Consider the following 107,439-nt stretch of genomic DNA (forward strand, 5'->3'; position numbering starts at 1 on the left):
AGAGCGTTTAATGCCGGTGGAGGTACTCTTGGCTCTAGTTCTATTCTTGTAAACACACGCCCAGGGCTAGTGGTAACTTTTCCTAGCAATAACCAAACTGGGTTACCACTTAGTTTTAACGTACTTGTAAATGCTTATGCAGGTGCAAGTTCAGCCTTAGTACAATGGCGGCCTGTAGGCGGTACCTATAATACCACCAACCAGTCTGTACAAGCAGGCGCAGGTCCCTATACTTTACCTGTCAGTGGATTAACTATTAATACTCAATATGATTTGCGGGTAAGAGCTTTAGATGTTAATGGTGTGCTGGCTGAAACTACCTTGCGCATTACCACTACTAGATCACCCCAGATTACTTCGCCTGCAAATGGAGCTACAGGCTTACCGTCCTCCTTTAACGTTTCCGTAGCAGCTTATCCTGGTGCGGCTTCTATGTGGCTGGAGTATAGAATAGCTAATTCAGGGAGCGTTTTTACTGTATTGCAGCAATCAGGTAGCGGTCCGTACACATTCACCCTTAGTGGTCTTTTGGGAGGTACCCAATATGAAATACAAGCCAGAGCGTTTAATGCCGGTGGAGGTACTCTTGGCTCTAGTTCTATTCTTGTAAACATTGCTGAAAATCCATTTGTAATAGCAATTAATGGGCAGAGTATAGATGAAAACTCCTTAATATATTTAAATCAATTTCAATATACATTAACTTCACAAACCATTGGAGGTACAGTCAATTATCGGTGGGAGTTTAGCAAAACCAACACATTTGATTCTTTCGTAACTTTTAATACAGGTAATAATACCGTGTTAACGTTACATGCCGGGCAGTTAGAGTCAGGTGAAAGATATTATGTAAGAATCGCTTCTGTTAAATCTAATGGAGCAGAGAATGTGATTAAACCAGTAAGAAGTTTTTATAATGCGCTCCATCCTACTGTTATGTATAGACCTGTAGGAGATATAACTACTACTTCCACTGGTCTTGTTTCCTTCCATGCACAGAATGCAACTGAGGCAATTTATCAGATAGCAACTGACCCTTCTTTTGATCCGGCTACCATTGTAAATATACCTGGCCCTGCACGTGAATCTGCCTTAGATCCTGCTAATCCAGTATCTGGACAGGTAGTGTATATTGGCAGACGCTGCCGGGTAGGGATTAATGGAAGATTTGTAGATATCACTGATCCCGATAATTATTTATCCTCAGGTCCACAGTGGATATATGATTATATCGCAGGTCTGATACCAGAACAGCAGTATTATATCCGGATGAAACTAGCTAGGCGTGATGCAAATGGGAATTATTTGCAAACAGGTTATTGGTATAATGTTCAAACCATTAGGGCAACTGGCATACCTCCACGAAGCAATGTAGTTACTTATATTCAGGGCGGGCCTACGAATGTGCCTATAACTAGTCCAGAGATATATGTAAAGGATGATCCAAATTATGTTGAAACGCGTTACCTTTTGCAGATAAGTGAAGATGCAGGATTTTCCACATTTGTTTATAACACCTTAGAGCAGACTCCTAAGCCATACTTAGTGAATATATTTAGGGATTTACCAACATTAAAATATAATACAGTTTATTATGTACGGTCTGGCGCATACACTATAAACGATCCTGCAGGTCCTAATGAGCCTAGATGGCAAAATACATTCTTTAAGACTGTAGCCGCACCTGCCAGAATTGCATTTGAAGATGAAGCTCAAGGGGCAGAAACACATAGCCGAATCACTGTCGCACCTAATCCTTTTAGTCAATCTACCAAACTTACTATTGCTCCGAACCACAATGAAGTTTTAGTGAGAATAACCGATATGATGGGTAGAACAGTAGAGGAGATCAATTCATCTGGTGGAAAGTCAATTATGCTTGGTAGCCAATGGAAGAGTGGGTTGTATGTAATTCAGGTTATCGATCCTGCAGGTGAACACGAAACCAAAACAGTTAAAGTGCTCAAACAATAAGGCGCTTTTAGATAAGTATAGAAAAGAGGGTGGAATATATTTCACCCTCTTTTTTGTTACGTTTTATACTAGAAGTGAAACAAACGGATTATCGAAGTCTTTTGCTATGCATTACTAAACTTGATTAAAAGTTTGTAATTTTATGGTTTATTGTAGAAATCCGCTCTCCCTATATCACCGCTAACCCCTTTTCATGAAAAATACCATTCCCCTTATTGCCTTTATTGCTTTCTCTATTGCTGCGGCTCTGACAGTAATCAGCTATTTAGATTTAATCAATGTTGATCCTGCTGTTCTGTTAGTTATCAGGTGGATAGCAGTGGTTACGTTACTTATGTTCGCTATTACTAAAAAGTCTCTGACAACATGGATTTTGGTGAGCATGGTAGTGGGAGCTGAAATCGGGAACGACTTTCCAGATATTGCCATAAACTTACGAGTGCTAAGTCAGATATTTCTCAAGCTGATAAAAACCATTATTGCCCCTTTATTATTTGGCACATTAGTAGTAGGGATTGCCGGCCACTCAGATCTTAAACAAGTAGGACGTATGGGCTGGAAATCGTTATTATACTTTGAAGTAGTAACGACTATAGCCCTGTTCGTAGGCTTAGCAGCCATTAACATAAGCAAGGCCGGCGTAGGTATTAATATGCCTGTATCAACTACAGAAGAACTACCACAGGTAGCTAAACAAAGCACTACGGACATCATACTGCATATATTTCCGGAAAATATAGCTAAATCAGTTGCCGATGGGGAAGTCTTACAAATAGTAGTATTTAGTGTGCTGTTTGGTGTAGCATTAGCCATGATCAGTGCAAAACACCGGGCGCCTGTTCTGCGTTTTGCTGAGGGCTTATCTGAGGTAATGTTTAAGTTTACTAACATCATTATGTATTTTGCTCCAGTAGGCGTAGGTGCAGCTATTGCTTATACAGTAGGGCATATGGGTTTAGGCATACTGGTGAATTTGTTTCACTTGCTAGCTACGTTATATGTAGCCTTACTATTCTTTCTTCTATGTGTGCTCCTGCCAATTGCATTGCTTATCAGGGTCCCTGTTAAACAATTTATCCAAGCTATAGCAGAGCCTGTGTCTATTGCATTTGCAACTACCAGTTCGGAAGCTGCTTTGCCACGTGCCATGGAAGCTATGGTGAGAATAGGGGTGCCACAGAAAATAGTAGCTTTTGTGATGCCCACCGGATATAGTTTCAATCTAGATGGCACAACACTCTATTTATCGTTAGCTTCCGTATTTGTAGCTCAGGCAGCCGGTATAGAATTAAGTTTTGGCCAGCAACTATTGATGGTATTCACATTAATGCTTACAAGTAAAGGAGTAGCCGGAGTACCACGTGCATCATTAGTAATACTTTTGGGTACCGCAGCTTCATTTGGTTTGCCAGTAGAACCTATCTTTATCATCCTTGGCATTGATGAATTGATGGATATGGCACGTACATCTGTGAATGTAATAGGAAACTGTTTAGCAACGGTTGTTGTAGCAAAATGGGAAGGAGAATTTGCCAAAGAACCTATTGAAAGTGAATCTATCCGGGAAGTAGAAGTATAGCACGGAATTCCTTCAATTTTAATTGGTAAGCACTTGTAAGTTAAATTTGACGTGAAAATATCATGGCCTATTTATTCAAGCAATGCCATAATATCATCTTTGGATAAAGCTTTTACAAAGCTTTCTTCCGTAGTAATTAATTCGTCTGCCAGCCGCTTTTTGTTTTTCTGCAAAGCCAGTATTTTCTCCTCTACCGTATTTTTGGTAATAAATTTATAAGTGAACACCGTTTGTTCCTGTCCAATCCTATGTGCCCGGTCTACGGCTTGTGCCTCTATGGCTGGGTTCCACCAGGGATCTAATATAAATACATAATCTGCAGCAGTAAGATTTAAACCAAGTCCACCGGCTTTCAGAGAGATAAGAAAGACCTGAATGTCTTTCGCCTGCTGAAACAGCTCTACCTGCGATTGGCGGTCTTTGGTACTGCCATCTAAATAGGTATAACTCAACCCTAGCTTTTGAATCTGTTCCTTCAGAATAGCTAAGTGTTTTACAAACTGACTAAAGACCAGTATTTTATGTTTTTCGCTTACAGCTGTTTCAAGTCTGTATAACACATCCTCCAATTTGCCGGAACTCCCCTTATAATCAGGTTGCACCATTCTCGGATGATTAGCTATCTGGCGTAGCTTAGTCAAGCCTTGTAATAAAATGAGTTGTGATTTTTGAATACCTTTATCCTCTATCTGTTCCAGAATCTTGTTCCTGAAATAAGATTTAGTTTCCTCATATAACTCCTCCTGACTGGCATGCATGGTGCAGTATTGAATATTTTCGATTTTCTCAGGCAATTCAGTAGCTACTTGCGATTTGTGTCTACGAAGAATAAAGGGCTTAATGATGGAATACAGGCGCTGCATTTTCTGTTCATCATTCTTTTTCTCAATAGGTAATAGAAATTCATTTCTAAAGAAACGCTCAGTACCCAGCAGTCCAGGATTAACAAAAGTCATCTGCGACCATAGATCGAGCGTGGTATTTTCCAGAGGTGTGCCAGTCAGGATAAGCCGGTGCCTGGAGTTTAGCTGATTTACTGCTTTTGCAACAATAGAAGAAGGATTTTTTATTGCCTGAGACTCATCAAGGATAATATAATTGAAGTAGTAACTTTTCAATAAGTCGGTATCTATCCGGATAATTCCGTAAGAGGTTAGTATTAAATCATATCCCTGAAACTGGTCAACATTTTTTTCTCGGTGAGTGCCCGTATAGACGAAAACCCGCAGGCCAGGCGTAAACTTCCGTGCTTCTACTTCCCAATTGTATACCAAAGATGTAGGCATCACCAGTAACGAGGCCTGGGTGATACCAGCTTCCTTTTGTGCTTGCAGCAAGGCCAGGGTTTGAACGGTTTTGCCCAAACCCATATCATCGGCTAGGCAACCACCAAACTTATATTTATTGAGGAAATTCATCCAGTTATAACCAGCCTTCTGGTATGGCCTGAGTTGTCCGGAGAAGCCATCTGGAATAGGGAAATCCTCTATTTTATCAAATTCTTTTAGTTTTTCCAGCTTGTTATGTATAGTAACCTGAGCCAGATTTCCTGTCTGCAGTTCTTGCACTAAGGAAATATGATATTTTTTTAAGGTTAATGTACTTTCCCCATCCGATGTATCTGCAAATGCAAATAATTCTGAGTATTGCCTGCGCCAAACCTCCGGTATAAATGCTATTTCTCCATTAGGCAATGTAAACTCATATTTATTGTGTAAAATCAGATTCCGAAGTTTAAGAAATGGTATTTCATACTCACCAAATTTAATTTTAGCAAAAATATCAAACCAGTCCCGGTTTTCGGTAATCACAACGGAAATGGATGATTCACCTAAAAAGTATTTTTTTTGATCTGACGAATTTTGTTTAAGTAAAAAACCCTCCTGCTTTAAGTAATCGCTGTGTTGATGCATCCATGAAAACGCTGCCTGCCTGTCCATGCTGATTCTGCCATTCTTAATATCTAAATCAACTTTTTGCAAGGCTTGGATTTTCCGCTTTTCCTGTTCCAGCATCCGCCGTATCTTATAGAATATATATGAATCATCGGTCTTCTCTACGCTAACGCTGGAAGAGGAGGCATACTCTGGCCGGAAAGAATATTTTCCATACTGAAAAGTAAGATCAAACATAATTTTGCCGTCTGGCTTTTCTTCATCAACGAGCACGCTAGTAGCAGAGGAGCCCACAGCAAATAAACTAAGAGAGGCTTGTGCAGGCTGTACGTCTGAAAATGTAAGAATAGGCTGTGGCTGATACGATTCTGAACGTATTTCAAAACCTTTGGCATACACATCAAAGGAAGCAACCAGCGGAGCTACAAACTTTTTGTAATAGGTATCTTCTATACTTCGGGGAACAACAATGAATTTTTTATTAAGAAATGGCTTTAATTTATTGCCATCTACATTTTTTTCGAAATTATACAACTTATTGTTTACTATCATCCAGGCCGGATCATTGCAGATAATAATAGCCCCTTTATTTTGAAACTCTAGTTTTTCGTGTCCACATTTAATGGTTGGAAAATAATGTGTGTTGTCTTCGTTACGGCGGAAATGGAATAATACATTGGCTTTCTCAGCAACCTTATATATTCTTTGCCATGCCGGATTGCCATCTGTACCCATAATAAAAACCATCTTATTGCCCAGGTTATTCAATATTTTGGCTTTTAAAGATTCAATATAGGTTTGAATGGTTTGTTGCAATAATTCATCGCCTTTTTTGGGATCGTATACTTTCAGAAAAAACTCTGCAATGCTTACTTTTTTATTATAAAATTTCTTTATTACTACCTCCTGTTGCATAGCATCTATCCATTTTACCAGGGCAAAATCGGTTTCATCCAGGCCGGAAGAAAATTCCTTGGCATTTTTGGAAGAGATATTCTGATGTTTAAGCGTAAGTTGTCCTTTGTAATCTAATTCGACTACAAAAGTTTCAAAGAGAAATCCCAGATATTCATGCTCAAAGAGAGAATAAATAATTTGAAAGGGTTCTGATGGGGATACGTTCATTTTTAGAAAAGGCCAATTACAAATAAAGTAATTTCCTTAAATTTTTGCTGCATCTTTGTTTTAAAAATTATCATTCAGTATTAATAAATTGTTTCTTTTTAGAGAAAATGTATAAAAGTCCTGTTTTTCTACAAAAGGGCCAGACGGTAGGTCTGATAGCTCCGGCAGGTAAAGTGCCCGTAAATGATATAGAGAAAGCGATTGCTGTTATAGAGTCGTGGGAAGTAAAAGTTAAAAAAGGTAAATATCTGTATGAGCAGAATTTTCAATTTGCAGGCACTGATGAGCAGCGGCTGGCAGACTTCCAGCAAATGTTGGATGATCCAGGGATTGCTGCTATTTTGTGTGCCCGTGGGGGATATGGGACTACGCGGATCATTGATAGAATAGATTTAACAAAGTATTTGCATGCGCCCAAATGGATAGCTGGCTACAGTGATATTACGGCTTTGCATTGTCATTTACATGCCAGAAACATACAAAGTATTCATGCAATTATGCCCTTAACTTTTGCCAAAGACGATACCGCTGAGTCGGTAGAAAGCTTGCGGAAGGTATTGTTTGGAGAATCAATTGTGTATGAGTCCGCTTCTCATGAGTTTAACAGACCTGGAAAAGCCACAGGTCCTATTGTTGGAGGTAATTTGGCCCTGCTGGCTTCTATTTGCGGTACAGCCTCCGATATAGATACAGCTGGTAAGATCTTATTTATTGAAGATATCAGTGAGTACTTTTATAATATAGACCGGATGATGATTCAACTGAAGCGAACAGGTAAATTAGATAAGCTTTCCGGACTTATTATTGGTCATTTTACTGATAGTAAAGACAACGAAACTCCCTTTGGCAAAAATGCTTATGAGATTGTGCTTGATGCTGTGAAAGAGTATTCTTATCCGCTTTGCTTTGGATTTCCCATAGGACACGAACCCAGAAATTTTGCAATTCCTTGTGGCCGGGTTGCCGTTCTTGAGGTTAATCAAAATAGGCCTTCCATGCTTTGTTTCGATGAAGGAGCAAAGCGGATTTAAAACGTTTAACTATAAAAAATAAAAGCCTTCGCTACGAGCGGAGGCCTTTATAAATATACACTTTTTGCATTATGTATCGCCTACATAATACTTAACTAATATACGATAATTTTGAGAAAAAGTTAAATTTTTCTGACATTTTTTTCAACAATAAAATTGTAAACAATAACAAGGTTAATTTTATAGTTGAAGCATTAATCGTATATGAGTAGCTGTATATTTATATATAATAGAGGTTTCTTGTATTTTATTTCGCAAAATGGTTTCAATATAAGTGAAACGTCCTGCTTTACTAATTTAGTATACCCTATATTAAAAAGTTATAAATACAGGTATTGATAATAGTGATAAAGCTAATATAAGAATACCATAAAATATGACAATAGCTCTGCGGCTATGATTTTCTTTCTTGCCAAAAACGGCGCACATAAAATTATTTAACATGTATGACATAACATTGGTTGTTTTGAAGTTGCAGACTCTAATTTCTGAAACTTGGTATTGCTGTACATTGTAATTCGGTTAAACATCTTACCTACAACATATTTATCCTGACTATTACTATCAATTGCAATATTCTGATAAATTAACCCCTAAATTTTCATGAATAAGAGTACAAATACTATTAAACTGAGATTTACAAGTTAATTTACGGGAGTTGTTTAAATTTTGTTTACAAAATATTTATTTAAAAGTCAAGTGTTTTTATCTAAAATGAGTAAATTATTGCATACAGCGCGTAAATATACCTTTTTACTTTAATTTCCCCAGGCTTTCAACTACTTGCCTAAAACAATCTGGATAAATAGCTTATCTATTCAGTAAGTAAAGATAGTTTACTAGATACAAGCTGTTTAAGGCAACTCCTGCACTTTATACGAGTTATAGTACATAAGTAAAACTATTTTACCATTCACCTATACAGGCTCTTTTCCAAACCGCTAATTCTATGAAATTTTTTGTGTATCTATCCCTCTTAGTATTTCTCCTTTGCTCTGGAAGTAATACAAAATCACCAAAAGTTACCTTGCAGGAAGCATTTCCAAAGCTAACCATTGAAATGCCGGTAGAATTTGTTAGTCCTAAAGATGGTACTAATCGTAATTTTGTGGTAGCACAGAAGGGAATAATTCATGTATTTCCTAATACAGCCGAAGTATCGCAAACAGAAGAATTTTTAAATATTACAGAAAAAGTTGTAAGTGGTGGCGAGCGTGGATTGCTTGGATTAGCTTTTCACCCGGATTTTAAGAATAATGGCTATTTTTATATTAATTATACCAGAGGCAACCCGCTTGAAACAGTTATTTCACGCTTTCAGGTAAGTAAAGCTAATCCAACTAAAGCAGATCCTTCTACAGAGTTAGTGCTTCTTACCTATCAGCAACCTTATAGCAATCATAATGGCGGCAAAATAGCTTTTGGTAAAGATGGCTACTTATATATATCTGCAGGAGATGGCGGAAGTGGCGGCGACCCTGAAAACCGGTCACAGAATCTGAAAGAGTTACTTGGTAAAATTATGCGGATTGATGTGAACCGGAAAACTGGCAATCGTAATTATGGTATTCCTGCAGATAATCCCTTTGCCGGTAATAAAGATGGATACCGCGAAGAAATATACGCGTATGGGTTGAGAAATGTATGGCGATTTAGTTTCGATGAACAAACAGGAAAATTATGGGCAGGCGATGTTGGACAGAATGCCCGGGAAGAGATCAATATTATTGAAAAAGGAGGAAACTATGGTTGGAAAGTAATGGAGGGCTCTGTGTGTTATAACGGCCGCAATAGCGGAAAAAACGATGATTGTGGCAAAAAGGGATTAATAGAACCTATCTATGAATATTTGCATTCGGCAGGTCTGGGGCAGTCTGTTACTGGCGGCTTTGTATACCGGGGTAAGCAAATGCCTCAGCTGGTTGGAAAGTATATCTATGGCGACTACCAAAGTGGCAAAATATGGGCAATTACACTGAGTGCTAATGGGAAAGCGGAGAATGAATTAATTGCTGATCTGGAGGGGTTGGTATCGGCTTTTGGTGAAGATAAAGACGGAGAAATATATGTTTGTTCGTATGGAGAAGGCAAAATCTTAAAGATGCAGGCAGGTATCTAAAAATGGCGAATACTCGCTAAACCAGTAACCTAGATTAGCAACTTATTATTTCCTACATACTTATGTTCTGACTAATTTAACAAGTCAGTTTGCCTGATTTCTATGGAGAAGGGGGAGGAGTATGCAAGTTCCTTAGGGAGAGGCCAGTTAATTTGCCCGGTAGTTGTAGTCGCTGGCATATTGAATTTTTAATCCCTGCTTGTTAATGTATTCTTTCAGTAATTCCTCGGCTTGCGCATGGTTAAATACAAAAAGCATTTCCCGGTAGCTTAATTCTCTCTTTACTGATTGGCTGAACTGACGGTCCATCTTGCGGCAGTACTGGTAAAGGGTTACGTTGGTTTTTATCAACTCTTTCTTTTCATTCTCCAGCGTTTCTACAGCTGCCCGGAGCATTTCTATTTCAGCTTCCATTTGTTCTTTAGTCATGTTCATAAAGAGTTGTAAGTAAAATATATGAGCAGATACGATTTTCGTGATAACAGATATTTATGTAAATGTATAAATTAAAGCACTACACACTACATTTTATGCCTGATTATTTCTGCAACAATCTAGTTACGCTCCATGCTGCCCTGCATACCTCCGCGTAATTTTATTACTTTTGTAGAGCAGTTGTATAGTAAATCCATAAGTACGGCTCTTTGGGTAGTTCATGCCTTTTGGGATATCAGCAAATTCGCCTCTTTCATGTCAGAAGAACAAATGTATAGAGTGGCACTCGGCTTAACTTCGGGTGTGGGAGACAAATTAACCAAAATATTAGTCAGCTATTGTGGGTCGGCAACGGAGGTGTTTAAAACAAAGAGAGGTAAACTACTGAAAATACCTGGTGTAGGTCCGAAAACCGCTGATGCCTTATTAAGCAAACAAACCTTACTGGAGGCGGAGGAAGAATGCACAAAAGCAGAAAAAGAAGGCGCACTCATGCTTTTTTTCACAGATACTGATTATCCCCAACGGCTAAAAACAATAGATGATGCGCCAACTTTACTTTATTTGAAAGGGAATGCAAATGTTAATGCCCAGAAAATAGTAGCCATTGTTGGTACCCGTAGTGCTACATCGTATGGTAAAAAAATAACCGAGGAGATTGTAGAAGGGCTTTCTCATTTTGATTCCATGCTTATTGTAAGTGGCCTGGCTTATGGTATAGATATAACTACACATAAGGCGGCACTAAAATATACCGTACCTACCTTAGGCGTAATGGCTGCCGGCGTAGATGTAGTATATCCGGCGGCGCATAAAGGTATAGCAGGGCAAATGCTGGCTGAGGGTGGTTTGCTTACTGAGTACCCAATGGGTACGAAACCTGAAGCGCCTTATTTTCCTGCCCGTAACCGTATCATTGCCGGCTTGGCAGATGCCTTAATTGTGGTGGAAGCAGCCATTAAAGGAGGCGCCTTGATTACCGCAGATATTGCCAATAGTTACAACAAAGATATATTTGCCGTTCCTGGTAATGTGGGCTCTACGTATTCGGAAGGGTGCAACCGACTTATTCAGACACATAAGGCAGGTATATTTACCAGTGTGCAAGATATGGTTTTTATGATGAACTGGGAAAAGAAAGGCTTGCCAAAAGCTCCACCTCTTTTAGATTTATCCGCTCTGTCGGAGGAAGAAAAACTGGTAGTATCCTTATTGCAGCAAAATAAAGAAATGCTGATAGATGAACTTAGCTGGAAATCTCAGGTTCCAGTAAGTTTACTGGCTTCGTTATTACTTGGTCTAGAACTACAGGGAATGATAAAGTCTATGCCTGGTAAAAAATACACATTAGCACAAAACAGGTAGATCCCTGTAGGTAACTCTGGCACTTATTCGGTAGAAAATTCTATGGCAGATTATTATGAGATATTAGGTGTGAGCAGGCAGGCTTCTAGTCAGGAAATAAAATCATCTTTTAAAAAATTAGCTTTGTTGTACCACCCCGACCGTAATCCGGGTAATCCCTCGGCGGAGGATAAATTTAAACAAATAAATGAGGCCTATCAGGTATTATCAGATACCAATAATAAATTAATCTATGATCTAAAACTAAACGGGCAATATATACCCCAAGCACCTGTTTATCCGGAATACGAACCCCGGGAACGCCGCAGATATAGATATCAGCAAACGCCTCCTGAAGCGTATCAACCTCGGTTCACTAAAGAGCAAATTCGCAAAGTATATATAGTCGGCGTGCTTTTTTTTGTAGGTATGTTCATATTTAGCTTTTTCTTATACACCTATATGAATAAAAAAACGGCTGTTATGCATTATGAACAAGCTTTAATCTATGCAGCAGATAACAGATTGTATCAAGCTATGTCTGAAGTAAACAAAGCCATTTATTTCAATGATGAATATGCAGAGGCGTATCAGAAAAGGGGAGAATTACAGCTGGTAGCAGGCCCCAACTATGAGCTTGCCTATGCGGATTTCAACGATGCCATAAACTATTCGGAAACTCCCACAGCCGAAATGTATTTTTACAGAGCTCTATGTCTATATAAGACCGGCAAGTATACGCAGGCTATAGAAGATAGTCAGGTAGCCTATAAAGATGCAGAACTAAAAGGCTCGGCTTTATATCTGAGAGGAGCTGCCCGCAAAGCTTTACACGATTACACCGGTGCCTGCAAAGACTGGCAAGAGGCTTATGCGGCCGGAATAAGCGCCGTGAAAGATTCCATTCAGGCTAATTGCGGAAACTTTTAAGGTGTTTTCCAACAAATGAATGCGTATTTTTGCCTTATGCTTGAGTTAAACTTGCCTGCATTCGATTATAAACTAAAAAAGAAAGACGATAAACTGTACATTTTTGATGTGCTCAGGAAAAAATACGTCTTTCTAACCCCGGAGGAATGGGTACGGCAGCATTTTATTCATTTTCTTATCAACAAATACCGTTATCCCAAAGCCTTGATGAAAGCCGAAGGAGGCCTGAAATATAACAACCTGCCCAAACGGACAGATCTAGTAGTATACGACAGGCAAGGCAAACCTTTTATAGTAATCGAGTGCAAAGATACCTTTGTGCAACTTACGCAGGCTACCTTTGAGCAAGCCGCCAGATATAATTATGTTTTGAAAGCACCTTACCTGATTGTCGTAAACGGACTAACGTATCATTGTTGTTACATCGACCATGTCAACCAAAGCTTTCAATTTCTGGAAGATATCCCGTATTTTGCACCTACTGATTTTTCTTCTGATAATTAATTATGATTTATATTGAAAACAATCGCCGCTAGCCAGTCGCCTCTTTCTATTACTTCTCTAACTGAACAAAGCATGCTTTGGAAGGTCCTACCATTTGTGGGTATATACCTCGTATATGGAATAGGGCTATTTATAGATGTAATGGATGTGGACGCCTCCCAGTATGCTTCGATGGCTAGGGAAATGCTTGAAACTGGTAACTATCTACAGTTGTATAACCGCTACCAGGATTATCTGGATAAGCCACCGTTACTATTCTGGCTTTCAGCGTTATCTTTTAAATTATTCGGTATATCTAATTTTGCTTATAAACTGCCGGCATTCCTGTTTTCCCTCATAGGCACATATGCTACCTACCGGTTGGCAAAGTTATTTTATGGCAAGGAAACAGGCTATATAGCTGCATTACTTTTGGCTTCCTGCCAGGCATTTTTCCTTTTCAACCACGATGTACGCACCGATACCAACTTAACAGGAGCCGTAATTTTGGCAATCTGGCAACTAGCGGAGTTTAACAGAAGTGGTAAAATAGGTAATCTGATCCTGGGTTTTACTGGAGTTGCTTTAGCTATGCTGGCTAAAGGACCTATTGGGCTGATGGTGCCGGTACTAGCTTTTGCAACAGACTTTATAATAAAGCGGCAATGGTCGTCTTTTTTTAAATGGCAGTGGCTGCTTGGAATCGTTTGGGTAGGATTATTACTGCTACCCATGTGCATTGGCCTATATCAGCAGTTTGATTTGCACCCGGAAAAAGTGATGTATGGCCAAACTGGTACATCAGGTTTAAAATTCTTTTTCTGGACTCAAAGCTTCGGGCGGCTTACCGGGGAAAATGTATGGAAAAACAATGCCGACATTTTCTTTTTTATGCACACGTTTCTGTGGAGTTTTCTGCCATGGAGCCTATTGTTTATTGCCGGATTATTTAAAGATACCAAAGAGCTGTTTAAGAAAAAATTCAGGCTAACCAGTAATGAAGAAGCTATCACCTGGGGTGGATTTATATTTCCATACATAGCTCTGTCTACTTCCAAATACCAGTTGCCGCATTACATTTTTGTGCTTTATCCGCTGGCAGCTATTATTGCTGCGAAGTATGTGTACAGGTTACTCGCACAAAAAGAATCTGTAAAAGCGTTTGTAGTCTGGAAAAACATACAACTATTTGCTATACTAGTCATCTGGACGGCCATCGCTTTGCTGATTCTGATATCCTTTCCTCTGACTAACATTTTTCTCTGGATACTTCTATTAGTGTTTTTTGCCGGAAGTTTGTATATGTATTTCAAAGGAAGTAACTGGTACAAACAGTTAATTATTCCGTCGGTAATAGCTATCACTGGAGCTAATCTGGCATTGAATGCACACGTATATCCGCAATTGTTTACCTACCAGTCGCCAGGTGCTGTAGCCAGGTATGTACAGGCGAAAGGGATAGATCTGGATAATTTTTATTTCTATAAAACCCATATGCATTCCCTGGATTTTTATGCCCAGCGTATTGTGCCTTCTTTGGAAGAAACAAATGCAATGGCTACGTTCTCTCCGGAAACTCCTTATTGGATTTATACAAATGCCGATGGATTAAGTATTCTGCAAGCTTTGCAGGTAAACCCACAGATTGTAGAAACATTTGATCATTTTCATATTTCTACGCTTACCTTACCCTTTTTGAATCCTAACACAAGGGAAAAAGCCATAGAGAAGCGGTTTTTATTGAAAGTAGGGAAGTGAAAACTAACTGTTAAATCCATATCCATTTAGAATAAACTAAAAAGGCCGGTTTTATGCCGACCTTTTTAGTTTATGGAATAGTATATAATTAGCCTAACTTTTCAAATATCCGTTTCAAAGAAACTTCATTTTCTATTTTGCTGCGTAAATCTGCTATTTTAACTCTTTCCTGAGTCATTGTGTCTCTGTAGCGGATAGTTACCGTATCATTCTCCAGGCTTTCATAATCTACTGCAATACAGAAAGGGGTACCAATTAAATCTTGCCTTGTATACCGCTTACCAATTGCATCCCTTTCTTCATAAATTATATTAAAATCATACTTCAGAGAATTGAAAATGGCTTGTGCTTTTTCTGGTAAACCGTCTTTTCTTACCAATGGGAAAATGGCAGCTTTTACGGGGGCTAAAGCCGGATGAAGTTTCAGGTAGATACGTTCTTTCTGGTTTTCTCCTTCTCCTACGGTTTCCTCAGTATAAGCATGGCAAAGAACAGCCAGGAACAGGCGGTCGGCGCCTACGGAGGTTTCTACTACATAGGGAACATAATTGCCATACGGTTTGCCATTTTCATTCAGCTCATTATCAAAGTATTGCATCTTTTTCTTCGACAGTTCCTGGTGATTGGAAAGATCAAAATCAGTGCGGGAGTGAATACCTTCTATCTCTTTAAAACCAAAAGGGAAAGCAAACTCAATATCTACAGCTGCATTGGCATAATGAGCCAGTTTTTCATGCTTATGAAACTGTAACTTCTCTGCAGGCAAGCCAATGGACTGATGCCATTTTAGCCTGGTTTCTTTCCATTGTTCATACCACTTCATCTCCTCACCGGGGCGTACAAAAAATTGCATCTCCATTTGTTCAAATTCCCGCATCCGGAAAATAAACTGCTTGGCTACAATTTCATTCCGGAAGGCTTTCCCAATCTGGGCTATACCAAAAGGAATTTTCATGCGGCCGGTTTTCTGCACATTCAGAAAGTTTACAAATATACCTTGAGCTGTTTCCGGGCGTAAATAAATCGTATTAGAGTCTTCGGCTACCGAACCCACCTGGGTAGAAAACATCAGGTTAAACTGGCGTACATCTGTCCAGTTGGACGTTCCGGATAGCGGGCATTTTATTTTTTCTTCAACAATTAAATTGTATACGCCTTTCAGATCATTGGCCTCCAAAAGCTGATTCATCTTTTTTACTATGGCCGCTGCTTTTTCCGAATCACCCTTTTCTGCCAGTTGTGCTGCATAGTCTTCTATCAGCGTGTCGGCCCGGTAGCGTTTTTTGGAGTCTTTGTTATCAATCATGGGGTCGTTGAATCCATCTACGTGGCCGGATGCCTTCCAGGTAAGCGGATTCATAAAAATTGCTGCATCTACGCCTACTACATTATCGTTGAGTTGCGTCATGCTTTTCCACCACAAGTTTTTAAGGTTATTTTTCAATTCTACGCCGTACTGCCCGTAATCATACACTGCTTGCAAGCCATCATAAATTTCACTGGAAGGAAATACAAAACCGTATTCTTTGGCATGAGAAATAATTTTCTTAAAGGTGTTCTCGCTGTTGTTCGCCTCTTTTGGCTTCTGTGAGTTCTCTTGTGTAGTCATGCCGCAAAGATATAGAATTTGCTTGTTTGATGATGCTTCTTGCTAAATATTTGAGAAGGACTAACAGAGCAATACTGGCCATATACAGAGCGTGGAGTAAAGGAATGAGAGGTAAGTTAAATGCCTATAGGTGTGAAACTTAAACTTCAACCGGCATTTGGCAGCCATTCACTTTTAGCTTCTAAAAAAAACAAGCTTCTAATTTTCAATTTGTAAAACTATTCCTATATTTGCACTCCTTTTACAATTCCAGAGATTTATCCAGGCATTGACTTTATACTACAATCATGAGCGAAATAATTAAAATGGTAGAGGCTGAATATTCAGAGAAAAGAGCCGGCATACCAGCTTTCAAATCGGGCGACACGATAAATGTACACGTGAAGATCCGTGAAGGTAACAAAGAGCGTATTCAGCAGTTTCAAGGCACAGTTATTCAGCGTAAAAACCCGAATACCAATGGCGAAACCTTTACTGTACGCAAAGTTTCTAACAGCGTAGGTGTGGAAAGAATTTTCCCACTGCTTTCTCCGAACATTGAAAAAATTGAAGTGATACGCAGAGGTGTGGTAAGAAGAGCCAGACTATATTACCTGAAAGGAAAATCTGGGAAAGCTGCCCGTATCAAAGAAGATAAAAGATAATTGCCTGTATACATGCAGTAAAAAAGCCATCTTCCGATGGCTTTTTTATTTTACACAAAGTTGAGAATTAATTGCTAGCGAGAGGGTTACTTGCTGAGGCGGGAATCATAAAGGTGTAAAAATTATTCTCTACTATTATGCCCATTGATTCGCAAACTTCCGGAAGCCCTTTTGAGCCTGCTGCCCCCAAAGTAGTATTTGAGCAACAATTAGAAACCTATTTTATAGATAAAGCACCATTCCAGATTCCAGCGTCTACGAAAGAAGCCATTGTAAAATATGTTCCCTGGATTAATCTGGTATTTATGGTTTTATTGCTGCCAGTAGTACTAGCTGTATTAGGCTTGGGTGCTTTGTTTACTCCAATTAGTTTTCTGGGAGGTTTAGGTGGTGGACTTACATTAATTTTTACAATAGCCATACTGGTACTACGAGCCCTGGCTCTTCCCGGATTGTTTAACCGCAAACGCAGCGGATGGGTGTTTTCCTACTATGGAGATTTAATAAATATAATTCTTAACATACTTTCTTTCAGTATTATAGGGTTATTATTCGATGTTGTTTTCCTGTTCGTATTGTTTCAGGTAAGAAGTTATTATAAATAAGTGTTAAATATAGAATAAGGCTTACACAGCCTAAAAAGGATGCCAGTTTGGTGGCATCCTTTTTTTTGTGGCTATTTTTTCCAATATTGAATAAAATCGTACAAGCACTAATTTTACATAATCCATACTTTTTTTACCCTCAAACCTATCATATGATACTTGTCACCGGCGCCAATGGAAAACTAGGGAGTGCCACTATTGAATTTATCCGGCAAAAAAACGTACAAGCCAACGTAACTGCTCTGGTAAGAGGGGCAGTAAAAGGAGAAACTTTGCAACAAAAAGACGTAGAGCTACGGATTAGCGATTATATGGACTATAGTTCGTTGCTCCAAGCATTCGAAGGAATAGAGGTTATGGTATTTATTTCATCCGGAACAGTAGTTAACCGGGTGCATCAACACAAAAATGTGGTGGGTGCAGCAAAAGAAAAAGGTATAAAACATATTATCTATACCAGTTTCCTGAAAGCCTCCGACAATACACCAGGTATTTTTCTGGATCATACGGAAACAGAAAAAGAGATTATGGCTTCCGGTATTGCCTATACTCTATTCAGGAACACCTATTACGACGATCTGTTACCTATGTTGGTAGGCGATGCTTTAAAAACTGGCCATATGTATTACCATGCAAACAATGCTAAGATTAACCTGGCATCCAGACGCGATATAGCAGAAGCACTGGCCAATGTAGCTTTACACGCAGAGCTTCACCAGAATAAGATCTATGAAATAACATCTGCCAATGCTTATTCTTTTCCGCAGATAGCTCAAATGCTAAGCGAAGCATCCGGCAAACAAATTAGCTATACGGATATTTCATATGAACAATTGAAAGAAGGCTTAAAAAGCACCGGATTACCTGAAGGAGTAGTAGGCATGATTGCTTCTGTGTCTAAAATGATTAGTCAGGGAATGATTGACTATACGGATCCTGCCCTTGAAAACTTGCTGGGAAGAAAGCCAGTAGATTTAAAAGATACCATTGCAGCCTATGTAAAAAGTAATGTAAACAACTAATAGGGTATGTCAATTATACATCCAAATACATCAACTGGCCTGCTATCGCCGGGCACCAGGCTTGGCTATGTGCATTATACAGTGGCTGATCTGGAAAAACAGATTACTTTTTATACCCAAATACTTGGATTACAACTTCATTGGAAAACAAGCAATGAAGCTGGGCTAGGGGCAGGCAAAGCCGATTTAATACGGTTTACCGAGGATAAAACCGCCACGCGTTATGAGCAGGCAACAGGTTTGTATCATCAGGCCTTATTATTGCCCAACCGGAAGGAACTAGCCAGGGCCATAGCCAGATTGTTTTCTTACCGGTACCCTAACTCCCCAACGGATCATACCATCTCGCAGACTACCTATCTGGAAGATCCGGAAGGGAATACCATAGAACTGCTGGCAGATACACCAGAGGAGGGAACCTGGGAAGTCTTGGAAAATGGCCTATCTGTGCGGGACAATCAAGGGAAAGAACGGCATATGAGTATTGCCCTGGATGTAGAAGCATTATTCAGGCAACTAAGCCCAGCAGATGATATTCATCAACCTATGCCTGCTGATACTATTACCGGGCATGTGCATTTGTATGTAAATAACCTGCACACGGCTATGGCATTTTATAGGGATGTGCTTGGCTTTCAGAAACAGAGTATGATGCCCAAGTATAAAATGGCCGATACAACACTTCCCGGATTTAATGTACATATGATTGCCTTTAACACCTGGAAAGGAGAAAATGCCAGGCCCGCCCCGTCTCCGGCTCTGGGTATGCGGTATTTCACAGTTAACCTTACAATCATTGAAGACAGAAAAAAGCTAGTAGAACGCCTAACCCATTCACAAATTGCTCTTATAGAAACTTCCGAAGGTCTGTTAGTGAATGACCCAATAGGAAATGGGGTGTTAATTACTTTAGCAAGTTGAAAGAAATCAGCCTTTGGAGCAGTAGCTCGGGTTTATTTACTTACCTCTACCCAACAAAGCCAGCAAATTGCTGGCTTTGTTGTTAAAAAATGCTAGTAAATCCTTTTGAGAGACTGGTCGTATAAGTATAGTAAACAACAGCTAAACCAATAAAAGTAGAAATATTACTGGAACCTTCTCTTTTATTTTACGTTTGGGTCTGATTGAATATAAACTAACCATTAACATATTAAATAACAGCTATGAAAAAAATCGTATTGGTACTAGCCTTTCTTATAACCGCAGGCTTTTCGGTACAAGCCCAAAGTTTTCTTATACCCAAAGGCGGTTTGGTATTTTCTAACTTAAATACAACGGAATCTGGCGTATCTGGCAGAACCGGATATGTAGCAGGCTTAGGCTTGAGTATTCCTGTAACAGCTGATAACTTTTTTGTCATTCAGCCAGAGTTATTGTATATACAGAAAGGAGCCACTTTTTCCACTACAGGCACTTCCACCAGGGTAGGTAACACATACATCAATTATGCAGAATTACCTGTATTGGCTAAAATCAACTTTGGGGGAGAATCTTTCCGGTTGTATGTAAATGGCGGCCCTTCTATTGCCTATGCTTTATTTGGACGCACTAACCAGAATGGAGCTGTAGTAGATGTTAAGTTTGGCGATGAAGCCGATGTTACCTTCAACAACCGCATCGACTTTGGCCTTCAGTTTGGTGGAGGTATTGGTTTTAAAGCAGGCCCTGGGGATATTCTACTGGATCTTCGGTATGGCTTGGGTCTGTCTAACCTGTTAGATCAGCCAGTAGCCGGAACAGATACAGAAGCACAGAACCGGGTATATGCATTAACCTTAGGATATGCTATCCCCTTAGGAACCAGATAAATTTTTTTAACCAAAGGAAGTATGTTTCGGTTTGAAGAATAAAAAATCTCATTCTGTAAACTTGCTTACACGTAATTTTTACCCAATCAATAAAATCAGCTATGAAAAAATGTTTTTTACTTTTGGCAGCAATCTTTCTACTTGGATGGACTGCCCAAGCACAAGTATATTTAATACCCAAAGGTGGTATTACTTCTTCCAATGTAAATTTTGATCAGGATCTCCCTAATCAGAAATCGAATACCGGATTTGTAGGTGGTTTAGGGGTAAGTTTTCCTATTACTGCCGACAATTTTGTGGCCATCCAACCAGAGTTACTATATACTCAAAAAGGCTTTAAAGCAGATAGTTACACAACTTTTACTAATCCCCGTATTAACTATAATTATCTGGAAGTGCCCTTATTATTGAAAGTAAATTTTGGCGAAGATGCCTTCAAAGCATTCGTAAACGGTGGTCCTTCGTTTGGCTATGCCCTTGGAGGAAGATCAAGAGCAGATAACCAGGACATGCGGATTAAATTTGGTAATGATGCATCTACAAGTGATATTATGTATGTTGATCCAGATAATGTCAATCGCCTGGATATAGGAATTCAGTTTGGTATAGGCGCAGGTATTGCTGCCGGCCCTGGCGACCTTACCCTGGAAGCCCGCTATGGCATTGGCCTTACAGATTTTAATAACATCAGTGGAGCTCCTGATTCACAAAATAAATCTAAAAACCGGGTAATTGCCCTTATGTTAGGATATGCCATTCCCTTTGGCGGACGGTAGGAAAGAATTTGCCAAAAACAACAAAGCCCCTTACTAAATGGGGCTTTGTTGTTTTTATATAGATCTGCACATAATTTTTTGGATCTGTGTTAAACTTTACTGCCCATTCTGACATTATAAAAAAAAGCTTAAATTTGTAAGCCTATTGAAAAGCTATACGTTTATAAACATCGTAGCTTTTCGTTGGATTTAGATAAATACGCACATGTTAGATATAATCACCAAAGGAATAACTAAAATTTTCGGTACAAAGTCAGAGCGGGATTTGCGGGAGCTTACTCCTTATGTAGGAAAGGTAAACAGCGAGTACGTAACCTTGCAGTCTATTTCAGATGACGAACTACGCGGAAAGACAACTGAAGTAAGACTATATATTCAGCAAAAACTTCAGAATATAGACGATCAGCTATCGGGTCTGCACAAGCGTATAGAAGAAAACCCAGATCTGGATATTAATGAGAAAGAAACCATATTCGGCCAGATAGATAAACTGGAAGAAGAACGGGATAAGCAATTAGAAGTGGTATTGCTGGAAGCACTACCCAAAGCGTTTGCCATTATAAAAGAAACTGCCCGCCGTTTTAAAGAAAATGGCAAGCTGGAAGTAACTGCCACCCTGCACGATAAAAAGTTAGCTGCTACTAAAACAAATATAGTAATTGAAGATAACAAAGCTACCTGGCTCAACCGCTGGTTAGCCGCCGGTAGCGAAGTTGTATGGGACATGCTTCATTACGATGTACAAATCATTGGCGGAGTAGTGCTGCATCAGGGAAAAATTGCGGAGATGGCTACCGGAGAAGGTAAAACATTAGTGGCTACCTTACCTGCCTTTCTGAATGCGCTGGCTGGCCGGGGCGTACATATTGTAACTGTAAACGACTACCTGGCTAAACGTGACTCTGAGTGGATGGGGCCTTTATTTGAGTTCCACGGCCTGAATGTGGATTGTATAGACAAGCATCAGCCTAATTCTGCAGCCCGCAAAAATGCCTACATGGCAGATATTACCTACGGTACCAACAATGAGTTTGGGTTTGATTACCTACGCGACAACATGGCGCGTAATCCTGAGGAATTGGTGCAGCGCAAACATCACTATGCTATGGTGGATGAGGTAGACTCTGTGTTAGTAGATGATGCCCGTACCCCGTTAATTATCTCTGGACCAGTGCCCCGGGGCGATGAGCATGAATTTCATGAATTAAAACCACGGGTAGCACGCTTGGTAGAAGGTCAGAAAAAAATTGTATCAGATTTCTTGATAGATGCCAAAAAGAAAATAGTGGCCGGTGACGAAAAGGAGGGAGGCCTATCCTTATTCAGAGCATACCGGGGTTTACCTAAAAATAAGCCACTGATTAAATATTTAGGTGAAACCGGAATGAAGGTACTCTTGCAAAAAACAGAAAATAATTATTTGCAGGAGAATGCCAAGCTAATGCCCGAAGCAGACGCCCCTTTGCTGTTTACCATAGACGAAAAACACAATAGCATTGAACTTACTGAAAAAGGGATAGATTACATTACTGGTGCAGGGGAAGATCCTTCCTTCTTTATTTTACCCGATATTGGTACAGAGATAGCTAAGCTGGAAAATGATACTACATTATCAGAAAGTGAAAAATTACAGAAAAAAGAAACATTAATTTCTGACTATTCTGTAAAAACACAACGTATCCATACAATTAACCAGTTATTGAAAGCCTACACGTTATTTGAAAAAGATGTAGAATATATTATTGTAGAAGGTAAAGTAAAAATTGTAGATGAGCAGACAGGCCGTGTAATGGAAGGCCGCCGCTATTCAGACGGCTTGCACCAGGCGATAGAAGCCAAAGAAAATGTAAAAGTAGAAGAAGCTACCCAGACGTATGCTACTGTTACCTTACAGAACTACTTCCGGATGTACCATAAACTTGCCGGGATGACTGGTACGGCAGAAACAGAAGCAGGCGAATTATGGGAAATCTATAAACTGGATGTAGTAGTAATTCCGACCAACCGCAAAATTGTGCGGGCCGACCGTGAAGACAAAGTATATCGCAGCGTGCGTGAGAAATTTAATGCTGTAGTAGAAGAGATTGTAGAGCTAACAGACAAAGGCCGTCCGGTTCTGGTGGGTACTACTTCTGTAGAAATTTCAGAATTGCTTAGCCGGATGCTTACCTTGCGTAAGATTAAACACCAGGTATTGAATGCAAAATACCACCAGAAAGAAGCAGAAATCGTAGCCGAGGCTGGCAAACCTTCTACCGTAACCATTGCTACGAATATGGCAGGCCGCGGTACAGATATTAAACTAACCCCAGAGTCACGTAACTCAGGCGGTTTGGCTATAATTGGTACAGAGCGCCACGAATCTCGCCGTGTAGACCGCCAGTTGAGAGGCCGTTCCGGCCGTCAGGGAGATCCTGGTTCCTCTCAATTCTTTGTTTCCTTGGACGATAACTTAATGCGCCTCTTCGGCTCAGACCGTATTGGACGCCTGATGGACCGGATGGGATTGGAAGAAGGCGAAGTAATTCAGCACTCTATGATCACAAAATCGATTGAGCGGGCGCAAAAGAAAGTAGAGGAGAATAACTTCGGTATCCGGAAGCGCTTACTCGAATACGATGATGTAATGAACTATCAGCGGGAAGCTATTTATAAGCGCCGTAGAAATGCCCTCTTTGGTGAAAGATTGCAGCTAGACATTTTAAATACCTTATATGATACCTGTGAAGATATTATAAGCAATACCCAGGGCAATCCGGATGGTTTTAAACTGACCGTTATCGGTACGTTGGGTTTTGAGCCAGCTATTACTGAAGAAGAGTTTAACCGCTTGAACATAAGCCAACTGACAAGTAAACTATATAACCAGGCTGAAAAGCATTATTACAAGAAGAATCAACAAATTGCCGATAAAGCATTTCCGGTACTAAACGATGTGTATCAGAACCGCCCGGGAATAGAGGAAGTAGTGGTGCCTTTTACAGATGGGATACGCCAGATTAGTGTAGTAGCCAGCCTGAAAAAAGTAGTAGAAACACATGGTAAGGAACTGGTAAAAGCCATGGAAAAAAGCATTACCCTGGCTATTATAGATCAGGAATGGAAAGAACACCTGCGGGATATGGATGATCTTAAACAATCTGTTCAGAATGCTGTGTTTGAGCAGAAAGATCCTTTGCTGGTATACAAATTTGAATCCGTTGAATTGTTCAAAAAGTTTGTTGCTAAAGTAAATGGAGATACTATTTCATTTCTTCTAAAAGCAGATATTCCGGTGCAGGATAGTGAAGAAGTAAGAGAAGCCAGACGCCAGAGGCAAGTGCAGCAACAAAAGCTACAAGTAACCAAAGAGGAAGTGCATTCGTCGTTGGACACTGCGCAAAGCCCTCCGTCAGAAAATGCTATGCCGGCTGCGCCACCTCCACCAGTAGAAAAGGTAGCCCCAATCCGTTCTACCAAAGTGGCTAACCGCAACGATCTGGTAAGTGTCCAATACCGGGATGGAAGTATAAAGAAGGATGTGAAGTTTAAAAAAGTAGAAGAAGATCTACGGAATAATAGATGCGTTTTAATTGAAGATTAACCAAATATAAGGCCTCATAAAATATTTTTATGAGGCCTTATACTGTATATTGACAATTATAAAAATCTAACAAAAAAATATAATTAATTTAAGGTATTGGTAGTATTTTAGATAGCATTACATTCCTCAGAATCTTTAATTTTTTATACTTTCTGCACATAACCCCTATAAGCCCGTTCACCATTTTAATACATCTTACTCAACGTATGGATTTTAAACAATTAAAAAAAATTACCTGTATCCTACTATTTGCGACAATATGGATATTACAAAATGCATGTACACCCAAGGGTATTGCTACCAAAGGTAAGGGTAAAAAAGATGCACAGTATACAGAAAATCTAGCCGATTTCCGGCCCACCTACAAGGTCGAGGATGAAGAAAATAAATCTTCAACGAATACGCCTACTGCCTCACAATCTACTAGTAAGCCGGCAAATGATGTAACAGCTAAAGTAGATGCAGCTATGGAACAGATAGCGGTAACCAATAAAAGTGTACGGTATGCACAGGGCTACCGTATTCAGATATATTCAGGTAATAGCCGCGATGAAGCCAATAATGCCCGAAACCGGTCTTATGCTCTCTTTCCTGAAATTACTCCACACATCGTATACAACCAGCCTACCTTCCGTGTTAAAGTAGGCGATTTTGTAGACCGGCTGGATGCCCAGCGGGTATATGCCGGACTGTTGACGGACTTCCCCAATGCAATGGTTGTGCAAGACAGAGTAGAAATAAGATAATTTACTTTTTTTAAGTTTGCGGAATAAATATTACATTCGTAAATAATTTACAATTAATTCTATCAATCAACTAACATTACATGAAAAAGGCACTAATTACAGGTATTACCGGACAAGATGGTGCATATCTTGCCGAGTTACTATTGAATAAAGGTTATGAGGTACATGGCATAAAGAGAAGAAGCTCATTATTCAATACTGAACGAATAGACCACCTGTATGAAGATCCCCATGAAGAAAATATTCGTTTCAAACTCCACTATGGCGATCTGAGCGATTCTGCAAATATTATCCGTATTATTCAGGAAGTGCAACCAGATGAAATTTACAATTTGGGAGCTATGTCACACGTAAAAGTTAGTTTCGATTCTCCCGAATATACAGCTAATGTAGACGGTATTGGTACGTTACGTATACTGGAAGCTGTGCGTTTATTGGGACTAACTAAAAAGACCAAAATCTATCAAGCATCTACTTCTGAACTGTATGGGTTAGTGCAGGCTGTGCCTCAATCTGAAACTACCCCTTTCTATCCGCGTTCACCTTACGCAGTAGCAAAACTGTATGGATACTGGATAACAGTAAACTACAGAGAAGCCTACAATATGTTTGCGGTAAATGGAATTCTTTTTAATCACGAATCGCCACTTCGTGGGGAAACTTTCGTAACCAGGAAAATTACCCGTGCCACTGCCAGAATCGCATTAGGCTTACAAGAAAAACTGTATCTAGGTAATCTGGATGCACAGCGCGACTGGGGACATGCTAAAGATTATGTAAAAGCTATGTGGTTAATTCTACAGCAGGACACACCAGAAGATTATGTAATTGCTACAGGTATTACCACCCGGGTACGTGATTTTGTACGGATGTCTTTTGATGAAGTAGGTGTTGAACTGGAGTTTAAAGGAACAGGTGAAGACGAAAAAGCCTATGTGGTAGCTTGCAACAATCCTGAATATCAAATACCGATTGGTAAGGAAGTAGTAGCCGTAGACAAAAATTATTTCCGCCCGACTGAAGTAGATCTACTTTTGGGTGATCCGACCAAAGCAAAGCAGCAATTAGGATGGGAATTGGAGTATGATCTGCCAGCCCTAGTGAAAGATATGATGAAGGCGGATGTGGAACTCTTTAAGAAGGATCAGATGCTGAGAGAAAAAGGCCACCGGGTATTGAACTTCCATGAATAAGCCTATAAGCTAAAATTATTCTATAAAAAGGCTGCATGTAAAAGTGCAGCCTTTTTTATTTAACCGCTGGTGAGTTCAATGTTTACTAGGCAGAGTTGGATTGTAAAAATTTTATTATTGTAGATAGTAGGAAAATTTTTCATAAGTATTTAGCTGGAATACAAGCGGTTTCCCCGCATTTTTTATTACTTATCTAATATTTGTTTTCATAAATTATATAAATATAGTAACTTTAAAAGCAATTTTTTACGTTCGTTTCCTATTCACTTGTTATCTCAATGTTTAAAGGAGAGTCTTATAGCCGCATTTTTTCTCAGATTTTGTGTATTTCATTTGTAAGCCTACAGATAAGTTTGTTTGCGCAAGCGCCGGTTAAAACCACATCTAACACTCAAAACGAAATTCCAAAAACATATACGCAAACTATTCCTGGCACTCAGATCTCATTTGATATGATTGGGATTCCCGGAGGCGAGTTTACCATGGGGAGTCCATCTAGCGACTTGCACCGGAAAAAAGACGAAGTGCCTCAGCATCAGGTAAAACTAGATCCTTTCTGGATGGGCAAATGCGAAGTTACCTGGAACGAATACGAACTGTTCTCCAATAAAAATATTGAAGCTCAACTGACAGAACCTGCTGCGTTGAAAAATCCGAAGGTAGATGCGGTTGCCCGGCCAACACCTCCGTATGTAGAAATGAGTTTTGGTATGGGCAAAGATGGCTTTCCGGTTATTAATGTCACTCACTACGCTGCATTAATGTATTGTAAGTACTTAACTGCCAAAACAGGTCATTTCTATCGGTTACCCACAGAGGCCGAGTGGGAGTATGCTTGCCGGGCTGGTACCAGCACAGTATACCATTTTGGAAATGATGCCGGGCAGTTGGGAGAGTATGCCTGGTATTATGACAACAGTGATGGAGCTTATAAAAAAGTAGGTACGAAAAAGCCTAATCCCTGGGGCTTACACGATATGTATGGAAACGTAGCTGAATGGACAATGGATGGCTATGAAACAGATGCTTATGTTAAGGTTGGTGCCACTGCATCTAATCCATGGGTTAAACCTGCAGGGCTTTACCCGCACAGTATACGCGGTGGCTCCTGGGACGACGACCCCGACAGGCTACGTAGTGCAGTCCGCCGTGCCTCTACAGCTAAACTGAAGGAACGTGATCCTCAGATTCCAAAAAGTAACTGGTGGCTCACCGATGCTTCCTTTCTTGGGTTCCGGGTTGTAAGACCATTAAAAGAACCTACTAAAGAACAAATAGAGCAGTACTTCAAAGGATTACCCATCAAAGACTTATAAATAAATATCTCACTGCATTTTAAACCTAATCTCTATAACAGCATGCATACCGATAACGAAAAAAATAAAAGCGGTTTCTCCCGCCGCGATTTTGTAAAAAGTACAGCTTTGTTAGCCGGAGGTACCCTGCTTAGCCAGTTACCAGTAGAAGCCAGCGCCTATGTAGCCGGAGACGATACGATAAAGGTAGCGGTAGTTGGTTGTGGTGGACGAGGAACTGGAGCAGCAGCACAGGCCCTAAGTACACAAGGTAAAGTAAAACTAGTAGCCATGGCCGATGCTTTCCGTGACCGGCTGGATGAAAGTTTCAACAACCTTTCTCAGAAGTTTCCAGGCAAAGAAAAAGTGAATGTGCCTGAAAGCAATAAATTTGTTGGCTTTGATGGGTATAAAAAAGCTATTGCTCTGGCAGATGTAGTAATCCTGGCAACTCCTCCCGGTTTCCGTCCTATACATTTTGAAGAAGCGGTGAAAGCTGGTAAGCACGTGTTTATGGAGAAACCAGTAGCTACCGATGTGCCTGGTGTACGCAGAGTGCTCGCAGCGGCAGAAGAAGCTAAGAAAAAGAATCTGAGTGTAGTTGTGGGATTGCAGCGCCGGTATCAATTACATTACCGGGATGCTATGCGCCGCATGAAAGAAGAGAATGCTATTGGTGAAATTATATCCGGACAGGTTTATTGGAATGATGCAGGTGTATGGGTAAAACAACGGCAGCCTAACCAGACAGAAATGGAATACCAGATGCGTAACTGGTATTATTTTACATGGCTTTGCGGAGATCATATATTGGAACAACACATCCACAACATAGACGTAGCCAACTGGCTGAAAGATGGCTATCCGGTAAGTGCCCAGGGAATGGGTGGCAGACAAGTGCGTACCGGCAAAGAATACGGCGAAATTTTCGACCACCACTTTGTTGAGTTCACATATGCAGATGGGACCGTAATAGCCAGCCAGTGCCGCCATCAGGAAGGGTGTATGCGTAAAGTAGCAGAAGATTTTCAAGGAACCAAAGGCCGTATAAACTTGGCAGATGGAGGAAAAGCTATTATTACCGACTTAAAAGGAAATTCTATATGGCGTCACCGGGCAGATAATGATCCAAATCCCTACCAGGTAGAGCATGATGAGTTATTTGCGTCTATCCGCAATAAAAAACCCATTAACGATGCAGAATATGGAGCCAAAAGCACCATGACTGCCATAATGGGGCGGATGGCAACCTACTCCGGACAAGTAATTAAGTGGGAAGAGGCTATGAATTCAGAAATAAACCTGATGCCTCAGACCTTTGCCTGGGATGCACCTGCACCGGTGAAACCCGACGAAAATGGATTCTATGCTATTCCTACTCCCGGAAAGTTCAAAGTATAACTAACAGACTTGCTATCGTTTAAAAGCCAGACATGTATCGTCTGGCTTTTTGTTTAGCTTCATCACAGAAAATACACGTATATAAGGTGGTATTCTCAAAAACAAACCATTTATAAACTTCTCTCTTTCCTATACCTTTGTGACATGCCTTTAAAAAATGATTTAATTCTCAGAGCCGCCAGAGGAGAAAAAACAGAACGTACCCCAGTATGGCTGATGCGGCAAGCCGGCCGGATTCTGCCCCAGTACCGGGCTGTCCGGGAAAAACTCAGTGGATTTATTGAGCTAGCTACCACCCCTGAACTAGCAGCCGAAGTAACCATTCAACCTGTAGATATTTTAGGTGTAGATGCCGCTATCATTTTCTCAGATATCCTGGTAGTTCCAGAAGCAATGGGTTTACCCTATGAAATGCAGGAGAAACGTGGTCCCCACTTTCCAAAAACCATTCAAACAAAAGCGGACGTAAATGCCCTAAAAATTGCAGATCCGGAAACCGACTTAGGGTATGTGTTGGAAGCCATCCGCTTAGTAAAGAAAGAACTCAATGGCCGGGTTCCGCTCATCGGATTTGCAGGTGCACCCTGGACCATTTTTTCATACATGCTTGAAGGCGGAGGTTCTAAAACTTTTTCCAAAGCCAAAAAAATGCTCTATACCGATCCGGAGTTGTCGCATCAGTTATTGCAGAAAATTACCGATACTACAACCAATTATCTGAAAGCACAGATAAAGGCTGGAGCCGATATGGTACAGATATTTGATTCCTGGGCAGGCATTCTTTCGCCTGACCAGTACCGTACATTTTCCTTGCCTTATATAGCCCAGATTTGTGAAGCCATTACCGAAGTTCCTGTTACGGTATTTGCCAAAGGTGCTTTCTTTGCCAGAGCAGAAATGCACCTGCTCAAATGCGAAACCATTGGCCTGGACTGGAACATGGAAATACAAGAATCCAGAACGTTAGTGGGACTGGATAAAACCCTGCAAGGAAATTTAGATCCCTGTGTATTGTATGCATCCAACAAGCAAATAGAAGACGAAACCAAAAAAATGTTGCTGGAGTTTGGGCCCTACCGCCATATTGCCAACCTTGGCCACGGTGTATACCCGGATACTGACCCCGAAAAGGTAAAGTGTTTTATAGAAACGGTTAAGAATTTCCAGCATCCGGTAAGTTTGGGGTAAAATTATTTAAGTTAGCTATTATTCGAATGAACATCTACCAATTACTCAGAATTGGTGAACATCATATAAACCATTGTGAAGATTATGCAATAGTAGAAACTATTGGGCAAGGAAAAATTCTTTGTGCAGTAATGGATGGTTGTACGATGGGTGGAGACAGTTATTTTGCTGCAACTCTTGTTGGAAAACTGCTGAGAAAAATAGCTATTGAGAAGAGTTATCAATCTTTTTATGACAAGAGCCATAATACATCGGTTGATATTGATCTGAAATATATACTTGGTAAACTGATGGCCGAGCTGAAAGACCTCAAAAATAAGCTGCTATTAAAAGATGATGAATTATTGACTACGCTGCTAATAGCAATTATGGACGTTGAGAATAATACAGGAAAAATACTAACAATTGGAGACGGCCTGGTTTGTATTAATGGGCAACTTTATGAATTTGAACAAGATAATAAACCGGATTATCTAGGGTATCATTTAGCAGAGGAGTTTGAAATGTGGTACAGCAAACAAAAACAAATACTTCATATAGATAAAATTGAAGATATAAGTATTTGCACAGATGGAATTTTTACTTTTTCTGCATATGATAAAAAGAAGTATAATGTGCAAAAAGATCCAATTAATTATTTACAATTAATTATTTATTGGTTGACAAAGAAGATAAAGAGTTTGAAAGCATGTTAACTAAAAAATACCTGTTTTTGGAGCATCAATGCGGATTAAGGCCAACGGACGATGTGGGTATAGTAAGGGTCATAAAAAGTTAAAACAACAGCACACAAACAAACTATAAAGAAGATGAGGGCAATATTTTACCTCTTCCTATTTTTACTCTCCCTTTCTTGTGAGCAGCAGATAAAAACAGAGAGACAAAGTAATGCAGGTGATATCAATAATATAAGTACTATTATAGAAGCGGTAATTCTACAGGATTCATTGGATTTGGCTATTCCCATTGCAGAGGAAATTATGCCATTCATCTATCTACCAGTACAATTAGATGCTGAAGAAATGGAATTACCCCCGCCTCCATATAGAAAGCATGGGATACACTATATGAATGAGATAATGATCGCACGCAATTTTCAAGAATCTGAACAGTACTATTTAACCCATCTCGATACACTTCATATAAAAGAGCAATTATTAAAGCCAAAAGCAATCTCCTTGCTGAAGGGTGCCATTGCAGATGCTGATATTTTCTCTATAGAAGCTGCAAGGAAACAAAATGGAAAAAAAGTGGATGCCTGTTATATATTTTCTGTTCCCATATTTTCATATGATAGTGCTTTCGTCTATGTTCAATATGATTATCTGCCAGTTGATTTAAGCGCCTATGGAAGATCTATCATCTTGTCCAAGCAGAATCACAAATGGAGAATCGTAGCAGGAGCACCGACTTGGATGCATTAAACTATAAAGTAATAATAATTGCCTTGAATCTTAAGCAGAAAGACATATGCAAAAAGAAGTATTACTCGACATGTTAACACAGAATAGATATACGTGTTCAGGAGCTTTTGATACTATTACTCAAGATAATGCGCATCTGCGGTTAAACGGGCAAACCGCATCGGCAGGCTTTATTTACCGGCATGTTGGTGAGACGATGAATATGTTTGGATTATTCTTTGGTATACCAACAGATGTACAAAGCACGACCATGGGCAAACCAGATACCGGGCAAGGGCAAAACGTAGAAGAAAGTAGGCAGTTGGTAGAACAAGGGTTTGCTATGTTTAGGAAGTATGTTGAAAATACACCGGACTCAGCCTGGCTGGAAACAGTAGAAACTCCATTTTTTGGAACAGTATCCCGGGCGCGGCTTTTTTCACATGTTCTGTTTCATAATTCGCATCATGCCGGACAGATCACCTTAACCCTAAAAAGAGGCGTGTAAGTGGGGATAATAGGTGGTATATGTTAGGATTTGCCCAATTCTAAAAACTTTGTAAAAGCCTGATAAGGCCGAGGGGTGAAGAAAAAACTTCAATCTACATGTTTCTTAATTGCGGCTTCATACTCTGGTAACATACCCAAAGTAATTTGCTGCCCGATATACACTTTTGCTTTATACCTAAACATACCTCTGTACAATGAAACCACCTAAACAACTTCCCTTCTTACCCAGAAGAGAATTCTTAAAAAGCATGGGGCTGCTGGGTTCAGGTTTGCTGCTGCCTTTCTATGGGAATTCCTCTGTTTTATCTACAGATGCACCATTAAAAATAGCTCCGGTACGCATCAGAGGAAAAGTGAGTGCCAATGGAAAAGGGCTGAAAGGCGTAGCTGTAACTGATGGCTATACGGTTGCAAGTACCGATGCCAGTGGGGTGTATGAGCTGTCAAGCACCACAGCGCAGGAGTTTGTGTACATTTCTGTTCCTTCGGGCCATACCATTCCGGTGCAACGCAATGGCATTGCTAATTTCTATCAACCCATAAAACCATCGGCGAAAGGAGAGTTTACCGCTAATTTCTCTCTGGCGCCTTCAGCTACAAACGATACTAATCACATAATGCTATTGCTGGCTGATCCGCAGATTCAAAACCGGTATGAAGCAGATTTACTCTTGAATGAAACTACACCAGATGTAGCTGCCCTGGTAAAGGCATATAGCAACAGCCAGGTATTCGGTATTGGCTGCGGCGATTTGGTATTTGACGAATTTGAGCTATTTACTGATTATCAGAAAGCCGTGCAGGGAATGGGCATACCCTTTTTTCAGGTGTTAGGAAATCATGATATGGATACGAAAGGTGTACGGTCTGATACACTTTCTGCTGGCACATTTAAGAAGCTATTTGGTCCTACGTATTATTCCTTTAACAGGGGAGAAGTACACTACATTGTGCTGGAAGATGTATTTTTTATAGGAAATGCCAAGCAATATATTGGCTATCTCACAGAAGAGCAACTACGCTGGCTGGAGCAGGACCTGGCTTTGGTAGAAAAAGGAAAAACCGTAATTGTTAGTTTGCATATTCCTGCCTACACGAATGCTGGAAAACGGCAGAATATGGCTCCCTCTATGGGAGGAACCGTATCTAACCGGCAAGAGTTGTACCGGTTGCTGGAACCGTATAAAGCCCATATTATGTCAGGCCATACCCACTTCAATGAGAAGATACAGCAGGGAAACATTATGGAACACGTGCATGGTACGGTATGTGGTGCCTGGTGGAGTGGGCCTATTTGCTACGATGGTACCCCCAATGGTTATGGCGTATATGAGGTAAAAGGCAGCGATGTACAGTGGTATTATAAATCCACCGGAAAAGACAGAAATCACCAGTTCAGGCATTATTTACCAGGTGCCAATCCTGATAAGCCTAATGAATTGGCTGTAAATGTTTGGAATGCCGATGATGCCTGGAAAATTGTATGGCTGGAAGATGGTATCCGGAAAGGAGCCATGCGCCAGGAAACGGCTTATGATCCTTTGTCTGTAGAACTACATTCCGGAAAAGACAAGCCCGAACGCCGCGCCTGGGTAGATCCGGAGTTAACCGATCACCTGTTTTTTGCACCTATATCTTCACAAGCCAAACAGGTAACCATTGAAGTGACCGACCGTTTTGGCAAGGTATATGCCGAGACATTTGAAAACAAAAAAGTATAACAGCTGGCAGGAAGTGCCTTAGGCAGGCACTTCTTTAACACCTTTCAACTGTTGTATCACCATTTTAACCGCTTCTTCCGGACTGGTGGGTTTGATGCCAAAACGTTTTTCAAATTTGGTACTTTTAAATACATAATCCCGGTCATATTGATAGCCCATTTCATAGAGTTCTTTCATTAAAGGCACAAATATTCCCATAACTCGGATTAGCCAGAGAGGTACAGCCCGGACATCTGGTTTTACGCCCATCTCCTTGGCAAACAAGGCAACCCATTGTTTACCAGTTAAGGGGGCAGCCGTAGGCAGGTGCCATACCTGATTATAAGCCTCAGGCGTGTTACCCAGCAAAGCAGTAGCTTTTGCTGCATCCGGAGTAAAGGTGTAAGAGTGAAGTTTGGAAGTGCTGGCAAACCAGTCAGCTTTCTTTCCTTTTGCCAGATTTTTATATACCGTTTCTACAATAATACTATTGGTAGGTCCCAGGAAATCTGCTGAACGGGCAATTAGGGCAGTAAGCCGGCCTCTTTCTACCTCATCTAGCAACATAGACGCAATTTCTGCCCGTATTCTTCCTTTTTTGCTGGTGGGCCGGATAGGTGTATCTTCCGTCATATGGTAGAGGTGTTTGCGGTCGTACATATATACATTATCGAAGAATACAAGCTTGGCCCGGTGTTTCTTGCAGGATTCGATCACATTTGTCATAAAAGCAGGCCAATTTTCCCGCCAAACGTTTATGTCGTATTTAAATCCTACCGTAACATATACTATTTCTGAACCGGCAATGGCTTTATCTACCATGAGCTGGTCGGTTAGGTCGGCCCGGAAGAGTTCATCTGTAGCATTTACTCTCTCCGGTTTCCGGCTAACCAGCCGGATTTGGCTGGTGTACTGGGAGAGTTCCCTGGCAAGCTCAATTCCAATTGAGCCGCCGGCACCTAGAATGGTTTGCATAGTACAAATACGATTAATGGGTTATAGTAGAAATCCTGTTTGTTAGGCTGCCTTAATAAATGTTAAAACGCTGCCCTGATACAGAAGAAATTGTATAGGCAAATGAATGTACATAAATCCATGAAAGCATCAAAATGCAATGCTGTATTTATGTTCCAGTATACAGGTTACCTACCTTATAGAAAACACCTTGTTCAAAATTGATTGGAAGGACAATAAGAAGGTCGAAAAGAGAATTTCTTCAAAAGAATACGCAAATCCGGATTTGAGAAGAAAAAATCCTCGAATTCACTAAATTAGGATATAGATTTTCCGTATATACCTCTGATAGACAGCCTACTGTACACTGTTTGCTCAATACTATACGGTTATTGCCTTGTTGAGCTACTTATGTCGAGTAACAAGCAGCCATCATACGCACTAATATTGTGAAAGCTTAGAGGATGGGTAAGCTACCTAACTAACCATTCTTCTGTGCTAGCATAGGCGCAAGGCCGTCAAATCAGGTTTTAGGAAGCGGTAATACAAATAATAATATATATGTTCACTCTTATCCAGTTAGCCATATGAAAACCCTACTTTCACTTGTAAGTCTTGTTTTATTTTTTGGTATATATTCTTGCCAACGGCCTTTAGCTGAGGAAGACCTGATTTTCCGTGGCGACTGGAGCTCTTCCAAATATGCTTTACAGATTTATGGCAATGGGTATGGGGTTTGCCAAAGCAAAAAATGGGGCATAGGCCTGGTTTGCGAGGGGTATGTAACCATTACAAATAACCGCATTGTTTTTACAAGTACAGAGGAGCATTCTACCTTAGCCCGGAAAAAATTCTCCATAGACCAACTACCAACCACCGACAGTAGTGGCACGATCTATATGATTTTAGAAGGCGACCGTTTCGAAAAGCACTGATAACTAGGCAATGTTGCTAGACGTAGGCAAATTAAATTTTCTTAATAAAACCGTATCAGCAAGGCACAGATCTTGATTGATGGATAGTATATATCCAAACTAGTAACTGCCGAAAATAATTATCGGCTGGATAAATTTTTAGTACACTGCCTGTTGCTGCCAGAGTAAAATTTTAGTAATTCTTCCTGACTCTTGAAATACACAACTCTTACCTAAACAGTCTTATGTAAGCCATGTAACCAGATGTTTTTAGAGTCAGTATAAGCTGCTAGCAAGGCCAGGAATGAGCAACCATAACTCAGAATAGTTAGGTGTACATTCTGATAAAACGGGAAAGGAGGTAAGAACCATAAACCCATAACCTGTTCGTTTTACTCTTTTCCTCGGAAAATATTTTACTTCTGGCTTTTAGCTGCTAACTTGTTTACTGAGGTTGCCTTTCATACTCGTATGGCTAATTATTTTTTAACTCCCGATACCTATGCTAAAACTTTTACCTTTTTTTAACCAGGATATGTCTTTCAACAGACCAGGATTGCCTTATCCAACCCACCGGACTATAATTTCGGGCCATAAAGGCCATTGGTCAAACATGTTTTACCCCTGTACGTTTGCCGTCTTGTTGTGGGTAATGGTAGGCCAACCAGGCATGGCCACTGATAGCAGTTCTGCTAACAAAACGTACACAACCCACTGGCAAACAAGCCCCTGTAGTCCCATTAGCAATTTGCCATGCGAGCAGGTACAAGTCAGTTTGCCTTTTAATCTGAATTTTAGTGGTGCTGAAGGAGGGCTTGCCAATACTGGTTTCCGGATGGTTCAAGCACCCTCTTCCATTCCTGCTACGAGCACCAACCCTGTACCAGGATTGAAAGCTTCCAATATTTCATTTCAGAGCGGATATTTGCGGATTACCACCACAAGTGGAATAGCCCACCTTACGCAGAACAATCAGATGAATGCCCTTGGGGTAAAATTTCCTACTTCACAGAAATTTACCATGGAAACTACCCTGGTTAATCCCAATACAGGAACTGCCCATCAACAAGCCGGCTTATGGGTTGGCCTTTCCGATAAAACTTATGTAAAACTGGTAATTGTTAACAGTAAAATAGAAATGCGGCGGGAAATAAATGATGTAAGTAGCAGCTCTACCGCCACCACTAATCCGGATGTTCGTCAGACAAGTACCCTAAGCAATATCAGTGCACAAACGCTTCGTTTGAGGCTGGTAGTAGATCCGGCTACCAATACAATTGAAGGATATTATTCTACCAACGGCACTACCTATAGTAATGTAGGAGAAGCATACACGCCAAAAAGCCTGTCTCTTTCAAATATGGGCCTGACCGGTACAACTGCCTACGGAGGTGTTTTTGCTACACACCGCAATAACAGCTCAGCATTAATTTATAGTTTCGACAACTTCAGCATAACTCCAGCCAGTACAAGTACTGATCTTCCGCCGAAATTCGCAGCCAGTTCTTTTACCTTTACTGTAGCCGATAACCTGGCTCCGGGCGCATCTGTTGGTACTGTTAAAGCAAGTGATCCAAATGGAGATGCCGTTACACATGTTATTAAGTCAGGAAACACCAATGGGGCTTTTGCAATAAATAGTGTATCCGGAAACATCACCTTAGCGAAACGGTTGAATTACCATACACAATCCAGGTATGTGGTAACGGTTGAAGCCAAAGCCAACCAGCAAACAACTACTGCACAAGTAGTAATTAATGTGCGTTCGGGCACGGTTGCCTCTGCCTTTACCTCAATCAGCTGGAGTACTGTTGCTGCCCAGCCCTTTGTAGTAAGCGAAGCCCAGGGAGAAGTAGTAAATGGTAAATTGTATTCCTTTGGTGGGTTTGATTATACAAAAACTAGTTTCACGCCTACCAGCCGGTCGTATGTATACGATCCGGTAGCCAACCGATGGACGAGCATAGCAAATTTACCTTACACTCCCAATGGCATAGGAACGGATGGCAAAACGTATGGCGGGGTAACCCATGCAGGCGTTACAACCGATGCTACTGATATTTATTTTGCAGGGGGCTATACATCGAATACTACCGGGAATGGGCAAATTTTCGGTACAAACCAGGTGTGGAAATACAATGTAGCCTCTAATACGTATACAAAGCTTCCTGACTTGCCGGTGGCTATCTCTGCCGGACAACTGGAATACCTGAATGGCAGATTGCATCATATAGGGGGTACCAACACCAGCCGTACCATGGATCTGGGTACACATTACGTACTGGATTTAGGTAATTTGGCTGCCGGATGGAAAACACTCGCTGAACTACCTAATCCGCGGCAGCATGCAGGATCTGTCGTCTACGAAGGAAAAATATATTATATAGGCGGGCAGCATGCACACGATGGAAAGTTAACTACCCAAAAAGATGTACACCGCTACGACCCGGCAACCAATGTCTGGACAAAAGTAGCGGATATGCCTGTGCCCGGAACCTATGGCCGCGGCCATATTTCATCGTCGGTTGTGATACATAGCAATCGTATTTTTGTATTGGGCGGCGAAACGATGCATGGTACCAAAACAAATATTGTTTCAGCCTACACTCCCGCTACCAATACCTGGCAAAATCTGACTCCTCTTCCGGCAGACAGGCATTCTGGGGTTGCAGGTGTTTTGCATGGCAACATTTACTACACTGGTGGGTCGCGTACCAATACTACCTATAAAGGTATACCACAAAGTGCTAGCAGCCAAACAGCTATATCGGCCATGGAGGCAAGCCCAGCTACAGCAGAAATGCAAACGTCGGATACTTTCGGCGTACGTCTTTATCCGAACCCTACTGGCGGACGCCTACAGGTACAAATAGAAGGAGTACAGTCATCTTCCGTAAAAACACTGAGTGTAAGCAATGCCATGCGGGTAGTTTCCATACAAGTACCTTTTAAGATTCTGGATGAGTCAACAATAGAAGTAGACATGAGCCGCTTGCCAGCCGGAGTATATCTGCTTAAACTGCAAACAGAAGGCTCGTTTCAGTTAGTGAAAGTAGTAAAGCAGTAAATAACTTTGCAGTGTAAAGAGCCGGAAATATAACAGTTCTGGTTGCCAGAAGAGAGTTTTACAGACCGGGTGAATCTCTAAGGATGTAAATGTTTGGCAAACAGACATGAGTTATTTACGGCAAATGAGAAAGCAAGAGTAACGACCAGAGATATGTCATCAACCAATTTCATTTGTGTAGCCTGCGGAACACAATATGCTTCCTCTGTGCGACCTCCGGATACCTGTTCCATTTGTTCCGATGAGCGGCAATATATTCCTCCGGGTGGCCAGCAATGGACAAGCCTTGAGAAGTTGAAGCATAGCCATAAAAATTGCTTTCTCAAAAAGGAACAAGGGCTCTATGGAATTGGCACAGTGCCTGAATTTGGTATTGGGCAACGGGCGTTGCTGGTCTGTACTTCTGCCGGAAATGTGTTGTGGGATTGTATCAGCCTGCTGGATGAAGCAACAATAGATTTTATTCAGGGTTTGGGTGGCCTGTCAGCTATTGCTATTTCACATCCGCATTATTATACAACCATGGTGGAGTGGAGTTATGCTTTTGGCCATGTACCTATTTATCTCCACCAGGCGGACCGGGCTCATGTTATGCGACCGGATGAGCGGATTCATTTTTGGGAAGGGGAAACCATGCCCCTGTTAAAAGACCTTACCTTAATCCGCTGTGGAGGCCATTTTGATGGAGGTACAGTGCTGCATTGGCCACAGGGTGCAGCAGGCAAAGGTTCTTTGCTGACAGGAGATATTATTCAGGTAGTATCCGACCGCAAGCATGTAAGCTTTATGTATAGCTATCCTAACCTGATTCCTTTGTCTGCGGGCAAAGTACAAGCTATTGTTGCCGCTGTTAAACCCTATGCGTACGACCGAATCTATGGTGCCTGGTGGGGAAGAAGCACAATTGGTACAGATGCTGCATCTGCCTTGCATCGTTCAGCCGAACGGTATCTGCGTTTCATTAAAGAGGTAGAGTAATTGCCAGCTTATCTTTCCCCGAACAGGTAAAACAAAAATATTCAACCATACCGGAGCCAAAAGCCATATTCTCTATTCTATATAAACAGTTACATCCCCGGCTTACTAATTTGCCATACCGAGTGGTGAAAAGATTGATTGACTGGTTGTGGCAGAAAAAATTCCTGTTCGACACTAATTGCCTATGCCTATCCTGCCTAGCCATTTACACCTGCGTCCGATGCAACTGTCTGACATTCCGTTTGCTATGAAACTAAAAACGATGGGAAACTGGAACCAGGTAGAATCTGACTGGGAATTTCTTCTCTCAACAAACGCAGAAGGTTGTTTTGTTGCCCTCTACAATGAAAAAGAAGTAGGTACTGTTACCACACTTACGTATCCGCATGCATTCAGTTGGATTGGAATGGTACTGGTAGATCCTGCCTATCGGGGCCTGGGCATTGGAACTGCCTTGCTCCAGCGGGCCATACACTACGCCAGATCAAAGGGAACTATCCGGTTAGATGCAACTCCTCAGGGAGAGAAACTGTACTGCACCCTGGGGTTTGAGGTAGAACGGCATCTTTTACGGCTAGAACGGAAACAAACAGCTTTTTTACCAGAGCTAACCAGCAAATGCCCCGCAATAGATAGAGATATAATTGAGCAAATTTTGAAAATAGACCTGGCTGTTTTTGGGGCAAACCGGGCAAGAGTGTTGCAGTATTTACTAAATATAGCTCCTCAGTACGCCTGTTATACAGAAAGAAACGGAAGAATAACCGGCTATTGTTTTGGCAGGCCGGGAAGTAATTTTGAACACATTGGCCCGATCGTCGCTGAAAATTATACAGATGCCCGCCATTTGCTGTTAACGGCTATGAGTTCCAATCCTGCTAAACCTTTTATAGTTGATGTACCTGCGCAGGCCCATCAATGGCTGGATGAACTTAAAACAGCAGGATTTACTACACAACGGCCTTTTATCCGCATGCATCTGGGAACCTTGAAAAATGCAGGCAATCCAGGTATGTCCTATGCTATTGCCGGGCCAGAATTGGGATAGGATTATAAATGCAACTATCTGATTGTTCGTAAATTACCTTTTGGACAAGTGGCTTACTCAAATAGTAGGTCAGACGATGGGCTCAGAAAAAATACTGATAAGATCTTGGCCTCGTTAATACAAAAACTATAGCCAGTTGCTGGACTTATTTTATAAAATATAGTATATTGGCTACATACCTAACCCTATTACCTACCTTACTCCCTATGAAAAGCCGAATAGCCTTATTTGCAGGCATTCTTGCCGGGTTCATTTGCCTGACAAGTTTGCTGCTGATGTTTACCCAGGAACAAAATACGACTATCATTGTATTGATGCTATTCGGCATTTCTGTTTTTACTATATTAAACCTGCTTTTATCTGAAAGTACCCGCCGCAAAAGATGCGACACTGACCGGGTCGCCGGTAGCCCAACTAAGTTGTAGCTTTCCCCTCCATTCTATATAATTACTTGATATACGCCATACATTACAGGTAAAGATGGCTTGCCAGGTATACCTGTAGAAAGTAGACTGGTGTAGGTAGTTAAGCAGCATCTACATACAAAGGCAGGCACCCCTAATGGATGCCTGCCGGAAATAAATTGCATAATGCTCGGTGTATAAGTTACGAAACGTGTATAGCATCAGCTTTGTAAATCGAACAAGCTAATAGCTGATTTCTTTATTTATCTAGTACTACTGTCCGGTTTACCAGATAATTTTTCTTCGTTGTCACCAGGTTGTATACTTTTGGGGCTTTCCGGATGTTGTGAGTTACTTTAGCTACTTTTAATAAAGTAACAGTGCCATGAATGCTGTCATAGACATACAGGTTATCGCCGGTGGTTAACTGGCTCATGGTTTTTCTGCCTTTATCTGTCATTACCGGATGGTTGGCGGTTGCCTCTACTGTATAATTCACAGCCAGGCTGCCCATAAATATAGAAGCCGTTAATTCTTCTTTAAATAACTCTACCGATGTAAGCGCATACATATGGTCTTCATGGCTTTCTACCTCCGTAACCGTTGTAGCCATGAGTTTACCAGAAGCCTGATCAAACGCTGCAATCTGGTCGCCTGCTTGTATTGAGTAAATAGGTTTTTCCTGGCCATCGGGTAACATAACCAGGGCATTTGCAGGAAAGCAAACATCATAATCTGTACTGGTAGTGCTCACAGCCTGTGCAGCACCTCCGCCCGACAAAGCACTCATTTCTTTAGAAAGCACATAAGAATAGGTAGATAGTAACCCACTTTCATTGGCTCCCAGTTCTTTCAGATCGTCAATATACCGGGCCCATACTTCTTTTGCTGCTGTGGCATTAGGAATACATAGGTTAATCGCTTTTTTGGTAGCCGGCAAATAATATACAGCCACCATGCCCAGCTCTTTTTTGGTTTTATTATCCATCAGTTTATACAGATAAAAGCGGCGTTCAATTCCATCGCTGTATTTAAACACATAGGGCGGCTTCATCTGGTAACGGTCCAGAATATAGTTGTTTTCAAATTTTACATACGTGTCTTCATCCAGATTTTTAAATGTGAAGGTCTTTACTTTTCCATATTCCTCCAGGGTTATGCCTCGTTCTGCTTCGCTTGCTGCCTGGCCATATAAGGATGGCGCTGCGCCAGAAAATAGAATAACCAGCATACCTATATAAATGAACATACGCTGGCTAGGCTTGTATACAGATGAAAATTTGGTAAAGGAGATCTTTGGATTTGTTTTCATGGAAATAGGTTTAAGTAAGGATTAGGGTATAAATGCTAGCGTGTAGGTAACGATGGAACTAAGAAAATCAAAAAAGAAATAGCATCAAAACAACTAAGATGAAAATAATTGAAATTATAAGAAACAGTAAATTAAATTTTGAAATAATACAATATTGTAAAATTATATAGATATATATTTTTATTTAATGAAATTTTATTTTAGTATTAATACCTGAATATTCCGTATCCCATCTTTCAATAACTATACCTTAACCCAAATCACTAACCTGCATGAAACACTTAACCCGCCGTGATTTCATTAATAAACTTACGATTGCTACAGGCTCAGGCTACACAGCCATGGTAGCCCTGGGTATGATACCTGCCTCACCGGCAAAAGCAATGAAGCTGGAAGGAAAAGTAGAAGGAAAGCATGTAATTATCTTAGGAGCCGGCCTTGCCGGTTTGTCAGCCGCCTATGAACTCGACAAACTCGGGTATAAGAGCACCATCGTAGAGGCACGTTCCAGGCCAGGTGGCCGCATCTGGACCATCCGGAAAGGGATGCGGGAAACCGAACTGGAAGGAGCTGAACAAATATGCAAGTTTGAAGAAGGCCAGTATTTCAATGCCGGGGCTACCCGTATTCCACATCATCATACATCGGTGATTAATTATTGCCGCGAACTGGGTGTGCCTCTGGAAAACTTTAATAACATAAATGAAGGTGCCTATTATTATTGTGAAGGCAAAGGGCCACTTTCCAACAAGCGAATCCGGCAGCGGGAACTTCACAACGATATGCGGGGCTATACCACCGAACTGCTGGCCAAGGCCATAGACCAGAATGCCCTGGATATGCCCTTAACCAACGAAGACAAAGAAAAATTTATTGAGTACTTAATTGCCGAAGGTAGTTTAAACCCCAATAAGTTATACCAGGGATCATCCAGACGCGGGTATGAAGTAGCCCCGGGAGCCGGAAATATACCCGGTAAGCTAGCTTCCATACCTGATCTGCTGACAGTAATACAATCCGGATGGCTGGAGCCACATTTCTATAATATTCCCGAGTACACTTACGAACAACAAACCACCATGCTTACACCAGTAGGGGGGATGGACCAGATTACCAAAGCTTTTGAAAAGAGAGTAGGCAAAAAAATTATATACGAAGCAGAAGTAACAGAAATCCGTAAAACAGAAAGGGGAGCCCGCATAGTCTATATAAATAAAGATAAACAAGCCCAGGAACTAACCGGCGATTTTTGTATCTGCACGATTCCGTTGCCTGTGCTAAGTAACATAGCCGCCGACTTTTCGCCAAATGTGCAGCGGGCGGTAGATTCTGTACCTTATAATAATAGCTGTAAAATAGGCTTACAATTTAAAAGGCGTTTTTGGGAAGAAGACGATAATATATACGGTGGCATTTCCCGCACCAATATGGATATTACTCAGATTGTGTATCCACCGTCAGGGTACCTGTCTAAAAAAGGAATTCTGGTTGGTTATTATAATTATGGCCGCACAGCCGAACGTACAGGCAATCTTTCGTTAGCTGACCGGGAAAAAATGGCTCTGGAGCAAGGAAGTAAAATTCATCCTCAGTATAAACAAGAGTTTGAAAATTCGTTTTCCCTAGCTTGGCAAAAAATTAAATATAGCCAGGGAGCCTGGGCAACCTTTACCCCGGAAACCCGGCAAACGCATTATAAAGCCTTACTGGAACCAGATGGACCTATCTATTTTGCCGGAGATCATGTATCGTACCTGATTGCCTGGATGGCCGGATCATTCGAATCTGCCCAGCAGGCGGTAGCTGGCATCCATAAGCGGGTAAAAGAAAGTGCCACCAGTATGAATGCAGGAAAGTAAAACTGCCAAGGATTCCGACCCGCTTGCTTGTGAAAGTAAAAATACCAATACCCAGTATATATGTTTTGTACAAATACAAGAGAAAGTAGAAATAATCTATATTTATAATATTTATGCTTGTGAAAGTGTCTATTGTCAGAATAAAATTTGCTTTATAGTCAAAAAAATAAAATTAATATTTTGATATTTAAATAAAAACGTATATTATTGCATCGGCTACATTATCAATTAGTATTTCTATTATTTAATTTTATTTTACTCTGAAAACACACGGGGTCTCCTGTGTCCGCTAGTTTTCATCTAGGTATGCTAACCCATTACACTGCTTGCAAATGGTCTAAGTTGTGAGAAGGTAATACAGATTCTGCCTGAATAAACAGACATAGTATAGTAGTCTGTTCAGGCTATGAATGAAGAGTAAAATCGGTCATCAAACATATTTTATTTTCTGGAAACCAGCAGTATGCTTTAAAAAGGCAGCCTGACTGTCTATGGACATATAAATTATAAGTTACAGTCCAGCGACGGCCAGGTAGCAGACAATATAACTGCCCATTATTTTACAAATAAGGATTGCAAAAAGAGCTGATAACAAGCTTTATGACAATGTATTGCCTGTAAATTTCAACAAATACAATCTGATAGTTTAGCCACTATTTGGTATTGGTAGCCGCACGATTAACCTTGAACCTCCGTATGAAAAAACACACTCTACTCATTATACTAACCATGATTATCCTGTATTCCGGGGCTGCAGTGGCGCAGCAGCGGATGGTAACAGGAAAGGTAACAGCCCAGGACGATGGTACTACGGTGCCAGGCGTAAATATTCTTGTAAAAGGATCTACTACTGGTACGGTTACCGATATGAACGGCAGCTATTCTATAGCTGCTCCCGAAAATTCTACCCTCGTGTACAGCTTTATTGGATTTGCTACCCAAGAAATAGCCGTAGGTTCCCGCACCACTATTGATGTACAAATGGCATCCGATGTACAAACATTAACTGAAATTGTGGTAACGGCCTTTGGTATAGAACGGGAGAAAAAGGCCCTGGGCTATGCTGTACAGGAAGTGAAAGGCGCAGAACTGGTTGAATCACGTTCGGCAAACGTAGCCAACAGCCTTTCCGGGCGGATAGCTGGTGTACGTGTTACCAGTAACGGTGGGCCAGGAAGCGGCTCTACTGTGCAAATACGCGGTGCCGGTTCGGTAAATGGCAACAATCAGCCGCTGGTTGTGATAGATGGCGTGCCTACCGAACAATCCAATAACAAGCAGTTTGGCTCCGTAATGTCAGAAATCAGCCCTGATAATATTAAAGAAATATCGGTGCTAAAAGGCCCAAGTGCCAGTGCCTTGTATGGTTCCAGAGGATACAATGGGGTAATTCTGATTACTACCAAAAATGGAGCAGGCCAGAAAGGAATTGGCGTAGAAGTTAATTCCAACATGACATTTGAGCGGCCACTCGTAAAACCTGATTTTCAGGATATTTATGGCGGAGGAAACGGATACCGCACCTGGTATAACGATGGCTGGAGCGGTGTCATCAGCGATCCGCTGCAAATTGATCAATACCGGGCTGCCTATGGGTCTGCGGCTCCGCTTACCGGTACAGCTGGTACCGACGAAAGCTGGGGAGGCCCGATGGATGGCCGTTTAGTGCGACAATGGTGGACAGGCACTGAAGTAGCCCCATTAACGGCAGAACCCAACAACTGGGAACAATTCTGGGAAACAGGCCGCACCTTTACCAACAATATTGCGATTGCCGGATCTAACGATAAAGGGAATTTCCGCCTTTCTTTGGGCCGCATGGACCAGACTGGTATTATGGCATTCAATGATTTTAAACGGAATAATATCCGCCTGAACACTGGGTATAATTTTACGCCTAAATTGAGTATGAGTATATCGGCAGAATATGCCAAATCGGGTTCAGACAACCGGAGTTATACCAACGGGCAAGAGTTTATCTGGTCGCACCGCCATACCAACTGGGATCAGGTGAAAGACTGGCGCAGCTATACTGGCGTGCATATTCAACGGGCTGTAGCCGGGAAACCTGCCGATACCGACCCACCTAATTGGCAACACACCTACTTTACCAATCCTTTCTTCCTGCAAGAGAAGTTGCCCTATTCTAACGAAAAAGACAGGCTTATTGGCAACATTGGCATTAATTATAAATTCACGGACTACCTGAGTTTGCTAATGCGTACCGGTACCGATTACTTCTCAGACACCCGCATTAATGTGATCAACTTTGAAAGAGTCAGAAACGGCAACCGTACCCCAGGCAGATACTCAGAAGAAATATTACGCAGTCAGGAAACCAATTCCGATGTGATGCTGCGCTTCGATAAAGACCTGAGTTCTGTATTCTCAGTAAATGCCATGGTAGGCGGCTTACACCGGACTAACTACTACAAACGCAACTTTGTAAATGTAGGCGAAATGGTGGTAGATGGCTTATACAACCTGGCTAATTCCGTACCCAGCCTGAACGTTACTGAAAGTGTTATCCAGAAACGGGAAGCTCAAAGCGTATTTGGTTCCTTCCAGCTGGGCTATCGCAATGCAGTATTTATGGAAGTTACCGGACGGAACGACTGGTCTAGTACATTACCTAAAGCGGCCCGTTCTTATTTCTATCCTTCCGTATCGTTAACCGCCTCTCTGACAGACTTATTTGATATTCAAAACAATGTGCTCTATTTTGCAAAATTACGCGGAAGCTGGGCACAGGTAGGAAACGATACAGACCCTTACCGCCTGGCGCAGACGTTTATTGCTTCTGGCTCCTACAATGGGTCTATTCCCAAATTCTATGAGAACCTGACCATCAACAATCCAAATCTGAAACCTGAACGGATGACCGGAACAGAGTTTGGCGTAGACTTACGCTTTTTACAAGGCCGCCTGGGAGTAGACTTTACCTATTACAACCAGAATGCAGAAGATCAGATTCTGGATATAGAAATCTCTAAAGCGTCCGGCTATAACAAGCAAATTATTAATGCCGGGGAAATTACGAACAAAGGGGTAGAAATAACACTGAGTGGCACACCAGTAAAACTCATGAACGGCTTTACCTGGGATGTATCCTTGAACTTTGCCCGGAACCGTAACAAAGTGGTTGCCCTGGCCGATGGACTTACCACGTACTTGCTTGCCACCCAAAATGGTTTGCAATCGCTGGCGACAGTTGGCCAACCGTATGGTTCCTTGTTTGGTGTGGCTTTCGAACGTTCACCAGATGGCCAAGTGGTATACCGCAATGGCTTGCCTGTCGTAGCTTCCCAGTCTCAGATATTAGGCAATATCCAGCCCGACTGGATTGGTGGCTGGCAAAATACATTCAGCTTCAAAGGTATTGTGCTCTCTACCCTGATTGATGTACGCAAAGGCGGGGATATATTCGACCTGGGTACCGGCGTTGCCCGCTGGACAGGCCAGTATGAAGAAACAGCTGTAGGCCGGGAAGAAGGTATCATTGGTTCAGGCGTAATGAACATTGGAACAGCTGAAGCACCTCAGTACGTGCCCAATAATGTAGTAGTAGATGCCACCCGCTTGTATGGCTACAATAACCCTCGGAACTACCACGAAGCAGGTATTTTTGACGGAAGCTATATCAAACTCCGCGAAATATCTATTGGCTACCAGATTCCTTCTACCTGGTTGAACAAGTTATTTATTCAGACAGCAAAGGTATCGGCTGTTGGCAGAAACGTAGCTATCCTATTTAAAAATACGACACACATCGATCCGGAAGTAGACCGCTTCGGCGCTAACGGACAAGGTTTTGCCTATGGCGAATTGCCTAGTACCCGCAGTATTGGTTTCAACGTGAGTTTAGGTTTCTGATGTACTTATCCATTGTGTTAAGCAATTAGCACAATGGATAAATTATTACCCAGGCCATTTTCATTGACCTTTCATTTAGCTAATATACACATGAAAATACACAGATATATTTTATTAACCCTTGCCGGATGGATGCTCATCAGTTCCTGCACCAGTGATTTTGATGAGATCAATACCAATCCAAACGATCCAACCAATATAAGTCCTCAATTTTTATTGCCTTATGCCATTGAATCTTCGGTAGACCGTTATTGGGGCCACCGTACCCGGTTTGAGCGGCTCAACCTGGACGGTGCCATGCTCTGGATGCAATACCTAGCCAGAAATATTTATTCTAACGAGGGGGATAACTACAGCATTTCGCCCGCCTTACATGCTAATAACTGGAAAGGCTTTTACAACGATGGTTTAGTCAACTTCGAGCGGATCGTAACGCTGGCAGGTACAGAAGGAACCATGGCTAATACAAATTATGAAGGCGTAGCTCTGGTTATGCGCAGCTGGGTGTTTTCTATACTTACCGATTCGTATGGAGCTATTCCTTATTCCCAGGCCCTGAAAGGCACTGCTAAAGAAGCCATAGCCTCTCCGGAATACGATTCTCAGGAAGAAGTATATGCAGGCTTGCTTAACGATCTGAAAATGGCTAACGAAAAGTTAGTGGTAGGCGGGCCTGCTATTGCCGGAGATATTCTGTATAGTGGCGATATTCTGAAGTGGAAAAAGTTTGCCAACTCTTTACGCTTACGTCTGGCCAACCGTCAGGCTGCTAAAAAACCGGCAGAATCTAAAGCGATTATGGCTGAAATACTGGCAGATCCGGCTACGTACCCAGTATTTACCAGCAATGCCGATAACGCCTCACTCAAACATACGTCTACCTTGCCCAGCAACAATGAGTGGCATCAGGTAATGGTGCAGGACGGCCGTACCGACTGGAACATCAGCCAGACCTTGGCAGATAAGCTCAACAGCTTAAACGATACCCGCATTACCGTATTTGGACAACCTAATACTAGTGGCCAGTATAGTGGCATCCCCAATGGCCTGCCCGATGCTATTGCCACCACCTACCTGAGTACAGCTTCCAAGCTGGGCAATTACTTTATGCAACCTTCTACTCCCAGCGTAATTATGACCTTTGCTGAATTGCAATTCATTCTGGCAGAAGCCGCTGTTGATGGAGACATCAGCATAGGAGATGCCCAGACGTATTTTGAACAGGGAGTTGATGCTTCTTTCAAGCAGTATGAATTAACCGTTCCGGAAGGGTATCTGGTCACGGTAGGGGCGGCTACCAAAGAAAAAATTATGGAGCAGAAATGGATTGCCCTATTTGGCCAGGGGGTAGAAGCCTGGACAGAATACCGCAGAACCGGTTTGCCAGTGTTTCCTGCCCGCGATCCAAGAGCTGTGTTCGACAACAACGGCGTATTGCCCACCCGCCTACGGTATCCTTCTTCAGAAGAATCATTGAATGGCGCAAACATGCGGACAGGCGTAACGCTCAATGGCGGTGATAATGATATGGTAACTACCCTGTGGTGGACTGAATAATTACCCATAACTAACTCAACTTTGATTAATATGACCATAAAGAAAATATATCTGTACCTACTGGCTGTTTGTGTGGCTTGCTCACTGGCTGCCTGCGAAAAAGAAGAAGATCCATTTGTAGATAGAGTAGCTTCTCCGGTATTAGTTGTCATTCAGAATTCCTCTGGCTACCTGGCAGGTGGCGGCTTATATTCTGAGCCAGTAGTGAGTGCAAAGCTGGGTGCTCCTGTTGTGCTTTCTGCCAAAATTTATGAACTGGATAAAAGCGGATTGCTGAGCCATACGGTAGGCATCGATTCCATTCCGGTAGCTAACTTATCTGTTGCTTTGCTCACCCGCACAGGGACTAAAATTGCTGACCTGGTTTCAGATAGTGAAGGAACCGTTACAATCACCAAAACATGGGATGAATTAGGAATAGCTGCCCCACAAAAAGGGACTACCCTAAGCCTCGACTGGACTGGTGAATACAAAGGAATTGGTTTTGCCAGACGTTCACAACTTCAAGCCATAGAATAAGCTGTGTTGCCATATTTGCCATATTTTAAATAAGTGTTAACAACCCCTGAACTGTGGACGGCAAGTGCTCACAGTTCAGGCATTCTACTAAACTGATTCAATTTGATACTGGTAATTTTTTAACATTCAACCAAACACTTTACACATAACCTTTATAACCTACACGCATGGAAACAAAAATAAACCGCCGGAACTGGCTTAAATCAGGTGCACTGATGGCTGCCGGACTTAGCTTGGGAACAAGTAAATGGAATGCAACAGATGCACATACCGGCGAAGTGGTGAGTCCGTTAGCAGACCGTCCGGTGATAAAAGCCAGGCTTTCCTCTAACGAAAATCCCTTTGGGCCATCTCAAAAAGCCAGAAAAGCCCTTATGGAAGCCATTGACGATAGCTATATGTATCCACGGGAGTACACGCAGCAGTTCAAAAGCATGATAGCTAAAGAGGAAGGCGTTACCGAAGAGCACATTTTGCTGGGAGCTGGTTCATCTGAGCTGCTCATGGCATCGGCCTTGAACTATACCTTAAAGAGCGGTGCTGGCAGCTCTATCATATCAGCTGATCCTTCCTATGCATCTTTAATGCGTTCGGCAAGCCAATATGGTTCGGGATGGGAAAAGGTGGCGTTAACTAAGGACTATGCCCATGATCTGGAAGCAATGGAGAAAAAAGTAAGTGAGAAAACCAGTCTGGTTTACATCTGCAATCCCAACAACCCAACCGGGACTATTGTGCCGGCTGCCAAGCTTGCTTCGTTTTGTGAGGTGGTGTCCAAAAAGAAACCAGTTTTTGTGGATGAAGCCTACATCGATTATGTAGACAATCCCAAAAAGCAATCGATGATGGAAGCAGTCAGAAAAGGGCAGAATGTGATAGTGGCGCGCACCTTTTCCAAAGTACATGGCTTTGCCGGCCTGCGTATTGGCTATGTGGTAGCCCTGCCCGAAACTGTAAAAGAGTTAAGTAAGTATTGTACCGGCGGTATGAATGTATGTGCTACGTCTGTGCGGGCGGCTATTGCCAGCTACACGGATGCCGATCACCTGAGTTATGCCATAAAAAAGAATGCTGAATCGAGAGATTTCTTATATAAAGTATTAAAAGATGCCGGATATGAGTATATTCCCTCTCATACCAACTTTGTATTATTCCCTCTGCAAATGGAAGGCAAGCGATTTACTGAAGAGATGATGAAACGAGGAGTAAGCATCCGCAACTGGGAGTTTGACGGAAAGCAATGGTGCCGGGTAAGTTTGGGTACCATGGAGCAGATGCAGCTGTTTGCCGGAGCCTTTAAAGAACTGGCGTAAAAACTGAGCCTGGCAACTTTCCATATACACACCTAGCAAAAGCGACTATTGCCATAGGCAGTAGTCGCTATACTGCTACCAGCAAAATAACGTATCGAGCGGTTTTAATCTACTGCTACACCCTAACCCAAGACATCTACATTAAAAACCCAAACAACCCATATGTCAACAAAATTAAACAGAAGAAACTGGCTAAAATCCGGAGCTTTGATGGCCGCAGGTTTAACCTTTGGCACTAGCCGCTGGCAAACAGCCAGTGCGGAAATGGTTACAGCACAACAGCTGTTTGGCTTCCAGGCAGATGCCCGGTTGGCAGCCGATATGCCAGTGATAAAAGCCCGGCTGTTTGCTAATGAAAATCCATTTGGCCCTTCTGAAAAAGCAAAAAAAGCCATTACCGAGGCTATCAACGACAGCTATATGTATCCGTTTATGGATCTGCAAAAGTTTATTGCCATAATTGCTAAGGAGGAAGGCGTAACAGCAGATCATATTTTGTTGGGAGCTGGTTCCTCTGAAATATTAATGGCTTCTGCGTATCTTTATGGCATGCATGGTGGAAGTGTTCTCTCTGCCGACCCATCCTACAGCTACCTAATGGAAACCGCCGGCACCTATGGAGCTACGTGGGAAAAGGTGGCGTTAACTAAGGACTATGCCCATGATCTGGAAGCCATGGAGAAAAAGGTAAATGAGAAAACCAGTTTGGTTTACATCTGCAATCCCAACAACCCAACCGGGACTATTGTGCCGGCTGCCAAGCTTGCTTCGTTTTGTGAGGTGGTGTCCAAAAAGAAACCAGTTTTTGTGGATGAAGCCTACATCGATTATGTAGACAATCCCAAAAAGCAATCGATGATGGAAGCAGTCAGAAAAGGGCAGAATGTGATAGTGGCGCGCACCTTTTCCAAAGTACATGGCTTTGCCGGCCTGCGTATTGGCTATGTGGTAGCCCTGCCTGAAACCATTAAACAGATAAAAAAATATGGCGGAGGTGGAATGAACATCTGTGCTACTTCTATTAAAGCTGCATTGGCCAGTTATACCGATACAGAATATGTAAATTATGCCATAAAAAAGAATGCTGAATCCAAAGAGTTTTTATATAAAGTATTGAAAGAGGAAGGCTATGAATATATTCCCTCGTATGCCAATTTTGTTATGTTTCCGTTGAAAATGGATGGCAAAAAATTCAGAGAAGAAATGATGAAACGGGGAGTAGGTATCCGTAACTGGGAATTTAGCAATCAGCAGTGGTGCCGGGTAAGCATTGGTACCATGGAGCAAATGCAACTATTTGCCGAAGCCTTTAAGCAGCTCAGCTAACCTGGTCAGATTGAATACTTAAAAACAACAAAACTACCGTCGAAAGGGTAGTTTTGTTGTTTAAAACGTAGAATGTACAACGTGGTATATAACTAAAAGAAAGAACCAGGTAAAATTAGAAAACTGATCTTTGATTCGCATAATCACAATTCATTTCCATTTATACGATCAGCATAGGTATAACAAAAAAGCATGCTTAAAGCATGCCTTCTGTAGCTTTTAAGATTAAATCTATTTTATAGAATCTGATTTAATAAATTTCCTTCTACTAATTTTGTATAAGATTTTTTGGTACGGCTGGTTTCGAGAAATTTTATATTATTTAAAGCATGGCAATCGGTACCGGCAAAGCTTACCATGGAATTGTCAATTAATTTTTCTGCCAGAAGCTGTGCTGGTAATGAATAGGCCCCGCTCAGGGAGTTTAAATTAATTTGTAGCAATACGCCATTATTTACTAAATCTATACATTTACTAAAGTTATGTTGTAGATATAAATACCGTTCCGGATGTGCCAGCACTGGCTTATAGTTCAGCGATTGCATTAGAAAAACGGCTTCTGCCAGTAAGGCAGGCTCGTTAATAAAGGGAGTCTCAAACAACAGATACCGGTTGCCAAACGTTAGCAAGGGCTGATCTTTTCTCAGCATATCAATCAAGTATTCATCCAGGTAATATTCAGCTGCCGCGGCTATATCAATATCCCAACCTTGCTCACTTACGCCTTGCTGTACTTTTTTTAGCGCTGCCTGAATACTTGTAGGTGTATTTCTATAGAAATCACTCATAACATGTGGAGTAGCGATGAGCTTTTTATATCCTTGATCCATCAACCGCTTTATAATCAATAAAGATTCATCCAGTGTAGCTGCCCCATCGTCTATGCCTGGCAGAATATGCGAATGCATATCTGTGAGAATGACTGGTGCCTCCACTGGCGAACCTTTCCTGAAACTAATATTGAAAAACGAGAGCATAGGGTGATTGTTTAATAAAATTGTACTTTATTTATGCCTAAGTAAACTATTCATTAAGATGCTCTATTTTAGAAAGTTTACCTCAGCTATGCATTGCTATCTTATTGTACGCACAAGCGTATAATACAGTTGTTTAAATACAGTAAATGAAAAAAATAAATGTACTATACACTCTTATATTAAAAATATACAAGCAAATACTAGGCCTTCTTTAAAATTGTACTACTAAAGTTATATTTAATATATATACTATAACAGAGTAAATGAGTTTAGCTTACGGAGCAAAATAAGGATACGTGTGAAATTCTATGCAGAAGCCGATATAGCTCTAAACAAGCAACACTACCTAAAAAATACAAAAAGGCAGATACCGGCAAGCTGCCTGATTTCTGCCTTTCATATCAGAATGTATAATTTTTTAAATAATTGCCTTATGCCGGTAGGCTACGTTATTTTTTCTGGCCTGTCTGTTGGAGAATGTTTCTGGCAGTAGCTATTCCGCTGGCCAGAGCTGCTTCAACCGTACCCATCTCCACACCTTCATACAAAGCTTCTCCTGCAAAATATAGGGTATCAGAAACGGGTTCGTTTAGAATTTTTTTTGCTTCCGGAGTTTCAACCGTGGCATAGGAGTAAGCTCCATAAGAGAATGGGTCTGTTAGCCAGTTGGTAATGGTTGAGGCCACCAGGTTTTGTTTCAGAAAGGAAATGTCTGTGTTAAATACATAAGCCAGTGATTGTAAAGCCTGTTCACAAAGTTGATCTTCCGGCATGGCCTGGAGTTGAGCTGCGGTTGGTCCGGCAAGCCATCCGGTTAATACGGGTGCTGGATGCGGTAGTTGTGTCCACCAGGTAGGCACAGGAGCATCGGAAAATAGAAAACCCAGATTCGGCATTTTTCTTTGCACCTCAGTCTCTCCGGATGTTTCTTCCCAAAAAGATTCTTTAAACTCCATCAAAAATTTAATAACACCGCCAAACCCAATTTTTCGCGCAGCTTCCAACTTCTCCGGAATTGGCGGTATAATTTGCACTGCCCCAGTTGTATTTTCCGGCCGTTGCAGCATACCCAGTGGCAAAGTAATAATAACCTGGGAGGCTGTAAACTGTTGCCCTGTGTCTGTTGTAAGGGTTGCCTCTCCGGCCTTCCATTGAATGGTTTTTACTACACAGGATAAATGAATTGTAGCACCAAAGTGTTTACTTTCCCTTTCCAGAAACCCGGTAAGTTGGCTGTACCCTTGCGGAAAACGGTATTGGTTGGAATCATCTTCACTAGTCCATTCATTGCGGAGGGCAAACGTACTGGCCCGGCTACTATCGGCTGCATCGTATCCTTCTACAAATCCAATTACCGACTGCCGCAAATCGTTATATTTATCATCTCCAAAAAAAGTATCCAGAAATTGCTGAATTGGCATGTCCTCTTTCAGTTCTTTGAGTTTGGCATAGAGTAGTTCACGGCCTTCAATAAAGTTGTCGTTTTGTTCCAAAGCATGCTGCTGCACTTGCCAGGTAGTGCCTTCCATCAGCTCATAAAAAATGCCAGCTTCATTAAGCAACTGAAGGGTTAGTGGTAAGTCGCCATGCACAAATTCTGCTCCGGACTCCATCGGCCTGGAAAACCCGGAAGGGGGATAGATGGTGTGGATTCTGCCACCTGTGCGGGACCTCGCCTCCAATAGGGTTACAGATTTACCTGCTTTAGCTAGTTCTCTGGCTGCTGCCAAACCTGCGGCTCCAGCCCCAATAATGAGTATATCTGACTGTGTTTGTATCATGTGTTTTCTGAATATAGGTAATCTATGTTTCTCTGGTTCTTTGACTTTATTGTATAGCACAATGACTCTGTTTGTAATAGAATTTCCTGGTTATGGAATTGACTATTTTCCAGAATCACAAAAAAAGATTTGTATTAAAACCGCTTATCTGCCTTTAAGGTTATGATAACCCAACCAGGCTTTGTAAATTTACATGGATAGCCTAAATAAGCTGCTGCTAGCCTAAGCAGCTACAGTTTTTACCACTTTTGTAAAGTGCATCCGTATACTATGACTTTAGACAGGGAAACCCTTGAATTAGCAAAACGAATCTGGAATTACCATCAGCTGCACCAAACCCTGCAACCGGCAGACTGTATTATGGTGCTGGGTAGCCACGATACCAGGGTGGCCATACGGGGGGCTGAATTAATTTTAGCCGGTTTCGCACCCGTGGTTGTGTTTTCAGGTGGCCTTGGCCGGTTAACAGAAGGCGTGTGGAAAGAGACAGAGGCCGATACCTTTGCCAAAATTGCCCTGAACATGGGTGTGCCTAAAGAAAAAATTTTTATTGAAAACCGCTCTACCAATACCGGCGAAAACATTGCTTTAACCTATGAACTTTTTCTGAAAAACAACCTGGCCGTCAGAAAAATTATATTGGTGCAAAAGCCCTATATGGAACGCAGGGCTTATGCTACTTTTTTAAAACAGTGGCCAGGACCTCCGGTTGAAGTAATGGTAACATCCCCCCAGATTCCTTTCGAAGAGTATCCCAATGAGCATATTTCTATGGAGGAAGTAATTCATATTCTGGTGGGCGACCTGCACCGCATAGACATGTATGCCCGTAGAGGATTTCAGATTCCTCAGTATATTCCTCCGGATGTATGGGAGGCGTACCATATACTTGTAAAAAAAGGCTTTACCAGTCATCTGGTGGGCGTATAGCTGGTGTTTTCATTATGCCTACATCTTTCATAAGCATGAAAGGCAAATAGTAGGTTGCTGCCAGCCTTTATATTCTTCCATCTTTCAAGACCAGGCGCAGCGATAATTTTACAATTTCACCCATTGTAGGGCATTGCAGAAAATCAGGATTGTTGTAGTGGGCGGCCAGTTCTTTTTTCAAACGTTCGGTATTTTCTGGCGTAGAAATAGTGTCTTCCGACATAATGTCTGTGATGGCAAAAATGCGGTTTCCGGCAGTATTCAGCCTATTGGCAATCATTACTTTTTCCTCTTTTTGGTATTGTTTCACCGATTCGGGGGTTATTTCATTGTATCCTAGTTCCAGAATGGGATTGTTTTGCTTGAAATATTGCGGCAAAAACACAGATTTTTTTCCTTCATACGACTGCTGATCAAAATCAATGGCCCGGATGCGGTAGTGTACCTCCTCAAAATCGGGTGTAATGAGAATAACAAAGTTGCTGGCATGCATATCGCCCAGCAAACGTACAAAACAACGTTCATTAAACTTCACAAATTCTTTAGCCAGACGAACTTTGTTCAGGCTGCGGTCGTGCAGGTAATGCTGAATAAACAAATCACCTGGCACACCGGCAATGTGTTCTTCCACCAATGTGTCGCCAGAAGTAATATAGCTGATCCGGTTGGGAGAAAGAATGTGCTCCAGCTCCAGGCCATACACACGCGAAGCATCTGCTTTTTTGATATAGAAATAATCAAAGTTATCGTTAATGGAGTTGGTTACTCTTATCCGGAACGGCCTGGTGTTGCCATACACACAAAGGTCTACGCGGTCTACGACCAGATGCTGGGTAACAGATAAGTCGCCATTGGTTTTTAAGGCTGCGTAAATTACTTTCAGGTGGTAATAGACATCTGCCATGTCGGCCGGGGAATAAAATACGGTTTCCCAGAGTGTATCCCGGCCGGCTTTGTCATAGAGAGTAATCGAATTATCATACCGGATCAGGTCTTCGTAGTCAATAGGCAGTTTTACTTCCCGCCCGTATTTTACCAGGTAACTGCGCAGGGCAGGATTAATTTTGTAGACAATTTTCTTTTTGCTGATCAGGGCCATAAACTTTTCCTTACGGGTTGCCAGAAATTTAGCTGACAAGTAAGGAGTTTAAATGATAAGATCAAAAAGCTGCCTGTGCTTACTATATGCTTTTACCCAAGTCTGCTTACAATACAAAATCACAGGTGTTACTTGTCCCAGGCAGGTGCATGGGTAGGATTTACCAGGCGTTTGCCTTGCGCCAGACTAAAAATAGCCTGCATTTCAGCAGGACTTAACTCAAAATCAAAAATGTTGAAGTTACTTTGCTGGTGTTTGGCACTGGAGGCTTTGGGAATGGCTGCTACTTCCTGCTGCATAAACCACCGCAGGGTTACTTGTACAGGCGTTTTGCCATGCGTTTGAGCAATCTTTTGTAAAACCGGATGATCATTCACCTCTCCTTTGGCAATGGGACAATAAGCGGTCAACAGAATTTCATTTGCTTTGCATAGGTCAATCAGTTTTTGTTGCGATAAAAATGGATGATATTCCACCTGGTTACAGAAAATAGAACCGTATTGCAGTGCTTCTTTTAAGAGGGTAGTAGGGAAGTTGCTCACGCCCATATGTTTTACTTTTCCTTGTTGTTGCAAAGTTTGCATGGCCCCCAGGGTTTCGCTGAGTGCAATAGCCGGATTAGGCCAATGAATCAGCAGCAAATCCACATAGTCTGTCTGAAGTTTTTTCAGGCTTTGTTCGCAGGCTTGCACTACGGCTTTTTCAGCGAGATTAGTATACCAGATTTTGGTTGTCAGGAAAACTTCGTGCCGCGGTATACCGGATGCTCGTATGCCTTCTCCCACAAATTCTTCGTTGCCATACATCTCGGCGGTGTCTATATGCCGGTAGCCTAAGGTTAATGCTGCCGCTACTGAATCCCGGCAGGCTGGTCCATTTAGTTGCCAGGTACCAAAGCCAAGTGCCGGTACCTGAGCCTGTTGTATAGTTATTGTCTGTTGCATGGCTGAATGAAAGAATATGTTTAATAAGTAAAGACTAAAAAAACGGGATGTCTGTAAAAAAAGATTTGTTTTCTTACATAAACTTTCTTAGGTTAGCATCACAAAGGACTTACCTAGCACCTACCATACCTGAAGAGATAATTATAGAATACTGGTGATTTCTTACCCGCCGGTAATAATGTTATTTGAACAAACCACCTAAATTTTTTATTCGCCCATTTCATTACAGGCCATGCAGAGCAGTTTTGTTACTCAAACGCTCTGCAAATTGGGGCCGAAACATACATATCCGGTTACGGCAAATTCATTTCAGCCTAATAACCCGGCCTGTTTATTTAGCGTAGAAGAAATATATATCTGATTAGATTTCCTACATCGCAATTTTTGGCAAAAAATTTGTCGTAATACAACAGTAATAAGAAGCAATCTATGAACAAAATTGACAATAGAAAATGGACGATCGGCAAGATCGAACGTTCTATAACAGACTCTCATAACCTAGAACAATTGGCTAGTACTGAACAGTTTTTGCACCTGTATTATAAGTTTTTTCCATTCGATGCCAGATTCTTTAAACAAGAATGGCTCATGGATAAAAGTCTGAAAGCCCGTAAGAGAGAGTTAGTCTTGGTGGATGACATAGACCCTGACACAATTTCCTTCTACGAAGAGAAAATGAGCCTCAGACGCTTGAACGAATACGTAAAATCATTATCCATTAATGAGTTTGCTGCCGAGTGGACTATTTTGCAGACCCAGCTGGCCGGCGTGGATGTGTTGGATATTAGTATGTATCCGGATTTGTGTGAGAAAATAGCCACGTTGAAATCTCCATTAAAATACGCTTATGACAAACAACTACAAGTAGCCTAGCCTTCCTGTAAAACAATTAGTTGTATTACAAGAAGCACAATCATACAAAAGCACTCTTTATCTGAAGAGTGCTTTTTTGTAACTACCTATTTCTATAAATACCCACCCAAGCCAGATCATTTTAACAAGGAATTAACTTTTCCAGCAAACGACTAGCAATTACCAATTCATCCGCTCCCGCAGGGAAGTAATATGGGCAATATGATGGTTGCCATGCCAGGCATACATACCTGCCACTTCAGTAAGTATGACTATGCCAGATTGTGGATGACGGTAGCTCCGCTGCCAGCTGGTTTCAGAGAGAGCATGCAACAGGGCAACCCATCGCTTATGTAGATTTTCCAGAAGCATTACCGATACCTCTACCGGAGTATGATAGGTGTCATATAATTCTGCCCAGAGCTGTTCCTCATACGGTTTTATAGTAGGCACTTGTTCAGTCAGCGCCAGTTTCATGCGTATGTAGGCGTTCATGTGGCTGTCGGGGATGTGGTGAATTACTTGTCTGATTGTCCAGCCGCCGGGCCGGTAGGGTGTATCTAGTTGCTGGGCTGATAATCCATGGATGGCCTCTTTTAATTTTTGAGGTGCTTGAGCTATTTCTTCTACCCATTGCTTTCGTATGCTTTCTGTGATCTGGGCAGGTGCAACAAATTTGCCAATAGGGTATTGGAGGGTATAAGTGTCAGTGGTCATATACTAAGTTAAGGGGTATATCTATGTGAAAACTAAAAATACTGGTTTAAAATCTGCTATTTCCGGTAGCCTTGGGAAGCATATAGTTCTTTCATGTGAGCTGCTATCGCTTGGGCAGAAGCATCGGGTAACTTCTCCAGTTCCTGAATAATGTTGCGGTAGTTCTTTTCGTCCCGGTTCTGGCTCAGTTTAAAGTTGGCTTCCATGCGGGTTATAGCGATTTTTATACCTACCAATGCTTTCACTTCTTGTTTATAAAAAGAAGGAGAGAGGGAAGTTATGTTGTATTCATCGGTGTGTTTTCCCTCATAGCTTTCAATCTGCTTTTTCAACATCTGATAAAGTTCTTGCTCCTCTTCTATAATTTTTGGCTTGCCATACACATGCACAGCCATATAATTCAAGGTAGGTACATTCATGTGATCGTACCATCTGGGCGAAATATACGCAGCAGGGCTCTGAAATATAACCAGTACCTCGGTGTCAGCTTGCAAGTGTTTCCACTGGAAATTCGCCTTCGCCATGTGTGCCGTTAACTCCCAGGTGTTTTCGCCCATAGATTCCAGACTAAAAGGCAAATGAGAAGCCTGTGGTATACCCTGCTGAGCAGTTACTAAGGTGCCAAACGAATGTGCCCGGATAAAATCCAGTATTTTCTGGGGGTCGGTTTCTTTGTTAGATTTATTGATGTACATAGGTGTATGTAGAAGAATGCTATTAGCCCAGGGCAGAAATAATTAACAAGCTAGTGTATACAATTAAAGTGGAATTTACAGGGAATTACCCGGATTTTACATAAACAGTTTATATGAAATACAAATATTCCTGTGGGCTTTATGATGCCCGTATATATATTAGTTTGCTTTTACTGCTAGCTGATGCTGCAACAGCTTTTCTAGCTCCCGTACAACGAAATCTATATCTTTCTCTGTGGTATGATAATTAGTGATACAGGCTCTGAACACTTTTTGCGTTTGGCTGGTACTCACAGCCGAAATCCACAGATTTGCTTCCTGATAGATCTGATGCAGCATACCAGTAATGGAAACCTCTCTGCTTTCTATAGCACGATGCGTAAAACAAACCACTGGCAATGGAGTGGAATTACTAATTTTCCAGCCCCGCTCAAGCAGCTGGCGGCGGAAATAATCGCCAAGGCTGGTTTGGTTTTCCAACAGCCGGGAAAAAGCTGACTCTCCGCTTTCGGCCAGTGTCATAAAAAGTTTCAATCCCATAAAACGCCGGGTCCATTGAAGGGTTGACGTGTAAGGGTCAGAAATGTCCTGTTCACTTTTAGGCATATAATCAGCCCGCACACTAAACATATGGCTGATAACAGCTTTGTGGCGGCAGAAGAACATACCTGCCCCAAACGAGACAGAAAACCATTTATGGGCATCCATGGTCACAGAGTCGGCCAGTTCTATTCCTTTGAGTAAGGGTTTTAATTTTTCTGAAAATACAATAGCTCCAGCCCAGGCAGCATCTACATGAAACCAGATATGCTGTTTTTTACATAGTTCGGCTAATTCCGGCAAAGGATCTATAATGCCGGCTGCTGTGGTTCCGGCGGTGCCTACCACCATAAAGGGCGTACACTGATTTGCGAGATCTTTAGCTATCTGTGCCTGCAGTGCGGATACATCCATTTTCAGTTGATCATCTGCAGGAATTACCCGCATAGCATTTGCGCCGATGCCAATATTTTTGCAGATTTTATCAAAAGAATTGTGTGCATATTCAGACACATAAAACACCGGCTGGGTACCTAGTTGCATTAATCCTTTCTCTAAATAATGTGGAAAATGAGAAGCCATAGCAGCCAGCATTGCCGTTAGATTAGCTTCTGAGCCACCAGATGTAAAGCTGGCTGCCAGTTGGGCAGCAGGGAAACCAAGGGTAGTACCTACATAATGTAAGGTATGGCGTTCTATCTCATTGGCAGCCGGCGCATGCGACCAGGCGGCCAGTTGTGGATTATATAAAGCTACGAGTGTTTCTGCCACAACGGAGGCAAGTGTCGTAGCCGGATTAAACAAACCCAGGTATCTGGGATGGGTCATTTGCAGGTTCCAGGTACGCATCATCTGTACCACATCTTCCAGTACTACTTCCAGAGGAACAGGCTCTTTGAATGTATACTGGCTTAAGTGCTGTCGTACGGCAGCAGCTGTAACTGGTATGCCTACGTGTGGGGCTACATTGCCAGATACAATAGCTGTTACCTCCTGCATTAACGATTGCAAAATAGTATTCAAGTGTGTAAGAGTTTGTACAGATGATTTCATTAATCAAGCGCCAGCCGTTTCAGCTGCTAACCAACCACTGCAGAAATTGCCAATGCCGACAAAAATTAGTAGCCTTCCAATCCCGTTTTCAAAAGCCTAATAAAAGCAAACGGGTAAAGTAACACCTGATACTTGCTACAATAGCACTTGGTTGATTATAAAGGAAGGTGCAATTGCTGGGGTATTCCATAGCTCCGGCGGGGAATAGTGTTTGCTGACAAACTGGTATGGCTGATGGTATAGACTGGTGTTTCGTAGAAACGGGAAGCTACTACAATTTCTGTGTCTTGCGCATGGGCCGAAAATAGTTCTTTAACTAAGTCTGGGTTGTTGTTCTCGTGCGACAAATGCGAAAGCAACAAATGGCTCATATAGGGCGGGCGGGATGAGGTAAATAGCTGTAACGCTTGCCTGTTCGACAGATGGCCGTGTCCGCCCCGGATGCGGCGTTTTAGGTAGATGGGATATTTGCCCTTTTCCAGCATCTCCTCATCATAATTAGCTTCCAGGAAGGCGGCATGGCACTGGCTGAAATGCCGGATTACGTGCTCACAAGATAAACCAATATCTGTGAACACACCTACTGTGAGATCCTGGTAGGTTACAGTAAAACTATGCGGATCGCTGGCATCGTGTTTCTTAGGGAATGGCAACACACATAATTCACCTATAAACACCGGCTGATAGGCTTCAAAGGTAAATACCTGCGATTTGGGAAGATATAATCTGGAATTGCGCAGGGTCTGGGAGGTAATGTATACTGGCAGCTTGTATTTTTTGGCTACTATTTCTACTCCTCTGATATGGTCTGAATGCTCGTGGGAAATAAACACCGCTTTTACTTTATCCATGGACAGGCCAAGCCGTTTCATCCGGATTTCGATCTGGCGGCAACAAATACCTACGTCCACTAAAACAGCTTCTTGTTCATTGCCAACATAATAACAATTGCCGTTGCTTCCAGAATTTAATGAGGTGATAAATAGCTGCATACTATGCAAAGAAAGGCATAATTTCTCTATTATTCTACCCCAATCCAGTGTTTTGACTTTGACAGTTAGGAAAAAGTTTAGTATTTTTTGGAAATTTTTTAGTCAGCATCCAAACAGATAAGCAAACATAGCTTAGGTTACTGGCATATCTTTTATAACTGCATAGCTACATTACTTATATGACATCTTTACAAACAAACCGCAGAAACATGCTCAAAGCGTTGGGCGCAACCGTAGCCGTTTCCCAACTACCTGGCCTGGCGTATTCCCAACCGGTTGCTAAAAAGAGCTTTGTTTATTCATTGAATATGAGCACCATCCGGGGGCACAAATTGGGTTTTGCAAAAGAGCTGGAAACGGCTTCCAAAGCGGGTTTCCGCTCTGTAGAAATATGGATGGATTCCCTGCAAACCTATCTTAGCTCTGGGGGTACACTCGCTGACGCCAGTAAAATGGTTAAAGATTTGGGCTTAAAAATTGAGAATTGTATAGGCTTTGCCCAATGGATTGTAGACGATGAAGCCACGCGTGCCAAAGCACTGGAGCAAGTAAAGCGGGAGATGGATATGCTGGCTACCCTCGGCTGCAAACGAACGGCTGCTCCTCCAATGGGTGCCACCAAAGAGCCAAGTTTAGAGCTGAAACGGGTGGCTGAACGGTACCGGGCTGTCCTGGAAATAGGCGATAAAATGGGCGTTGTGCCGCATCTGGAACTTTGGGGGTTTTCTCACAACCTGAACCGCTTAAGTGATGTGTTATTTGTAGCGGCTGAGTGTAGCCATCCATCAGCCAGGCTGCTGCTGGATGTATATCATTTATATAAAGGAGGCTCCAGTATAGATAGTTTGCCTGTCGTGGGTAAAGGGGCTTTAGAAATTTTTCACGTAAATGATTATCCGGCTAATACGCCTGCTGCTTCTATTACCGATGCCGACCGGATTTATACTGGTGACGGAGTAGCACCTATACGCCCCATTTTGCAGGCCCTTTGCCCGGAAGACCGACCATTAATTATTTCTTTTGAAGTATTTAATACTACCTATTATGGCCAAGACCCCTTACTGGTAGCTAAAACTGCCCTGGCCAAAATGAAAGCGGTGACAGAAGGACTCGGATAGGTTTAGGAATGATGTATAAAGGCTAGTTTTACTGGTTTATTCATACAAAACAGTCAGGAAATCGTCCATGGCTTCCAGTGACTGTTGCATTTGTTGGTTGGCATCTAATTTATTGGAGAGCTGGTAAGAAGCTAACATATCATTGATATTTTTGAAATAGGGTTTCATCAGTAAGCTTTCTTTTTGAGCGGCTGCATCTTCTACCGGCAAAGACTCCAGCCATTGCCTGAGTTGTGGTTGAATTTGTTTGGCACGCTCCATAAACGTTGTCCTGGCAATTTGCATTGTCCGGATAGCATCCTTATCATTTTGTAATTTTTTAACCTCTGCCAATTTGTTTACATACTCTTGCATTAATTTGTCTATTTTGGCTTCCGGCGTTTCACTGAAAGGTAATTCTATTCCTAAAAATTCAGAAGTAATATGGCTTAACTTAGCTATTTCGGCTCTATGCAAGTAAGGATTAATCATGCCTAAGTTGAAATAGATATTTAACAACAGCAGGAATAGTTGAGATGTATTATGCATAGTTGTAAGGTTTATTAATTACAGGGTCGTTTATTGTGATACACTTTTAGGGGCAACTTTAAAACGGATATACCGGAAACCTACGATAACTATTCCTGCTACAATCAGGGCCGCATTTGCCATTAGCAATATCCATTTACTATAAGTAAAGATATTGGCTGCCTTTGCTACCATGGCTAGTTTGTATGGATAGTTAATCAACATTAAAATAATACAGATATTCTCAGACAGGTCAGCAAGTAAAGCAGCAAAGGGAAGCAAGAATACGCTTTTGCTAACTTGTTCCTTTACCCGCAACTTATTGCAGATCAGTATAATGCTGAAAGAAAAAAGAAACGCATAGATAAATGGAGTAAGGGTGTTAATGGTAAGCTCAATCAGAATATACCATTCGCGGCTTTGGCTGCCATAGGCTTTTAGCAACGTATACACCTGATCTACAGAGTAACTTAAATGCCAGTCGAGCATTTCGGAAAGGCTGGCATTTGTCATTAAAGTAGCTACTGACCATTGCAAAAGAAATACTGTCATGAACAAGTAAGCAAACAAGAGAATCATCAAGTTTTTTCCTTTGGCAGACAGTGTAAAAATATGGTAGATTTTATTGTACATTTTGGCAAGTCACTATTTACTTCCGACGATACAAAAATACTATGGAAAACAGCGCTTGTAAATCACCTGAAAACGTGATTTTTCAAAAAGAGGCGGCTTTCAATACACACCTGAAAAAGCCTTAAATGGGGTATACTAAGCTTTTTTCAGGCACAGTATAACCTTTGGCAAAAGGTAATAAAGACCATATTTTCGGAAAGTCATACCCCTGCTCTACAGAAACAGGTATAATGCGTATATCCAACTTTGCCTAAATAAATTGATGCTTTCACTAATATCCCCCATTTTAGGGAGTACCCCTTTCTCCCCCATTCTCGGGAGAGGGGGGATTTTTCTTAAAAATAGTGCACCTTTGCAGAACCGTACATAACCATACCTACCATGGCAAAAGACATAAAAAAGAACAGAGAAGGCGTGGTATATTCCACAGATCAGTCCTTCGAATATACCTATACCGGCGGAAGTGAACCCGAAACCCTGCCCCCGGCCCAACAAAATCTGAAGGTGCAACTCGACAAAAAATCCCGGGGAGGCAAGCAAGTAACGCTGATCACCGGATTTATTGGCACACAAGCCGATCTGGAAACACTTTCTAAAAAGCTGAAAGCAAAATGCGGTGTAGGCGGCAGTGCCAAAGATGCCGAAATACTCATCCAAGGCGATTTCCGGGATAAAATTCTGCAGCTTTTGCAGGCCGAAGGATATAAAGCTAAAAAGATAGGAGGATAGGGCTTGCAATCGCTGCCTCCAGCTTTTGTCTTGCAAAAATTAATGGCCGGTAATTATCCAGAGTATAACCTATTTCAATATTCCCCGTTTACTTCCCATATCAAGCATAAAAATTAACTAACCTTAAACTTGACTTTAACTAAACTGGAATTATGAAAACGTTAAATGAACTCTTGAAACCTGCCTTTCCATATTTTATAGCTGCAGCTGTAGCTTTTGCTCCTGCCTGTTCTTCTCAGAACAATGCCAGAACCAGCGATAGCAACACCGTAGAAGAAATGGAAGACGATGCCGAAGAAGTAGGCAATGATGTAGAAAATGCAGCTGAAAAAGCTGGTAACGATGTAGAGAAGGCCGCCGAAAAAACTGGCAATGATATAGAAAAAGCTGCTGAAAATACCGGCGATGATATAGAGGATGCTGCGGATAAAACTGCTACTGAAGCAAAAGAAGCCGGTAGCGAACTGGAAGATGATGCAGATGATGCAGCAGATAATGCTTCTTCAAAATTAGAAGAAACCAAAGATAAGTTTGTATCTTCTATCCGTGAAGAGACCAGCAAGCTAGACACCAAAATAGCTGAGCTAAAGAAAAAAATGAGTGCTAATGGTCAGGAAGCAAAAGAAGAAACCAAAGAAGAGATCAACGAATTGGAAACTAAAAGAAGCGACCTGGATAACAAACTGCAAGAATTAGAAAATGCCAGTGAGTCTACCTGGAAAGATATGAAAAAAGGTATAAATGATGCCGTTAAAGATCTGAAAGCTGCTGCAGACAAAGCAGAAAATAACTTTAAAGATTAATTAACGCTTCTTACGAACACAACCAGCTAAAAAATGGCTGCCTCTCCGGAGAGCAGCCATTTTTGTTTTATAATAGGTAAACAACTAAGGAATAATTGCCGCCTGAAAGTATAGCAGTGCCTGAAATATTTTATTACCTTGACAGAGTAAATTTTCGGTAACAGTTTTAATGCACCATGGCAAATTTCATTACCAGAAGGGAATTTTTAAAACAAGGCAGTTTAAGTGCGATAAGTCTGAGCTTGTTTCCAGAGTATGCCCGCCGGGTGGCCCCCAGCGATAAAGTACGTATAGCTCACATAGGCTTAGGAGGCATGGGCAACCAGCATATGCAATGGTTTGCGGCCCTGCCTGAGGTAGAAATTGTAGCGTTGTGTGATGTAGATGCGGATCACCTGGCAAGCACTCTCAAAAGTCTGGAACAACGGAAGCCAGGTGCCAAAGCAAAAGGGTACGAAGACTTCCGGCATATATTAGACCGGAAAGATATAGATGCTATTACCTGTGCTACACCCGACCACTGGCATGCACAAATAGCTACCCTGGCCTTTAAAGCTGGAAAAGATGTGTATGGCGAAAAACCGCTGTCTTATGATGTAGAAGAAGGCCAACATATGCTCCGTACTCTTACCCGTCACAACCGGATTTTCCAGCTGGGTACACAAATACATGCCGGAGACAACTACCACCGGGTAGCAGAAATTATTAAGTCTGGAGCGCTGGGCAAGGTACATACGGTCAGGTTATGGAAAACGGGATTGCCGCCGCAGCTAGGTGCTGCTCAATACCAGGCTCCTCCCAAACAACTCAACTGGGATATGTGGCTGGGTCCGGCGCCTTACTCGGAATACACCCCGCAACGTTGCCATAAAACATACCGCTATTTTCTGGATTATTCAGGAGGCGTATTTGCTGATTTCTGGTGCCACATAGCCGATATTGTGTTCTGGTCTCTGGCCCCAAAGGGCTTAAAAACCATAGCTGCCCGTGGCGAAGAAGCAGAAGATATAGCCGATGCACCCAAATGGATAGATATAGACTATGAGTTTGATGGATTAAAACTCTACTGGACAAGCCAGCCGCCAGACATGCCTGGAGCAGCCGAACGGGGTATAGGGGCTTATTTTGAAGGTGAGAAAGGAACCTTGCTGTGCGACTATGCTACCCGTGAAATCCGGATAAATGGCGAAGCAGTAACAGACCTGCCAGAGGTGCCGCAAACAATCACCCGTTCGCCGGGACATCAGCAAAACTTTATTGATGCCATAAAAACACGGACGCAACCTGAGTCCAGCCTGGCGTATGCCCGCGAAATGACCTTGCCTATGCATCTGGGGTTAATTTCTTACCGCTTAGGCAGAAAGTTGAACTGGAATTCAGAAAAAGAAAAGTTTGAAGCCGATAAAGAAGCCAATACCCTTTTGTCCAGAAAATACCGGAAAAAATGGGATCTGGTGTAACAACTCAGACAGCTGGCATCCGGGAGTATACAAGACTCTACCAGTAGCCCAACGTCCACTGCCTTTCTGTCGATTTATTGCACCACTACTTGCTTGCCGATCTGCTCAAGGGAAGTGCCTTTGGTTTCCGGCATCATCCGCCAGACAAACAACAGTTGCAATACCATCATTGAGCAGAAAAACAAGAAAGTATTGCCACCTCCCAGAGATTCGGAAAAGTAAGGGAAGGTAAAGGCGATAACGGCTGCCATGAACCAGTGGGTGAAACTGCCCAGCGCTTGCCCGGAAGCTCGTACTTCGTTAGGAAATATTTCCGAAATAAATACCCAGATAACGGCTCCCTGCGAAAGAGCAAAAAAAGCAATGTATACAAAAAGGTAGATTGGTACTGAAAAATTGCCAAATTCCTCAAAGTAAAACGCTTTGGCTACCAGGCCTAAGGTTATAATTAACCCAACAGAACCAATAAGCATCAGGGTGCGGCGGCCAAAGCGGTCAATCAGGCTCATGCCCAGCATGGTAAAAAGCAGGTTAATGAATCCTATGCCCGCTGAAGAGAGCAAGGCAGAACTTTTTCCTAGCCCGGCCATTTCAAAAATACGGGGCGCATAGTAGATAATCGCATTGATGCCGGATACCTGATTAAACACAGCAAACAGTACAGCCAGCATAATAGGCGTACGGTATTGCCTGGAAAAGAACGGTGGCTTTTCTGTTTCGCCTGCTGCACGGGTAGTTGCTTCCACAATAGTGGCTATCATGGCATCCACATCGGTACCAGCTGGATTGGCCGCTAGTAAGATGTCTCTGGCTTCGTCTCTGCGCCCCTTCTTAATAAGTAACCACCGGGGACTTTCCGGCACGAAAAATAAGGCAATGAGGAAAGCCAGCGCAGGAATAGCTTCCACGCCCAGCATCCAGCGCCAGTCGTTTTCACCAGTGCCAGCCAGCAAGTAGTTAGACAGGTAGGAAACCATAATGCCAAACACAACATTAAACTGAAATAAGGCTACCAGGCGGCCTCTGGAATGGGCAGGCGATATTTCTGAGATATACATAGGTGCCGCTACCGAAGACGCCCCCACACCTAGCCCACCAATCAGGCGGAAAAACATAAAGGTAAGCCAGTCGGAAGTTACTGCTGAGCCAATGGCCGATACCAGGTATAAACCAGCAATCCAGAAAAGGGTTTTTCTCCGGCCTAAGCGGTCTGAAGGAATACCACCAAACAAGGCGCCTAAGACAGTGCCAATTAAGGCAATAGAAATGGTAAGGCCATGTTCGAATACACTCAACTGCCAGAGTTCTTGTATAGAACGTTCAGCGCCTGAGATAACGGCTGTATCAAATCCAAACAAGAAGCCTCCCAAAGCCACTACAATAGACCAGAAAAAAACTCTATTTTGATGCATAAGTGAAAACTAGTAAAACGTTTACCTGTAAATTTCAAATCTATCTTAAAATGTTTATAAACATACGGGTAGGCTCATAAAAATTTTGTACATCCCTACTCCCTTAACAATCGAATTAGAGCAAGGAAGTTTAACGCAATACAGGATTTTTTTTATTTACTGTATTTTTACACTAGTTTATCCGTTGAGTATGCTACGATACATTATTCTACCATAGTTGCATGAAAAATTTCTTTGATAAATTGTTCGTTTCTACCGGGTTTACGCCACATGGCGATTCGTATTTGTGGAAGCCAGGTATTTTATGGACCCATGTAGTTTCTGATGCACTTATTGCTTCAGTGTATTTTATTATTCCCTTATACCTCATTTTTATAGCCAGGCAAAGAACCGATTTCCGCTACCGGCAGCTTCTGGTTTTGTTCTGTGTTTTTATGTACAGCTGCGGTATTATTCATATGATGAGCATAGTCACTGTCTGGCATCCGCTCTACCAAGTAGAGGGCATCATAAAAGTTATCGCAGCTATTGCTTCTGTAGGCACAGCTTTTTTGTTAATCCGCATTACCCCCAAAGCCCTTACTCTGCCTACCAAAGAGCAATGGGATAAAGTACATCTGGAGTTGGCTGCCCAGGAAAAAGAGCTGGCTCAGAAAGAGCAGGCTATTCAACAATCTACGCAGGCCCTGAAAGAAAGCGAAGAACGGTACAACACCCTACGAGAACTGTTTGATAGTGTGATAATCTACCAAAATGACAAAATTGTATACACTAATCCGTCTACGTTACAATTGCTGGGTGCCGGTGATGCCAGTCAGTTGCTAGGAAAAAACATAACAACATTTGTTCCAGATGCCGATAAGGCCACTATCACCGGCAAGCTCTACCTGTTAACAAAGGGAGAAAAAGTGCCTCTTTTCGAGCAACAATTTCTCCGGATAGATGGCCAGCTGGCCGATACAGAACTGCTTTTAGTTCCCTTCTCCTATGAGGGGAAACCAGCTATACAAATGATTATTCGGGATATAAGTAGCCGGAAAAATGCCGATAAACTACTGCGCGAAAGCGAAGCCAAATTCCGGGGACTTTTTGAATCAAATATGATTGGCACCATGTTCTGGGAGCTTGATGGAAAAGTAAGTGATGCCAACGATGCATTACTAGACATGATAGGGTATACCAGGCAAGAGTTAGAAACCGGCAACATCAATTGGCTGGAACTGACCCCGGCGGCGTTTGCCGATAAAGATAGCATAGCCTACCAGCAAATATCCGCTTCTGGCAAGCACCAGCCGTATGAGAAAGAGTATATCCGCAAAGATGGTAGCCGGGTACCCATATTGGTGGGGGGATCGTTACTGAAGGGATTTACCAACAAAGGCGTTTCCTATGTTGTAGATATTACAGAACAACAAAAACAACAGCAAATACTGCAAGAAAGCGAAGCGAAGTTCAGGCATATATTCGAACTTGATATCCTGGGAGTACTCTTTGCTGATGAAAACAATAAAATAACAGAAGCCAATAATGCTTTTCTGAAGATGGTGGGGTACAGCCGCCAGGATTTAGAAAATGGGTTGCTGCAGTGGCCGGAGTTAACGCCACCGGAATACAAGCAAGCCGATGCAAAAGCCGTAAACGCCCTGATGCAGCAGGGAATGGTTCAACCTTATGAAAAAGAATACTATTGTAAAGATGGTAGCCGGGTATCGGTACTGGTAGGAGCCGCCATATTAAAAGATACCGGAAGTGTGGTAGCCTTTATTTTGAATATAACCGAGCAGAAAAAACAGCAGGTACAGCTGAGGCAAAGCGAAGCCAAATTCCGCCACTTATTTGAATCTGATCTGATAGGAATTAAGTTTTCGGATGCAAAAGGCGGTATTCTGGATGCGAATGATTCTTTTCTGCAAATGTTAGGCTATACCCGGGAGGAGCTGGAGATGGGTAAGATAGATTGGATAACGATTACCCCGCCTGAGTACGCTCATCTGGATCAAAAAGCAGCCGAAGAGTTGAAAACCAGCGGAGAGGTAAAACCTTTTGAAAAGGAATATATCCGCAAAGATGGCAGCCGGGTACCAGTTATTATTGGCATGGCTATGCTGAAAGATCTGCAACAAGGGGTGTCTTTTATGTTGGATATCTCTGAAAGGAAAGTATGGGAAAAACAGTTGCGGGAAAGTGAAGCCAGGTTCAGAGGCGTGTTCGAGTCCGATATGATAGGTATAGTATTCACCGATAACTCTGGGCAAATTCTCAATGCCAACAATGCCTTTCTAAACATTGTACGGTACACAAAGCAAGATCTGGACACTAAGCGGATCAGCTGGCGGGATATGACTCCCTCGGAATACGAGAGTATGGATGCAAAAGGATGGGCCGAGATTATGAATGTAGGCCTGATGACTCCCTATGAAAAAGAATACATCCGCAAAGACGGAAAACGGGTTCCGGTGTTAGTAGGCGCCTCACTGTTGTCCGGATTTCAGGATACAGCCGTAGCCTTTGTGCTGGATATTACCCAAGAAATTACTTTCCGGCAAGAGTTGAAACAGCAAGCTATTGAACTTCAGCAGGTAAACGCAGAGCTGGAAGAAAGCCAGGAGGTATTACGCCTCAGCGAAGCCAGATTCCGCCGGATGTTTGAAATGGACCTTATTGGTATTGTATTCTGGGATAAGCAGGGTAATTTTCTGGATGTGAATGACTTATTTCTGCAAATAATAGGATATACCAGAGAAGACTGGGAGAATGGCGGGATTAACTGGATTGCTCTTACTCCACCAGAGCACAGGGCCAAAGATGCAGAAAAAATTGCCGAAATGGACCAGACAGGTATTTTTACGGCCTACGAAAAGGAATACTATCGCAAAGACGGAAGCCGGGTACCTATCCTGCTGGCGGGCGCCGTACTGGATGGCTTCAAAGACCGAGGTGTTTCCTATATACTGGATATTACCAACCTGAAAAGAGTACAGCAGGAGTTAGAGCAGCGGGCCCGGGAGCTAGCCAGGTCTAATGAGGAGCTGGAACAGTTTGCCTACATTGCTTCCCACGATTTACAAGAACCTATCCGTACCATGGCTGGGTTTGCCAACCTGCTGGAAAAGAAATACAAAGATAAGCTGGATAAAGATGCCCACGACTTCATTGGGTTTATTGTGGATGCCGCCGACCGGATGAAAAAACTGATTACTACCCTACTGGAATATTCCAGAGTAAACACCCGGGGCACAGCTTTTACAGAGGTAGACGTAGAAAAAATACTCCTGCGGGTAAATGCCATGCTGCAGCCAAAAATACAGGAAGCAAAAGCTACAATCACCTGGGACCCGATGCCTACCATCTTTGCCGATGGCAACCAGCTAAGCCAGGTATTTGAACATCTGCTCAACAATGCCATTAAATTCAGGGATGAAAGACCCTTAACCATCCATATACAGGTAGAAGAGCAACCCACTGCCTGGCAATTTGCTGTACACGATACAGGTATCGGCATTGATATGGCATATGCACAGCGGATATTCCAGGTTTTTCAGCGGCTTCATACCCGTGATAAATACGAAGGCACCGGAATTGGGCTAGCTATCTGTAAACGTATATTAGACCGGCATAATGGCCATATCTGGGTAAACTCAGTATTAGGAGAAGGATCTACGTTCTATTTTACGATAGCCAAGCCTACTTTTTAACTTAACCGCGCAGAAAGCGAAACAGGTAAACTTATCTTATGCATACACTATCACAAGAGTAAAGGCAACATTCTTCCTCCCATCCAACTAGGCACTAGAAAGGGTAAGGCAATAAGTGATCCGCTTACCCTTTCATTAGGCTCTTGCTTCTTCCCTAAATAAAGTGTCTTTATCCGGTTAATACTGCTCAACCTTTACACTCATATCAATCTGCGCATGTTTTGTTTTTAGGGTATGAGCTTGAATAAACTCAACGTCTGGCCTGATACTCCACAAGTATAGCCCAGGGATACATACCTGCTACCAGTAGAGACATTTGTTCTATTCGTGCCGATTAAGGCTACTCATTTATTTAGCGATGTTACCCTATTGCTATGATTGCATACATATGTGCAAAAAAGTAAACATTCCTTTGCCTATCTTTCTTTAGTCCAAACTTTTAGACTAATGAACACTTTTAATTTTTTCTGCCAGATAGCTATAGTAGCTGTAGGTGGCATACTAATCTTGATTCCCAACCAGGCAACCGCACAAACTGAAGCCAATGTATTAGCTATTAGTAAAGATGGCACCAGCCATAAAGCTCCAACCAGCCTTCGGGTAGCCATTGTGCATAGCAACGATCCCTTAACTTTTAAGGTTTGCCTGGAAAACTTGTCAGCAAGCTATGCAATGATGGTGTTAAAAGATGAGAAGGGCCAAATGCTGGTTAGAAAATTTGTCTTGAACGATAAAAAAGCTGTAACCAGATTTAATATGTCAAAATTAACCGGGGGACTATACACCATTGAAGTGTCGAATAAAACCGAAAAACATAGTTTTCAGATTAAATTACTGAGTACCATAGTCCGTTCAGTAGAAATCAAACCAGGCATACTAGCTACATTACCCAAATAAATAAAAAAGCGCATACATGGTTATATCCTATCTGACAAAAGTAGGAGCTACTGTTGTGTTACCAGTGGATGGCAAAAGGTATACATCGGTTTGTAAAAATAACCGTTCAATATAATGTAAACATAGTAATTGGCAAAAGGCTTTTCTTCTGGGAAAGCTTTTTCTTTTTATAAATACCTAGCCGGTCACTTACTGTATACACATATCTGAATAAAAAGCACGTGTATACCCCCATTACCTCTTAATTCGTGGGCATTAGCGGAAATATTGTATCGATAATACGCTTTCCTGAGAAATTATTTTTGCTTTGCCTTACTCGCCAGCCAGTTTTGCCGGAAATTTGTAATCTGCGTGGTTATGGGCAGGTTAATCTCCTCATAAGTTACTACTTGCCATGTTGGATCTTCTATAAGTGTCACTTTTCCCTCCTTGGGAGTTCCCATCTGGATGTAGCGGATGCTTACCTCATCGCCAGGTTTCTTTTCTGCCTGTAGGTCCTGGTAAGCTTCTGCCGTAAAAACATTGCCATTCAGATGGGTAATGATATCTCCGCTTTCCAGGCCTGCTTTATATAAAGGTCCACCCCGCAATACGGTTGCGCCAACTGTTGCACCTTGTGAGGTAAATTTAAAAGATTCCAATCCTAAACTGGCTTTGCCGGCATACGCTTTTTGTAATTGCAACCCGGCTTGTGCCAGTAATGCCTGGTAAGGAGCTGTTTCTTTGCCTTCGATATAGCTGCTAAAAAAGCTGTTAGCGAAGTTCTGATTACCTGTTAATTCGCCCAACGTGGTTTTAAGGTCCTGTAGCGTATACGGTTTTTCTTCTTTTCCGTACTTTTTCCATAGCCGCCGCATGTAATCATCCAGAGAGATGTTGTTAAACTCTTTCCGCAAGGTCAGATCCAGGGCAAGACCAAGCATGTTTCCGAATGTGTAATACGAAAGATAGGTGTTGCGGCGGTTGTTGGGTTCAATAGAGACTGCGGCATCTACAAATGGGGCTTGCTGACTCATTTCTATGGCGCTGAATAATTGCCTGCCCGGCGCATTGAGCATAAAATTAAGGTTAGCTCCCAAATCTCCGGCATAGTCTTCCAGTGAAATAGCTTCTGTACGCTTTACGGCCAGGTCGCCGTAATAACTGGTAAACCCTTCGGCAAACCACAGTTCGCCCGACATATTGGCCCGTTCAAAATCAAATGGCTCCAGGGATCTGGGCCGCAAGCGTTCTACATTCCAGCTATGGAAGAACTCGTGAGCAGCCGTATTCAGATAGGGAACAAGGTGATTCTGCAAACCCGAAGGGCCAGAGATCATGGTAGAATTCCGGTGCTCCATACCATCGCCAGACACATAAGGCATATAAGACCCCAGAAAAGTATACTGGCCATATTCATACTCCGGGAGTTCACCGAAAACAGCCCTTAACTCGAGCACTACCTGCTGCAACTTTTGGGTAAATTCATCCACTACAGTTTCCGGGCCGTCGTTAAAAATGGCTAGTTGCAGGGTTCTGGTTTTGCTGCCATCCAGCACTTGCCACTTCCGCTGAATGAAATTGCCAACAAGGGTAGGGCTATCCATAAAATACTGTAAATGAGGAGCTGAAAATGTGGAAGGGTTGGCTCCAGGCTTTAGCTGGGTAGCTATCTTCCAGTTTTTACCTTCGGGCAGTTTAAAGCTAACTTCCATAGGTTTATTCTCCAGCCCCCGTGCCCACAGAAAGGTAGCAGGCATATTCAGGTGTGCAAACAGCGCCGTAATACCAGTATAGGTACCATCGGCGCGGTTTCCGAAAAGGGTATAGGTAATGGTAACGGTGCCATCGTGCTTGGCTATATTCCATTCGTAAGGAGTAGGACGGGTTACCGCTAACACTTGCCCTTTGCTGTTGCGGGCCTCTAGCGCATATACATGCTTGGCAAATTCATGCAGCGCATACCGCCCCGGAGACGACCGGCTCATGAGTACTTCCAGAGGTTTAGTTGGCAAACCTGAAAAAGTTACCTGAATGTGTGCTTCGTGGTGTACGGCATTCTCGAACGAAATTTCATAGGAAGTTTTCTGCTGGCTCCAGGCTGCTTGCGCAAGCAGCACTAATAAAACAATATACCAGGAAGACCGGAATGACTGAGTAAACACAGATGTTAAGCGTAGATGCATATATAAACTTTTTGGTGTCTTGCAGAGCAGCCTGCAAATACATTGAAGGAAATTTGTAGGCAAACTATGTAAAAACCCACCTCCAAACAAGTAAAAAGCTTTCCTCAAAAAAATAGCTAATGCTGCTATTACAAACAAAGGACAATAAGCTCCCTATTTAGCAAGTAGTATAATGGATGAATCCTCTTGATATATTCATGTAGGCTAAAATCAGTCACCGGTTAGGAGATGAGAGGAAAAACAGAGAAGCCTTTGCTTTATTTTAGGAGAACCTATGTTTCTTACATGCTTTCAACACCCCTGGCGGCAGCTAATTTTCTGATCCCTGAGAATATTAATAGTTTCGATTAGTTCTGAAAATATACTTACTCAAAACCAGTAAACTATGCGTGAATTAGTACGTTCCCTAATCGCTTGTTTTTGTCTGTCGCTATGCACGGCCGCTGTAGCTCAGGAGGCCACTGTAGCCATAGAAGAATCCTCAAATCAAGCCAATGCAGACACAAAACGGGACTCCAAGAAATCAAAGACGGAAGCGAAACCCTATGTTTCTCCTTATTACAATTACGATGACGATAAGGATGGCGTACCAAACGGAAGAGACAAGTGCCCGAACACGCCGCAAGGAGAAAAAGTAACGCCTTTCGGCTGTCCATATGACACCGATTTTGATGGCATGTATGATTATGAAGATAAATGTATTACAGAACCAGGTCCGAAAGAAAACTTTGGCTGCCCCTGGGGAGACAAAGATAACGATGGCGTAAAAGATAATATAGATAAATGTCCGGAAGTGCCAGGTCCTATTCGTTTTGCTGGCTGCCCGGCTCCTCCCAAAAAAGATTCTGACGGCGACGGCGTATTTGATGACGATGATTTGTGTGTAGATGTGCCGGGAATAATTGCCAACAAAGGATGTCCGGAGATTAAAGCGGAAGAAAAAGCTGCGCTGAAAAAAGCATTTGAAAACTTATTGTTCGAAACAGGCAAAGATGTGATCAAATCTTCATCATTCAGTTCATTAAATGATCTGGCTACTGTACTGATAAACAACCCCAAAGCGTTACTATATCTGGAAGGCCATACAGATGATGTAGGGGAAGATCAGGCAAACTTACTGCTGTCTCAGAACCGATCTGCTTCTGTAAAACGGTACCTGGCTCAACGAGGCGTAGGCGAAGACCGCATGACTACCGATGGATATGGAGAAAACAGACCAGTAGCTGACAACGGTACAGATAAAGGTCGTGCCCTCAACAGACGTGTAGTGATGGTAATCCGCTATGAATAATTCTAGATAAGTAAATACGTATAAACAGGTGCTATGAAGAAAAGGCTGCTCAAAAGGCAGCCTTTTCTTATTTATTCTTCGGTGTTTTTAAGTGCCGCCTGCAAATAATAGGTGCCTTTTTTAACAATGTGCATACTGTCTGCTAAAGGAATGATAGGAGATGCAGCTATAGAACCTCCTTCTGCTACACCTATCCGTACTGGCACTCTTTGAAACGTATGGTTCCCTGAACTGTTTACTTTCTCTACAAAAATGTAACTACTATCTCCTTGTGAGACAACGGCCTCTTCCGGTAAAGCAGCGATAGCTTGTTGTTCGGTAATAATTCTGGCAGTTATATAGGCGCCTGGCAGCAGGTCTTCCCGTTCTGGTTCCATGTGGCCGTGTACATTAATAGATTTACTCTCTCCTTCAAATACTTTGCCCACCAGGTAAATTTTTGCAGCCATTTCCTCTGCACCAGCTTGTGGTACAGTAAACTTAATCAGCTGTCCTTCTTTTACTTTAGCTGCATCTTTCTCAAATACCTGTAACTCTATGTGCATATGCTCTTTATTTACAATTTCAAACAGCACATCGGTAGGGTTTACATACTTGCCAATATTTACATGCACAGACTTTACATAGCCGCTAATAGGGGAGGGTAAAGAAACGGTGCGGGCAATGGTACCTTTTTCCAGTGAAGGGATGGATATGCCAATCATTTGCAATTGTGCTTTTAAGCCTTGTACCTGCGCTTTAGTAATGGCATAATCAGATTCGGCTTGTTGCAGCTTTCGTTTAGCCCCTACATTTTCTTTCTCCAGTTCAGTTTGCCTTTCCAGGTCTTTTTGTAGATAACCCAGGCGGCTTAGTGCTTGCAAATACTCTTGTTGCAGGGTGATGTAACTAGGATGTTCGAGTATAGCTAATGTTTGCCCTTTTTTTACTTTATCGCCAGGCAACAGTTCTGTGTATTTGACAAAACCACCCATATGGGCACTTACCGAGGCCATGTTCTGCGGAGGAATATCTACCACGCCATTCGCTTTTATCTCTGTATTCATGGTCCGCTGATCGAAGCCGCCAATTTCGATTCCAGCCTGTTTTACCTGTTGGCTCGTAAGCCGTACTTCATCTGCTGCTTTAGCAGATGGTTGTTCCCGGGTGTTTCCTTCCTGCTCCTCTTCTTCCATAGGAGAACAAGAAACGATTGCCAGGGCTACAGCCAAAAAGAAGAAGTATACAGGAAATTTGTGGCCTAGTGCTGTATCGGAGGCAGACATATGATTGCTGCTTTTGATCCGCATAGAAAATGATTTGTTGTTTATAATAGTCAGCATATATAATATTCAAAAATGAGATCAATTAACTAATTATCAGTACGTAGTAGGAAGAATCGAGTATGCTATTCATTGTTCCCGGTAAGTGCTTCTATGGCAATCACGGTTTGGTTATAGCCCTCCAGCTGATCCAGATAAGATTCTTTGATCTGCCAGGCCTGCAAAGCTTCCTGAACAAAGGTGACATAATCTATGTCTCCACTCCGGTAACTTTGTTCGGCGTTGCGCAGAATCAGGTCAGCCTGGGGTAAGGCATAGGTTTCATAATACTGGGTAGAGCTGGTATAACTAAGCAGTTGCTGTTTCAGCATGTGTAACTCGCCGCTGAGTTGGGTTGTCTGGTAGGCTAGTTGCGTCCGGCTAATATCTTCTCCAATTCTGGCGGCTTCTATCCGGCCTTTCGGCGCAGCAAAGAACAACGGAACAGCTATACCTGCCTGCACCACATGAAAATTGGGCACTTTTTCTATGGACTGATTGAAGTAACCAACTGTAAAATCTGGCAGCAACCGTTGCCTTTCTACTTTGATTGCCTGCTTACTTACTTGTGCCTGTTGTTCCAGCACGGCTAATACTGGGTTGTTGGTAACTGTTAAAGAGCTAAGTATGGAGCTATCTGCAGATAGTTTCGCTGGCGTGGCTAGGGTATCAATACCAACTGGCTGGGGTGCATTCAGCAGAATTTGCAATTGCTGACGAAGTATCTCAATGTCAGCATTAATCAGGATTTGCCTGTTGCGGATATCTCTTGCCCGGGTTTCGGCAGAAATCTGCTCCAGCTGGTTGGTTTCTCCGGTACGGTAGCGGACAGCCGCTGCCTGCGCCGACCGTTGATATACACTATCTTGCGCTTGCAACAGTTGTCTGCGGGCATAATTCTGCACCAGGCGGTAATAAACTGACTTTACCTGCTTCACCAGTTCGTTTTTCTGCACGTCCTGCCTGCGCATAGCTTCTGTTACCAGATGAGAAGAAAGTTTACTCTGAGCGGCATACAGGGTCGGAAAAGCGAATTGCTGGGTTACATTCAGTAAATAATCATTGGGCATCGCCTGGATCTGTCCATACTGGTATTCAACCGCCGTTTTGGGAATATCAAAAGCTGTTTTCCGTAAGGTCCGTTGCGATTCTACCTGCAAAGAGGATACTTTAAGCAAGGGATTTTGCTGCAAAGCCAGGTCAATGGCCTGTGGTAAGGAAAGTACCTGGGCGGCCTGCCTGTTGGTCTGGGCTTTGGCAGGGACAGTACTTCCGATGATACTTCCCAGAATAAATAGACTTATGATAGTTAGCTTTACGCCACCTGTAGCAATTTGTCCGGTAGCATCTTCAGATTTTCCTTTGGAGAAAAAACTATAGAGTACTGGCAGCACCACCAGCGTAAGCAAGGTAGCAGAAATGAGCCCACCAATGACTACGGTTGCCAGTGGCCGCTGAACTTCGGCACCTGCCGAACCAGATAAAGCCATCGGAAGGAAACCTAAGGAAGCCACTGCCGCCGTCATTACAACCGGCCGGAACCGCACGGCTGTACCTTTTAAAATCCGTTCATATACATCCGTTACGCCTTCTTTTTCCAGGTCATTAAAGTAGCTGATCAGTACAATGCCATTTAATACGGCTACCCCAAACAAAGCAATAAAGCCTACACCAGCCGAAATACTAAAAGGCATTCCCCTCAACCATAAAGCCATAATGCCGCCAATAGCCGATAATGGAATGGCTGTATAAATCATCAGTGACTGCTTGAATGAGTGGAAGGTAAAGAACAATAAGACAAAAATGAGCAGCAATGAAACTGGTACCGCTATACTCAGGCGGGCTTTGGCATTCTGCAGGTTTTCAAACTGCCCGCCATAGGTAAAATAATAGCCGGCCGGCAGCTCCACCTTCGATTCCAGTACTTGTCTTATTTCTTCCACCAGGCTTTCCACATCCCGGTTCCGCACGTTTAAGCCTACGGTAATGCGTCTTCTGGCATTGTCGCGGGAAATTTGCATCGGGGCTTCTTTGTAGGAAATGTCTGCCAGCTCTCCGAAGGGTACTTTGTGGCCATTGGGTAGTTCTACAAACAGATTACGGATGTTTTCTATATCGGTACGGAAGGCGGCATTCAGCCGGACTACCAGGTCGAAGCGTTTCTCGCCTTCAAACACGACACCGGCGGCTTCTCCGGCAAAAGCTGTTTTAAGAATAGTATTCAGGTCGGCAATGTTAACGCCATATTGAGCTATTTTGTCGCGTTTGTACGAAACCAGCATCTGCGGCAGACCGATAATCTGTTCTACCTTTAGATCGGCTACTCCCGGAATATTCCGCAGTAAAGCAGCTGATTGATTGGCTTTCTGAAATAATAAATTCAAATCTTCGCCATATATTTTTACGGCTACATCTGATTTTACGCCAGTCATTAGTTCATTAAACCGCATTTGAATAGGCTGCTGAAAATCAAAGTTTACACCGGGGATAACAGCTAACGCAGCACCCATTTTTTCGGCCAGGCCATCTTTGGTAGCTGCGGTGGTCCACTCGTCTTTTTCTTTCAAAATCACCATCAAATCATTTGCCTCCAGCGGCATAGGATCGGTGGGAATTTCAGCGGTCCCTATTTTTGATATTACTTCTTTTACCTCAGGAAACCTCAGAAGGATATTTTCTGCATCGGTAGATACTTTGATAGTCTGCGATAAAGAAGAGCCGGGTGCCAGCCGCACTTCTACCGCAAAGTCTCCTTCATCCAGGTTGGGAATAAACTCGCCTCCCATAGAAAAGAAGATTAGTAAGCTGCCAAGAAATAATAACACAGCCATACCAAGTACGGCTACTCTTCTTTTTAAGGCCATCCGGATAATAGGGTCGTATACCTTGTGCAGAGCATGCATAATTTTGTGCGATAATGTGCCTTCTTCTTTAATGTTTTTTGTCAGCAGCAGGGCAGAAACCATTGGTACATAGGTGACACACAAAATCATTGCGCCTATAATGGCAAAACTGACAGCCATGGCCATGGGGCGGAACATCTTCCCTTCAATGCCGGTAAGGGAAAGAATGGGGAAATACACAATCAGGATGATTAACTGGCCAAACAAAGCAGAACGCATCATTTTACTGGCCGAATCTCTGGCAATGTCGTCCATCGTTTCGTTCTGGCCATTAAGCTGGGTGTGTGCAATATGGAAAATCATGGCTTCTACAATAATGACGGCTCCATCTACCACCAGGCCAAAATCAATAGCTCCCAGGCTCATCAGGTTGGCCGATACACCAAATACATTCAGCATCGAGAGGGCAAACAGCATACAGAGCGGAATAACAGAAGCTACTACCACACCAGCCCGCCAGTTGCCTAAAAGTAAGATTAGTACAAAAATAACGATCAGGCCACCTTCTATCAGGTTGGTGCTTACCGTCCGGATGGCTTTATCAATGAGTGTAGTGCGGTCCAGGAAAGGTTCTATGATGAGTCCGGCGGGCAAGGTTTTCTGGATCTGCGCTACCCGTTCTTTCACCCCATTAATAACTGCTTCTGAACTGGCTCCTTTTAGCATTAGTACAATGCCGCCTACTACTTCGCCTTCTCCGTTGCGTGTCATGGCACCATACCGTACCGCATGTCCATAGGTTACCTCTGCCAGGTCGCGTACCAGAATGGGTACTCCTTCCATGTTCTTTACTACAATATTGCTGATGTCTTGCAGATTGCTAACCATGCCTTCGCCCCGGATAAAATAGGCATTGCTTCCTTTTTCAATGTAGCTTCCACCAGTATTGGCATTATTTACAGAGATAGCCTGGTAAATTTCCGGGATAGTGGTATTCATGGCCCGCAGTTTATCCGGGTTTATACTTACCTCGTATTCTTTCAGAAAACCTCCAAAACTGCTCACCTCAACCACACCAGGTACGCCAGCCAGCTGGCGTTTCACTATCCAGTCTTGCACCGTACGGAGTTCGGTGGCAGAATACTTTTGCTCGTAGCCCTTTTCCGGGCGGATCACATACTGGTAGATTTCTCCTAAACCTGTGGTTACCGGAGCCATTGTAGGGGTACCTACGCCAGGCATAATGTCTTCTTCCGCCATCTTAATCTGTTCGGCTACCAGTTGCCTGGCTAGATATGTATCGGTATCGTCTGTAAATACCACCGTAATTACCGATAAGCCAAAGCGGGAAATGGAACGGATTTCGATAACGCCTGGAATATTGCGCAGGGAAGTTTCCAGAGGAAAGGTAATAAACTGCTCTACTTCCTGGGCTGCCAGCGAAGGCGATTGGGTGATTACCTGTACCTGGTTATTGGTTATATCCGGCACTGCATCAATGGGAATCTGGTTAAAGGAGTAAATGCCCCAGGCAATTAAGGCTACTACAAATAACCCGATGATGAGTTTGTTTTTTATACTGAAATGAATAATGGCATCTATCATGAGAAAGATAGGGATCTGGGTGTGCAAATTTGAAAATGTGGAAACTCAGAGAGAACTGCCTGGAACTACTTGTCCATCTGCGGATTTACTCCTTAGTACAGGTAGAATGCAACAAAGAGGCGTATACGATTATGTATAGACTATGTCTTTATCACACGAATGGCAGCAAAAGGGAATTAGCTACCCTGGGGAGGTTGCAAAAAGGAATAGGCGAACTGGTAAGAATAGGTGTTCTTATAAATGGATTGGGAAATTGTACAAGAATTAAAGGTATATAAAGCCAGCTGCAATAACTCAGGCATAATAAAGGCCATGCCAGTCATTACATGGTTATGCATGGGAATGTTGGTAGACGGGTGAGGCGTCTGGGCATGATCGGAGCTGGGACTGTAGTGTAAAATCAGAAAATCCAGAAAGTCAAAATCCAGTTGGGCGGTTTGTTTATGTTCCAGATAGTGGGGCAGCAGTTGTGGAATTTTAAACACTTCCTCCACATCTGTTTGCGGAAACAGACTGCCTAGAAATAGCAGTATGCTAAGCAGGAGGGAGGTGTATTCTTTCATGCTGGTAGTTTGTGGTACATAGCTGTATAGAACGGCCATATTATTCTGCAAACATACGAACGAACAGCCCTGCATTCCAAAAGAAAATGTGATTTATACTAAGGATAAATAACTTATGGTTGAAAATACGATTTTGTTTCCTTCCGTACTTGAGAAGTAACACTCCATCCAAGCTTCTTGTTAGGCGAACTTGTCTTTCAAAGTGTTAAAATATCCCTTCATACAGGCTTTGGCACCTGTATCATATAGATAGTTAATTGTTCATCAACGTGTCAGTATAGTAACCCATTAGAATATCTGCCTGCTGAGCGTTTGTTAAATAAAATTTAATGAGTATCTTTTATAAAAGAAAAGTTATCCCATGGCTTTGCTATATGCTTTATCGTAAATACCGACCCTGTGCCGCTTTGCAGCCTTTTGTAGAGTGCTATTATATCTGGGAGCAAGGACAAAAACTAATGGACCCAATACAGGTAGAATCTCCGCCAAACGGATTTACAGCAATGGTATTTGTTTACGGAGATCGGTATAAAGCAGAAAATGGCAAGCAACAAATGGAGCAGGTTCCATTATGTTTCCTCACCGGGCAACTTACAGCTACGTATCATTTGCAGCTAAGCGGAAAAATAGGGATGGCCGGCGTTGTATTCAAGCCATCGGCTATTTCCAGTATTTTTCGTATTCCCATGCCCGAAATTACCAATCAGCGGATTCCCTTAGACTCAATTTTCGGTCCGGAGGTATGCTTGTTAACAGAGCAAGTAGCAGATGCAACCTCGCATTTTGGTAAAATATCTGCGATAGAAGCTTATTTGTTAAAAAAGGTATTAACACAAAAGTTTAGCCTCGATGCTGTCGATTATGCCGTGGATATTATTATGGAAAGAAAGGGAATCATATCTGTAAAGGAATTAACGCAGCTGCTGAATATTAACCGGCGGCAGTTTGAGCGGAAGTTTATTTACAAAGTAGGGCTTTCTCCTAAGTATTATTGCCGGCTCAAACGTTTGGGACATGTTTGTTCATTACTAGTAGCAAAGAAACATCCGGACTGGCAGGATGTAGTTTATGAAGGTGGTTTTTATGACCAGTCTCACTTTATTAAAGATTTTGTAGAGTTTATTCAGCAAAATCCTTCACTCTATTATAAGCAACACAAAGAACTGGTTAATTTTTTAGACAGATAAGCGTTCTCTGTCGCACTTTTACAATACTTCTGTCAGGTTAGGCTGTAATTTTATCCCATCGTTTACTTAACCGCCTGATTTATGGAAGCTCCATTACTTGCTACCAATACTAGTCTCGCTGCACGGGCTGCCGTCCTGCACAATTTAGCCCAGAATTATGTAACAGAAGGGCTGGGCAAAAAGAACTTCGAAAGCATACCTTATGCCGATGATGTAGTATTACGGGCACCTCTATGTCCCGGTGGGGTGGCCAACCCAGTATATGGCAAAGAAAATGTACGCAGTACCTGGTGGGCTCCCTTACCAGGGTTACTTGGCCAGGTAGAAGTACTCGATACCTTTATTAACAAAGATCTATCTGCCGTAGCTATCGAATTTCATTGCGAAATCCTGCTCAATCCGCCGGTGCTGCTACGCATTATTGACCGGTTCAAGGTGAATGATGATGGGATGATTACTGACCAGGAAAACTTTTTCGACCCTCGTATAGTCACCAACCCGGCCTACTAAACTCAGTCATACTTAAATTCCCTATATATTTTATTTCTAACTTATGAACAAACTACTCTTTTTTATGGTGGCTCTGGTTTGCTGGAGCTGTGCGGACCAGAACATGCCACACCCTCAGCTAACCAGGCAGGCAGCCGATGCGCATGCCAGAAAAAGTGCTCCACTTAATCTCACCTTTGCTAAAAGCATTGCAGGAGCTAACACTTGGATGGGTACCGTAGCCGGCGACATACAGGGAAGTCTGACTACGGTACTTCTCAATGATCCTGGTCAGGGTAGTATATGGCACGTAGAGTTCGACTGGATAGTGGAGGCCGATGACGCCCAGTATTCTTTTACTGCCCGGCTTAAAGGTATTTTGAATACCAAAACCGGAAAAGTTGTGATGAATGGCACAATTATCCAAGGCTGGCAGGTAGGTGCTCAGGTACACGAAGAAGGCCAGATGGTAAACCCTGATAATTTGTCTTTTGAAGGAAATATCCGGATTATGCCTGCTTCAGCTGATTAAATGTGGTCCACTAATCGTTTGCTTCTGACTGGTAAACATAGTATATTCATTATCAGCCGGCTAACCCTCTGTCATAAATTCCCTAACTTCTTTTTTTTTATAAGCTTAATTTAATTCACTATTTTATGTCACTTACTAACACCCCAACTCTAACACAAGACACTGTTTCTTTTAGTGCATCTTTTGTTCCCTTGTGGGAGCGTGCAAAGAATTATACAATAGATATGGCAGAAGCCATGCCCGAAGAGCATTATTCGTATGCACCGGTTAACGAAATACGTACATTTGCCCAACAAATGGTTCACCTTGCCCAGGCGACTAATATGCTATGTGCAGGCTTCCTTACCGGAGAGCCATGTCCTCTGGAAGATGGGAAGGGTATTCAAACTAAAGCCGAAATCATAGACTTTCTGAGCCGTTCTTTCGATTATATGGGAACTGCTGTAGATTCCTTAGCAGAAGAAGAGTTGAATCAGAAAGTGATGATTGATTTTCTGGGTATAGAACTTACTAAGAAAGAGATTGTATATTTTATCCGCGATCATAGTACACACCACCGTTCACAGGCATTGATTTATCTGCGGGCAAAAGGCATTAAACCTCCGCAATATCGTGGATGGTAAGTATTCGATAGGTATTCACTCTTACTATATTTTTTCTTATGCAAACAACTAAGATCAAACAAAGTCTTACTGACCTGAGTCGTCAGGGGATGGCTATTGAATTTTTTTCAGCTTACCAGGAAATGGATGTTGAGCGGATGCTGAGCTTATGTACAGAGGAAGGAACGGTACATTTTACCTCCTTGGGAGAGGCAGGCAAAGGTAAAATTAAAGAGTTTGGCAGAAATCTGTGGTTACTGCTGATGGAGTGTTTTCCGGATTTGGATAATACCGTTACATCTACTAAAGTGGATACTGCTGGAAATGTAACCTGCCAGGTAAAAATATTTGGTACGCAGGCCAAAGATTTTGCCGGTATAGTTAGTAAAGGTTTGCGTTTTGACAGTGACCACATTTTTATCTTTCATTTTAATGAAGATAACCAAATAGACGATATCCGGATTACATGGGATCATGTACACTTTTCCAGGCAGTTGGGTTCATAGTGAGCCCCTCCCTATCTTTTATTCTACAGTGACAGAGCCTATCTACAAGCTCTGTCACTGTAGATGTATAAAATACAATTATCAGCTAAGTTAAAACCAGCGGACAAAGAGTTTTACCAAGCGCTTCACTTTATCTGTATAAGGCGGGTAAATCATTTTTATCGAAGTAAAACCGGTACGCTGCTTCAGGACAGCTTTCTGATTAGAAAAATCTAAAAATCCGTAGTGGCCGTGCGCTTTTCCGATGCCACTGGTGTTTACACCGCCAAAAGGCAAATGCGGGTTGGTGTAGTGCAATACACACTCGTTAATGCAAACACCGCCAGAAGACGTATTATTTAAAATAAAATCAGTGTTTTTGTTGCTCTGGCTAAATACATATAGAGCCAGGGGTTTATCGCGTAACTTGATAAAGTTAGTTACCTGCTCTAGCTCCTCAAAAGTCAGTATGGGGAGTACAGGCCCGAAAATTTCTTCCTGCATTACCTGCATATAGGCATTTACCCGGGTTAGCAGCGTAGGCGCAATATAGTTTTCATCTTCAAGTATTTCTCCTCCGGCAGCCACCTGCGCCCCTTTTTGCACCGCATCGCTTATCAGATTTTGTAAACGTTTGCGGTGCAGGGCATTTACAATTCTGGCATAATCCGGAGAGTTAGCAATGGAACTGGCATTGCCTGCAAACAACTTCTGAATGGCGTTTTTTAGTGCCTGCACCAGTTCTGCCTCTTTGCTTTTATGTACAAACAGGTAGTCGGGAGATACACATATCTGACCGGCATTCATAAATTTGCCCCAGACTATTTTCTCGGCAGCATCCGCTATATCTGCCGTCTGGTCTACCACCACCGGCGACTTGCCGCCTAGTTCCAGGGTAACCGACGTAAGGTTTTCGGCAGCGGCTTTCATAACGATTTTGCCAATCTGAGGGCTACCAGTGAAAAAAATATGATCGAACGGGAGACGTAATAATGCTTGCGCTACTTCTGCATCGCCTTCTGCTACCGCTACTTCATTTTCATTAAACAGTTCGCCAATCATTTTCTTAATCAGCGCAGATGTAGTAGGCGTCATTTCAGAAGGCTTTACTATGGCACAGCATCCGGCAGCTATAGCCGAAACTAAAGGTACTATGGCCAGGTTAAAGGGGAAGTTCCAGGGAGCCATAATTAAGGATACGCCTTTGGGCTCGTACTGAATATACGAGCTAGAACCTAGCAGCGCTATGGGAGTAGCTACTTTCGTGGGTTTCATCCATTGCCGCAAATGAGCTGTGGTATGGTCTATTTCTGCTTTTACCGGGTATATTTCGGTGCTGTCTACTTCTGCTGCTGGTTTGCGGAAATCGTCGTACAAGGCTTCGTGGATCAGTACCCGGTTGGTAAATAACCAGTTTTTTAGTCTATGAAGTTTTTCTATTCGCTGGCTGGCCGTGGTTTGCCGGATATAGTCTTTATGTGCCCGTTGCTTTTCAAAGATTTTCGTGAGTGTATCGGTGAAATTGGATTTTTCAGAAATGGAGGTAGGTAATACATTCATAGGTGTTAGGGGTTAGGGTCATTGAACAGAACTGTATTCTTGTAAAATTGCCTGATACAAAACGCTGTTCCTTCTAAAAATTAACGGCAAAAGCAGCTAAACCTGACAGACCTGGCAAGTTTATAGCTAGTAGCCGGAATTGCTATCTAATAAAATGAATAAATGACTCATTTTCAAGGTTTAGTACAAAAAAATATAGAATCTGTATAGCCTATGTACTTTCATATGGGCAAATTTCTTTCTATAAGGATTAATTTAAGGAAGCAGGCAGTTTAAAATCTGCTTTGCCGTTTTCTTCCTCCATAAGTTGCAGCATCAGTTTACTAGCCTGGTTATAGCTTTTTCCGGAGAAGTTTCCTGCTATACTTGTGGCATAACTTACTGCCTTGATGGGAGTGAGTAAAAGGTTGGTAAGATTGGATTGCGGTACTTCCAGTAGATCTGCTACTTTGCTGCCTAATAAAAATCGCATAAACGAAGGATTAAATGCTTTCAGAGCGGCAGTAGGCGTAATTTCATCAAAACAGGTAAGCAGGGATTTTGTCAACTCTATGCCGGCTTCCGATTTGCGGAAATGTCTCCGGGTAATAAGTTTATCAAGCAAATAGGCTTCTTTCATGGAGGCAGGCAGCAATTTTTCCTCAACCCCTAATAAAAAGCCAATAACATTCCATACGTGTAGATACGCTTCTGCCTCTTCAGAGGTATAATACACACCTAGTTTCTGCAAACCTTCCAGCACGATGTAGGAAAAAGCCAGGTTAGTGCCGGCCATATCTTCCTGGTTAATAGGTTTGCCCCAGGCATCATTCCATTGCCTGCTTTGTAGCACATGAAACCGGACTGCTGCATGCATCAACCGCACTCTCTGTATGGTATTTATACCATTCCCTTTTCCGGAAAATGCGCCGCTAGTAGCTACCGTTAGTACAAATTGCCCGGTTTCAGCCAGGCGTTTGCGGGTATCTTTCCGAATCCGTTGCGATAGATACAATACCTGAGCACCATCGGCGGCAGCATAACAATAGGGTAATGAAAGGCTACCTAAAATAGATAAAATGGGTTGTACATGCTGATCAAAAAACCGGGCTCCTGCTTCTAGCTTTTTTGCATTTACCCAGGCAGGTAAAGTAGCTGTTTGGTGGAAAAATTGTATAACGGGCTCAGCGTGTGCAGCTGGCAGGTGGTCAGTATTTCTGGCAATAGCTGCTATCAGCTGGCTTACGGCTCCCGCATTCCCGGTTGTAAATAAATGTTCAATTACCTGGTCTGCCAATGGGTCGGTTTGTTGACGCATAGTCTGCAACAGGTCATTAGAATAAGCACTTTTCATAAAAGAAACTAATGTATACTATCTATAAGGAAAAACCAGTACAGAATGTTTCTTTCTGCTAAAGATATACCCGTAGTTTTCTTGTTTTAGGCTTATGGCCTTGTAAGCTGTTCCATTCTAGCCAAGATATCGGCCAAAAAGCCATTTTCGATAATTGCATCGTAATGACCTTCTACAAACTGGTCGGCCCGCAGGTGGGTGGTAATAATTTGGTAGAGGGTAAATATATCGGCCGTTTGTAATTTTTGCCGGTTTTCCAGATAAGTTACCGCCTCATCGCTCCAGGCTTCCCAGTCGAAGTCCTTCAAAACAAATCCGTTGTTATGTAGATATTGAAATAGATCTCTGGCGGTAGAAGCACTTACCCGGCTGCTCATATCTCCCCAATACCCAATGCGGGAATACTCTGGAGACGTATTTTGGAGAAGTGGAAGAAATTCAAGCAATCCTTTAATAGATTCCGGCTGTGGCGTCATACGAGAAAAATAAGACTGAGTGAGTAGGTATGTTTTCGAAGATTAACGCCAGCAATGCAGGAATGGTTTATTTTAAAGCAATAAAACAAAGAAAGCCGGTCGCCTCAACAGACAACCGGCTTTGTGTTTCTATATAAGTGTAGGTACCGCTGTTTAATTCTGCAATTGCTGCGCAAGCTTCTGCGCTTCCCACTGACGCTGATCTAATACGCTGGCATACCGGCGGGCTTTCTTATTACCAAAATCAGTATAAGATCTGTTCACCCAAGTTTTCGCATTTTCCAGGTCGCCTAGTACTTCATAGGCCAGAGCCAGATTAAAAGCTGCTTTACCGGCTACCTTGGCATTGGGTGATTGGGTTGCTTTTAGCCAATAATCAGCGGCTCCTTCCCAATCGTTTACCCGGGCTCTGCGGGAACCTATCCCAAAATTGGCATCTTTCTTTGACTTCTTATAAAATTCCCGTTCTACGGTATACCAGGTAGGAGAAATTCTGGCTCCATAGGCTAAGCCAGTCATGTGGCTTACCTTCTGGATGGCAGCTTTAGAATCAATTAACTGCACCACGGCATCTTGTATGGAATTTCCTTTGGCATACCAGCGGTTGTTCCGGTTAAGGTGATACTGGTCGGTAATGGTTTTTTGTTTTGCGTCGTATAAACGGTAGCCGATTTTAACCGTAGCCACACCTTCTGCATAATATTCCGGAACCAGAATCGTATCTCCCTTTTCAGTGACTTTCTTGGTGTTTTTGCTGCCTTTGGTGACTATAAAATCAGAGTCGTAGGTTTCTATGGCTAGTATCGCATCAGCCTGGTATTTCAGGCTGAGTTCATTTACTAACGTCCACTGTAGCGGTACCGGAAAAGAACCGCCTGAGCCAGAACCCTTTAATTCTTCATTCGTCACAATCATTTCATACCGCGGAGAGTTGCGTAAGTTTTCTTGCAAACCGCCCATAGCTGCCTGTATATTTTGTTTATCCTGTCCGGGAAACTCACCTGTGAGAAAACCTTCTACTACGTTGGCTACTTTGTTTTCCGGAATGGTCCGGTTTACGATGGCTACTTTCTTAATGTGGGGAGCAATGGTTACTTGTGCCGGCCGCATCACTTTCAGATACGTACTGGTCATACAACTGCTCAGAAACACCACAGGCAGCAGATAGAATACTTTATAGATATTTTTCATATGTAGAGGTTGTTGCTTCTACAAATCTATGTGCCTGCCGGAAGTATTTTGTGTAATTACATATTGTGACTGAGAGATGTAAGTAAGCCGTTAGTTTTCAGAAAGATACTATAGAAAAATAGCCTGACAGAACTGGCTGTCAGGCTATATTGGACAATGTAAAATGCATTTATTTGCTGAATGGGATGGCATCGTATACCTGCACCTTTTGCCAAAGATGCGAGCATTTTTCTACAAATTCTTTGTGTTTGGGATGCGGCTGATACAGGTCATGCTCTTTCTGGCTCTCAAAGACAAACGTAATGGAATAATCATAGGAACTATCTATTACCTCACGCCTGGTAGGAGCCGGAACTCCCAGATAAGCCGTTTGGATATGTTCAATTTTAGCTAGCTGTTGCAAATGCTGCTCAAAAAATGTTCTGTCCTGTGCAGTAGCAGAATCTTTAAACCAGAAATAAACGGTGTGTACAAACATAGGTGATGTGCTAATGGGTTTATGTGCTATTTGGCTGATTAATCTTTCTGCAATATCTGTAATAATCCGGAAAACTTATTTAGTAGAAGATACTTTTTGATATCCTGCCGACTCTTTTGCTTCTCCCCGCAAATGTGCCAGTAATACATCGTAAACTTGTGCGGCTTGCATTTGTGTAGTTGGCAGTCCCATAGCATGTTTGGTAATCAGTAGAGGTCCATCCTTGGGATCATCGGGATAACGGCCATGCGAGCCTTTTACCAGGGTTGCATCCAGGGGAATAATGTCCATTAGCATCCGGAAGCCGAGCTTTTTCTTTAGCACTTTCACGCCCACTTTCAGCGGCAGCATATTGATGCTAGGGTCAGCAAACATCTCTACCGGGTCGTAGCCAGGTTTTTTATGTATATCGACTATGCGGGCAAAGTCGGGCGCTTTGGCATCATCTAGCCAGTAGTAATAGGTAAACCAGGCATTTTTATCGGCAATGGCTACCAGTTCTCCCGCCCGCGGATGATTCAGGTGATGCTGTTTCTTTTCTTCTTCGCCCCAAACAGCTTCTACGCCTGGCACAGCCTCTAGCAGCTTTCGTACCTCGTTTATTTTGCTCTTATCATTTATATACACATGTGCCACCTGGTGGTCGGCCATGGCAAAAGCTTTACTTACGCCTGCATCCAGTAGTTCCAGGCCGCGTTCTTCCCGTATGGCTATGTAACCTTTCTCCCGCAATACCCGGTTCAGGTGCACCGGGCGGTTTACGGGCGTGATGCCGTATTCGGATAGCACGACTACCTGGGCTCCTCTCTTTTCATAGAATTCGATCAGGTCTTTGCAAACTTCATCAATCTCCTGCAAGTCTTTGGAAATTTTAGAAAGATCTGGCCCATGCCGCTGAATATTATAATCCAGGTGAGGCAGGTAAATTAAGGTGAGCGTCGGGTTGTGCCATTCGTCTACCAGCTTGGAGGCATCGGCAATCCATTTACTGGAACGGATAGTGGTACGTGGCCCCCAGAAATCAAATAAGGGGAAGGTGCCTAAAGCAGCTTGTAATTTATCCCGCAGCGTGGCAGGCTGCGAGTAACAGTCTGGCATTTTGCGGCCATCGGCCAGGTATTGCGGACGGGGTGTAACGGCATAATCTACGGTAGAATACATATTGTACCACCAGAACATATTGGCACAGGTAAAATTAGGATCTTCCTGCCTGGCCGCATCCCATATTTTAGAAGCCTCTACCAGTTTGTTGGATTGCCGCCATAATTTAATCTCACATTCATCCCGGAAATACCAGCCGTTTGCCACAATGCCATGCACATCAGGAGTGTTGCCGGTAAGGTAGGTAGACTGTACAGAACAGGTTACTGCCGGAACAATGGGCATAATGGGTGTAACATGGGCTTTTTCTGACCATTGCTTCAGGAACGGCGTATGCTCTCCAATCAATCCGGGAGTTAGTCCTACTACATTCAAAACGGCTGTTTTACGCATGGGAAAGGTATGTATAGAAAATGAGTTAGTTTGTTGTGTAAATATAAAACGAAACGGCTTACCAAAGTTCCTCCTGAGCTGAAAGCTAACAGGTGTTTGTAAGGGTTACGAACAATAAAGTTGAAAAAAGTGAATAAAATAAGGGAAGTAGCTTACTTTTGCCTGATTACCGGCGTATCGTAGTTCTTCTGCATACGTATTACCCACTATGAAAATTGGACTGATTTCGGACACACACGGATACCTGGATGAGCAGGTATTTTCTTACTTTGAACCTTGTGATGAACTATGGCATGCCGGGGATATTGGCAGCCTGGAGCTTATTCAACGCCTGGAAGCTTTTAAGCCTGTGCGGGCCGTGTATGGCAATATTGATGACCAGCAAATCAGAATTTCTTATCCCAAAGATCAGAAGTTTGTCTGTGAAGGCCTGGAGGTATGGATTACGCATATTGGCGGCTATCCGCCTAAATACAATCCACAAATATTAAACGCATTTAAAACCTATATTCCCCATATCTTTATCTGCGGCCATTCCCATATTCTCAAGGTAATGCCTGATCCGAAGCATAATAAGCTGTTATATATGAATCCGGGAGCCGCCGGCAAACATGGCTTCCACCACATGCGAACTTTGCTGCGGTTTGATATTAATGCCAAGAAGGTAAGTAATCTGGAAGTAATTGAGCTGGGAAAGCGGGCAGTATTGTGATGAATGAATGATTTTCATTGTGGTTTGTATTTCAACCTATGCATAAGATGAACCAATTAATCTTTTCATCTAATATTTCTTGTTATTCCATCTTCACTTCCGAGTATTAAACTATCTTTATCAACCTTGAGTAACTTATTTTTACTTGTAAACTCATTGAAAAAGATAATCAAAGAATCTTCTTTTAAAATATAGGACATACCGCCATTGGCATCATAATCCACAACATAAAAAGAGTTACTATCTAATCTGAAGTCAGCATGCGGTCCATCAGAATCAGTCGTCCAGATTCCAAATAACTCTTCTACTGGAAATTTAGGATTGTTAATCTGAGTTTTTGGAATACTATCAAATTCTTTGTGGCTATTCAAGTTGGAACACACCGTGGTGTGTTCCAAAGAAAAAATCAATGCCGGCAACTGCAATTGCTTTCCATAAAGCTATGCGAATCTTCGTGCCAGGGGAAAGCCTGACTGTAGCGGGTGTTTTCCCAATAGAACTTGCTACGCTTGCGGTCATAATTTCCTACTTCATTCAGGGTTTCCGATTCCAGCAAGCGGCCATTAATCATAGTGTATTGAATAGATTCGGTATGCTGAATATTTTCTAACGGATTTTTTTCCAGAATAATTAAGTCTGCCAGCTTGCCTTTGGCTAATGAACCCAGGTCTTTATCCAGGCCTAAATATTCAGCCCCATTCAGGGTAGCTGCCCGTAAGGCTTCCATATTCGACATACCGCCTTGTTGTAACATCCACAGCTCCCAGTGTGCGCCTAATCCCTGTAATTGACCATGGGCTCCCAGGTTTACTTTTACTCCGGCATCGGTGAGTTTTTTGCAAGACTGAGACACCAGAATATGGCCGTTGGTATATTCTTCATCGGGAACCATGGTGCGGTGGCGGGACCGGGAATCAACTACGGACCGGGGAGTGAAGTTTAATAACCGCTCTTTTTCCCATACATTCGTTTTCTGATACCAATAATATTCTCCATTCAATCCGCCATAGTTCACAATCAAGGTAGGGGTGTAGCCGGTTTTGCTGGCACTCCAGAGTTTTAGTACATCGGTATATAGGGGAGCAACTGGAATGTTGTGTTCAATGCCTGTGTGGCCATCCAGAATCATGGACATGTTGTGGAAGAAGTGCGAACCACCTTCCGGTACTACCAGCATATTCAGCTCTCTGGCCGCCTGAATTACCTGCTGACGCTGCTCCCGGCGGGGTTGGTTATAGCTTTTTACCGAAAACGCACCAAAAGCTTTGGTTCTTCGTAAGGCTGAACGGGCATCTTCCAGGGTATTAATTACGGCTTTGAAATCTCCATCCGCTCCATATAATACGGTACCAGTTGAATAAATCCGGGGGCCTATCATATTCCCGGCTTTTACCATTTCTGACTGGGAAAATACCATTTCGGTATTGGAAGAAGGATCATGCGTGGTAGTAACTCCATAGGCCAGGTTGGCATAATAGGAAGGCTGCTTCTGCGGACTTAACCCCTGCCGGAAAGTACCCATGTGGGCATGTACATCTACAATCCCGGGCATAATGGTTTTACCTGTTACGTCTATAACCTTGGCTTTTGCCGGAATTTGTACCGCTGCCGAAGTGCCAATAGCTATAATGCGGTTTCCCTCTACAACGATGGTTCCATTTTCTATCACTTCCTCACCATTCATGGTAATGATCCGGGCACCTTTCAGTGCTATCTGTCCTTCGGGTTTGTCTGACTTTACTACCAGATTTATTTTGAGTCCAGTAGTGTCAATGGGAGGGAGGCTATCCGATGCTCCTTCTACAAACGTGAAGCGGTTTTTCAGGTCGTTGGTAAAATATTCTTCACCCAGGGTCCAGTGTAATTTCTTGCTATCTGCAGACCAGTGTAAATTAATTCCGGCATCGCGGCTTACCTGGGCTACGGGTACCGCTTTAGTAGTATTGGTCAGATCTATAATTTGGCCGGATTGGGGCATGGGAGCAATGTAGGCCTTAAAAAGTTCGGTAAAAGCTATCCACTTATCATCCGGACTTGGAACAAATTGATTGGCATATTTAGACGTGAAATGGACTATTTCATCTTTCCCGTTCAAGTCTGCACTTTTAAAAGCTTTTTCTAATCCTCCGCCAGTCTGGTAAAAAATGCGGGTACCGGTGGCATTAAACCTGGGCGAAGAACCTGCGTCAATAACCAATGTAGCTTCCCCTCCGGCAGCTGGCATCCGGTAAATGCCGGCATCTTTGGTATGGGTAAAACCTTGAGCCGCATTACCAGTTTCGCGGATAAATACTAATTGCTTACCGTCTGGCGAATAGGAAGGCGTACGGTAAATGCCTTTGCCAGTAGTGATTTTTACAGGTTTGGCTTTGCTGTTTTTTATGTTGAGCTTGTATATAGCCCCGCTTTGCTCATCGTTCCAGGTAACATAGACAAGTTCGTCGCCTTTGGGAGAAAAAGAGGGTTCAAACTCAAAATCTGTGGCATTGGTCAGGCGGACTGGTGTACCATTGGGCAGTTCTTTTTTCCATAAATAGCCGGCCGCGTTGAATAGCAGCAGCTTTTCATCCGGGGAAGTTACCGCATGCCGGATAGCTTTGGCTGTGAAATTATCTGGGGCTACTTCCTGTGAAAACCGTACGGCTTCTGCTATCTGGTGTTTGGCTTGTACAGTAAAAGGTATTTCGGTGGCAGTGCCATTCGAGGCATTTACTTTCCAGAATTTACCTTTGCCCCAGATAATGATATGCGTATTGTCCGGCATCCAGTTAAAGTTGGTATATACGCCAAAAATAGCCCAGGCTTCCTGCTGATCTTTGCTTAGCCCATCAAACAAAGGCCATTCTTCGCCGGTTTGTAAGTCGTGCAGGTAGAGGACACTTTTTTCGCGGACACGGCGGACAAAGGCTAGTTTTTTGCCATCCCGGGAAATTTGCGGGCGGGCAGCTCCGCCAGGCCCACTAATCACATCTTCTGTTTTGCCAGTCTGCCGGTCGAATTGTTTAATAACATAAATCTGGCTATTGGGGTCTTTATTATACTGGAAAAAGCCACCAGGATACATATCTTCCGCGTAGTACACATATCGGCCATCCGGAGAAATGGTAGGTTCATTCACGTCTTGCTGGTCGTTTTTGCGTTTGGTCAGCTGTAAGCCTTCACCACCACTGCTGTGGTACATCCATAATTCACCGGCTCCCAGAGAACGGGTAGCCGTAAAGTGTTTTCTGGCAATGAGGTACTGCCCATCCGGTGTCCAGATGGCATTGTTCAGCAGGCGGAAACTTTCTTTGGTAATTTGCTTTGCACCCGAACCATCGCGGTTCATTACCCATATATTATCGCCTCCGGCCGCGTCGCTGGTAAAGGATATTTTTTTGCCATCCGGGCTGAAGCGGGGCTGCACTTCAAAAGGCAATCCGCTGCGGAGGACTTTGGCTTCGCCTCCTGTAGTGGGCATGCTGTAAATATCTCCCAGCATATCAAACACCAGTTCTTTGCCATCGGGGCTAGTATCCAGGTTCATCCAGGTACCTTCATTGGTAGTAAATGTTATTTCTTTGAATGAGCCACCAGGATTGGCTACATCCCATTTCTTGTCTTTTTCTTGTGCATCTGCGAATCCGGTAGTTAGTAAGGAGAGAATAAGAGCAATGGTTTTCTTCATTAGAATGAAAAGGAATGAGGTTGTAAAGCTTCAAATATACGCAGAGTTGCCGGAAGGGGGAAGCAGGCTACCTGACTATGTATGTAAATACTTGCTTGCCATCCGCTGAAAATTTATAGCATGGAAAAGAGGGTAGTTAACTTATTTTTCTGCCATACAATCCGCTTTATCATTCAGGACGTAGGTATCGCACAATCCATTAAAACCATCAAATCTTTTATCTATGAAAAAACTTTTCAAGCTCCACAAAGGATTAGCCGTTACTATGCTTATGCTTGCATTAGCAGCCTGCCAGAAAGATGACTTATTAAATTTCCCCTTCCCAGGTACTGGCAACAACCCCGATAAGTTATCTATTACTTTCTATGCCTTAGCCAGTGGTGTATCGCTGGATAAAATTTCGACTGATAATCCGGAGAAGGTACTTAACTCGGCTACTATTACAGGTTTGCAGGCTGGAGAGAAGATACTAGCCATTGATTTCCGTCCGGCTACTGGCCAATTGTACGGCCTGAGCAGCACCAGCCGGTTGTATGTGATAAACCCTGAAACAGGTAGTGCCAGGATGATCGGCTCAGATCCGTTTTCTCCAATGCTTGAGGGAAATATTGCCGGATTTGACTTTAATCCTACTGTAGACCGCATCCGGGTAGTTACCAGTTCCGGACAAAATCTGCGGTTGAATCCGGAAACAGGAGCTGTAGCAGCTGTAGATGGACCAATTAACGGACAGGCAGGTGCTCAACTAGCTGCTTCTGCGTATGACAATACTATAGCTGGTGCCACTTCTACTACCTTATATAATCTGGATCTTAGCACACAGAAATTGTTCAAACAAATACCGCCGAATGACGGAACACTGGTAGAAGTAGGTTCTTTAGGATTGAAAATAGAAGGGGAAGGGGGTTTTGATATTGCGGCTAAAGATGGTACGGCCCTTGGATTATTTGAGGTAAACAAAAAAGCTATTTTATTTACAGTGGATCTGACTAATGGAAAAGCTAAAAAAATTACCAGCTTTACCAAAGATGACATGTATACTGGTATTGCTATACCTACCGAACCTGTTGCCTATGCTGTAGATGCCACCAACCATTTGCTGGTATTTAATCCCAATAATACAGCTGCTACAGTATCCAAACCTATTTCTGGCATGACTCCGGGTGATAAAATTGCAGGTATTGATTTCCGTCCGCTGAATGGACAACTGTTTGCTTTAGGAACATCTGGTACAATTTATACGCTTAATACTTCATCAGGGGCTGCTGCCATTAATGGTACATTGAGTGTACCTCTGCAAGGCACTCATTTCGGATTTGACTTCAATCCCACTGTTGACCGTATCCGTATCATTTCCAATACCGGACAGAATCTGCGCTACAATCCCAATGATGGTTCGGTATTAGTGGATGGAATGCTGAATCCTGGAACACCGGCTGTTACAGCTTCTGCGTACACGAACAATTTTGCTGGAGCTACTGCCACTATGCTCTTCAATATAGATACAAACACCGATAAATTGTATCTGCAGAATCCGCCGAATAATGGCACTCTGGTAGAAGTAGGCGCCTTGGGTGTAAATGTAGAAGCGGCCAATGGGTTTGATATTAGCGGCACAAAAGGTATTGGCTATGCTTTACTAAGTTCCGGAAGTAATACTAAACTTTATACCATAGATACGGCTACTGGTTCAGCAAAAGAAGTGGGAAACTTCTCCTATTCCGTGCAAGGCTTTGCTATAGGTTTGGGCTTTTAACTCTTTATACACTGTTAATCCCTGTCAGGCCTCTCTAGCTTGACAGGGATTACTTAAAGATTGATTAATAGTATGCTGTATATAGCACAAGTAAGGTAGGAAATTAGTTGAGGGGTAGCTGATATCTGGTAGTTACCAATCTGCAGAAGTAGATTTTTTAGCTGTTATAGCAGGTTCCTTTTTTACTTCTGGTTTGGCAAGCATCGCTGCTTTTAGTGTGGCTATGCTGTTATTCACAGCGGTGTAAGTATATTTCAGATGATTTTCCCATAAAGCTTGCCATCCGGAAGCATTTTCTTCTTCCAGAGGCTTGGTTTTGCCAGTAGGAACCATTTTATAATTCCTGTCTTCTTTGTGATACTGGAACACAAAATGGCTGAAATTATACCGGTATTTATTTTCTTTAATCTCTATAGTGGCTGTATAGGCTATTTTCCCATGGATCTTTTTAAAAAGATATCCTCTGGCATATACAGGTAATTCAGTCGTGGCCGTTAATTTTCCGGCAAGCGAATCTGCCTGAGAGCTGGTGATATGATAGCCATTCGCAACTAACCATGTTTTTGCATTACTATAAAGGGTTTTTTCAGAAAGGCTATCTGCTTTTACTACTTCCATAAATGCAATTTTCTTCTGATCATCCAGTGGAAACTGGGTTTGTGGGAATGCGCTAAACCAACAAAGAGCTAAAATAATGGTGCACAATTGTTTCATAGTAAGCATAAGCTATGTTAAAAAAAATTATCAAATATAGCTATCAGGAATAAGCAAGAAGGCAATCAAACATTCTTGAAGAGGTCACTTCACAAATATTACAGCACCAGGCAATACAGGCCATATCGTGTTCAAGGCAGTGCAGGTGTACTATGTACGATGCTCATTAAATGATATGTCACTGTATTGTCTGGTATACTGCAATTGGTTGTTTGCTGATTAAGCAATAAACTGCTGATATCTAATAAATCTCAGAAGTCGAATATATTAACGAAACAAAAGCAAGAATATCTTCAAATGTAATAGGTGATTGTTAATAAACTCATACTAAACTACCTTTAGGTCGCACTATACGCTCTTCAGAGACCGTTTCTTGAGGAAAGTAATCTATGCCAGTATTTTCGAGCAAGCTTTCATTGTGCTGGCTAATGTCTAAACCAACTTTTTCGTCTTCTTCAGATACTCTCAACGGAGAGATCATATCTGTTACTTTTAATAAAGCAAAAGAGATAGCAAATGCAAAGATGGATACAATAACCAAGGCAATTACGTGATTGATAAACAAAGTGGTGGTACCAAAGGCTAGTCCTTCATCTACTACAGCACTATTAATTGCTTTAGAGGCAAAAATACCAGTCATTAACATTCCTACCATACCACCTACGCCGTGGCAAGGAAATACATCCAACGTATCGTCTAGCTTAGATTTTGAGCGTAAGTGTGCCACCATATTACTTACAATGCCGGCTACCGTGCCAATGAAAATACTAGAAGGTACAGTAACAAAGCCAGCAGCTGGTGTAATGGCAACTAAACCCACAACTGCACCTATACAAAATCCTAATGCAGAGGGCTTTCTACCTTTAGACCAGTCAAACAAAATCCATGACAAACCTGCAGCAGCAGCAGCGGTATTTGTAGTTGCAAATGCAATTGCCGCTAAGGGGGCAGCACCTACGGCAGAACCTGCATTAAAGCCAAACCAGCCAAACCATAATAAACCAGTTCCTAGCAAAACAAAGGGTATATTGGCCGGAGGCAAAGTAGTATTGGATTCATGGCTTTTTCTTCTTTTCAAATAGAGTGCAGTAGCCAAAGCGGCCCATCCGGCAGACATATGTACTACTGTACCCCCTGCAAAATCCAGTACGCCTAAATTAAACAGGAAACCTTCCGGATGCCATGTCCAGTGGGCAATAGGTGCATACACAAATATGCTGAACAAGCAGATAAATAGAATGTAGGATTTAAAGTTGATTCTTTCTGCAAATGAACCGGTGATAAGGGCAGGGGTAATAATGGCAAACTTCAATTGAAAGAATGCGAAAAGTATTAGTGGAATGGTTGGAGCCAGCGACCAGGGTTTGCTCTCAATTACACCTCTAAACATAAAGAAGGTACCAGGGTTACCAATTATTCCGCCAAGAGAATCGCCAAACGCTAAACTAAAACCTACAGTCACCCATAATACACTCATAATTCCCATGGCAATAAAGCTTTGCAACATAGTAGAAATTACGTTTTTGTGGTTGACCATTCCCCCATAAAAATAAGCCAGTCCGGGAGTCATTAATAATACCATAGCAGCTGCAGTAAGCATCCAGGCAATATCACCGGAATTAAGACCTTCAGTAACGATAGTAGAAGGCACCGCAGGTAATAGCACTGCAACCACACTTAAAATAAGCAGTACAAGCAGTGGAATATAGGAAGGTTTTTGCATAATAGGTAAGTAATATTGTTTCTAATCTGGTAGAAATATCTAAACAGACATTTTAGTCATTTCTTAGTCATTTCTACCAGATTTCGTTTTAGAACTTATAAATAGCCGCCATACCAAACGTCGTCTGAGAGTTTTTGGTAAAGTTGCCATCTGCATCCATAAATTGTTGGGAGGCTACTTCAGAAGCACCGTCTATCTTATTGAAGTTATCAAGACGTAGTTCAGGTTTTAGTAAAATATGACCATCTGCCAAAGTGAAGTTTCCTGTAAGCGTCCAGGTAGTAGCACGTGCGCCGCGGGCCGTACCGAAAGAGTCGATGTTGCGTAAACCACGGGCACCTGAAGTGTTATCGAAAAACTCACCTCTGAAGCCTAAACTAAACAAGTCGGAGAAGGTATATACGCCGTATAAGTTAACTCCACCCCACGTTTTTAGCTCATCTGTATCGTCATCAGCAGGAATAAAGGTACCTGGTGAACCTAGAACGCCTTTCTGCGTTCCAATCATACCCCAGAATCCTAACAAGAAGTTATCGGTTAATTGATAAGAGCCATTTAAGTCATACACTGTAAAGTTTCCGTTAGGGGTTCTGCCCAAAGAATCTGCATTGGCTTCTTTGGAATACATGTAGTTGAAGTAGATATTAAATCCATCCGCAGGTGATACAGCTAATTGACCAATAATTGCTTTAGCCCGGTTATTATCATACATATAATCAAATCCATTAGCTACGCCTACCATCAGCGACATATAATCAGTTATAGCATAGTTAGCCTTTAAGCCAGTATGGTAAAAGGGGATTCCGCTATTGAAAGTGTGGTTGATGGAATAATGAAAATTTAGCGGCGCATCTATCAGTTCATAGCCTATATGTGTTCCAAATTGACCTAATGTAAAACTTAGCTTATCAGTAGCATTGTATTTAAAATATGCCTGCTTGATCAGAATGGCAGAGAAATTATCATTGCCAATAGCATAGCCATATCGGGGTTCCAGCACTGGAACATTTCCGTAATTACCATATTGTGCATTAGGGCCAAAGGCTAAGTCAGCTACCATTTCAGACTTACGGTTAGTATATCTAAAAATAGTTTGTACCATCCCCAGGGAGAACTGGTCTACCCTTCTGTCAAATCCTCTTCCTACGCCAGATTGGCCCATATTATCTCGTGAGGCTGGGCGATTGAAGTTGGTAAAATAATAAGAATCGATGTAACCTGAGATTGAGAAAGTTGATTTGTCTGTCTCAGTAGAATCTTGAGCTTGAGTGAATCCCTTGGTTGTAGCCAGGGAGCAGAGCAACATGGCAAAATATAAAACTTTTTTCATAGTGTTTGGATAAGAGGTTGGGTAAAAGCATGCTAGGCCGGCAGAATTTCTACCGGAAATTAAAGTTTATTGCTAGTATGAAATATCTTAAAGGTTGCTGGCTATTGTGAAGCTAGTAAGCGTACAGCATAAATTAATAAGCTTTTTATCCTGTCACTCATTGAGTTGGACTTGTTACTGTAAGGAGCGGGTTCTCTACACAATCAGTTAATGTGAGGTTTGTAAGATAATAACCTGCTACTTAATTATGCCTCCTCAATAAAATTCAAAAAGTTTAAATATCATTAAATCAGTAAAATAAGCTAGGTAATATGTAGGGTCAAAGGAATGCTGTTTGTGTTACTTAGATTTATAGTATATAAAAGGGCAGATTTTGCGTAATACATCGCTTACCAAAAATCTGCCCTATCTCATATTTATTGTACAGCTACAACTTCATTTGTTACGTTGGTTCCAGAGTATGCAGCCATGCCATGCTCGAATACATCAAGGCCTTCTACTTCCTCTTGCTTGGTTACCCGAACACCCATAGTTTTATTGATGGCATAGAAAATACCGAATGCACATACAAACGAGGCAGCACCAGCAGCACCTACACCAATCAACTGGTTGATGAACTGCGATACACCAGCTTTTGCACCAAACAAGCCAACTGCTAACGTACCGAATACACCACATACCAGGTGAACAGATAAGGCACCTACCGGATCGTCAATTTTAGCTTTGTCGAACATAACCACAGCAAAAACAACCAGCATACCAGAGATTAGGCCAATTACCACCGAGTCCAGAACACCCATTTGATCGGCACCCGCTGTAATGCCTACCAGGCCACCTAATACACCATTGAGTACCATACTCAGGTCATGCTTTTTGAAGATAAAGAATGAAGTAAGCATGGCACCGATAGCACCGGCAGAAGCAGCTAACGAAGTGGTTACCAATACTAAGGAAGTTAATCCTGGGTCAGCAGAGAGAACAGATCCGCCATTGAATCCGAACCAGCCTAACCATAAAATAAATACACCTAATACGGCCAAAGGCATGCTGTGACCAGGAATCGGATTAATTTTGCCATCTATGTACTTGCCTACTCTTGGGCCTAATACTAATATACCGGCTAAAGCTCCCCATCCGCCTACAGAGTGTACCAAGGTAGAACCGGCAAAATCATAGAATCCGATGGTGTTTAACCAGCCATATCCCCATTTCCAGCTACCAATAATCGGATACACCAGGCTTACATATACTAAAGTAAACACCACATAAGCTTCCAGTTTAATTCTTTCTGCTACTGCACCAGATACAATGGTAGCACAGGTAGCTGCAAACATGCCCTGGAATAAGAAATCTGTCCAGAAAGTATACCCAGGATTATACTCGCTGGTAGTTCCGTTTTCCGGCAGGCTTAGCCCAAAGCCTGAAAAACCAAAGACATCCATGGATACACCATTTTCAAAGCCTGGGTACATAAGGCCAAATCCTACAAATGCATAGGTGAGTAAGCCGATGGCAGGAGTAATTGTATTTTTAAAAAGGACGTTTACCGTATTTTTAGATCTAGTTAAGCCGGATTCCAGGGAAGCGAAACCCAGGTGCATGATAAATACAAGGGCTGTGGCTACCATCATCCATACGTTATTTACAGTAAATAACGTAACAGCAGCAGTGTTAACAGTTTCGGTTACAGCAGCAGAGGTTTCCTGATAAGCTGCTGCCACCACTTGGGGTGCAGCTTGCAAGACTTGAATTACCAGATTGTCCATAGAAAATGTGGAGTAAAGATTTAGGTTGAATAATTGTGCTTGGGTTATAAATTGACTTGTGTTTTTGTAAGGATGGGGAGATTATAAGGCGGCTTTTCCTACCTCACCGGAGCGGATACGGATTACTTTTTCTACATCATAGATAAAAATTTTGCCGTCGCCAATCTCACCGGTTTTAGCTGCCTTAAGAATACATTCTACTACCTGATCTACTTTTTCTTCCGGAACTACAATGTCCATCATAATTCTGGGGATAGATCCCATATCATAATGGGCTCCTCTGTAAAAAACTTCTGACTTCTGTTTGCCAACTCCTTTCACCTCCATATAGGTAAAATAATCGACTCCGATGTTGTGAAGGGCGTCTTGCACTTCGTCAAACTTGGAAGATCTAATGGTAGCTTCTATTTTCTTCATAAGTAGCGTATTGATTGTAACAAAAGTATATAAAAAAATATTAAAACCAAATGTTGTATGGCAGAAATTTACAGGTGTTTTTATAAAATTCTTCATTATTTGGGAAAAGTGCAATAAAATATTAGGGGTATTACAGAAAATACTGATGAAAAATGAAATTTTACTTAAAAATTGAAGGGCTTATGGAAAAAGTAATTTTTTTCTGATATAAAATTTTAACAACATTTAATTGTGTTATTTCAATAAATAGCTATGTTTTTCATTCTATCTATGTACTTGCTATGGGCTATAGGTTAATGATTTAATAAATAAATTCATTGATAATCAATAAGTTATATATCCGTGACAACTCTTTGTAAACATAACCCAAGGCTTATACATAAACGGGCAAAGTAAAATGAGAGGAAAAATGAAAAACTAATGTGTTTTTTGAAAAACGGGTTAAAATTTTAGGGTGTTATTCTAAAAAGTTAAAATTAGGAGGGCATTAGTAAAAAAATGGAGAGCCATATAGCAAAAAAAATATTTTCATGAAGGATATATATAAATAAAAAAGACTGCTATATGAGTAGCAGTCTTTTTTACTATACTTTAACGTGAACTATGGATTAGTAAAAGCATAAAGGGCTCAAAATGAATTAGCTT

At 42.3% G+C, this 107,439-nt stretch carries 84 protein-coding genes; 51 read left to right on the top strand and 33 right to left on the bottom strand.

Features of this window, described 5'->3' with window-relative positions:
- Together Q0590_RS27020 and Q0590_RS27025 are read left to right on the top strand one after the other, a co-directional pair.
- Positions 1-1,974, top strand: a 1,974-nt coding sequence (locus Q0590_RS27020; RefSeq protein WP_302040762.1) for a T9SS type A sorting domain-containing protein, incomplete at its 5' end; no start/stop codon positions are given.
- 193 nt (positions 1,975-2,167) lie between these two features.
- Positions 2,168-3,553 carry a dicarboxylate/amino acid:cation symporter gene (locus tag Q0590_RS27025; protein WP_302040763.1) on the top strand — a complete coding sequence of 462 codons (1,386 nt, stop codon included), beginning with the start codon at positions 2,168-2,170 and terminating at the stop codon, positions 3,551-3,553.
- A 71-nt stretch (positions 3,554-3,624) separates the two neighbouring features.
- Here the strand turns inward: Q0590_RS27025 and Q0590_RS27030 are convergent, their stop codons facing one another.
- A complete protein-coding gene (locus tag Q0590_RS27030; RefSeq protein ID WP_302040764.1) occupies positions 3,625-6,573 on the bottom strand; it encodes a DEAD/DEAH box helicase in 2,949 nt (982 codons plus the stop codon).
- A gap of 107 nt (positions 6,574-6,680) precedes the next feature.
- On the opposite strand from Q0590_RS27030, the gene Q0590_RS27035 reads away from it, so the two are divergent.
- Positions 6,681-7,604, top strand: coding sequence for a S66 peptidase family protein (locus Q0590_RS27035; RefSeq protein ID WP_302040765.1), 924 nt, complete (start codon positions 6,681-6,683; stop codon positions 7,602-7,604).
- A 949-nt stretch (positions 7,605-8,553) separates the two neighbouring features.
- Positions 8,554-9,723 carry a PQQ-dependent sugar dehydrogenase gene (locus tag Q0590_RS27040; RefSeq protein WP_302040766.1) on the top strand — a complete coding sequence of 390 codons (1,170 nt, stop codon included), beginning with the start codon at positions 8,554-8,556 and terminating at the stop codon, positions 9,721-9,723.
- A 147-nt stretch (positions 9,724-9,870) separates the two neighbouring features.
- Here the strand turns inward: Q0590_RS27040 and Q0590_RS27045 are convergent, their stop codons facing one another.
- Positions 9,871-10,152, bottom strand: a complete 282-nt coding sequence (locus Q0590_RS27045) for a hypothetical protein (RefSeq protein ID WP_302040767.1) — start codon at positions 10,150-10,152, stop codon at positions 9,871-9,873.
- A gap of 138 nt (positions 10,153-10,290) precedes the next feature.
- On the opposite strand from Q0590_RS27045, the gene dprA reads away from it, so the two are divergent.
- From dprA to Q0590_RS27065, 4 genes are read left to right on the top strand one after another with little or no spacing between them, the layout of a single operon-like run.
- Positions 10,291-11,523: a DNA-processing protein DprA gene (gene dprA, locus Q0590_RS27050; RefSeq protein WP_366970525.1), complete on the top strand. Its 1,233-nt coding sequence runs from the start codon at positions 10,291-10,293 to the stop codon at positions 11,521-11,523.
- Between the two features lie 42 nt (positions 11,524-11,565).
- Entirely contained in the window at positions 11,566-12,432 is an 867-nt protein-coding gene (locus Q0590_RS27055) for a tetratricopeptide repeat protein (protein WP_302040768.1), read from the top strand.
- 36 nt (positions 12,433-12,468) lie between these two features.
- On the top strand, positions 12,469-12,936 hold the full coding sequence (locus Q0590_RS27060) for a type I restriction enzyme HsdR N-terminal domain-containing protein (protein ID WP_302040769.1): 468 nt from the start codon (positions 12,469-12,471) through the stop codon (positions 12,934-12,936).
- Positions 12,937-12,948: 12 nt separating this feature from the next.
- Positions 12,949-14,673 carry an ArnT family glycosyltransferase gene (locus Q0590_RS27065; RefSeq protein ID WP_302040770.1) on the top strand — a complete coding sequence of 575 codons (1,725 nt, stop codon included), beginning with the start codon at positions 12,949-12,951 and terminating at the stop codon, positions 14,671-14,673.
- 88 nt (positions 14,674-14,761) lie between these two features.
- On the opposite strand, the gene Q0590_RS27070 is transcribed toward Q0590_RS27065, so the two are convergent.
- A complete protein-coding gene (locus Q0590_RS27070; protein ID WP_302040771.1) occupies positions 14,762-16,282 on the bottom strand; it encodes a glycine--tRNA ligase in 1,521 nt (506 codons plus the stop codon).
- A gap of 287 nt (positions 16,283-16,569) precedes the next feature.
- Between Q0590_RS27070 and rplS the strand changes: the two genes are divergently transcribed.
- The 16 genes from rplS to Q0590_RS27150 all read left to right on the top strand — a co-directional run bounded on the left by rplS (position 16,570) and on the right by Q0590_RS27150 (position 34,177).
- Positions 16,570-16,926, top strand: coding sequence for a 50S ribosomal protein L19 (rplS, locus tag Q0590_RS27075; protein ID WP_302040772.1), 357 nt, complete (start codon positions 16,570-16,572; stop codon positions 16,924-16,926).
- Between the two features lie 137 nt (positions 16,927-17,063).
- On the top strand, positions 17,064-17,531 hold the full coding sequence (locus Q0590_RS27080; protein ID WP_302040773.1) for a chromate transporter: 468 nt from the start codon (positions 17,064-17,066) through the stop codon (positions 17,529-17,531).
- A 152-nt stretch (positions 17,532-17,683) separates the two neighbouring features.
- Entirely contained in the window at positions 17,684-18,553 is an 870-nt protein-coding gene (locus tag Q0590_RS27085) for an SDR family oxidoreductase (RefSeq protein WP_302040774.1), read from the top strand.
- Positions 18,554-18,559: 6 nt separating this feature from the next.
- Positions 18,560-19,474: a VOC family protein gene (locus Q0590_RS27090; protein WP_302040775.1), complete on the top strand. Its 915-nt coding sequence runs from the start codon at positions 18,560-18,562 to the stop codon at positions 19,472-19,474.
- A 242-nt stretch (positions 19,475-19,716) separates the two neighbouring features.
- Entirely contained in the window at positions 19,717-20,361 is a 645-nt protein-coding gene (locus Q0590_RS27095) for a porin family protein (RefSeq protein WP_302040776.1), read from the top strand.
- 122 nt (positions 20,362-20,483) lie between these two features.
- Positions 20,484-21,137 carry a porin family protein gene (locus Q0590_RS27100; RefSeq protein ID WP_302040777.1) on the top strand — a complete coding sequence of 218 codons (654 nt, stop codon included), beginning with the start codon at positions 20,484-20,486 and terminating at the stop codon, positions 21,135-21,137.
- Positions 21,138-21,342: 205 nt separating this feature from the next.
- Positions 21,343-24,720: a preprotein translocase subunit SecA gene (gene secA, locus Q0590_RS27105; protein WP_302040778.1), complete on the top strand. Its 3,378-nt coding sequence runs from the start codon at positions 21,343-21,345 to the stop codon at positions 24,718-24,720.
- 206 nt (positions 24,721-24,926) lie between these two features.
- The gene (locus Q0590_RS27110) at positions 24,927-25,466 is read left to right on the top strand and encodes an SPOR domain-containing protein (RefSeq protein WP_302040779.1); all 540 of its coding nucleotides are present in this window, start codon (positions 24,927-24,929) and stop codon (positions 25,464-25,466) included.
- An 80-nt stretch (positions 25,467-25,546) separates the two neighbouring features.
- A complete protein-coding gene (gene gmd / locus Q0590_RS27115; RefSeq protein ID WP_302040780.1) occupies positions 25,547-26,659 on the top strand; it encodes a GDP-mannose 4,6-dehydratase in 1,113 nt (370 codons plus the stop codon).
- 278 nt (positions 26,660-26,937) lie between these two features.
- Complete coding sequence (locus tag Q0590_RS27120; RefSeq protein WP_302040781.1) at positions 26,938-27,975, top strand: formylglycine-generating enzyme family protein; 1,038 nt, start codon at positions 26,938-26,940, stop codon at positions 27,973-27,975.
- A 42-nt stretch (positions 27,976-28,017) separates the two neighbouring features.
- Positions 28,018-29,355, top strand: a complete 1,338-nt coding sequence (locus Q0590_RS27125) for a Gfo/Idh/MocA family protein (protein ID WP_302040782.1) — start codon at positions 28,018-28,020, stop codon at positions 29,353-29,355.
- Positions 29,356-29,499: 144 nt separating this feature from the next.
- Positions 29,500-30,543, top strand: coding sequence for a uroporphyrinogen decarboxylase (gene hemE, locus Q0590_RS27130; RefSeq protein WP_302040783.1), 1,044 nt, complete (start codon positions 29,500-29,502; stop codon positions 30,541-30,543).
- Positions 30,544-30,569: 26 nt separating this feature from the next.
- Positions 30,570-31,238 carry a protein phosphatase 2C domain-containing protein gene (locus Q0590_RS27135; protein WP_302040784.1) on the top strand — a complete coding sequence of 223 codons (669 nt, stop codon included), beginning with the start codon at positions 30,570-30,572 and terminating at the stop codon, positions 31,236-31,238.
- A gap of 114 nt (positions 31,239-31,352) precedes the next feature.
- Positions 31,353-31,967, top strand: a complete 615-nt coding sequence (locus Q0590_RS27140) for a hypothetical protein (protein ID WP_302040785.1) — start codon at positions 31,353-31,355, stop codon at positions 31,965-31,967.
- A 46-nt stretch (positions 31,968-32,013) separates the two neighbouring features.
- Positions 32,014-32,454 (top strand): DinB family protein, encoded by a 441-nt coding sequence (locus tag Q0590_RS27145; protein ID WP_302040786.1) that lies wholly within the window; start codon positions 32,014-32,016, stop codon positions 32,452-32,454.
- A 196-nt stretch (positions 32,455-32,650) separates the two neighbouring features.
- A complete protein-coding gene (locus tag Q0590_RS27150; protein WP_302040787.1) occupies positions 32,651-34,177 on the top strand; it encodes a calcineurin-like phosphoesterase family protein in 1,527 nt (508 codons plus the stop codon).
- 18 nt (positions 34,178-34,195) lie between these two features.
- Here Q0590_RS27150 and Q0590_RS27155 read toward each other — a convergent pair whose 3' ends face one another.
- Positions 34,196-35,131 (bottom strand): NAD-dependent epimerase/dehydratase family protein, encoded by a 936-nt coding sequence (locus tag Q0590_RS27155; RefSeq protein WP_302040788.1) that lies wholly within the window; start codon positions 35,129-35,131, stop codon positions 34,196-34,198.
- A gap of 566 nt (positions 35,132-35,697) precedes the next feature.
- On the opposite strand from Q0590_RS27155, the gene Q0590_RS27160 reads away from it, so the two are divergent.
- From Q0590_RS27160 to Q0590_RS27180, 5 genes are all read left to right on the top strand, one after another.
- Positions 35,698-36,045, top strand: a complete 348-nt coding sequence (locus tag Q0590_RS27160) for a hypothetical protein (RefSeq protein ID WP_302040789.1) — start codon at positions 35,698-35,700, stop codon at positions 36,043-36,045.
- 481 nt (positions 36,046-36,526) lie between these two features.
- Positions 36,527-39,091 carry a Kelch repeat-containing protein gene (locus Q0590_RS27165; protein ID WP_302040790.1) on the top strand — a complete coding sequence of 855 codons (2,565 nt, stop codon included), beginning with the start codon at positions 36,527-36,529 and terminating at the stop codon, positions 39,089-39,091.
- Positions 39,092-39,184: 93 nt separating this feature from the next.
- On the top strand, positions 39,185-40,069 hold the full coding sequence (locus Q0590_RS27170) for an MBL fold metallo-hydrolase (RefSeq protein ID WP_302040791.1): 885 nt from the start codon (positions 39,185-39,187) through the stop codon (positions 40,067-40,069).
- A gap of 184 nt (positions 40,070-40,253) precedes the next feature.
- Positions 40,254-41,117, top strand: a complete 864-nt coding sequence (locus Q0590_RS27175) for a GNAT family N-acetyltransferase (RefSeq protein ID WP_302040792.1) — start codon at positions 40,254-40,256, stop codon at positions 41,115-41,117.
- Between the two features lie 206 nt (positions 41,118-41,323).
- Entirely contained in the window at positions 41,324-41,542 is a 219-nt protein-coding gene (locus Q0590_RS27180) for a hypothetical protein (protein ID WP_302040793.1), read from the top strand.
- A 238-nt stretch (positions 41,543-41,780) separates the two neighbouring features.
- Here Q0590_RS27180 and Q0590_RS27185 read toward each other — a convergent pair whose 3' ends face one another.
- Positions 41,781-42,833: a Hint domain-containing protein gene (locus tag Q0590_RS27185; protein ID WP_302040794.1), complete on the bottom strand. Its 1,053-nt coding sequence runs from the start codon at positions 42,831-42,833 to the stop codon at positions 41,781-41,783.
- A gap of 272 nt (positions 42,834-43,105) precedes the next feature.
- Here Q0590_RS27185 and Q0590_RS27190 point away from each other — a divergent pair, with 272 nt between their 5' ends.
- The 6 genes from Q0590_RS27190 to Q0590_RS27215 all read left to right on the top strand — a co-directional run bounded on the left by Q0590_RS27190 (position 43,106) and on the right by Q0590_RS27215 (position 53,280).
- Positions 43,106-44,692, top strand: coding sequence for a flavin monoamine oxidase family protein (locus tag Q0590_RS27190; protein ID WP_302040795.1), 1,587 nt, complete (start codon positions 43,106-43,108; stop codon positions 44,690-44,692).
- Positions 44,693-45,388: 696 nt separating this feature from the next.
- On the top strand, positions 45,389-48,565 hold the full coding sequence (locus Q0590_RS27195; protein ID WP_302040796.1) for a SusC/RagA family TonB-linked outer membrane protein: 3,177 nt from the start codon (positions 45,389-45,391) through the stop codon (positions 48,563-48,565).
- A gap of 90 nt (positions 48,566-48,655) precedes the next feature.
- On the top strand, positions 48,656-50,122 hold the full coding sequence (locus Q0590_RS27200; RefSeq protein ID WP_302040797.1) for a SusD/RagB family nutrient-binding outer membrane lipoprotein: 1,467 nt from the start codon (positions 48,656-48,658) through the stop codon (positions 50,120-50,122).
- A gap of 30 nt (positions 50,123-50,152) precedes the next feature.
- Complete coding sequence (locus Q0590_RS27205; RefSeq protein WP_302040798.1) at positions 50,153-50,641, top strand: hypothetical protein; 489 nt, start codon at positions 50,153-50,155, stop codon at positions 50,639-50,641.
- Between the two features lie 167 nt (positions 50,642-50,808).
- Positions 50,809-51,954, top strand: a complete 1,146-nt coding sequence (locus Q0590_RS27210) for a pyridoxal phosphate-dependent aminotransferase (protein WP_302040799.1) — start codon at positions 50,809-50,811, stop codon at positions 51,952-51,954.
- A gap of 162 nt (positions 51,955-52,116) precedes the next feature.
- On the top strand, positions 52,117-53,280 hold the full coding sequence (locus tag Q0590_RS27215) for a pyridoxal phosphate-dependent aminotransferase (RefSeq protein ID WP_302040800.1): 1,164 nt from the start codon (positions 52,117-52,119) through the stop codon (positions 53,278-53,280).
- Positions 53,281-53,516: 236 nt separating this feature from the next.
- Here the strand turns inward: Q0590_RS27215 and Q0590_RS27220 are convergent, their stop codons facing one another.
- Positions 53,517-54,257 carry a tyrosine-protein phosphatase gene (locus Q0590_RS27220; protein WP_302040801.1) on the bottom strand — a complete coding sequence of 247 codons (741 nt, stop codon included), beginning with the start codon at positions 54,255-54,257 and terminating at the stop codon, positions 53,517-53,519.
- Positions 54,258-54,706: 449 nt separating this feature from the next.
- A complete protein-coding gene (locus tag Q0590_RS27225) occupies positions 54,707-56,038 on the bottom strand; it encodes a flavin monoamine oxidase family protein (protein ID WP_302040802.1) in 1,332 nt (443 codons plus the stop codon).
- A 270-nt stretch (positions 56,039-56,308) separates the two neighbouring features.
- Between Q0590_RS27225 and Q0590_RS27230 the strand changes: the two genes are divergently transcribed.
- On the top strand, positions 56,309-56,968 hold the full coding sequence (locus tag Q0590_RS27230) for a YdcF family protein (protein WP_302040803.1): 660 nt from the start codon (positions 56,309-56,311) through the stop codon (positions 56,966-56,968).
- Positions 56,969-57,035: 67 nt separating this feature from the next.
- Here Q0590_RS27230 and Q0590_RS27235 read toward each other — a convergent pair whose 3' ends face one another.
- A complete protein-coding gene (locus tag Q0590_RS27235; RefSeq protein WP_302040844.1) occupies positions 57,036-58,067 on the bottom strand; it encodes a hypothetical protein in 1,032 nt (343 codons plus the stop codon).
- Positions 58,068-58,195: 128 nt separating this feature from the next.
- Positions 58,196-59,011 carry an aldo/keto reductase gene (locus Q0590_RS27240; protein ID WP_302040804.1) on the bottom strand — a complete coding sequence of 272 codons (816 nt, stop codon included), beginning with the start codon at positions 59,009-59,011 and terminating at the stop codon, positions 58,196-58,198.
- A 429-nt stretch (positions 59,012-59,440) separates the two neighbouring features.
- On the opposite strand from Q0590_RS27240, the gene Q0590_RS27245 reads away from it, so the two are divergent.
- Positions 59,441-59,884 (top strand): hypothetical protein, encoded by a 444-nt coding sequence (locus Q0590_RS27245; protein ID WP_302040805.1) that lies wholly within the window; start codon positions 59,441-59,443, stop codon positions 59,882-59,884.
- A 159-nt stretch (positions 59,885-60,043) separates the two neighbouring features.
- Here Q0590_RS27245 and Q0590_RS27250 read toward each other — a convergent pair whose 3' ends face one another.
- From Q0590_RS27250 to Q0590_RS27265, 4 genes are all read right to left on the bottom strand, one after another.
- Positions 60,044-60,580: a YfiT family bacillithiol transferase gene (locus tag Q0590_RS27250; RefSeq protein WP_302040806.1), complete on the bottom strand. Its 537-nt coding sequence runs from the start codon at positions 60,578-60,580 to the stop codon at positions 60,044-60,046.
- Positions 60,581-60,636: 56 nt separating this feature from the next.
- The gene (locus Q0590_RS27255) at positions 60,637-61,275 is read right to left on the bottom strand and encodes an FMN-binding negative transcriptional regulator (protein WP_302040807.1); all 639 of its coding nucleotides are present in this window, start codon (positions 61,273-61,275) and stop codon (positions 60,637-60,639) included.
- A gap of 159 nt (positions 61,276-61,434) precedes the next feature.
- Complete coding sequence (locus Q0590_RS27260; protein ID WP_302040808.1) at positions 61,435-62,838, bottom strand: pyridoxal phosphate-dependent decarboxylase family protein; 1,404 nt, start codon at positions 62,836-62,838, stop codon at positions 61,435-61,437.
- A 185-nt stretch (positions 62,839-63,023) separates the two neighbouring features.
- Positions 63,024-63,860 carry an MBL fold metallo-hydrolase gene (locus tag Q0590_RS27265; RefSeq protein WP_302040809.1) on the bottom strand — a complete coding sequence of 279 codons (837 nt, stop codon included), beginning with the start codon at positions 63,858-63,860 and terminating at the stop codon, positions 63,024-63,026.
- Between the two features lie 179 nt (positions 63,861-64,039).
- On the opposite strand from Q0590_RS27265, the gene Q0590_RS27270 reads away from it, so the two are divergent.
- Positions 64,040-64,978, top strand: a complete 939-nt coding sequence (locus Q0590_RS27270; RefSeq protein ID WP_302040810.1) for a sugar phosphate isomerase/epimerase family protein — start codon at positions 64,040-64,042, stop codon at positions 64,976-64,978.
- Between the two features lie 36 nt (positions 64,979-65,014).
- On the opposite strand, the gene Q0590_RS27275 is transcribed toward Q0590_RS27270, so the two are convergent.
- The gene (locus Q0590_RS27275) at positions 65,015-65,506 is read right to left on the bottom strand and encodes a hypothetical protein (RefSeq protein ID WP_302040811.1); all 492 of its coding nucleotides are present in this window, start codon (positions 65,504-65,506) and stop codon (positions 65,015-65,017) included.
- A gap of 30 nt (positions 65,507-65,536) precedes the next feature.
- On the bottom strand, positions 65,537-66,037 hold the full coding sequence (locus Q0590_RS27280) for a hypothetical protein (RefSeq protein ID WP_302040812.1): 501 nt from the start codon (positions 66,035-66,037) through the stop codon (positions 65,537-65,539).
- Between the two features lie 462 nt (positions 66,038-66,499).
- Between Q0590_RS27280 and Q0590_RS27285 the strand changes: the two genes are divergently transcribed.
- From Q0590_RS27285 to Q0590_RS27295, 3 genes are all read left to right on the top strand, one after another.
- Positions 66,500-66,847 carry a translation initiation factor gene (locus Q0590_RS27285; protein WP_302040813.1) on the top strand — a complete coding sequence of 116 codons (348 nt, stop codon included), beginning with the start codon at positions 66,500-66,502 and terminating at the stop codon, positions 66,845-66,847.
- Between the two features lie 152 nt (positions 66,848-66,999).
- Positions 67,000-67,650, top strand: coding sequence for a sll1863 family stress response protein (locus Q0590_RS27290; RefSeq protein ID WP_302040814.1), 651 nt, complete (start codon positions 67,000-67,002; stop codon positions 67,648-67,650).
- A 176-nt stretch (positions 67,651-67,826) separates the two neighbouring features.
- Complete coding sequence (locus Q0590_RS27295; protein ID WP_302040815.1) at positions 67,827-69,110, top strand: Gfo/Idh/MocA family protein; 1,284 nt, start codon at positions 67,827-67,829, stop codon at positions 69,108-69,110.
- A gap of 74 nt (positions 69,111-69,184) precedes the next feature.
- On the opposite strand, the gene Q0590_RS27300 is transcribed toward Q0590_RS27295, so the two are convergent.
- Positions 69,185-70,522 carry a sugar porter family MFS transporter gene (locus tag Q0590_RS27300; protein WP_302040816.1) on the bottom strand — a complete coding sequence of 446 codons (1,338 nt, stop codon included), beginning with the start codon at positions 70,520-70,522 and terminating at the stop codon, positions 69,185-69,187.
- 221 nt (positions 70,523-70,743) lie between these two features.
- Between Q0590_RS27300 and Q0590_RS27305 the strand changes: the two genes are divergently transcribed.
- Together Q0590_RS27305 and Q0590_RS27310 are read left to right on the top strand one after the other, a co-directional pair.
- Complete coding sequence (locus tag Q0590_RS27305; RefSeq protein ID WP_302040817.1) at positions 70,744-74,217, top strand: PAS domain S-box protein; 3,474 nt, start codon at positions 70,744-70,746, stop codon at positions 74,215-74,217.
- 447 nt (positions 74,218-74,664) lie between these two features.
- The gene (locus Q0590_RS27310) at positions 74,665-75,114 is read left to right on the top strand and encodes a hypothetical protein (RefSeq protein WP_302040818.1); all 450 of its coding nucleotides are present in this window, start codon (positions 74,665-74,667) and stop codon (positions 75,112-75,114) included.
- A gap of 296 nt (positions 75,115-75,410) precedes the next feature.
- On the opposite strand, the gene Q0590_RS27315 is transcribed toward Q0590_RS27310, so the two are convergent.
- Positions 75,411-77,279, bottom strand: a complete 1,869-nt coding sequence (locus Q0590_RS27315; RefSeq protein WP_302040819.1) for a M61 family metallopeptidase — start codon at positions 77,277-77,279, stop codon at positions 75,411-75,413.
- Positions 77,280-77,664: 385 nt separating this feature from the next.
- Between Q0590_RS27315 and Q0590_RS27320 the strand changes: the two genes are divergently transcribed.
- Positions 77,665-78,570, top strand: coding sequence for an OmpA family protein (locus tag Q0590_RS27320; protein ID WP_302040820.1), 906 nt, complete (start codon positions 77,665-77,667; stop codon positions 78,568-78,570).
- A 71-nt stretch (positions 78,571-78,641) separates the two neighbouring features.
- Here the strand turns inward: Q0590_RS27320 and Q0590_RS27325 are convergent, their stop codons facing one another.
- The 3 genes from Q0590_RS27325 to Q0590_RS27335 form a co-directional block, all read right to left on the bottom strand.
- The gene (locus Q0590_RS27325) at positions 78,642-79,892 is read right to left on the bottom strand and encodes an efflux RND transporter periplasmic adaptor subunit (RefSeq protein WP_302040821.1); all 1,251 of its coding nucleotides are present in this window, start codon (positions 79,890-79,892) and stop codon (positions 78,642-78,644) included.
- Positions 79,893-79,957: 65 nt separating this feature from the next.
- Positions 79,958-84,319, bottom strand: a complete 4,362-nt coding sequence (locus tag Q0590_RS27330; protein ID WP_302040822.1) for a CusA/CzcA family heavy metal efflux RND transporter — start codon at positions 84,317-84,319, stop codon at positions 79,958-79,960.
- A gap of 176 nt (positions 84,320-84,495) precedes the next feature.
- Positions 84,496-84,882 carry a hypothetical protein gene (locus Q0590_RS27335; protein WP_302040823.1) on the bottom strand — a complete coding sequence of 129 codons (387 nt, stop codon included), beginning with the start codon at positions 84,880-84,882 and terminating at the stop codon, positions 84,496-84,498.
- A 374-nt stretch (positions 84,883-85,256) separates the two neighbouring features.
- Here Q0590_RS27335 and Q0590_RS27340 point away from each other — a divergent pair, with 374 nt between their 5' ends.
- From Q0590_RS27340 to Q0590_RS27360, 5 genes are all read left to right on the top strand, one after another.
- Positions 85,257-86,069: a DUF6597 domain-containing transcriptional factor gene (locus tag Q0590_RS27340; RefSeq protein WP_366970527.1), complete on the top strand. Its 813-nt coding sequence runs from the start codon at positions 85,257-85,259 to the stop codon at positions 86,067-86,069.
- Positions 86,070-86,150: 81 nt separating this feature from the next.
- A complete protein-coding gene (locus tag Q0590_RS27345) occupies positions 86,151-86,579 on the top strand; it encodes a nuclear transport factor 2 family protein (RefSeq protein ID WP_302040825.1) in 429 nt (142 codons plus the stop codon).
- A 43-nt stretch (positions 86,580-86,622) separates the two neighbouring features.
- Positions 86,623-87,090 carry a hypothetical protein gene (locus Q0590_RS27350; RefSeq protein WP_302040826.1) on the top strand — a complete coding sequence of 156 codons (468 nt, stop codon included), beginning with the start codon at positions 86,623-86,625 and terminating at the stop codon, positions 87,088-87,090.
- A gap of 125 nt (positions 87,091-87,215) precedes the next feature.
- Entirely contained in the window at positions 87,216-87,713 is a 498-nt protein-coding gene (locus Q0590_RS27355; RefSeq protein WP_302040827.1) for a DinB family protein, read from the top strand.
- Positions 87,714-87,751: 38 nt separating this feature from the next.
- Positions 87,752-88,198: a nuclear transport factor 2 family protein gene (locus Q0590_RS27360; protein ID WP_302040828.1), complete on the top strand. Its 447-nt coding sequence runs from the start codon at positions 87,752-87,754 to the stop codon at positions 88,196-88,198.
- A 90-nt stretch (positions 88,199-88,288) separates the two neighbouring features.
- Here the strand turns inward: Q0590_RS27360 and Q0590_RS27365 are convergent, their stop codons facing one another.
- The 6 genes from Q0590_RS27365 to Q0590_RS27390 all read right to left on the bottom strand — a co-directional run bounded on the left by Q0590_RS27365 (position 88,289) and on the right by Q0590_RS27390 (position 94,709).
- Positions 88,289-89,737: an aldehyde dehydrogenase family protein gene (locus tag Q0590_RS27365; protein WP_302040829.1), complete on the bottom strand. Its 1,449-nt coding sequence runs from the start codon at positions 89,735-89,737 to the stop codon at positions 88,289-88,291.
- A gap of 250 nt (positions 89,738-89,987) precedes the next feature.
- Positions 89,988-91,070, bottom strand: coding sequence for an oxygenase MpaB family protein (locus Q0590_RS27370; protein ID WP_302040830.1), 1,083 nt, complete (start codon positions 91,068-91,070; stop codon positions 89,988-89,990).
- A 92-nt stretch (positions 91,071-91,162) separates the two neighbouring features.
- Complete coding sequence (locus tag Q0590_RS27375; RefSeq protein WP_302040831.1) at positions 91,163-91,546, bottom strand: DUF6508 domain-containing protein; 384 nt, start codon at positions 91,544-91,546, stop codon at positions 91,163-91,165.
- Positions 91,547-91,699: 153 nt separating this feature from the next.
- Positions 91,700-92,737, bottom strand: coding sequence for a DUF6340 family protein (locus Q0590_RS27380; protein WP_302040832.1), 1,038 nt, complete (start codon positions 92,735-92,737; stop codon positions 91,700-91,702).
- 169 nt (positions 92,738-92,906) lie between these two features.
- Positions 92,907-93,215, bottom strand: coding sequence for a Dabb family protein (locus Q0590_RS27385; protein ID WP_302040833.1), 309 nt, complete (start codon positions 93,213-93,215; stop codon positions 92,907-92,909).
- Positions 93,216-93,290: 75 nt separating this feature from the next.
- A complete protein-coding gene (locus tag Q0590_RS27390) occupies positions 93,291-94,709 on the bottom strand; it encodes an alkaline phosphatase family protein (protein WP_302040834.1) in 1,419 nt (472 codons plus the stop codon).
- A 208-nt stretch (positions 94,710-94,917) separates the two neighbouring features.
- Between Q0590_RS27390 and Q0590_RS27395 the strand changes: the two genes are divergently transcribed.
- Complete coding sequence (locus Q0590_RS27395; RefSeq protein WP_302040835.1) at positions 94,918-95,421, top strand: metallophosphoesterase family protein; 504 nt, start codon at positions 94,918-94,920, stop codon at positions 95,419-95,421.
- Positions 95,422-95,486: 65 nt separating this feature from the next.
- Here the strand turns inward: Q0590_RS27395 and Q0590_RS27400 are convergent, their stop codons facing one another.
- On the bottom strand, positions 95,487-95,792 hold the full coding sequence (locus Q0590_RS27400; RefSeq protein ID WP_302040836.1) for a hypothetical protein: 306 nt from the start codon (positions 95,790-95,792) through the stop codon (positions 95,487-95,489).
- Between the two features lie 35 nt (positions 95,793-95,827).
- Entirely contained in the window at positions 95,828-99,088 is a 3,261-nt protein-coding gene (locus Q0590_RS27405) for an amidohydrolase family protein (protein WP_302040837.1), read from the bottom strand.
- A 223-nt stretch (positions 99,089-99,311) separates the two neighbouring features.
- On the opposite strand from Q0590_RS27405, the gene Q0590_RS27410 reads away from it, so the two are divergent.
- A complete protein-coding gene (locus tag Q0590_RS27410) occupies positions 99,312-100,844 on the top strand; it encodes a DUF4394 domain-containing protein (protein ID WP_302040838.1) in 1,533 nt (510 codons plus the stop codon).
- A gap of 132 nt (positions 100,845-100,976) precedes the next feature.
- Here Q0590_RS27410 and Q0590_RS27415 read toward each other — a convergent pair whose 3' ends face one another.
- From Q0590_RS27415 to Q0590_RS27435, 5 genes are all read right to left on the bottom strand, one after another.
- Complete coding sequence (locus Q0590_RS27415) at positions 100,977-101,558, bottom strand: DUF4468 domain-containing protein (protein WP_302040839.1); 582 nt, start codon at positions 101,556-101,558, stop codon at positions 100,977-100,979.
- Positions 101,559-101,880: 322 nt separating this feature from the next.
- Positions 101,881-103,281 (bottom strand): ammonium transporter, encoded by a 1,401-nt coding sequence (locus Q0590_RS27420; protein ID WP_302040840.1) that lies wholly within the window; start codon positions 103,279-103,281, stop codon positions 101,881-101,883.
- 88 nt (positions 103,282-103,369) lie between these two features.
- Positions 103,370-104,611: an outer membrane beta-barrel protein gene (locus Q0590_RS27425; RefSeq protein ID WP_302040841.1), complete on the bottom strand. Its 1,242-nt coding sequence runs from the start codon at positions 104,609-104,611 to the stop codon at positions 103,370-103,372.
- A 416-nt stretch (positions 104,612-105,027) separates the two neighbouring features.
- Positions 105,028-106,377, bottom strand: coding sequence for an ammonium transporter (locus tag Q0590_RS27430; RefSeq protein ID WP_378410553.1), 1,350 nt, complete (start codon positions 106,375-106,377; stop codon positions 105,028-105,030).
- 81 nt (positions 106,378-106,458) lie between these two features.
- Positions 106,459-106,794, bottom strand: a complete 336-nt coding sequence (locus tag Q0590_RS27435) for a P-II family nitrogen regulator (protein WP_302040842.1) — start codon at positions 106,792-106,794, stop codon at positions 106,459-106,461.
- Positions 106,795-107,439 lie beyond the last annotated feature (645 nt).

The organism is Rhodocytophaga aerolata (assembly GCF_030503435.1).
Lineage (GTDB): Bacteria > Bacteroidota > Bacteroidia > Cytophagales > 172606-1 > Rhodocytophaga > Rhodocytophaga aerolata.

Excerpts from the sequence above, each read along its gene's own strand:
- Q0590_RS27280 (WP_302040812.1), bottom strand. The coding sequence starts at position 66,037 with ATGACAGTATTTCTTTTGCAATGGTCAGTAGCTACTTTAATGACAAAT.
- Q0590_RS27285 (WP_302040813.1), top strand. The coding sequence starts at position 66,500 with ATGGCAAAAGACATAAAAAAGAACAGAGAAGGCGTGGTATATTCCACA.
- Q0590_RS27365 (WP_302040829.1), bottom strand. The coding sequence starts at position 89,737 with ATGAATGTATTACCTACCTCCATTTCTGAAAAATCCAATTTCACCGAT.
- Q0590_RS27290 (WP_302040814.1), top strand. The coding sequence starts at position 67,000 with ATGAAAACGTTAAATGAACTCTTGAAACCTGCCTTTCCATATTTTATA.
- Q0590_RS27165 (WP_302040790.1), top strand. The coding sequence starts at position 36,527 with ATGCTAAAACTTTTACCTTTTTTTAACCAGGATATGTCTTTCAACAGA.
- Q0590_RS27385 (WP_302040833.1), bottom strand. The coding sequence starts at position 93,215 with ATGTTTGTACACACCGTTTATTTCTGGTTTAAAGATTCTGCTACTGCA.
- Q0590_RS27040 (WP_302040766.1), top strand. The coding sequence starts at position 8,554 with ATGAAATTTTTTGTGTATCTATCCCTCTTAGTATTTCTCCTTTGCTCT.
- Q0590_RS27185 (WP_302040794.1), bottom strand. The coding sequence starts at position 42,833 with ATGAAAACAAATCCAAAGATCTCCTTTACCAAATTTTCATCTGTATAC.
- secA (WP_302040778.1), top strand. The coding sequence starts at position 21,343 with ATGTTAGATATAATCACCAAAGGAATAACTAAAATTTTCGGTACAAAG.
- Q0590_RS27205 (WP_302040798.1), top strand. The coding sequence starts at position 50,153 with ATGACCATAAAGAAAATATATCTGTACCTACTGGCTGTTTGTGTGGCT.
- Q0590_RS27305 (WP_302040817.1), top strand. The coding sequence starts at position 70,744 with ATGAAAAATTTCTTTGATAAATTGTTCGTTTCTACCGGGTTTACGCCA.
- Q0590_RS27140 (WP_302040785.1), top strand. The coding sequence starts at position 31,353 with ATGAGGGCAATATTTTACCTCTTCCTATTTTTACTCTCCCTTTCTTGT.
- Q0590_RS27330 (WP_302040822.1), bottom strand. The coding sequence starts at position 84,319 with ATGATAGATGCCATTATTCATTTCAGTATAAAAAACAAACTCATCATC.
- Q0590_RS27110 (WP_302040779.1), top strand. The coding sequence starts at position 24,927 with ATGGATTTTAAACAATTAAAAAAAATTACCTGTATCCTACTATTTGCG.
- Q0590_RS27070 (WP_302040771.1), bottom strand. The coding sequence starts at position 16,282 with ATGACTACACAAGAGAACTCACAGAAGCCAAAAGAGGCGAACAACAGC.
- Q0590_RS27435 (WP_302040842.1), bottom strand. The coding sequence starts at position 106,794 with ATGAAGAAAATAGAAGCTACCATTAGATCTTCCAAGTTTGACGAAGTG.
- gmd (WP_302040780.1), top strand. The coding sequence starts at position 25,547 with ATGAAAAAGGCACTAATTACAGGTATTACCGGACAAGATGGTGCATAT.
- Q0590_RS27225 (WP_302040802.1), bottom strand. The coding sequence starts at position 56,038 with ATGATACAAACACAGTCAGATATACTCATTATTGGGGCTGGAGCCGCA.
- Q0590_RS27215 (WP_302040800.1), top strand. The coding sequence starts at position 52,117 with ATGTCAACAAAATTAAACAGAAGAAACTGGCTAAAATCCGGAGCTTTG.
- Q0590_RS27315 (WP_302040819.1), bottom strand. The coding sequence starts at position 77,279 with ATGCATCTACGCTTAACATCTGTGTTTACTCAGTCATTCCGGTCTTCC.
- Q0590_RS27200 (WP_302040797.1), top strand. The coding sequence starts at position 48,656 with ATGAAAATACACAGATATATTTTATTAACCCTTGCCGGATGGATGCTC.
- Q0590_RS27240 (WP_302040804.1), bottom strand. The coding sequence starts at position 59,011 with ATGCAACAGACAATAACTATACAACAGGCTCAGGTACCGGCACTTGGC.
- Q0590_RS27255 (WP_302040807.1), bottom strand. The coding sequence starts at position 61,275 with ATGTACATCAATAAATCTAACAAAGAAACCGACCCCCAGAAAATACTG.
- Q0590_RS27150 (WP_302040787.1), top strand. The coding sequence starts at position 32,651 with ATGAAACCACCTAAACAACTTCCCTTCTTACCCAGAAGAGAATTCTTA.
- Q0590_RS27340 (WP_366970527.1), top strand. The coding sequence starts at position 85,257 with ATGCTTTATCGTAAATACCGACCCTGTGCCGCTTTGCAGCCTTTTGTA.
- hemE (WP_302040783.1), top strand. The coding sequence starts at position 29,500 with ATGCCTTTAAAAAATGATTTAATTCTCAGAGCCGCCAGAGGAGAAAAA.
- Q0590_RS27405 (WP_302040837.1), bottom strand. The coding sequence starts at position 99,088 with ATGAAGAAAACCATTGCTCTTATTCTCTCCTTACTAACTACCGGATTC.
- Q0590_RS27045 (WP_302040767.1), bottom strand. The coding sequence starts at position 10,152 with ATGACTAAAGAACAAATGGAAGCTGAAATAGAAATGCTCCGGGCAGCT.
- Q0590_RS27295 (WP_302040815.1), top strand. The coding sequence starts at position 67,827 with ATGGCAAATTTCATTACCAGAAGGGAATTTTTAAAACAAGGCAGTTTA.
- Q0590_RS27250 (WP_302040806.1), bottom strand. The coding sequence starts at position 60,580 with ATGACCACTGACACTTATACCCTCCAATACCCTATTGGCAAATTTGTT.
- Q0590_RS27095 (WP_302040776.1), top strand. The coding sequence starts at position 19,717 with ATGAAAAAAATCGTATTGGTACTAGCCTTTCTTATAACCGCAGGCTTT.
- Q0590_RS27310 (WP_302040818.1), top strand. The coding sequence starts at position 74,665 with ATGAACACTTTTAATTTTTTCTGCCAGATAGCTATAGTAGCTGTAGGT.
- Q0590_RS27265 (WP_302040809.1), bottom strand. The coding sequence starts at position 63,860 with ATGCAGCTATTTATCACCTCATTAAATTCTGGAAGCAACGGCAATTGT.
- Q0590_RS27030 (WP_302040764.1), bottom strand. The coding sequence starts at position 6,573 with ATGAACGTATCCCCATCAGAACCCTTTCAAATTATTTATTCTCTCTTT.
- Q0590_RS27080 (WP_302040773.1), top strand. The coding sequence starts at position 17,064 with ATGCCCATTGATTCGCAAACTTCCGGAAGCCCTTTTGAGCCTGCTGCC.
- Q0590_RS27390 (WP_302040834.1), bottom strand. The coding sequence starts at position 94,709 with ATGCGTAAAACAGCCGTTTTGAATGTAGTAGGACTAACTCCCGGATTG.
- Q0590_RS27355 (WP_302040827.1), top strand. The coding sequence starts at position 87,216 with ATGTCACTTACTAACACCCCAACTCTAACACAAGACACTGTTTCTTTT.
- Q0590_RS27360 (WP_302040828.1), top strand. The coding sequence starts at position 87,752 with ATGCAAACAACTAAGATCAAACAAAGTCTTACTGACCTGAGTCGTCAG.
- Q0590_RS27120 (WP_302040781.1), top strand. The coding sequence starts at position 26,938 with ATGTTTAAAGGAGAGTCTTATAGCCGCATTTTTTCTCAGATTTTGTGT.
- Q0590_RS27135 (WP_302040784.1), top strand. The coding sequence starts at position 30,570 with ATGAACATCTACCAATTACTCAGAATTGGTGAACATCATATAAACCAT.
- Q0590_RS27415 (WP_302040839.1), bottom strand. The coding sequence starts at position 101,558 with ATGAAACAATTGTGCACCATTATTTTAGCTCTTTGTTGGTTTAGCGCA.
- Q0590_RS27210 (WP_302040799.1), top strand. The coding sequence starts at position 50,809 with ATGGAAACAAAAATAAACCGCCGGAACTGGCTTAAATCAGGTGCACTG.
- Q0590_RS27085 (WP_302040774.1), top strand. The coding sequence starts at position 17,684 with ATGATACTTGTCACCGGCGCCAATGGAAAACTAGGGAGTGCCACTATT.
- Q0590_RS27195 (WP_302040796.1), top strand. The coding sequence starts at position 45,389 with ATGAAAAAACACACTCTACTCATTATACTAACCATGATTATCCTGTAT.
- rplS (WP_302040772.1), top strand. The coding sequence starts at position 16,570 with ATGAGCGAAATAATTAAAATGGTAGAGGCTGAATATTCAGAGAAAAGA.
- Q0590_RS27370 (WP_302040830.1), bottom strand. The coding sequence starts at position 91,070 with ATGAAAAGTGCTTATTCTAATGACCTGTTGCAGACTATGCGTCAACAA.
- Q0590_RS27420 (WP_302040840.1), bottom strand. The coding sequence starts at position 103,281 with ATGCAAAAACCTTCCTATATTCCACTGCTTGTACTGCTTATTTTAAGT.
- Q0590_RS27430 (WP_378410553.1), bottom strand. The coding sequence starts at position 106,377 with ATGGACAATCTGGTAATTCAAGTCTTGCAAGCTGCACCCCAAGTGGTG.
- Q0590_RS27300 (WP_302040816.1), bottom strand. The coding sequence starts at position 70,522 with ATGCATCAAAATAGAGTTTTTTTCTGGTCTATTGTAGTGGCTTTGGGA.
- Q0590_RS27175 (WP_302040792.1), top strand. The coding sequence starts at position 40,254 with ATGCCTATCCTGCCTAGCCATTTACACCTGCGTCCGATGCAACTGTCT.
- Q0590_RS27350 (WP_302040826.1), top strand. The coding sequence starts at position 86,623 with ATGAACAAACTACTCTTTTTTATGGTGGCTCTGGTTTGCTGGAGCTGT.
- Q0590_RS27145 (WP_302040786.1), top strand. The coding sequence starts at position 32,014 with ATGCAAAAAGAAGTATTACTCGACATGTTAACACAGAATAGATATACG.
- Q0590_RS27230 (WP_302040803.1), top strand. The coding sequence starts at position 56,309 with ATGACTTTAGACAGGGAAACCCTTGAATTAGCAAAACGAATCTGGAAT.
- dprA (WP_366970525.1), top strand. The coding sequence starts at position 10,291 with ATGCTGCCCTGCATACCTCCGCGTAATTTTATTACTTTTGTAGAGCAG.
- Q0590_RS27270 (WP_302040810.1), top strand. The coding sequence starts at position 64,040 with ATGACATCTTTACAAACAAACCGCAGAAACATGCTCAAAGCGTTGGGC.
- Q0590_RS27055 (WP_302040768.1), top strand. The coding sequence starts at position 11,566 with ATGGCAGATTATTATGAGATATTAGGTGTGAGCAGGCAGGCTTCTAGT.
- Q0590_RS27090 (WP_302040775.1), top strand. The coding sequence starts at position 18,560 with ATGTCAATTATACATCCAAATACATCAACTGGCCTGCTATCGCCGGGC.
- Q0590_RS27235 (WP_302040844.1), bottom strand. The coding sequence starts at position 58,067 with ATGGCCCTGATCAGCAAAAAGAAAATTGTCTACAAAATTAATCCTGCC.
- Q0590_RS27190 (WP_302040795.1), top strand. The coding sequence starts at position 43,106 with ATGAAACACTTAACCCGCCGTGATTTCATTAATAAACTTACGATTGCT.
- Q0590_RS27395 (WP_302040835.1), top strand. The coding sequence starts at position 94,918 with ATGAAAATTGGACTGATTTCGGACACACACGGATACCTGGATGAGCAG.
- Q0590_RS27335 (WP_302040823.1), bottom strand. The coding sequence starts at position 84,882 with ATGAAAGAATACACCTCCCTCCTGCTTAGCATACTGCTATTTCTAGGC.
- Q0590_RS27325 (WP_302040821.1), bottom strand. The coding sequence starts at position 79,892 with ATGCTGACTATTATAAACAACAAATCATTTTCTATGCGGATCAAAAGC.
- Q0590_RS27220 (WP_302040801.1), bottom strand. The coding sequence starts at position 54,257 with ATGCTCTCGTTTTTCAATATTAGTTTCAGGAAAGGTTCGCCAGTGGAG.
- Q0590_RS27375 (WP_302040831.1), bottom strand. The coding sequence starts at position 91,546 with ATGACGCCACAGCCGGAATCTATTAAAGGATTGCTTGAATTTCTTCCA.
- Q0590_RS27035 (WP_302040765.1), top strand. The coding sequence starts at position 6,681 with ATGTATAAAAGTCCTGTTTTTCTACAAAAGGGCCAGACGGTAGGTCTG.
- Q0590_RS27125 (WP_302040782.1), top strand. The coding sequence starts at position 28,018 with ATGCATACCGATAACGAAAAAAATAAAAGCGGTTTCTCCCGCCGCGAT.
- Q0590_RS27025 (WP_302040763.1), top strand. The coding sequence starts at position 2,168 with ATGAAAAATACCATTCCCCTTATTGCCTTTATTGCTTTCTCTATTGCT.
- Q0590_RS27160 (WP_302040789.1), top strand. The coding sequence starts at position 35,698 with ATGAAAACCCTACTTTCACTTGTAAGTCTTGTTTTATTTTTTGGTATA.
- Q0590_RS27320 (WP_302040820.1), top strand. The coding sequence starts at position 77,665 with ATGCGTGAATTAGTACGTTCCCTAATCGCTTGTTTTTGTCTGTCGCTA.
- Q0590_RS27060 (WP_302040769.1), top strand. The coding sequence starts at position 12,469 with ATGCTTGAGTTAAACTTGCCTGCATTCGATTATAAACTAAAAAAGAAA.
- Q0590_RS27345 (WP_302040825.1), top strand. The coding sequence starts at position 86,151 with ATGGAAGCTCCATTACTTGCTACCAATACTAGTCTCGCTGCACGGGCT.
- Q0590_RS27380 (WP_302040832.1), bottom strand. The coding sequence starts at position 92,737 with ATGAAAAATATCTATAAAGTATTCTATCTGCTGCCTGTGGTGTTTCTG.
- Q0590_RS27425 (WP_302040841.1), bottom strand. The coding sequence starts at position 104,611 with ATGAAAAAAGTTTTATATTTTGCCATGTTGCTCTGCTCCCTGGCTACA.
- Q0590_RS27155 (WP_302040788.1), bottom strand. The coding sequence starts at position 35,131 with ATGCAAACCATTCTAGGTGCCGGCGGCTCAATTGGAATTGAGCTTGCC.
- Q0590_RS27275 (WP_302040811.1), bottom strand. The coding sequence starts at position 65,506 with ATGCATAATACATCTCAACTATTCCTGCTGTTGTTAAATATCTATTTC.
- Q0590_RS27410 (WP_302040838.1), top strand. The coding sequence starts at position 99,312 with ATGAAAAAACTTTTCAAGCTCCACAAAGGATTAGCCGTTACTATGCTT.
- Q0590_RS27245 (WP_302040805.1), top strand. The coding sequence starts at position 59,441 with ATGAACAAAATTGACAATAGAAAATGGACGATCGGCAAGATCGAACGT.
- Q0590_RS27180 (WP_302040793.1), top strand. The coding sequence starts at position 41,324 with ATGAAAAGCCGAATAGCCTTATTTGCAGGCATTCTTGCCGGGTTCATT.